Here is a 100,761-nt window from a genome sequence, read left to right on the forward strand (position 1 = left end):
ATCGCGGTGCGCGCCGCGTCGGCGGCGATCTGCTGCACCGAATGGCTGGCGCCGAAATAAATCCCATATGCAACCATGCCGAGCAGAAGCAGGATGAAGACCGGCGCCAGCATGGCAAATTCGATTGCCGACGTGCCCGTGGCGTCAGCCCGGAAACGACACCACGGAACAAGCAATTTTCGGTTCTTCAGCATGGCGCGGAGAATGCCAAAGGCCGCCTGCAAAAACAGAAAACAGCTGGAACAACCGGCAGGTGTGGCAAGTTGAAAGCAAGCTCTAAGCTTTAGGTTTCGCTGTTTTAGCGTTATGGCGCTCACTTTGCGTCAAGCAGGCAATGGTTGAAATAAGATTTCGCTCTGTCTAGTCTCCTGCCACCAGCCGCCGGAAGGAACCGGCGGCACGCCTGAAACGGGGCCGTTTCAACGGTTCCGAGGTGTCAAAACTTAAGAAGGCGCGGCTGAGGGGCTGCGCCGACAGGGAGAAACTTCATGCTGAAAGACATGCTGAAGGCGACGGTGTTCGCCACCACATTGGCCTTGGCCACCGGCACATTCTACACGCCTGCCTTCGCCGAAACCGTCTACAACCGCGGCGCCGCCGCCGAGGCGGAGACGGTCGATCCGCACAAGACGTCGACTGTCTACGAAGCCGATATCATACGCGACCTGTTCCAGGGCCTCGTCATGCATGATCAGAAGACCAATCTCATTCCGGGCGCCGCCGAAAGCTGGACGGTATCGGATGACGGCACCGTCTACACCTTCAAGCTGCGCAAGGACGGGCTCTGGTCGGACGGCACTCCGGTGACGGCGGACGACTTCGTCTATTCGTTCCATCGACTGGAAGATCCGGCCACCGCTGCAGAATACGCCTCGATGCTCTATCCGGTGAAGGGCGCCGAGGACTTCAACACCAAGAAAGGCAAGGCCGAGGATATGGGCGTGAAGGCGATCGACGCCAACACGCTTGAAGTCACGCTGAAGGCTCCGACGCCCTACTTCCTGGAGATGCTGACCCACCAAGCGACCTATCCGGTCAACAAGGCTTCCATGGACAAGCTCGGCGCCGACTGGATCAAGCCGGGCAAGCTGGTCTCCAATGGCGCCTATACGCTGGCGGAGTGGATTCCCAACGACCATATGAAATTGGTCAAGAACCCGAAATTCTGGGACGCCGCGAGCGTCAAGCTCGACGTGGTCAATTACATCCCGACCGAGGATCGCTCGTCGGCGATGAAGCGTTTCGAGGCAGGCGAGCTGGACAGCTATGGCGACCTGCCGACCGAGCAGCTCGCCGATCTCAAAACCAAATTCGGCGACCAAGTCCGTGTCGGGCCGTATCTCGGCACTTATTATTACGCGGTCAAGACCGACAAGGCGCCTTGGGACAATGTCGAGTTGCGCAACGCCATCTCGATGGCGATCGACCGCGACTTCCTCGCCGAGAAGGTCTGGCAGAACTCGATGCTGCCTGGATATTCGATGGTGCCTCCGGGCATCGAGGGCTACACGCCGGCACTGGCCAAATACGCCGACATGCCGCAGATCGACCGCGAGGATGCGGCCAAGAAGATCCTGGAAAAGCTAGGCTATACACCCGAGCATCCGTTGAAGATGGAGATCCGCTACAACACCTCGGAGAACCATAAGAACACGGCGGTGGCCATCCAGGAACAGCTGAAGCCGCTCGGCGTCGAGGTGACGCTGCTCAACACCGACACCAAGACCCATTACAGCTTCCTCGAGCAGAAGGGCAACTACGACGTCGCCCGTGCCGCTTGGATCGCCGACTACAAGGATCCCGAGACCTTCCTCGGCATCTCGCGCAAGGCGAGCGGCAACAACTACTCGAACTACAACAGCCCTGCCTATGAAGCCGCCATGGACAAGGCGGCTGCCGCAGGCGGCAAGCCCGAGGAGCGCATGAAGGACCTCGCCGCAGCCGAGCGCATCCTGGTCGACGACGTCGGCGAGATCCCGCTTCTCTACTACAGCTACCACGACATCGTTTCCTCGAAGCTGCATGGCTTCGACGACAATGTGATGGACATTCATCCGTCCCGCTTCATCTCCAAGGACTGACAAGAAACCTTGGCCGTGCCGCCGCTCTCTTTTTGGGAGCGGCGGTCGCGGTCTGTCGTCGTGCCGGGCCGAAAGTCGGATTGGATTTTCGGGCTGCCCGGTGCGAAGATCAGAGATGCCGGCGCGCCACGGATCTTCGACTGGAGAGCCTGTCGCCCTGGCTGAAGCGGGGCGCCGATGCTGCGTTATGTCTTCCGGCGGCTGTTGACCGCCATCCCGACGCTGTTCGTCATCGTGACGGTGGCGTTTTTCCTGATCCGCGTCGCGCCAGGCGGCCCGTTCAACCAGGAGCGGGGCCTAAGCCCGGAGATCAGGGCCAATCTCGAAGCCCAGTTCGGCCTCAACGATCCGCTCTGGCTGCAATATGTCCACTATCTCGGCAATCTTTTGCGCGGCAGTTTCGGCCCAAGCTACAATTTGCCGGATTTCACCGTCACCGAACTCTTCGCCAAGGGCCTGCCGATCTCGGTACAGATCGGCAGCTCGGCACTGGTGCTGGCGCTGCTGTTGGGCTCGATCCTCGGCACCATCGCCGCGCTCAACCAGAACAAAATAGGCGATTATTCGGTAATCGCTTTGGCCACTGCCGGCAGCACCATCCCCACCTTCGTCACCGCGCCGGTGATCCAGCTCGTCTTCGGGTTGTCCTGGAAGCTGCTGCCGATCGGCGGCTGGGGCGACGGCGCCTTGATCAACAAGGTCGGTCCGGTGCTGACGCTGGCTCTTCCGCAGATCGCCATCGTTGCCCGCCTGATGCGCGGCTCCATGATCGAGAGCCTGCGTTCGCACCATATCCGCACCGCCCGCGCGCTCGGCCTGTCCGACTGGTCGGTGGTGGTCAAGCACGCGCTGCGCGGCGCCGTGCTGCCGATCGTCTCCTTCACTGGTCCGGCGGCGGCGGCGCTGTTGACTGGCTCGATCATCGTCGAAACCATCTTCTCCATCCCCGGGGTCGGCCGCTACTTCGTCGATGCCGCCCTCAACCGGGACTACACGCTTGTCATGGGAACCGTGGTGGTGATCGCGCTCTTCACCATCGTCTTCAACCTGATCGTCGACCTGCTCTATGCGGTCGTCGATCCGAGGGTGCGCTATGACTGACCTCGCCGTCGCCGTGCCCGAGCCGATCGTCGGCCGCTCGCTCTGGGGCAACGCCTGGGCGCGGCTCAAACGCAACCGCGCCGCGATGCTCAGCCTCTATTACCTGGCCTTCATCGCCGTCATCAGCATTTGCGGTCCCTGGGTCGTGCCGCACGCATACACCACCATATATGGCGACTATGTGCGCATGCCGCCGAGCTTTTCGGCCTATCCGAAACCCGACATGATCCAGGGTGCGCTGGGCGACGCCATCAAGCGCATGCGCGCCGACATCAAGGAATGGCACCAGGACGGCAATCGCGTCATCGTCACCGTCACCTCGACCAAGCCGATCGACGACCGCAACATCCGCTATCTCGACCGCTCCGACGCCTTCGACGACACCAGGATCGAGAACAAGTCGCCCGACGGCCTCGAAGTGACGATGAGCTCGGCCGTGAAGCAGCAATATTTCTTCTTCGGCACCGACAACACCGGCCGCGACCTGCTTTCGCGGACGCTGATGGCCGGACGCATCTCTCTGGCCATCGGCCTGCTCGCCGGCGTCGTCGCCGGCGTCATCGGCGTCATCTACGGCGCGACCGCGGGCTTCTCCGGCGGTAAGGTCGACGAGGTGATGATGCGCATCGTCGACGTGCTCTATTCGCTGCCGTTCATCTTCTTCGTCATCATGCTGGTGGTGTTTTTCGGCCGCAACTTCGTGCTGATGTTCCTGGCCGTCGGCGCTGTGTTGTGGCTCGACATGGCGCGCATCGTGCGCGGCCAGGCGCTGTCGATCCGCAGGCAGGAATATGTCCAGGCGGCGGAGGCCATGGGCGTCGGCCAGCGCGGCATCCTGTTGCGCCATGTCATCCCCAACCTGCTTGGCCCGGTGGTCATCTACATGACGCTCTTGGTGCCGCAGGTCATCATCCTGGAGAGCTTCCTGTCCTTCCTCGGTCTAGGCGTGCAGGAGCCGATGACCAGCTGGGGTGTGCTGATCTCGGTCGGCGCCAAGAACATCGGCTACGCCAACTGGCTGCTTTTGTTCCCGGCCTTCTTCCTCGTCTCGACGCTGTTCGCCCTGAATTTCGTCGGCGACGGCCTGCGCGACGCGCTCGATCCCAAGGACCGCTGAGATGACTGGTTCTGAAACGATCCTCAGCGTCAAGGACCTGCGCGTCCGCTTCCAGACCCTCGACGGCACGGTCGAGGCCGTCAAGGGCATCAACATCAAGGTCAACGCCGGCGAGACGGTCGCCGTCGTCGGCGAATCCGGATCCGGCAAAAGCCAGACGATGATGGCGGCGATGAGCCTGCTTTCCTCCAATGGCGAGGCGACCGGCCAGGTCGACTACCGCGGCCGCAATCTCCTGACGATGTCAAAGAGCGAGCTGAACCAGGTGCGCGGCCGCAAGATCAGCATGATCTTCCAGGAGCCGATGACCTCTCTCGATCCGCTCTACACCATCGGCAACCAGCTGATGGAACCGATCAGCCGACACCGCGGGCTGAACGCGGCGGCGGCGCGGGAAGAGGCGCTGAAATTGCTCAGACTGGTGCACATTCCCGATCCCGAACGGCGGATGAAATCCTATCCGCACGAGATGTCGGGCGGCCAGCGCCAGCGCGTCATGATCGCCATGGCCTTGGCCAACGATCCGGACATCCTCATCGCCGACGAACCGACGACGGCGCTCGACGTCACCATCCAGGCGCAGATTCTGATGCTGCTGGCCGAACTGCAGCGCAAGCTCGGCATGGCCATCGTCTTCATCACCCACGACCTCGGCATCGTGCGCCGTTTCGCCGACCGCGTCTATGTCATGCGCCTGGGCGAGGTGGTGGAGGAGGGCGATGCGGAAGCGCTCTTCGCCAATCCGCAGCATGCCTACACCAAGATGCTGCTCGCGGCCGAGCCGACGGGCACCAAGGTGGCGCCGCCCGCCAGTGCGCCGGTGCTGCTCGAAGGCCGCAATGTCGAAGTCGTCTTCAAGATCGGCGGCGGCTTCCTTGGCGGCGAGCCGCTGATGCTGCGCGCGGTGGACAGGATCTCGATCCGGCTGAAGCGCAACCAGACGATCGGCATCGTCGGCGAGTCCGGTTCAGGCAAGTCGACGCTGGGCCGCGCGTTGCTCAGGCTCTTGCCCAGCGACGGCGTGATCCGCTTTGGCGACCGCGACATTTCGGACGCGGACCGCCAGGCGATGCGGCCGCTCAGGCGCGAATTGCAACTCGTGTTCCAGGATCCGTTCGGCTCGTTGTCGCCGCGCATGACCGTCGGCCAGGTGATCACCGAGGGCCTTTTGGTGCACGAGCCCTCATTGACCGGCAAGCAGCGCGACCAGCGCGCCGTCGAGGCATTGCGCGAGGTCGGCCTCGACCCCAATGCGCGCAACCGCTACCCGCATGAATTCTCCGGCGGTCAGCGCCAGCGCATCGCCATTGCCCGCGCCATGATCCTGAAGCCGAAAGTGGTGGTGCTCGACGAGCCGACCTCGGCGCTCGACCGTTCCGTGCAGAAGCAGATCGTCGAGCTTTTGCGCAAGCTGCAGGCCGACCATGAGCTGTCCTACCTCTTCATCAGCCACGACCTCGCGGTGGTCCGCGCCATGGCCGACTACATCATCGTCATGAAGCAGGGAAAGATTGTCGAGGAAGGGCCGACGCAAGAAATCTTCGACAATCCGCGCGAAGCCTACACCCAGACGCTGATGAACGCCGCGATCGATACGGCACGGTTCCGCATGAGCGCTTGAAGCCGGGGCAAGCTTGACCTCGCTCGCCTCACGGCGAGGACGGGCACCTCCGGTTCCGCGTCGCGACGATCACCTGCTGCTGTTGCTGCAGCCGTTCGATCCGCGCGGTTTCGCGATTGGCGATCGCCGTCTTCACGCGCTCGCCGCCGAGCAGCCATGTCGGCACGCTGGTGTTGGCGACCTTGCCGCGAGCGATTGCGGTGCGTGAAATATCGGTCGCGGTGTCGCCGACCGCATTGTTGAGCTCGGGGCAGTTCATTTTGTCGTAGTTCGCCGGGCTGATCGACGCGGTGGTCGATGAGCAGCCCGCCGCGAACAAGAGGACTGCAATTGTCGGTAGAATGGCCGTCGGCGTGAACTTCATACTCTCAACCCTGGTTCGCCGTCCTGCGGTCCCGCGCATCCAGGAGCATGGCGGGTTGCCATTAGGCCAAAGTGAGAAACCGTTGTCGAGCGTTGTCGCACGATTCTGTTTTCGAAGATCACACATCGTTCGAGCGACGGTATTGGCATAATATGCGTCCCCCTAGATCATGCCTGTTGAATTGGAGCTGATACCGCGATGCCGACCCGCAATGTTGTCCTGACGGAACACCTCGAAGAGGTGATCGATCGGCTGGTGAAAACCGGGCGTTATCAGAACGCCAGCGAGGTATTGCGTGATGGCTTGCGGCTGATCGAGCAGCGCGAGGCGAGGGAGTCGGCAAAGCTGGCCGCGCTCAGGGAGGCAGCCAGCATCGGTTTCCACGACATCGAGCAAGGCCGTTTCGAGGATATTGCTGGAGACAGTCTCGAAAAATTTATGAATGGCCTGGGGCGGCAGGCAAGCTTACGCGCGAAAAAACCAGGCTTGTAACGCCATGGTCCTGTACCGGCTTTCAGCAGCCGCGAAGGAAGACATCGTTCAAAACTCGCCTACACGGAAGTCAATTTCGGCGAGATCGCGCGTGTCCGTTACGAAGGGTTGCTGATTGCGGCGTTGCGCGACATTGCTGCCGATCCCGAACGGGTGGGCAGCATCGCCCACGCGGACCTGGGAAGCAATATCCGCAGCTATCACTTGCGCTATAGTCGGGATCGAGCATGGACCGAACACGGCATTGTTCTGCGACCACGCCATTTCCTGCTCTACCGGATGACGCTTGAGGTCATCGGAATTGGCCGCGTTCTCCACGACGCGATGGAACTCCGGCGCCATCTGCCGGAGAGCTACGGCGACGATTGACGGCAGTCCGGATTTCAGACGGATGGCGATTTCGGGAAAGGCCAAGTGCTTGTTTTTTCTGGTCGGAGTGGCAGGATTTGAACCTGCGACCCCCTCGTCCCGAACGAGGTGCGCTACCAGACTGCGCTACACTCCGTGACCAGACCGCGGGCTTATAGCTGCCGCTTTCCGATCCTGCAAGCGGCAATGGCAGTCCTTCTGTCGCATTTCCTTTCTTTCGCGGAGCTTGCCCGAGTGGCATAGGATTTGGCTGTCGGGTAAAGGTGGGCTTAAAGGCTTTTGTCGTAAGTCCGACCCATGGGAGCCGGACTTTTGACAGGGTCGTTCATGAGCCAGCGCATCGTCAGTTTCGTCATGAGCGGCGGCGTCGGGTCGCGGCTGTGGCCGCTATCGCGCGAGGACAACCCCAAGCAGTTCCACGACTTCTCCGGCGATGGCTCGATGCTGGCCAAGACCGTGCGCCGGCTGGCGGCGCGCACGCAAGGCGAGACGCCGATTTTCCTGATCGCCTCGGAGCGTCACGCCGACCGCGTCCATGCCGACCTTGCCGGCATCGATCTGGCCGGCGGCGGACCGCTGTTCGAGCCGACGGGCCGCAACACGGCCGCCGCCGTGGCGCTGGCCAGCCTGCGCACGCTCTCCGACTATGGCGACGAATTGGTTCTGGTGGTGCCGTCCGATCATGAGATCTCGACGCCTGGCCAGTTCTGGCAAAGCATCGAGGCGGGCGCTGCCGCGGCAAATGCCGGCCGGCTCGTGGTGTTCGGCCTGAAACCGACACAGCCCGAGACCGGCTATGGCTATATCGAGGTCGGGGCAGGCCAGGACGGTGTCTTCGACGTCTCGCGCTTCGTCGAGAAGCCCGATCTTGCCACCGCGCAGACCTATGTCGACGCCGGCAGCTTCTACTGGAACACCGGCATCTTCCTGTTCCGCGCCGGCGCCATGCGCGACGCCTTCGCGGCCCATGAACCGAAAATCTGGCGGACGACGGAAGCCGCCTACAAGGCTGCGACCAGCGATCTGTCCGGCCTCTATATGCCGCTGGACCTTTATTCCGCGATCCCGTCGACCTCGATCGACTACGCCATCATGGAGCAGGCGAAAGATATCGCCATGGTGCCCGCCGGCTTCCGCTGGAACGATCTCGGCTCCTGGCAGTCGCTGCTCGATGTCGGCCCGTCCGACAAGGGCGGCAACGTCATCGTTGGAGACGTCGTCGCCATCGATTGCGAGAATTCCTATATCCGCAGCGAGGGTCGGCTGCTGTCGGCCATCGGCATGAAGGACGTGGCGATCGTCTCCACGGCCGATGCGACGTTCGTCGCGCCGGTCAGCCACAGCCAGCACGTCAAGAAGATCGTCGAGCAACTGGAGAAATCCGGCCGGCTCGAAACAAGGTTCACGCCGGCGCATGACCGCGTCATCGAGAGCGGCGCCTGGCGGCGCCGCGTGCGCCACTGGCTGTTCGAGGAGACGCTGCCGCTATGGTCGACGCTCGGCGTCGACGAACGCCATGGCGGCTTCCACGAGGCGCTGGGCTTCGACGCCGCGCCGCTGATGAAACCCAAGCGCATGCGCACCCAGGCGCGTCAGGTCTATGCTTTCGCGGTCGCCAAGGAGCGCGGCTGGGACGGCCCGGCCGACCGGCTGATCGCGCACGGCATCGACTTCATGGCGGGGCAGGGCCGCACCGATCGCGGCGGCTGGGTGCGCACGCTCAACATCGACGGCTCGGTCGCCGATCCGGTCGAGGATGCCTACGACCATTCCTGCGTGCTTCTGGCGCTCGCCCACGCCCATATGTCGGGCCATCCCGACGCGTTGCGGCTCGCAGAGGAGACATTCGCCTTCCTCGACGTGCATCTGGAGGATGCCCGCCTGACCGGCTTTCTGGAAACCTCCGACGGCGCGGAGGAACGGCGCTCCAATCCGCACATGCATCTGCTCGAGGCCTTCCTCGCCTGGCACAAGGCGACGGGCGAGCGCGCCTATCTGCGCCGCGCGGCACGCATCATCGATCTTTTCCGCAGCCATTTCTTCGATGCCGAAAGCTGGACACTGGGTGAATATTTCGACGACGGCTGGAAGCCGGCGGCGGGCGAGAAGCGGAGCTGGACCGAGCCTGGCCATCACTTCGAATGGGCCTCGCTGCTGGTCGATTTCGCCGCTCGCAGCGGCCAGGGCGAACTCACCGCTTTCGCGCGCAAGCTCTATGCCTCGGCCGTTGCCAACGGCCTCAACCGCGCCACCGGCCTCGCCTATGGCGCCGTCTCGCGCCAGGGACTGCCGCTCGACACGGTCTCGCGAAGCTGGCCGCAGGCCGAGGCGATCAAAGCGGCAATCGCGCTCGACGGCTCGGGCGGACCGGACCTCAAGCCCGAGATCGAGGCGCGCGTCGGCCGCCTGTTCCGCTGGCACATAGATCCGGCGCCGCTCGGCCTGTGGATCGACCGCATCGACGAACGCGGCCGTTCGCTGGCGACCGACGTGCCGGCCAGCATCTTCTATCACCTAGTCTGTGCGCTGACGCAGTATCTGGACGGGACGACGGAGAAGGGGTGAAAGGTTGGAAGAGGCGGACGCCGGCGACTTTGTAGACCTTCCGGGCGATACAACCCTTTGGAAGACACAGGGCATTCCGCCGACAAGGATTAAACTCCCAATAGAAGCCCGCACCCGCTTTCCTTGGTACTTGCCCATTTTCGGTATAGCCTCGGTGTGGGCACTATCTTCTTCAGTGAGCTTCTACTCCACTGCGGTCCAAAACTGGGAAGCAGGAAATTCACTCGACCGGCTAGGGTGGCTTGCTGGGATCCTCGGCTGTCTTCTTGTCGGCGCACTGTTCGCGGGAATGCTAGCAAGGGCGGCAATGGACGCGGCGAGTTCACGTCCATCGCTCATTCTCACGAGAGAAACCTTATGGGATAGGCGGCAGCTGGATGGCCCGATGCCTTGGAGCAACGTCCAGCGCGTAAGCTTTATATCCAGTAGGGCTTCGTTGGCCGCTCATCTGAAACTTACCCGACCAGTGTATGTCAGGAGCGGGCTGTTCCGGTTCGGTGGGGCAGTCACGAGCAGGCTCAGATCAAATGTGGTCGTCTTGATTTCGGACCTTGACGTGGACGAGGGAGTGATCAAGAAGATCATCGTAGCCCTTCCTAAGAATGTGCGCCCGTAACTATTCAGTAGGGCGCTGCCACGTCCCCCGTCTCGACATAAACCGCCTTCAGCTGTGAATAATGCGCCAGCGCCGCCAGCGAATTCTCGCGGCCGATGCCGGACTGCTTGACGCCGCCGAAAGGCATTTCCACCGGCGTGAGATTGTAGGCGTTTATCCAGCAGGTGCCGGCCTGCAGCTCGGCGATGACGCGATGCGCGCGCGGCAGGTCGCGCGTGAACACGCCCGCCGCCAGCCCGAATTCGGTATCGTTGGCGCGCTCGATCACCTCGTCCTCGCTGTCGAATTTGAGCACGCTCATCACCGGTCCGAAAATCTCCTCGCGCGCGAGCCGCATGGTGTCGGCGACATTGGTGAACACCGTCGGCTCGATGAAAAAACCGCCTTCGAAACCCTGCAGTGACGGCAAATTGCCGCCGCAGGCTAGGCTGGCGCCATCCTGCTTGCCGGCTTCGATATAGGAAACGACCTTGTCCTGCTGCGCCTTGTTGACCAGCGGACCCATCTGCGTTTCCGGATCGAGCGGATCGCCGATGCGGATTTTCTTGGTGCGCTCGACAAGCCGCTCGACGAAGCGGTCGTGCAGGCCTTTCTGCACGAAGACGCGCGTGCCGTTCGAGCAGATCTGGCCGGTGGAATAAAAGTTGCCGAGCATGGCGCCGCCGATGGCGTTCTCGAGATCGGCGTCGTCGAAGATGATCAGCGGCGACTTGCCGCCGAGCTCCATCGTCGCGTGCTTCATTTTCGAGCCGGCAAGCGACAGCACCTTGCGGCCGGTCGGCACCGAGCCGGTCACCGAAACTTTTGCCACGACATCATGGCCGACGAGACCTGCGCCGACATCGCCGTAACCCTGCACGACGTTGAACAATCCGTCGGGCAGCCCCGCTTCGCTGTATATTTCGGCCAGCGCCAGAGCCGAAAGCGGCGTGTTCTCCGACGGCTTGAACACCATGGCATTGCCCATGGCCAAAGCCGGCGCCGACTTCCAGCCGGCAATCTGGATGGGATAGTTCCAGGCGCCGATGCCGACGCAAACGCCGAGCGGCTCGCGTCGCGTGTAGGCGAAGGGTCCGCCGAGATCGATCATCTCGCCATTGAAGGCGGCGACCGCTCCGGCGAAATATTCCAGGCAGTCGGCGGCCGAAGGGGCGTCGGCCACCAGCGTCTCCTGGATAGCCTTGCCGGTGTCCAGCGTCTCGATGCGGGCCAGATCGGCATTGCGTGCGCGCAGAATGTCGGCTGCGCGGCGCAGGATGCGGCCGCGTTCGACAGGCTTCAACCGTGCCCAGGCCGGCTGCGCGGCCCGGGCGGCTTCGATGGCGAGCTCCAGAACGTTCGGCGTCGCTGAATGCAGCGTTGCGATGGTCTCGCCCGTCGCCGGATAGATCACCGGCAGCGGCGCACCGCCTTCGTCCTCGATGTAGCGGCCGTTGACGTAGTGCGATGCCGTCGGTTGGGCGCGCATGGCTTTCTCCAGAACTGTTGGCCGATCGGGCGGTCTGCCCGACAATGCCCTATCGGTCCGCCACCTGCCAGCGCGGATTGATCCACGGTTCCTGGTTGGATGGCGCCAGCGGCGTTCGGCCAAGGATGTGGTCGGACGCCTTCTCGCCGGTCATGATCGACGGCGCGTTGAGATTGCCGTTGGTCACCCGCGGGAAGATCGAGGAGTCGGCGACGCGCAGCCCCTCGACGCCGATCACCCGGCATTCCGGGTCAACGACACTGGTCAGGTCGTCGGCGCGGCCCATCCTGCAGGTGCCGCAAGGATGGTAGGCGCTCTCGGCATGGTCGCGGATGAAGGCGTCGAGCTCGTCGTCCGACTGCACATGGCTGCCCGGTGAAATCTCTTTGCCGCGAAAGCCATCGAAGGCTTTCTGGCCGAAAATCTCGCGCGTAAGCCGGATGCAGTGGCGGAACTCGCTCCAGTCGTCCGGATGCGACATATAGTTGAAGCGGATCACCGGCTTGGCCTTCGGATCGGGAGAGCGCAAGCTCACCGAGCCGCGGGATTTCGAGCGCATCGGGCCGACATGCGCCTGGAAGCCGTGCGACTTCGCCGCCGACTTCCCGTCGTAGCGCACGGCCGCCGGGATGAAGTGGTACTGGATATCGGGGTAGTCGACGCCGGCCTGCGAACGCACGAAGGCTGCCGCCTCGAAATGATTGGTGGCGCCAAGGCCGGTCTTGAAGAACAGCCATTGCGCGCCGATCAGCGCCTTGGAGAAGGGATTGAGCACCGAGTTCAGCGTGATCGGCTTGGACGATTCCTGCTGGATATAAAGCTCCAGGTGGTCCTGCAGATTGGCGCCGACGCCCGGCCGGTCGGCAACCACCTGGATGCCGTTTTCCTGGAGATGCGCACCCGGGCCGATGCCTGACAGCATCAGGATCTTCGGCGAATTGATCGACGACGCCGCGACGATCACCTCACGCCGCGCCTTAACGACCTGAATCTTTTTGTCAGCTTCGATCTCGACGCCGATCGCGCGTTGATTCTCGATCACCACGCGCCGGGCGAAACCCTTGAGCAGCCTGACATTTCCGCGTCTGAGAGCCGGCTTGAGATAGGCGTTCGCCGCCGACCAGCGGCGGCCGCCCAGAATGGTCTGTTCCATCGGCCCGAAACCTTCCTGCTTGGAGCCGTTATAGTCGTCGGTGAGCTCGAACCCGGCCTGGCGGCCTGCCTCGACAAAGGCGCCGTAGAGCGGATTTTTCCGCGTGCCGCGCTGCACATGCAGTGGTCCGCCTTTGCCACGCCAGCCGTCCTCGCCGCCGTCGCAATCCTCCATGCGCTTGAAATAAGGAAGCACGTCGGCGAACGCCCAGCCTGCGGCGCCCTGTTCGGCCCAGTGGTCGAAGTCATGCGCATGTCCGCGCACATAGACCATGCCGTTGATCGAGGACGAGCCGCCGAGCACCTTGCCGCGTGGGGTGGCAAGCACGCGCCCGCCGAGATGCGGCTCCGGCTCGCTGGCGAAACCCCAGTCGTAAAGGCTCATATTCAGCGGGATCGACAGCGCGGACGGCATCTGGATCAGCGGCCCCATATCGGTGCCGCCATACTCAATGACGATCACCGAGTGCTTGCCGTCTTCCGACAGCCGGTAGGCCATGGCCGAGCCGGCTGAGCCGGAGCCGATGATGACGAAATCCGCTTCAAGCATTGTTCATGTGCGCCATAAAGTCGGCGAGCGAGACATTGCCGCCGGTTGCAACCACAAGGACGGTCTTGTCCTTCACATCCACCTTGCCGCCGAGCAGCGCTGCGAGCGATGCCGCGCCCGAAGGTTCGAGCACCAGCTTCATCCGCTCGAACGCGATCTTCATCGCCCGCCGCACCGAGGCGTCGTCGACGGTGACACCGCGCACCCCGGCGGCGCTCACCGCCGCGAAGGGCGCGTCGCCGGGCTTGCGCGCCATCAGCCCGTCGCAGATCGATTTCGGCCCGATCGGCATGGTCTCGATCGCGCCATGCGCCAGCGACGAGCCCATGCCGTTGAAACCTTCCGGCTCGACGGCGATGATCTCGGCCTTGGGCGACAGATAGTGGAAGGCCAGCGAAACACCGCCGATCAGTCCGCCGCCGCCGACCGAGCAGAACACCAGATCGGCCTGCGCCTTCTTCATTGCCAGCTGATCGAGCGCTTCAAGTCCCGCGCCGGCCTGGCCGGCGACGATCTCAGGATCGTCGAAGGGATGCAGCAAGGTGAGGTGCTCGCTCTCGGCGATCTCGCGCGCCTTTGCAGCCGCAACTTCCTCGCGGGCCCGATCGCCATGGTCGGTCAGCACCACGCGCGCGCCATAACCGGCGGTCGCGTCGCGCTTGGCGGCGGGCGCGTCGATCGGCATGACAATGGTGACGGGAATGCCGAGCGCCTGGCCGGCCGCCGCCAGCCCTTGCGCGAAATTGCCGGAGGAATAGGCGACGACCCCCTTTTTCGCTTCATCCGGCGAAAGCCGGTTCAACCGCCAATAGGCGCCGCGCACCTTGAAGGAGCCGGCCCATTGCAGCGACTCCGGCTTGACGAAGATCCGCGCTGCACCTGTCTCTTTTGCGAGCGCCGCCGACTCCAGCAGCGGCGTCACCTGCGTGGCCGTCGAGGTGACGGCATAGGCCTGTTTCAGATGGTCGAGGGTGGGAACGAGAACGTCAGCCATTATTCGCCTCTCGGATAGCGTTTGCTCTCTTCGAGATTGTCGAGGTTCATGTGATTGCGCATGTAGCGTTCCGACGCCTTCTGCAGCGGCTGGAAATCCCACGGGTAGTAGGCGCCGTTGCGCAGCGCCGGATAGACAACCCAGCGGCGCGCCTGGCTTTCGCGCACGGCGGCGTCGAAGGCGGCCATGTCCCAGCGGGCCCTGACCTTGTCCATGAACGCTGCCACCAGAGCTGCGTTCGCCGGATCGTCGGCGAGGTTGTCACGCTCGAGCGGATCGGTATCGAGATCGAACAGTTGCGGCGCGTCGAGCTCGCAATGGATGAATTTGTATTTGCCGTCGCGCAACGCGACCAGCGGCGCGTAGGAGCCTTCGGCCGCATACTCCATCAGCACCGGCCCGCTTCGCGCTTTGCCGTCGAGCAGCGGCAGCAGCGACTGGCCGTCGGTCCACGGCGCGATTGCGGCGATGTCTATGCCGGCGAGGTCGCAGAGCGTCGGCGTCACGTCGAGATTGGAAACTGGTGTCTTGATCGGCCCAGCCGGAACGCCCTTGCCGGCAATCATCAGCGGCACGCGGGCAGATCCCTCGAAGAAGCTCATCTTGAACCACAGGCCGCGTTCGCCCAGCATGTCGCCGTGGTCCGAACAGAACAGGACAGTGGTGTCGTCGAGCATGCGGGTACGCTTGAGGACGTCCAGAATCTCGCCCAGCTTGTCGTCGACATAGGAGATGTTGGCGAAATAGCCGCGCCGCGAACGGCGCACCTGTTCCGGCGTGATCTCGAAGGCTTGATAGTCGCTGGCCCGGTAGAGCCGTTGCGAATGCGTATCCTGCTCGTCATGCGGGATGAACGGGGTTTCAGGATCGAGCGCCTGGCAGTTCTCGTAGAGATCCCAATATTGCTTGCGCGCCACATAGGGGTCGTGCGGATGCGACAGCGAAACGGTAAGGCACCAGGGACGGTGACCCGCATCGTCCTGCTCGCGCGACAGCTGGTAGAGTTTTTGCGTGGCCAGGAACACGACCTCGTCGTCATACTCCATTTGGTTGGTGATCTCGGCGACGCCGGCACCGGTGACCGAACCCAGATTGTGATACCACCAGTCGATGCGCTCGCCGGGCTTGCGGTAATCCGGCGTCCAGCCGAAATCGGCGGGATAGATGTCGGTGGTCAGACGATCCTCGAACCCGTGCAACTGGTCGGGCCCGACGAAATGCATCTTGCCGGACAGGCAGGTGTAATAGCCGGCGGCGCGCAGATGGTGGGCGAAGGTCGGAATGGAAGACGTGAACTCGGCGGCGTTGTCATAGACCCCCGTGCGCGACGGCAATTGCCCGCTCATGAACGAAGCGCGGCCAGGCGCGCAGAGCGGCGAGGCAGTGTAATTGTTGGCGAAGCGCGCCGAGCGCGCGGCAAGCGCCTTCAGGTGCGGGGCATGCAGGAAGTCCGCCGGGCCGTCTGGAAAGAACGTGCCGTTGAGCTGATCGACCATGACGATCAGGAAATTGGGTCGCCGGGTGGTCAAGGCAGGCTCCGTCCGTTGAGCTTGGTTTCGAGATAGTCTTCCACGAGCGCGATCGCGGTCTGCGCGTCGGGCACGCCGTCCTTCAGCGCGCGGCGGATGTAGAGCCCGTCGATCAGTGCCGCGGTCGCTTCCGCCACGCGGTCGGCCTCGGTCCGAGGCAGGATGCCGGTCAGTCCGCTCATCAGGTTCGAATTGAGCCGCCGCGCATAGATGCGCAGCAGCCGCCGCAGCTCCGTCGATTTCTGCGCCTCGACATAAAAGGCGAGCCAGGCCGCGATGATCTGAGGCTGGAACTGGTCGTCGGAAAAGCTGACGGCGACGACGGCCGAGACGCGCTGGCGCGGCGTGGCGGCAATGCCGAACGCGCGCCTTGTGTCGGTGTTGAGCTCGGCGAGGATGTGCCGCATTGTGGCGAAGAGCAGTTCGTCCTTCGCTCCGAAATAGTGATGCGCCAGCGCCGACGACACGCCGGCGCGGCCGGCGATCTCCGACATCGTCACGTCCAACGACCCGCGCTCGCCGATCGCCGAGATCGTCGCGTCGATCAGCGCCTTGCGGCGCACTGGCTCCATTCCGATTTTCGGCATTTTGGAATCCGGTTCTGCGGTTAGATTATTTTTTATTGACGGATCAATCAATAAAAAATCGACGTGGGATCAACCTTTCATTTCGATCTGGTCCATGCCTGGGGCTGGAAAACGGTTCACTATTGAACAATATTGAATCACGTGCCGCGCGCGATCGTGCTAGGCTGCGGCGCAAATGGAGGCTGCCATGACCGCATGCATCGTCGGCTGGGCGCATTCGCGCTTCGGCAAGCTCGAAGGCCAGACGCTGGAGGGCCTGATCACCAAGGTCGCCGTCGAAGCGCTCGACCACGCCGGCATCGGTCCGGACGATGTCGACGAGATCGTGCTTGGCCATTTCAACGCCGGCTTCTCGCCGCAGGATTTCACCGCGAGCCTCGTGCTCCAGGCCGATGACCGGCTGCGCTTCAAGCCGGCGACGCGCGTCGAGAACGCCTGCGCCACTGGCTCGGCCGCCGTCCGTCAAGGCATCCGCGCCATCGACGCCAACGCCGCCCGTGTCGTGCTGGTGGTCGGCGCCGAGCAGATGACGACCACGCCCGGACCCGAGATCGGCAAGAACCTGCTCAAGGCCTCCTACCTGCCGGAGGATGGCGACACGCCGGCTGGCTTTGCCGGCGTCTTCGGCAAGATCGCGCAGGCCTATTTCCAGCGCTATGGCGACCAATCGGACGCGCTTGCCATGATCGCCGCCAAGAACCACAAGAATGGCGTCGACAATCCCTACGCCCAGATGCGCAAGGATTTCGGCTATGAGTTCTGCCGCCAGGAAAGCGAGAAGAACCCGTTCGTCGCCGGTCCGCTGAAGCGCACCGATTGCTCGCTGGTCTCCGACGGCGCCGCGGCGCTCGTTCTCACCGACACGGCGACGGCGCTGAAGATGCGCCGCGCCGTGACTTTCCGCGCCAACGAACATGTCCAGGATTTCCTGCCGATGTCGAAGCGCGACATCCTCTCCTTCGAGGGTTGCGAGCGCGCCTGGGAGCAGGCGCTGAAGAAGGCCGGCGTGACGCTCGACGACCTCTCCTTCGTCGAGACGCATGACTGCTTCACTATCGCCGAGCTGATCGAATACGAAGCGATGGGGCTCGCCAAGCCAGGCGAGGGCGCCAGGCTGGCGCTGGATGGCACGACCGCAAAGGACGGTCGGCTGCCGGTCAACCCGTCCGGCGGCCTGAAGGCCAAGGGCCACCCGATCGGCGCTACCGGTGTCTCGATGCATGTGCTGACAGCCATGCAGCTCACCGGCGAAGCCGGCGGCATCCAGGTGCCGGGCGCGAAACTCGGCGGCATCTTCAACATGGGTGGCGCGGCGGTCGCCAACTACGTTTCCATCCTCGACCGGATCAGGTAGAAGCGGCCCGCATCAAAGCGCGCCCTCCTTAGGGCGGCGCGTGCGGGAGGCAACATGACAAATCCGGTTCTGGTCGAAGTCACGCGCGGCGAGGTGGTCGAAAGCGCCCACCGCGGCGCGGTCTCCGTCTTCGACGCCGACGGCAAGGCCGTCTGGGAGATCGGCGATACGGACCGCCCGGTGTTCCCGCGCTCGGCGGTGAAAGCAATCCAGGCATTGCCGCTGGTCGAATCGGGTGCCGCCGATGCCTACGGCTTCGGCAACCGCGAGCTGGCGCTGGCCTGCGCCTCGCATTCGGGCGAGCCGGCCCATGTCGAATTGGCCAACGCGATGCTCGCCAGGGCAGGCCTCGACAGGACGGCGCTGGAATGCGGTGCGCACTGGCCCTCGAGCCACGACGCCACCATCGCGCTCGCTCGCGCCGGCAACGTGCCGAACGCCTTGCACAACAACTGCTCCGGCAAGCATTCCGGTTTCCTCTGCACCTGCGTGCATGCCGGCATTTCCCACGCCGGCTATGTCAAAGCCGGCCATGCGCTGCAGGAGATGGTGCGCGACGCCATGCAGTCCGTGACCGGCGCGGCGCATGACGTCGACCATTGCGGTATCGACGGCTGCTCGATCCCGACCTACGCCGTGCCGTTGAAGAATTTTGCTCAGGGCTTTGCCCGTATGGCGACGGGCAGCGGCTTTGCGCCCGCGCGCGCCAAGGCGGCGAAGCGGCTGCTTTCGGCCTGCATGGCCGAGCCGTTCCTGGTCGCGGGCACCGGCAAGGCCGACGTCACGCTGATGCAGGCGGCACCCGGTCGCATCTTCGTCAAGACCGGCGCCGAAGGCGTCTATTGCGCGGCATTGCCCGAACTTGGCCTCGGCATTGCCTTGAAATGCGATGACGGCGCGGGCAGGGCGGCGGAGGTGATGATCGCCGCCGTGCTGGCGAAGCTGCTGAACGGCGATGAAGCGGTTGCGGCAAGGCTCACCGAGCTTGCCGATCCTCCGGTCGAAAGCCGCGTCGGCGCCAAGGTCGGCTTGCTGCGGCCGACGGCGGCGCTCAACTAGCTGTCTTCAGCGACAGCACCAAAGTCATCGGATTTTTTGGGGAAGCCTGGAAGCCATAGCGCTCATAAAACGTCTTGGCTTCATCCGATATGGCATGAACCAGGAGACCGCGAATGCCGAGAATAGCTGCCGCTTGGCCCGTCCGCAGCACCGCGTCCTGCAGCAGAGCAACACCCAGACCCTTGCCTTGCCAGTTCGCATCGACAGCCAAACGGCCAAGCACAGCCATGGGTACGGGATCGGGCATATTGCGCCGGATCGAACCGGGCGCATCCGCCAGGTCAAGTCCGCCCGATGAAAGGCAGTAGTAACCGACGACGTGCGTACCTTCCGCAACCACATAGGTTCTGGACGCCCCGCCGACTTGATTAGCGCGCGCCCGCCGCCGAAGCCACTGATCCAGGCTGTCGGTCCCGCTTTGAAAAAGGTCGAGCTCGTGCGCATCGGCTAAAAGGGCTGGCGCCGAAAGCATCAGTCCCGCCAAGGTTTGGGCGCATTCATCAGGCGGGCGAATCCCTCGCCGCTCGGCGGCTGGTCGAGGATATCGAGATAGTGCCGATAGCTCTCGGCATCGACCTTGACGAGCGTCTGGTCGAGCAGCGTGTCTTCGGCTGCGCGGTAGGCAGCGTCGATCATGAAGTCGGATCGGGTCTTCCCGCGGATCTTCGCGGCGCGGTCGATCAGGATGCGGACATCCTCGCGGATGCGCAGATTGACGGGCTTGGCGTGGGTATCTTGATTTTTGGTAGCCATGGCAAATCCTTTCGTTACCGGTTTAGCATTTTTGCATACACAATGTGTATCTAATTCTGAAATTGCCGATTTTCCTCGCTGGCGACCTGGACGGCGCCGGTTCTCCGCAAAACCGAACAGCAGCGAGTTCATGTTTCTGCTAGTCTCCCTCACCACCAATCGGATGCTGGGCGCTGGTTATGCTGGAAGCGGACAAGGTGTTTGCCGGGTCGATCCCGGAAAATTACGATCGTCATATGGTGCCGTTGATTTTCGAGGCCTATGCCGCGGAGGCCGCGCAACGGGCGGCATCCTTCTCACCCTTGGCCATTTTGGAAACCGCCGCGGGCACCGGAGCCGTCACCCGTGCCTTGGCGCCGAAACTCTCTCCTGGTGCCAGCTACATCGTAACCGACCTCAACCAGCCGATGCTCGATTATGCGGCTTCGCGCCAGGGGCCCGACAGCCGCATTACCTGGCGCCAGGCGGATGCCCTGAAGCTGCCTTTCGAGGATGCGGCCTTCGACCTCGTCTGTTGTCAGTTCGGCGCCATGTTCTTTCCCGACCGTTCCGCTGCCTATCGCGAGGCAAAGCGTGTGCTGAAGCCCGGCAGACATTTCCTCTTCAGCGTTTGGGATCGCATCGAGGAGAATATATTCGCCGATGACGTGACGAATGCTCTCGCCAGGATATTTCCGCATGATCCGCCGCGCTTCCTGGCGCGCACGCCGCATGGCTATCACGACAAGGACCTGATCCGCAGCGACCTCGAAGCCGCGGGATTCTCCGATGTGACGATCGACACCAGGGCTGAGCAGAGCCGCGCATCCTCGCCACGCGTTCCCGCCATCGCCTACTGTCAGGGCACCGTGCTTCGCAATGAGATCGAGGCCAGGGAGGCCGGAAGATTGGAGTCGGCAACTGACTACGCCGAAGCCGCAATAGCCGACAGACATGGTAGCGGCGAAATTGCCGCCAAGATCCAGGCGCATATCATCGTGGCCGTGGCCTAACTCACCTTGTTGCGCTCCACGGTGAGATGCGCGTAGCCCGTATCGGTTGACTGCGTGAGGTCCCCGGTCACTGGATCGGCCCAGCGCTGGCCGACAATGGCGCCGTTTTTCGCGCCGTCGATGACATTGTCCGAGATGACGGCGCTGCCGGAACCTTCGACGACCGAAACGACGATGCCGGTGCCCGCCTTGCGGATGATGTTGCCTGTCGCCACGACATTGCGCAGATACGGACCCCAGCCGAGCTGCATGCCATAGAGCGGCGCGTTCTCGACGACGTTGCCGGACACCGTCGTGTCGGCCTCGGCGCTGATGCCGACGCCGAAACCGGGCGGATCGGCGGTGTAGGGGCCGGTGGTCGAGAGGTTGCGCACGATATTGTTCGAGCAGACGGCCATCCGCCCGCCTTCGTTGAAATTGACGATCGAGATGCCGTTGGCGGCGCCGTCGACCAGATTGTTGCTGATGATTGCGCCTTCGAAGGAGAATTCCGAATAGATCCCGGTTTCGCCCGAGCGCGAGCAGGTGTTGCCGGTGATCTGCAAATTGCTTGAGCTGTTGGCGCGGACCGCGGTGAAAGCACAGTCGGAGATAACGTTGCCGGAGATGATGACGTTGCCGGCGCGGAAGGCGTTGATGCCGTTGCCGTTCTGCCCGGTGCCGCCGCTGCGCGCGCCGATCCTCTGGACGCGGTTGCCGCTGACGATGGTGCCGTCTTCCGCAGCCTGCCAGCGATGCACCAGTATGCCGCCATTGGCGCAGTCCGAAATGTTATTGCCCGAAATCTCCAGCCCGTCGGCCTCGACTGAATAGATGCCGGCATCTGCAGCACCCGAAATATCCGAGCGGCCGACGCGACCGACGGCATGCTCGAGCGCCAGCCCGTTCTTGCCGCTGCCAGTCACCTGGCAATTGTCGATGACGAGATGGGCAACACGGCGCAGGTCGAGCAGCCCCTGCGTGTAGTCGGCTAGCCAGCGGTTGGCGCCGTCGAGCACCAGCCCGCTGAGCTCGATATGCTCGGCTTGTTCGGCCATCATCAGATGGCCGTTGCCGCCATAGACGATGCGCGTCGCGCCTGGCACGCCCGACAGGCGCACGCGTGCGGGCAGCTTCAGGTTTGAGACGAGATAGCTGCCCGGCGGCAGGAATACCGGCTGGTCGCGGTCGCTGGCCTCGGCCAGCATCCTGGCAAAAACCTTGCTCTGGTCGTCGACCGCGCCCGGCTGCACGCCGATCTCCGTGGCGTTGATCGAGCCGCGCATCGCGGCCATCTCGATGCCCGGCAGCGACTTGGCCGATGCCTTGCCGGCAAAGACGCCAGCGACGGCGAAGCCGGCAGTCCGGGCAAGCAGCGTTCGTCTGTTCAACATAGGCACAGGTCCTGGCGTTTCGCCCTGTCTGTCGCAGGAATCGTGCCAAGGCGGGCTCATCGGCAAACCGCTTGTGCAGTCGCCTCGCCAAGCCTAAGTTCACCGCATGAGCAGAGCTTTCACGCGCGAAGAAGACAGCGAGAACGCCATTGCCGGCGTCGGCGAACGGCCGGTCAGCACGCACCGCAATCTGGTGACGGAGCGCGGCCTGGCGATGATCGAGGACAATCTCGCCGAGCTGCGCGACCTGATGGCCAAGGCTGAAAGGCGCGGCGACCGCGAACGCCTCGCTGTCGTATCGCGCGACCTGCGCTACTGGACCGCGCGGCGCGAAAGCGCGGAGCTTTCGGTGCCGGAGCCGGGCAGCGACGTGGTGCGCTTCGGCATGGGCGTCACCCTGGAAGGTGATGACGGCAGGAAGGTGCATTGGCGCATCGTCGGCGAGGACGAGGCCAATCCGTCGAAGGGCAGCATTTCCCATGTCTCGCCGATGGCCGTGGCTCTGTTCGGCAAGAAGATCGGCGAGGTCGTGACCGTCAACGGCAAGGAATGGGAAATCGTCAAGCTCTCGGACAAGGTCGAGAACTAGCAGCCAAGCCTAATTGCCAGCTGCTGTAACCCAGCTTCGTATTTGTCCATGACATCGCGAGCAGCGTTCATTTGCCGTTTGTAGTTGTCGTGGCGGATTGGCCATAGAATGACGCCGTCGTCGGTTTCGACGATCTGGAGCTCATCGCCGGCCTAAAGGTTCAAGCTGTCAAGCATTTCGCGTGGCAGTAGCAGGGCCCCCGATCCGTCCTCAAGCCTGTGGATGTTTGTCTCGAACATCATCGCGCCATGGTTGCATCTATTTCCATAGAACAACCTTTTGGCCAAATCAGCAAGCCCTCACTGATCGGCCAGCAACCGATCCATCAGCCGGTTGGCCGCTTCCGGGATGACGGTTCCCGGCGGGAAGATCTCCGCCGCGCCTGCGGCCAGCACCGCGTCGTAGTCTTGCGGCGGGATGACGCCGCCGGCGACGATCAGCATGTCGCCATGGCCGAGTTTCTTAAGCGCGTCCTTGAGTTCTGGGATCAGCGTCAGGTGCCCGGCGGCTAAGGAGGAGGCGCCGATGATGTCGACATCGTGCTGCACCGCGAGGTTCGCGATCTCGTCCGGCGTCTGGAACATCGGTCCGACGGTCACGTCGAAGCCCAGATCGGCGAATGCGCTGGCGATCACCTTCTGGCCGCGGTCATGACCGTCCTGGCCCATCTTGGCGACCAGGATACGCGGCTTGCTGCCGGATTTCTTTTCGAACGCCTGGATCTTCTCCTGCAGCCGCTCAAGCGCCGGGTTGTCGCCGAGCGCCTCGCGATAGACGCCGGAGATCGTCTGCACCGCCGCCGTGTGGCGGCCGAATACTTTCTCCAGCGCCAGCGAAATCTCGCCGACGGTAGCGTTGGCGCGGGCCGCGCGGACCGCGAATTCGAGCAGGTTCTCGTCGCCCTCGGCGGCACGGGTCAGCGCCGCCAGCGCATCCTCCAGCGCCGCGACGTCGCGTGTGCCTTTCAGCCGCTGCAGCTTCGCCAATTGCCTGGCCTTCACCTCGGCGTTGTCGATCTTCAGCACATCGACCTCGATATCCGCGTCAGGCCGGTGCGCGTTGACACCGACCAGAATTTGCTCGCCGGAATCGATGCGCGCCTGTGTTCGCGCCGCGGCTTCCTCGATGCGCAGCTTCGGGATGCCTTTCTCGATCGCCGCCGCCATGCCGCCGAGGTTTTCGACCTCCTCGATATGGGCAAGCGCGCGCGCCGCCAGATCATGCGTCAGCCGCTCGACATAGGCCGAGCCGCCCCATGGATCGATCATGCGCGTGGTGCCGGATTCCTTTTGCAGGATGAGCTGTGTGTTGCGCGCGATGCGCGCCGAATGGTCGGTCGGCAGCGCCATTGCTTCGTCGAAGGAATTGGTGTGCAGCGACTGGGTGTGCCCCTGCGTCGCCGCCATCGCCTCGATCATCGTGCGGGTGATGTTGTTGTAGGGATCCTGCGCCGTCAGCGACCAGCCCGAGGTCTGGCAATGGGTGCGCAGCGACAGCGAGCGCTCGTCCTTCGGCGCAAAATTCTTCTTCATCAGGTTCGACCACAGCAGCCTTGCGGCCCTGAGCTTGGCGACCTCCATGAAGAAGTTCATGCCGATCGCCCAGAAGAAGGACAGGCGCGGCGCGAAACGGTCGATGTCAAGGCCGGCGGCGACGCCGGCGCGGGCATATTCGATGCCGTCGGCGATGGTGTAGGCAAGCTCCAGATCGGCCGTCGCGCCGGCTTCCTGCATATGGTAGCCGGAGATCGAGATCGAGTTGAACTTCGGCATATGCCTACAGGTGTAGGCGAAGATGTCCGACACGATCCGCATCGAAGGTTTCGGCGGATAGATGTAGGTGTTGCGGACCATGAACTCCTTCAGAATGTCGTTCTGAATGGTCCCGGCGAGATCGTTCTGGGCGACGCCCTGTTCCTCCGCCGCCACGATGTACAGCGCCATGATCGGCAGCACAGCGCCATTCATCGTCATCGACACCGTCATCTCGTTGAGCGGAATGCCGTCGAACAGCTGCCGCATGTCGAGGATGGAATCGATCGCCACGCCCGCCATGCCGACATCGCCGGCGACGCGCGGATGGTCGCTGTCATAGCCGCGATGCGTGGCGAGATCGAAGGCGACCGACAAGCCTTTCTGGCCGGCCGCAAGGTTGCGCCGGTAGAAGGCGTTGGATTCCTCGGCCGTCGAGAAGCCGGCATATTGACGGATCGTCCAGGGCTGCTGGACATACATGGTGGGGTAGGGGCCTCGCACGAAGGGCGGCAGGCCTGGATAGGTGTCGAGATTGGCAAGCCCCTTGAGGTCGCCTTCCGTGTAGAGATGTTTTACGGCGATGCCTTCCGGCGTCATCCGCTGGCCCTTGATCTCGACCGGCGCGCGACGCGGCTCCGACCAGCCGATCTGGCTGAAATCCGGGATCATGATCCGGCTCCGATCGACTGATCGATGCGCACCGGAAACAGCGGCTCGCACGTCGCCACGCCTTCGGTCAGGGCTGGACGCCGTTCCCGCGGCAGCGTCTCGACCGGACGCTCCACCGGCGCGCGGTAAAGCGTCGTGCCGACAATGCCGCGCTCGCCCGATCGGTAGGGGCCGTTGCGCTTGGCGGCGGCCGTCTCCACTCGGTTCTGGATATAGCCCTGCTGCAGGCTGGCGAGCACGCCGCCCTCGGCCTCGATGCGCTGGAATTCTTCCCAGGCCGCGGCGCAGAGATCGTTGGTCAGCGCCTCGACGGAACCGGAGCCGCAGGCCGGATCGGCGACACGGCCGATGTGGCTTTCCTCGGCCATGATCAGCTGCGCGTTGCGGGCGACGCGGCGGGCAAAGCCGGCCGGCAGCCCATGCGTGATGGTATGCGGCAGGATCGAGATCGAATCTGCGCCGCCGGTTGCCGCCGCGAAGGCCGCGATCGCCGTACGCAAGATGTTGGTCTCCGGGTCGGCCATCGTCATCATGCGATACGAGGTCTCGGCATGTATGCTGGCGGTCGAGGCCGGGATAGAGCAGGCTTCCTGGACGCGCGCCCAGAGCTTGCGCAATGCCCGCACCTTGGCCATCGACAGGAACTGGTCCTGGTCCACGCTGAGCGCGAAGCCGATATAGGGCGCCGCATAGACCAGCGGCTGGCGCGCCTTCTCGAACATTCTGAGATAGGACACGACCGATGCCATCATCGTGCCAAGCTCCTGCGCCTCGGTGGCGCCGGCATTGTGGAAGACGCGGCCGTCGGCCTCGAGCAGCACGCCCGGCACGCCCATCGAGAAGAAATGCGCCAGCGATTGTGGCATCGATTCCTGCAGCGCCTCGATCGAGGTGCGCAGCCGCCCGGTTCCGGCGAAGATCGCCGCCGGATCGATGCCGAAGGAAAGGTTGAGCTTGGCCGGATCGGAGCGGCGGCGGCTGAGGAAAGCCAGCAGCCAGTCGGCCACGGCGCGACTCCAGGGGTGGGCGTCGATGCGCACCTGAACGCGGTTGAGCGGCACGCCGTCGAGCACTCTTTCCAGCGCCTCCGCGGTGCGCGGCAAGCCGTAGCCGAAGGCATTCGGCGCACCTTCGAAGACAAGCGACAGGCCGGTGGCGCCTTGGGCTATGTCTTCCAGGGCTTGCGCGCTGGCCCGGGCGACGTCCGGGTCGTCGACGCGCTGGCTGACGATCCAGCGTGCGGTCGGATTTGTACGCGGCAACGGCTCGGCGGTCGTCGAGCGTTGGCTGAGCGGCTCGATGCGGATGCCGTCATCGGTGTGGGAGACGAGCTTTTCCTCGAAGGAACCGCCGGCAAGCGCCTTTTCCGCCAGCGCCCGCCAACGCTTGGCGTCCGGGTTCGGAAGGTCGACATCCCTGGTCAAGGCGCCGGCGCCCATCACTCTCCTCGCTTCTCGGTCGCATCAGCCGGTCAAGCCAATCTAAGGTCAGGAACCGGATATCACAATGCATCATCCGGCCGGGTTCTCTCGGCCAGCCAATCGATTGCCAAACATGCACCGAATCCGCAAGCGCCAAAGGCCAAATTCGCTGCTCCCCAAAATCGAGACTGGGCATTGTCGCATGCGACCGGCGTTACTATACCTCGGGTGAGGCCTTTGAGCGGAACACATTGCGGAGACCGGACATGGTTGACGAGACCAGCATCTTCATCGGCGCCAGCCGCAAGCCCGACGACTCCTATCAGCGCGCCGAAGAGCTGCTGCTGCGCTACGGCAACCGCCACGGCCTTGTCACCGGGGCCACGGGCACCGGCAAGACCGTCAGCCTGCAGATCCTGGCCGAGGGCTTTTCCAACGCCGGCGTGCCTGTCTTCTGCGCCGATATCAAGGGCGACCTTTCCGGCATATCCATGATGGGCGAGGCCAAGGATTTCCTGGTCAAGCGCGCCGAGCAGGTGAAGCTCGATCCTTATCAATTCCAGGAATTCCCGGTCATCTTCTGGGACCTGTTCGGCGAGCAGGGCCATCCGATCCGCGCTACCATTTCGGAGATGGGGCCGCTGCTTTTGTCGCGGCTGATGAACCTCACGGAAGCGCAGGAGGGCGTCATGAACATCGCTTTCCGCATCGCCGACGAAGAGGGTCTTCTCCTGCTCGATTTGAAGGACCTGCAGGCGCTGCTCGCCAACATCGCCGAGCGCGCCGACGAACTCAGCGCACGCTACGGCAATGTCACCAAGCCGTCGGTCGGCGCCATCCAGCGCACGCTGCTGGTGCTGGAGAGCCAAGGTGCCGCCAACTTCTTCGGCGAGCCGGCGCTGCGCATCGCCGACATCATGCGCACCACCCGTGACGGGCGCGGCGCGATCAGCGTTCTGGCGGCCGACAAATTGATGATGAATCCCAGGCTCTACGCCACCTTCCTGCTTTGGCTGATGTCGGAGCTGTTCGAGGAATTGCCCGAGGTCGGTGATCTCGACCGGCCAAAGCTGGTGTTCTTCTTCGACGAGGCGCATCTTCTGTTCGAAGACGCGCCGAAGGTGCTGATCGACCGCGTCGAGCAGGTGGTGCGGCTGATCCGCTCCAAGGGCGTCGGCGTCTATTTCGTCACCCAGAACCCGCTGGACATTCCGGAAAAGGTGCTGGCCCAGCTCGGCAACCGCGTCCAGCATGCGCTGCGCGCCTATACGCCGCGCGAGCAGCAGGCGGTGCGCTCGGCCGCCGAAACCTTCCGGCCCAATCCCGATTTCGACTGCGCCACCGCCATCACCCAGCTTGCCACCGGCGAGGCGCTGGTCTCGATGCTGGAGGACAAGGGCGTGCCGGCCATGGTCCAGCGCACGCTGATCCGGCCGCCGTCATCCCGGCTCGGCCCGATCACGCCCGAAGAGCGCCGCAAGATCATCGCCGAGAGCCCGGTCGCCGGCCAGTACGACGAGGCCGTCGATCGCGAATCGGCCTTCGAAATGCTGCAGAAAAAGGCCAAGGAGGCGCAGGACGCCGAGGCTCAGGCACAACAGCAGAACAGCGGCGGTTCGCGCTGGACCATTCCGGGCTTCGACGATGTCCTGGGGACAGGCAACCGGCGGTCTTCCAACCGCCAGACCGTGGCCGAAGCCGCCATCAAGTCGGTGGTGCGCTCGGTCGGCTCGTCCGTCGGCCGCGCTATCGTGCGCGGAATTTTGGGAAGCCTGGCGCGAGGCCGCTGAAGCAAAGAGACGGTACCGCGCGGAGCGCGACGCGAATCACGCCTGTAAGCTTTGACGTCGGGCGAAACCCGCTTGCCGTCGCGCGAATCCGTCGCGGAAATGCGCCGCCCCGGAAAGCTGCCCTCGTTACCTGGCGACGATCAAATCTTACCTGCCGACGGGTAAGCCGCATCAGCGGCAGCTAAAACTTTTCGCAAGGGAACTTTTCCCAGCAGAACCGCAATTTCATGAAATACCGGACGCGCCAAATCATGGCCTTTGACGTGCTGTTGCCGGGGGGCAAACTGGATAGCGCCGACAGCACGTGCGATCACGAATTATTGTGGCCAGGGAACCGAAAGCGCCCGCTAAGGTTGGGCCAAGACTGCGGAGGGCTGAGCATCAGGAGTCCAAGTTGCGGCGCGATGACGATCTGCAAGCTTGGTATTCGGAAATTCCTCCTGAAAGGCGGCCGCTGCTGAACGCGAAAGGTGGGCTGTCGCTCGGCCACGCTCGCCTCGTGGCGCAATTCCTGAGCGAAAACTTTTCGCGCAAGCTTTCGCTCGCCGAAATTGCCGCTGTGTGCGGGCTGTCGCCTTACCATTTCGCCCGTGCTTTCTCCAAGACGTTCGGCGTGACGCCGCATCAATATGTTCTTGCCCTTCGCCTTGACTTTGCCGAGAAGCTGCTGGCCGACAGGCGCATGTCGATCACGGATATCGCCTATCTGAGCGGCTTCTCGAGCCAGAGCCATCTCACCACCACGATGAAGAAATATCGCGACGTGACGCCAATGCAGGTGCGAGAGAGGCTGGTTCAATCGCGGGCCGGCAGGCAGGGCTAATTCCCGCGCGGTTATCTATGGATTGGCTTATAAAAGGTATTACTAAAGTAATTTTGCGTTAACCTATGGAAGATCTACGGTATATTTTCAGATAAACAGCAATTTGTTGGAATACGAGGCCCTGAAAACCTGTCTTTCTGCAGCAAATCCGGTATTCGGATTCTAAGCTGGCCGAGGGGACATGAGCGACGACACGGCGGTTCGCCGGAGCCTTTCCGAGGAGATCGGTTACTGGCTGGAGTCGGCATCGAGGACGCTTGAGAAGCGCTATGGAGATGGCGTGCCCCTGGCCAAGCAGGACATGCTGCTGGCCCATTATCTCTACGGCCTCACGACCGTCGTTCACGCGCATGACACGCCTGCCGTCCATCTGGCGGCGGTGCGCTCCTATCTCGAGCGGCTGATCCCAACCGAGCGGGTTGCCGCGGCGCTCCAGGCTGTTCCCGAGGCCGGCGACGTCTGGCTTGAAAACACGCTCGATCGCGTCGAGGCGATCGGTGAAAAACAGGGCCATGCGCTGCTCGCGCGCGGCGTTGATGTGATCATTCCATTTTCGAGCAGACACGCTTTGGCGGCAGGGTCGGCGGAACCTGCGGTTATCGAGCGCGACCCACCCAAGGAGGCATTCTCGCAATGAACTTCAGGCAAGAACGTATCAGTCAGCGCGGGCCGGCCCGATTTGCTGGAAACTGGGTCTCCGGCGCTCCCGAGAGCCGTTCGCTGCGCCGCCGCCTGATGGCGACGCTGCGCAACGCGCATCGCGTGCTCGGCATGCGACGCAAGGGACGTGGGCTCGGCAAGCTCGGCGTCGGCGCAAGCCTTGGGTATATTGCATCGGCCGCCGCTTTGTTCCTGTTCGCGGCGCCGGCGCAAGCGCAATATGCCGCTGGCGGCGGGTCCGCGACCGCTCCCGAGACCATAGCGATCGGAAATGGCTCAACCGCCAGCCTCAACTGGGCCATAGCGCTCGGCTTCCAGGCTCAATCGACGGCGCAGTACTCTGTCGCTATCGGCCGAACCGCGTCGGCCACCGGCCCCGGCGGCGCGGTGGCGCTGGGCTCCGGCACAATCTCGAACAACATCAACACGGTAGCGATCGGCGTCAGCTCCAGTGCCACCGGGGCAGGCGCCAGCGCGCTGGGCACCTTCTCGGTTGCTTCGGGTGGCAACGCCACCGCCGTCGGCGTCAGTTCCTTGGCCAGCGGCAACACCTCCTTCGCCGGCGGCTGGGGAACCCAAGCCACCGGGCTGCGCAGTACCGCGATTGGCACTTCATCGGTCGCGTCGGGAATAGATGCCTTTGCTCAAGGCACTTCCGCCACTGCAAGCAACCAGAATGCCATCGCGATCGGCTTCCAGTCGGTCGCTACACAAATCAACTCCATCAATATCGGCGGGCGTACTCTTGCGGGAGCGGGCGCTACTGCGCAGGGCGCCATCGCCCTTGGCACCGATGTGACGGCGTCTCAGCAAAACACCGTTGCCATAGGCATCCTGACCAAGGCAACGGGAACGAGCGCCACGGCTATGGGCAACACAGCCAGCGCCTGGGGCAACCAGTCTATCGCGCTCGGCTTGGGAGCGCAGGCGGGCGTTCAGGCCAATACGGCCCTGCCCAACAGCATCGCGATCGGCACCAATTCGCTCTCTTCGGGCGCTTTCGCCACGGCCATGGGTGCTACTTCAATTGCGAGCGGCTCCGCCAGCACGGCGGTTGGCAACACCGCCGTTGCCAGCGGCCAAAACGCGTCCTCGTTTGGGTCCGGAGCGAATGCGACGGGAGACAATTCGCTTGCTGCCGGCGTGAGCGCCAACGCGGCTGGCGCACAGTCCGTGGCACTCGGCATCGGGACCGTAGCCAGCGCCGACAATTCCACCGCCGTCGGACGTGACACCCGCGCCACTGGACTCAACAGTACCGCGCTCGGCCGCGGCGCCCAAAGCAGCGCCGTGAACTCCATCTCTCTCGGCGCAGGGACGAGGGCGTCCGGGATAGGCGCCGTCTATGTCGGCTCGAGCACTTTTGCAACGAGCGCCAGTGGAGACAACGCCATCGGCATCGGCACGGACGTGACGGCATCTGCGGGCGACGCCCTTGCGATGGGACGCGAGAGCCAGGCGACTGCAGCCAACGCCGTCGCGGTCGGTCTGCAGTCCGCTGCGCTCTCCGCCGACTCCATCGCCATCGGAACGGGCGCGACTACCGATGGCGGCAAGGCCGTGGCCATCGGCGCCGGCAACACCGCCTATGGCGACGGCGCGGTGGCCATCGGCGATCCGAGCTACGCCAGCGGTACCGGCGCCTTCACCGGCGGCGCCAATAACATCGCCAACAGCGACGGCACGGCGACCGCTACCGCCGCCAATATGGCCAACGGCGCCGTTGCCATCGGCAACAGCAACAAGGCGATCGGGCAAGGCTCCGTGGCGCTGGGCAACGGCTCTACCGCGGGCGCCGCCGGTCTCGCCGGCAATGTCGCCCTGGGCGACGGCGCTACTGCGGCGGCAAGCTCCGGCGACGTGGCGCTCGGCTCCGGCTCGGTAACCGCCGCAGCAGTCGGCACCAGCGGCACGACGATCGGCACCACAACCTACGCCTTCGCCGGCACGACGCCGACCTCGACCGTCAGCATCGGCGCTCCAGGCGCGGAGCGGACCCTCACCAATCTCGCCGCGGGCCGGCTCAGCAACGCCTCGACCGACGCCATCAACGGTTCGCAGCTTTTTGCCACCAATCAGCAAGTGACGCAGAACACGACCGATATCGCCAACATCGGAAATACGATCACCAACATCAACACCGGCGCCGGCATCAAGTATTTCCACGCCAATTCGACGCTGCCCGATTCCCAGGCTCTGGGGACGGATTCGGTCGCGATCGGCCCCAATGCCGTGGCCAACAACGCCGGCGATGTCGCAATCGGCCTGAACTCGGTATCCGGCACCACGACCGTGGTCGGCGGCACGACGATAGGCGGCGTCAACTACACCTTTGCCGGCGGAACGCCGGCCGGCGCATTCTCGGTCGGCTCGGTGGGCGCGGAGCGTCAGATCCAGAACGTCGCGGCCGGGCGGTTGAGCAACTCCTCGACCGACGCGGTCAACGGCTCGCAGCTCTTCGCCACCAACCAGCAGGTAACGCAGAACACCACCGATATCGCCGCCAACACCGCCGATATCACCACTCTCGGCAACACGATCAACAACATCAACACCGGCGGCGGCATCAAGTATTTCCACGCCAATTCGACGCTTGCCGACTCCCAGGCTCTGGGGACCGACTCTGTCGCGATTGGCCCGAATGCCGTCGCCAACAATGCCGGCGACGTGGCGATCGGCCTGAATTCGGTGTCCGGAACCACGACCAATGTCGGCGGCACGACGATCGGCGGCGTCAATTACACCTTCGCCGGCGGAACGCCGGCCGGCGCGTTCTCGGTCGGTTCGGTGGGCGCGGAGCGCCAGATCCAGAACGTCGCGGCCGGGCAGTTGAGCAACTCCTCGACCGATGCGGTCAACGGCTCGCAGCTCTTCGCGACCAACCAGCAGGTGACGCAGAATACGACCGATATCGCCGCCAACACCGCCGACATCACCACGCTCGGCAACACGATCAACAATTTTGCCGGCGACACCTCGACTGCATACACGGACGCCAATGGCGACGGCATCCGCTACGTGCGCACCAACGACTCGACGCTGCCGATTACCGACGCCTTCGCGCAAGGGGTTGGCTCCTCGGCGCTCGGCTATCAGGCGACCGCATCCGCCGCCAATTCCCTGGCCCTCGGCCGCGGCACCGCGGTCACCATCGCCGACGGCGTGGCGCTGGGCTCCGGCTCGGTTTCGGATCGCGCGGTCGCGCCCGCGTCGGGATCGATCCTCTCCGGCACCGGCCTCATTCCCTACAACACCGCGGATATGAGCCTGCTCGGCGCCGTCTCGGTGGGAACCTCCACCGCTTATCGCCAGATCATCAACGTGGCCGACGGCACGCAGGATCAGGATGCGGTCACGCTTCGCCAGTTGAAGGGCGCGCTGAGCTCCTTCGCGGTGACGGGGAGCATGTACTTCCACGCCAATTCGACCGCGCCGGACTCGCTGGCGGTCGGCACCGATTCGGTCGCGATCGGCCCGCGCACCACTGTCAACGGCGACAACGGCATCGGCATGGGCAACGGCGCCATCGTCCAGCAGACGGCGCCGGGCGGCATTGCGATCGGCCAGAACGCGACCTCCAATCAGGCCGACAGCATCGCCTTCGGCACCAACTCGACCGCCAACGGCGCCCAGTCCATGGCGCTCGGCGCCGGCGCAACGGCTAACGAACCGGGCAGCGTCGCTCTCGGCGCCGGCTCGACCACCGCCGCGGCGGTCGCCACCACCGGCACGACGATCAACGGCGTCAACTACACCTTCGCCGGAACCGCTCCGACGAGCACGGTGAGCGTCGGCAGCGTCGGCAACGAGCGCACCGTCACCAATGTGGCGGCGGGCCGGATCAGCCAGACTTCGACCGACGCCATCAACGGCAGCCAGCTCTACGCGACCAATCAGGCTGTTGAAGCAGTGCAGGGAAGCGTCGGCAATCTGAATGAATTCGCCGTCCAGTATGACAAGAACCCGGACGGCACCAAGTCCAATTCGCTGACGCTTGTCGGCGGCGACGTGAATGCGCCGGTCGTCATCCACAATGTCGGCGCGGGCACCGCCGATACCGATGCAGTCAACGTGCTGCAGTTCAACAACGGGCTGGCGACAACGTTCGACAACTCCAAGGCCTATACCAACCAAGTGGCGGCAACCACGCTGCAGCAGGCCAATGCCTACACCGACTCCAAGCTCAGCCAGCTCAACATGGATATGGGCGAGGCTCGGGGCGAGGCGCGCCAGGCCGCCGCGATCGGCCTTGCGGCCGCCTCGCTGCGCTACGACGACCGTCCGGGCAAGCTGAGCGTGGCGGCCGGCGGCGGCTACTGGCGCGGCGAAGGCGCCGTGGCGTTCGGCGCCGGTTACACCAGCGAGGACGGCCGGGCGAGAGCGAACGTCTCGGGCACGACGGCGGGCGGGCACTGGGGTGTCGGCGCGGGTGTCAGCTTTACCCTGAACTAGAGCGTGATCACGAAAAGTGCGTAGCGGTTCTGCGAATGATCATGCTCAGGCAAGCAGCCCGTCCACGGTCGGGCGAGCCGTCTCTGCCGTGGCACTTTGCATGGTTTGCCTGCTCCTGTCCGGCCCGCGCGCGGCCGGGCAGGAGGCGGCCCAGCCCGCCTATCGGATAAAGCCTTCCGACGTCGCGGTGCCCGCGGGCGTGAAGCTTGGCGACTATCAGCGCACCACTCGTCCGTTCGAGAACTGGACGCTGATCTGCGACGAGAACCTGCAGGCCAGGAAGAAGGTCTGCAACATCGGCCAGTCTTTCATCGATCAAAGCCAGGCGTTGGTCTTCAGCTGGTCGCTCGCGGCCGACGAGAAAGGCAAACCCTTCATGATATTGCGGACTCCGAGCGCGGCAGGTAAGGGCAGCAAGCTTTCGCTGAGACTTGCCGGCCGCAAACAGCCGGTCGACGTTCAACTGCAGGGTTGCGATGCGTCGGTCTGCGTCGGCTATGTGCCCGTCGGCCCGGTGCTGCGCGAGCAGATCGGCAAGGAGACCACGGTCCAGGTTTCCTATTCCCTGCCGTCGGGGGCGACCGTCAACCTTGATGCCCCGTTCAAGGGACTCAAGACCGCGCTGTCGGCCATCAACTAGAAAGACTTCGAGATGACACGCCAATCCATCGAGGACAGAATCCTGTCGCACACCCAGCCGGCCGCGCTGCCGGAGCCGCCGGCAAGTCCGCCGCCACAGCGTTCGCCAGGCTGGCGCCTGGCGCGAAACACGGCGCTGCTCGGCGCGTTCGCGGTCTTGGTCGCGGCGGCGGTGGTCCTGTCGTTCCGTCTCTATCCCGCGCTTGGGACATTCGTCGCTGGCACGGCCTCCGCGCAGGCGCAGGCACCCATCCAGGGCAAGCCGACCGAAGCCGTGCCCGCGCCGGTCGACGCCTCGGCAAACAAGAATCCGTTTCAGGCGCATGTCGCGCAGGCAGGTGTCCGCACCTGCGCCAATCTCTTTGCCGCGATGGGGCAGGCTCTGACTGCCGGGTCGACCTATGCGATCCAGACGCAATGGGACAAAACCTCACCCGACACCCATGCCGTGCAGGCCGTCGCCGGGATGAGCTACAACCTGCCGGACTACAAGACGCAGGCCGCGGGCGTCGTTTTCGCCTCGCCTGTCGGCCAGAGCTGCGAGGGTGGCTTCATGCGCGTGGCGCCATTCCCGCGCTCTTGCCAGGAAGTCGCCGGAACGCTCCCGAAGGGCAGCCTGTTGGCGGACAATCTTTCGAACACGATGCTTTTCAACCTGGCCGACAATGCCGGCCAGGCGCTGCTGGTCCCGACCGGCAACACTTGCATCGTCGTCTCGGTCGCGCGCATGGGCGGCTAGAGCCGGGCATGACGGTCGACTGCTGAATAGCTGCAACTGGAGCACGAAGATGCTGATCAATCCCCGCCTTTCGATCCCGCTGCTTGCGGCGCTCGCCGGGCTTACGATTGCGAGCAACGCGGCTGACCTGATCGCCCCGTCACCGCCGGCGCAGACCGGCGAGGAAAAGGGCATCTGGGGCGCGATCGCCTACTCGCCGGGCGACGGCCGTCACGGCTTTTTCTGGGGCGCCGACAAGCGGCAAGAGGCGGAAGACATTGCGCTCAAGCATTGCGAGAATGCAGATGGCAAGGGCTGCCGGGTGGTCGAGGTGTTCCGCAACCATCGCCATTGGGACGATGATGACGGCACCGGCTTTCCCTATGAGCACTGCGCGGCGCTTTCGGTAGGCAAGAGCCGTGGCGAGGCGACGCCGTTCTGGAGTGCAGCATCAGCCGCGACCCGCCGCGAAGCCGAGGAGAAGGCGACAGCCCAGTGCGGAGGCGAGAGCAAGGAGTGCAAGATCCGCGAGTGGGTCTGCACCTGACTTGCTGCGGAACTCAAGCAGCCGCGGCGGTTGGCCGATATCGCGCCGTTCACACTGGAATGAGCGGCGCGACCTTGCGGTCTGAAGGCCGGTCGCTGGATGAGAGGCCGGACACGACACCGGCGCGATCGGCGGCGTTGCGGTTCTGGCTCATCTTGCGCTTGCCTTCGAGCTTTGTAATCGGCATGCGCAGGCCGACAATGCCCTTCAGCTGCGATTGGATGAAATCCGCCGGCGCGTCCGACACCGCCCAGGGCGCGGCGCGCTCGCCTTCATGCAGGTTGGTCAGGCGGGTCACGACCTCGAGCAGCCTGTCGGCATCCTCGAAGAATTCGATCGGCCCATGGGCGTGGACGGCGACATAGTTCCAGGTCGGGACGACCTTCCCGGTCTCCTGCTTGGTCTGGTACCAGGCCGGCGTCACATAGGCATCCGGGCCCATGAATATGGCCAGGCCGTCGCCCACCAGCGGCACGCGCCACTGCGGGTTTGCCTTTGCGACGTGCCCGTAGATCACCCCATGCTCACCCTCGTTCTCGTCGAGCAAAAGCGGCAACGGCGTCACCAGCGGACCTTCCGCCGTGGCGGTGATCAGCGTCGCCAGACGCGCCGCGCGGATCGTAGCCATTAGGCTCTCTTGATCGTCGTCGCGGAAGGCAGGCGGGATGTACATGATGAAACTCCTTGCGTTGCACAGCAAGATGCCGGAAAGCTGGCTTGCTTGGAACATCCAGTTTTGAAGGTTTTTGGTGGTCCAGTTGGAGCAGGACGGCGTCGCGCGCCGCATCATCGCGGCCATCAAGGCGCGGATCCACAGCGGCGCCTACAGGCCCGGCGATCGCTTGCCGTCGACGCGGGCCTTTGCCGCCGAATGGGGCGCGTCGCGGACCACGGTGACCGCGGCCTACAGCCAGCTCGATGCCGAGGGCTATCTGATCATCCGGCAAGGGGCGCGCGCGATCGTTGCTCCGGGGCTGGAGAAGGCGTCGGGAGAAGCGCCCGTCGCGGCCGCTTCGCCACGGCACCTGTCGGCATTCGCGCGACGGTTGCTGACCCTGCCTCCGACGGCGTTGGCGCAGCCGGCCAAGATTGCGGATTTCCGCTATGGCGACCTGTCCGGAGCGGACTTTCCCGTGCTGGCTTGGCGGCGGGCGTCGAGCAAGGCAATCGTCAACCGCGCCGCGCGGCTGCGCTATGGCGACCCGCAGGGCTCTTCCGGTCTGCGTAATGCGCTTCAGGCTTATCTCTGGCGGGCCCGCGGCATCAATTGCACGCCGGACCAGATCGTCATCGTCAACGGCTCGCAGCAGGGGCTCGACCTCTGCGCGCGACTGCTGCTCGACCCCGGTGACCCCTTTGTGATCGAGAACCCGGGCTATCTGCTGGCACGCCACGCCTTCGTGGCGGCGGGAGGCATTGCCGTGCCCGTTCCTGTCGATGCCGATGGGCTACGGACGGAAAAGCTGCCGCCGGCCCGTCTCGCCTATGTGACGCCCTCGCATCAGTTTCCGCTCGGCGGCGTGCTTTCGGCGACGCGGCGGCGTTCGCTGCTGGCCTGGGCCGCCGGCACGAGGGCCTATATTGTGGAAGACGATTATGACGGCGAATACCGTCACGACATCAGCCCCATTCCGCCGCTGCAGGCGCTGGACGCGGACACGGTCATCTATGTCGGCACGCTGTCCAAGACGCTCTCGCCGACCTTGAGGCTCGGCTATCTCGTCGTTCCCCCGAGCCTTCGCCGGGCAGTCGGCGAGGCCAAGCGCCTGACCGACCGGCATGCTCCGATGCTGGAGCAGGACGTGTTGGCCGAGCTGCTGGCGAGCGGAGCCTATGAGCGCCACGTGCGCAGCATCCGCAGGAAGAACGCCGAGCGCAGACAGGTCCTGCTGAAGGCTTTGACTGACCATCTGGGGCCGCGGGTCACTGTCGCCGGAGCCGATACCGGCCTGCATGTCGTCGCCTGGATGAACGGCATCGATGCCGGACGCGAACCGGCGATCATCGCCGCGGCGCGCGCGGCCGGCATCGGCCTCTATCCTGTGTCGCCCCTTTATGATCCGAGCAGGCCTAGGCCGGAAACGGCCGGCTTCATCCTGGGCTACGCCGGGCTCGAGGCGGAGGCATTGCGACGCGGCGTCGCGGTGCTGGCCGCCATTTTGGCCGAGCACCGCTGACCGATTGGGGTCTTAGAAAATCTCGTTGGTGAGCCGCTTCACCGGGCCGAGCAGTATCGAGCCCGTCGGCACGCCATTGTCGATCGGGATCGCCTTGCGCTCCGGCATGTCCTCTTCAGGCGCGCCGATATTGGCCGTCACGATGACCGGCGTCTTGGTCGGCACGCGGTCGTAGAGGTCGATGATGTCCTGGTTGATCAGGCGCACGCAGCCCGACGACACCGACTTGCCGATCGACCACCATTCGGGTGAGCCGTGCAAGCGGTAGAGCGTGTCCTGGTTGCCCTGGAAAAGATAGAGCGCACGCGCCCCGAGCGGGTTCTTCAGGCCGCCGGGCATGCCGCCATTCTTGGCGCTGAATTGCGTCAGTTCCGGCTGGCGGGCCACCATCTCGTCCGGCGGCGTCCATTTGGGCCATTTCTGCTTCCACTGCACGACCGCGTCGCCCGACCATTCGAAGCCGGCGCGGCCGAGGCCGACGCCGTAGCGGATCGCCTGGCCGCCCTCGCGCACCAGATAGAGGAAGTGGCCGGTGGTATCGACGACGATGGTGCCCGGACGCTGTCCGGTCGGATCGGGGACGATCTGGCGCAAGAATCTGTGATCGATCTTGTTGACCGGGATGGCCGGCAGGTCGAAGCCATTGTCCGACATCGCGCCATACATCGTCTCGTAATCGCCGAGCGGCGGCTCGACATAGGCGGGCGGCGGCGGCTGGACGGGGGCTGGTGCAGGACCGGTGGTGGTGCAGGCGGACACGGCGGCCGAGGCAGCGCCGAGGGCTGTGAAATTGAGGAAGCCACGGCGGCTGATGCGGAAGGAAGCTTCTGACATGGTTGCCTTTTCTAGGTCTTAATTCGCAAGAAAGCATGAACCCGCGGGCACGTCGCGGCGGCATTCATAACAGTCGGCGGCGATAGGCGGTTCCAATTCTGGCCTGAGGGTGGACAGAAAAAGGCGAAGCTGTGACCGCGCCACAGCTGTTGCCCTGCAGCAACAGCGGCGTCAGACCTCCGCCAGGAGACCTTCGAGCGAAGGCAGGATCAGCCCCGGCGGGAGGTCGCGATACTCGTCCGGCTGGTTGGTCCGGTTGATCCAGACCGTGCGAAAACCGAATCTCGTCGCGCCGGCGATGTCCCAGCGGTTCGACGACTGGAACGAGACCGCGCCGGGGTAAAGCCGCCAGCCGGTGACCACCATGTCGTACACCGACGGGTCGGTCTTGAAGCGTTTGACCTGGTCGACCGAAAACACGTCGTCGAGGATCTGGTCGAGCGCCGCGGATTTGACCGCCGCGTCGAGCATTTCAGGCGAGCCGTTGGATAAAATAGCGAGCTTCGCGCCCGACGCCTTGAGCGCTTTCAGCACTGCCGGCACTTCCGGATAGCAGTCGAGCCGCCAATAGGCTTCGAGCAGTTTCGTCCGCAGCGCCGGATCGGCCGAGGGCACCTTGCGCAAAGCGAAATCCAGCGCCTGTTCGGTCAGTTGCCAGAAGTCGGCGTATGATCCCATCAGCGTCCGCACCCAGGAATATTCGAGCTGCTTGGCGCGCCAGATTTCGGAGAGAAGCTGGCCGTCCGGGCCGATCTCGCCGGCGTGGCGACGCACGGCGGCGTGCACGTCGAACAACGTGCCATAGGCGTCGAAGACATAAGCCGCATGATGCATGTCTCAAGTTTTGCGGCGCGCAGGCTTGCCGCGCAAGCATTGATTGCGGCCAAGTGCCTCTGGCCTCAACGATTTTTCCCGATGTCAATTGACGCCAGCCGTCAAAGCATCGTCCTATGGCGGACTGAAATCACTCAATTGGACGGCGACCATGACACTGGCGGCGGCGGCGCAAACCGCGACTTGGACCTATGTGGACGGCGACTGGTACGAGGGCAACGTCGCCATTCTCGGGCCGCGCAGCCACGCCATGTGGCTCGGCACCAGCGTCTTTGACGGCGGCCGCTGGTTCGAGGGCGTCGCGCCCGACCTCGAGCTGCACTCCGCTCGCGTCAACGCCTCCGCGATCGCGCTTGGCCTGAAGCCTTCAATGACGACGGAAGAGATCGTCGGCCTGACTTGGGACGGCCTCAAGAAATTCGACGGCAAGACGGCGGTATATGTAAGGCCGATGTATTGGGCCGAGCATGGCGGCTATATGGGCGTGCCGGCCGACCCGTCCTCGACGCGCTTCTGCCTCTGCCTTTATGAATCGCCGATGATCCCGCCATCCGGCTTTTCGATCGGCGTTTCGCCGTTCCGGCGCCCGACAATCGAGACCATGCCTACCAACGCCAAGGCCGGCTGCCTCTACCCCAACAATGGCCGTGCCATTCTGGAGGCCAAGAACCGCGGCTTCGACAACGCTTTGGTGCTAGATATGCTGGGCAATGTCGCCGAGACCGGGACCTCCAACATCTTCCTGGTCAAGGACGGTCATGTGATGACTCCGGCCCCGAACGGCACGTTTCTCTCGGGCATCACCCGCTCGCGCACCATCAGCCTGCTCGGCGACTACGGTTTCAGGACCACCGAGAAGACGCTGTCGGTCCGCGATTTCCTCGAAGCCGACGAGATATTCTCGACCGGCAACCACTCGAAAGTGGTGCCCGTCACGCGCATCGAAAACCGCGATCTGCAGCCCGGTCCGGTGGCCAAGAAGGCGCGCGAGCTCTATTGGGAATGGGCGCATTCGACGTCCGCCGCCTGACCCGCTGGAGCGTTTCACCGTTTCAGGGAAACGGCGACACGCTCCATCTTCCTGTTTTGCGCAATTCCGCACGGAAAACCGCTTCGCACTTTTCCTGGAATTGCTCTAAAAAGTCGCTCGGCGCTCCATTCCGGAGTTGCCCCGATCCATTGCAGACCTATCTTAGCCCGGTAGTATCACCGGACTTTTTTCCTCGAGGGAGTACCATCCATGGCTTTTGAGTTGCCCGCCTTGCCCTATGACTACGAGGCCTTGCAGCCTTACATGTCGAAGGAGACGCTGGAGTATCACCACGACAAGCACCACAAGGCCTATGTCGACAACGGCAACAAGCTGGCGGCCGAGGCCGGAATGGGCGACCTGTCAGTCGAAGAGGCCGTGAAGCAGTCCTTCGGCAAGAATGCCGGGCTCTTCAACAACGCCGCCCAGCACTACAACCACATCCATTTCTGGAAATGGATGAAGAAGGGTGGCGGTGGCAACAAGCTGCCGGGCGCGCTGCAGAAGGCCTTCGACAGCGACCTCGGCGGCTACGACAAGTTCAAGGCGGATTTCATCGCCGCCGGCACCACCCAGTTCGGCTCCGGCTGGGCCTGGGTCTCGGTCAAGAACGGCAAGCTGGAAATCTCCAAGACCCCGAACGGCGAGAACCCGCTGGTCCATGGGGGCTCGCCGATCCTCGGCGTCGACGTCTGGGAGCACTCCTATTACATCGACTACCGCAACGCCCGGCCGAAATACCTCGAAGCCTTTGTCGACAGCCTGATCAACTGGGACTACGTCCTGGAGCTTTACGAGAAGGCCAAAGCCTGAGTGATTTTGATGAGAAGCCCCGGTTCGCCGGGGCTTTTCTTTTTCAGGAGAAACCCGGCAAAATCGTCACGGCGCCGGGGAATAACCCCACCATCACGCTCGTTAACGTCCAGAGCAGTTCCAGGAAACGTGTTGAACGGTTTTCCGTCCGGAATTGCGCCAGCGAACCCTCTTCATCCACGGAGCCAATTGAATGAGAAAGCTTGTCATCGCCATCTCTATGCTTGCCTTTGCCGGCTCGGCCTATGCCGACCCGATCCAGGGTCGCCAGGCCCTGATGAAGGAACGCGGCAAGCTCGCCGGGCAGATCTCGAAGGTGGTCAAGGGCGAGACGCCTTTCGATGCCGCCGCCGTGCTGGACGCGCTGAAGGCACTGCAAGCCAATGCCGAGAAGTTCGATGTCGACACGCTGTTCCCTGCCGGCTCCGACAGGGGCGACACCACGGCCGCGCCGAAGATCTGGGAAGACATGGCGGGCTTCAAGGCGGCCGAGGACAAGTTCCTGGCCGATACCAAGGCCGCGGTCGCTTCCCCGCCGGCCGATGTCGACGCGCTGAAGGCGCAGCTCAACACGCTGGGCGGCGATTGCGGCACCTGCCATCAGACCTACCGGATCAAGAAGAGCTGATCGCTTGACGATGGCCTGGCTGAAGAAGCTAGTCGGCGCCGTCATCGTGCTTGGCGCCGCCGCGGCTGGCGCCAGCTGGGTTCTGTCGGCACCGGTCAGGCTGGACGCCGGCACCGTCGCTGATCTTTCCCCTGGCGACGCCGCCAGGGGAAAGCGGATCTTCTACGCCGGGGGCTGCACCTCCTGCCACGCCAGACCTGGCGCCCAGGGCGACGCCCGCCTCGAGCTCGTCGGCGGTCTGGAACTCAAGACGCCGTTCGGCACCTTCGTCCCGCCCAACATCTCGCAGGACCGGAAGGACGGCATCGGCGCCTGGAGCGAGGCGGACTTCGCCAATGCCATGCTGAAAGGCGTCTCTCCTTCCGGCGAGCATTTCTATCCGGCCTTTCCCTATGCCTCCTACGCGCGCATGAAGCCGGCCGACATCGCCGATCTCTACGCCTTCATGAAGACGCTGCCGGCGGTTGCCGGCAAGGCGCCGGATCACAGGCTTTCCTTCCCCTTCACCATCCGTCGCGGCATTGGCCTCTGGAAGCTTGTCTATCTCAGCCCCGAACCGGTGATCGCGCTGCCAGAGGGCGCGCCGGACAAGGTTCTCGCCGGCCGCTACCTGGTCGAGGGTCCGGGCCATTGCGGCGAATGCCACACGCCGCGCGATTTCGCCGGCGGCGTCAAGAAGGCCGAGTGGCTGGCGGGCGCCGTGGCCGCCGAAGGCTCGGGCGTTGTGCCCAATATCACCCCGCAGGGCGGCACCAAGGACTGGTCCGAGGCCGACATCGCCAATTACCTCGAAACCGGCTTCACACCCGATTTCGATTCGGTCGGCGGCTCCATGGTCGACGTGCAGCGCAACATCGCGCAACTGACCGCCGACGACCGCGCGGCGATTGCCGCCTACCTCAAGGCCGTCCCGCCGCACCCCAACGGCTACCCGGCGCGCAAGCCGGCGAGTTAACCTGCGCACGCGGCGTCAAACCCGCGACCATACATGATGGCGTAAAGCGGTTTGGCATGCCAATCGGTGGCGAATTAGTTGACTTGAATACTCATGTATTATAGGCGCTTCGGGCCAATTCCCCGAGGACCGAAGCTTGCCCACGCCCTCCATCGACCTTGTGTCCGATTTCACCCATGACGAGCAGCGCGTGGCGCTTGTCCTCGCCGGCGGACGCATGCTGTCCTACAGGGAACTCGGCGGTCTCGCGCTAGACTTCGCGTCGCAGTTGGGACGAAGACAAAAGCGGCTCGTGGCGATTGCGGCGGAAGCTTCCGAGCACGCAGTCGCCGCCTATATCGGAGCCCTGCAGGCTGGGCACGCAGCGGCCATGCTGCCGCCGTGCGACAATAGGCTTTGGGACGATTTCCAGGCAGCCTTCCAGCCGGATTTCACCTACAGGCCAATTGACGGCCGCTGGCGTCTCGTTGAGGAAGCTCGATCCGCTGGAGATGCGGAGCCGCTGCATCCCGATCTCGCGCTGCTGCTGATGACGTCCGGCAGCTCGGGCGCCGCCAAGGCGGTCAGGCTTTCCTACGGCAATCTCGAATCCAATGCGCGCTCGATCGCGGCCTATCTCGAGCTCTCTTCCTTCGACCGGGCCGCTCTCGTGCTGCCTCTCCACTATTCCTATGGGCTGTCGGTCCTCAATTCGCATCTGGTTGCGGGCTCTAGCGTCCTCTTCACCGGCATGTCGGTCATGGACAGCGACTTCGTCAGCACGATAGACCACGGCGGCTGCACGAATCTGTCTGGTGTCCCGTATTCTTACGAGCTTCTGGAACGGGTGCGTTTCCGCGACGCTGAGCTCAAGGCGTTGCGCATGATGACGGTGGCGGGCGGAGCGCTTGGCCCGGATCTCATCCGCCTTTATCGGAACCACATGGTCGCCAGGGGCGGCCGCTTCTTCGTCATGTATGGCCAGACCGAGGCGACGGCACGCATGGCTTTCGTGCCGCCGGAGAGCCTTTCCGACAAGGAGGATCGGATCGGCGTGGCGATTCCGGGCGGCAGCCTCGGTATCGTCGACGCTGCAGGCGAGCCGATCAGCCAACCAGGCATTCCCGGAGAGCTCGTCTATCGCGGTCCGAACGTAATGATGGGTTACGGCACGCGGCGCCTCGACCTCGCGCGCGGCGCAGAGCTCGAGACCCTGAACACTGGCGACATTGCCGTACGGGACCAACATGGTTTCTTCCGCATCGTCGGGCGCAGAAGCCGCTTCGCCAAGATCGCAGGCCTCAGGATCGGCTTCGATACGATGGAGCAGGCGCTGGAGCGCGCCGGCATTGCCGCCGCGGTGGTTGGCGACGATCGGGGATTGCAGGCCTACGTGATAGGCGCCGACCCGACCGGGAGAGCACGGCGCATTCTTGCCGAGATCAGCCACCTGCCAGCCAATCTGGTTTGGGTTGCGACGCGCGAGGACTTTCCCAGACTTGCCTCTGGCAAGATCGACTATGCCTGCCTCCAGCAGGAGATGTTGGAAGGGCGAACGGAAATCCGCTGTGAGCGGGGCGGTCTGCTCGGTGCCTACGCCCGCGTATTCTATCCCCTGGCCGTCGGCCGCAATGACAGCTTCGTCTCTCTTGGCGGGGACTCCCTTCGATTCCTGCAATTGGCTCTGGAACTCGAGCGTCTCGGCATGAACCTGCCGGACGGATGGGAACGCTTGAGCATTGCCGAGCTGGCAAACCGCGAGGCGGCGGGACTTCCCGAACACCGGCACGCAAGCGAGATGCCGACCGATTTAGTGCTGAGGGTTATCGGGATCCTGCTGGTGGTCGTGCATCACGAAACGCTGTGGCCCATCCCCGGCGGCTCCGGCGTCATGATGGTGCTGGCCGGCTACAGCCTTGCTTGTTTCCAGTCGGCCCATTTCCTTGCCGGTCGAATTGGGCACGCGCTCAAACCTGCGATCGACGTCCTGATCCCGTATTTTCTCATTGTCGCCGCTTACGCTGCAGCCTGGCGGACGATCCCCTGGGCTTCGATGACGCTTACTGGGAATTTCGGCTATGCCGAACCGGAGCGTCACGAGATGATTCCGTACCTTTACTGGTTCATCGAGGCCTATTCGCAGACGCTCCTGCTCTTCGCTCTAATCTTTGCCATTCCTGCAGTCCGCAAGCTTGCCCGGGCTCACCCCTTCGTTTTCTCGCTCGGCCTTTTGGGGGTTGCCGCTGTCGCGCGCTTTTCGTCCCCATCGCTCGTCGACCTAGGCAACCGCCAGATATTCACGATCTATTGGGTTTTCCATTTGGCCGTATTCGGTTGGTGTGCCTGTTTCGCCGACACTCCGGCGAGAAAGCTGACTCTGACCGCGCTTGCCGCCGCTGTGCTGGGTTATTTGGCCTTCTGGGAGTCGGTCTGGTTCGGGACGACGGTCAAATATCTGATGATCTTCGCGGCGCTTTTGGTCCTTCTTTACCTGCCGCGCGTTCGCCTGCCGGCCGGGATAGGGCGGCTGGTTGCGCAGGTTGCCGTCGCAGCGTTTCCGATCTACCTTTTCCACCGTTTCGTCCCGGAAATATTGATGGCGCCCGCCGCGGGCAAGCTGCCGGTCCCGATCTTCCAGCTGCTCGCGATCGTCGGTGGCATTGCCTTAGGCATCGTTTCCGGCAAGGCCTTGGCAGGCATCCGAAACCTGCGTGGCAGATTGATCCTGGGACGCCAGCCGGAATTGCTCTCCGCCTGATCCACGCTCGTGCCGCTCTAAATCAAAGTGATGGAGCATGACGTCGTCCGAAAACCGCTCCACACTTTTCGGCATCATGCTCTACGGGTGGCGGTCGCCCAGGAAGTCGAAGCCGTTCTCGAAAAAGTGGTTGTAGTCGCAGGTCAGTTCCTCGCCGGGCGCGATGTCGCGCAACGCATAGGCCTCTTCCGGAGAGGAGATATCGCAGTTCGGGTCGTCCGCGTGGTTCATATAGCGGGCGTCGTCCGCCTCGAAGACGATGAAGTTGGGATCGCGCCGGTCCGGATAGGAATAGCGGTCGAGATAGGACTTCACCGGGCCGGATTCGCCCTCATAGGTCTCCACGGGAATGCGTCGATCGAACCTTGGATCGAGCTTCCAGATCAATGTGCCCCGCGCAATGCGGTGTTTGGCGAAGACGCCGATGCCCTGGATGGGCGATTTGTCGAGATAGACGTCGACGAGCAGCATAGCGAACCTTGCGAATGTATCTGGACGCGGCCCCGAAATGGCCACAACCGAAAACGACGGCGCATTGCCTAGCGCGCGAGCCGTGCGATTGCGAGTAGAAAATCAGGCCTTGCCTGTCACTTTCAAGGCAAAGGCGTAAATATAGGCGATCTCCTCTAGCCGCGAGAAGCGACCCGAAGCGCCGGCATGGCCGGAATCCATGTTAATCTTGAACAGGACCGGGTTGCCGCCTGCCTTGCGTTCGCGAAGCCGCGCCACCCATTTCGCCGGCTCCCAATAGGTGACGCGCGGATCGGTCAGGCCCGCCAGCGCCAGGATCGGCGGATAGTCGAGCGCCGCCACATTGTCATAGGGCGAATAGGCCGCGATCGTCTGGTAGTCGGCGGCGGACGCGATCGGATTGCCCCATTCCGGCCATTCCGGCGGCGTCAGCGGCAGGCTGGCGTCGAGCATGGTGGTCAGCACATCGACGAACGGCACCTCGGCGACGATGCCGCCGAAGCTTTCCGGGGCCAAGTTGGCGATCGCCCCCATCAGCATGCCGCCGGCGGAGCCTCCCTGCGCCACGATGCGGTCGTGCTGTGTGTAGCGCTCGGCAACGAGATGGCGGGCGCAGGCGATGAAATCGGTGAAGGTGTTCATCTTCCTTGCCCGCTTGCCGTCCTCGTACCAACCGTACCCCTTGTCCTTGCCGCCGCGCACATGCGCGATGGCATAGACAAAGCCGCGGTCGACCAGCGACAGGCAATTGGTATTGAAGGCGGAAGGAACGGTGATGCCATAGGAGCCGTAGCCGTAAAGCAGGCAGGGCGCCGAGCCGTCGAGGGGCGTGTCGCGATGATATAGCAGCGAGATCGGCACCAGCTCGCCATCGGCGGCGGGCGCCATCAGCCGGCGCGTGACATAGTGCGCAGGATCGTGGCCGGAGGGCACTTCCTGCGTCTTCAAAAGCACGCGTTCGCGGCTGCGCATGTTGTAGTCGAACACCTGCGCCGGCGTCGTCATCGACGAATAGGTGAAGCGCATCACTTCGGTGTCGTATTCGTAGGAGCCGGAGAGACCGAGCGAAAAAGCTTCCTCGTCGAAAGAGATGAAATGCTCCTCGCCGCTGGCGCGCTCGCGCACGACGATGCGCGGCAGGCCTTCCTTGCGCTCGAGCCGGACCATGTGATGCTTGAAGCCGAGCACCGACAGGATCAGCCGGCCGGGCTCGTGCGGCACCAGTTCCTGCCAGTTGGCGCGCCCGGGATTGTCGACCGGCGCGGTCATGATCTTGAAGTCCTTGGCGCCGTCGGCATTGGTGAGGACGAAGAAGACGTCGCCGCCTTCTTCCAGATCGTATTGCAGGCCGGTCTCGCGCACCGCCACAAGCTTCGGCTCTGCGGTTGGATCATTGGCGGGCAGCAGGCGGTATTCCGACGTTTCATGATCGTTGATGCCGATCATGATCCAGTCGTTGGCGCGCGTGCCGCCGACATCCATGAAGAAGCCCGGATCGGTCTCTTCATAGATCAAGCGGTCGTTTTCGGACCTGTCGCCCAGCGCGTGGAAGAACACTTTCGACGGACGATGGTTGTCGTCGAGACGAGTATAGAAGAAGCCGCCGTCGCCGGCGTCCCAGACCCCGCCGCCGCCCGTATCCGGGATCTGGTCGGCAAGTTCTTTGCCGCTCGCAAGATCGCGCACGCGCAGCGTGAAGAACTCCGAACCCTTGTCGTCGAAGCCCCACAGCAGCTTCCTATGGTCGGCCGAATGATCGACGCCGCCAAGCCGGAAATAGGGCTTGCCCTCGGCTTCCGCGTCGCCGTCGAGCAGGATCTCCTCAGTGCCGCCGTCGCGCGGCGTGCGGAAATAGCGCGGCTGCTCGCCGCCCTGCCGGAACGACGATCCGTAGGCATAGCGGCCGTCCTTCATGGGCACCGTCGAGTCATCCTCCTTGATGCGCCCCTTCATCTCGGCAAACAGCCTGGCGCGCAGGTCCGCGGTGCCGGCCATGAGCGCGGCCTGATAGGCGTTCTCGGCATTGAGATGGGCGCGGATGCGGCCGTCGAGCAGGGAAGGGTCGCGGAACACGGCCTGCCAGTTGTCGGCCCGCATCCAGGCATAGTCGTCGCTGCGGGTGATGCCGTGATGCATGTCCGAAACCGGGTGTTTCTCAGGGGTCGGCGGGCTGGCGGCCGGGAAGGCGGAAGTCAAGGCGGAAGCTCTGGTCATTACGTCTCGCTGCGGAATTTGCTTGAATGACGAATGAACACGCCGCTCAGCGGCGGTTCAACGGGCGCGGTTCAAGGTGGTACAGAAGCTAAGTCGAAAGGGGAAAGATGAAATCCTGTGTTTCTACCGCAATGTCAGTTGCCGTCGTAGCGGCAGGTCTGGCTTTTTCCAGCCAGTCTCATGCAACCGTCTTTGCCGCCTGGCAAGTGGCGGGCGTGCCGTTCGGTGATACGCTCAATGCGCGAAAATATCCGTCCAATACATCGCAGAAACAGGCCGCCTATCCGAACGGCACCGTGCTGCAGATGACCGGCCGCTGCACCGGAGGTGTAAACTTGCTCGATATCGGCCGGCAGCCGCAATGGAAGCAGCGCCAGACGATCCGCTATCGCTGGTGCGAGATCTGGCACGATCCGGCGCAGAATGGTCATTTCGTCACCGGCTGGGTCTACGGCAAATACATCGCGCCTTACTGATGGATTCCGTCGCGTCGCCTTGTCGGTCCAGCCGCCAAGGCGGTATCCTTGCGCTTCGCTGTGCCGCAGGATTCGTTGTGCAGGCGAAAGGGCACCCAAGCATTAGCCAAGCATTGAACGTGGTGTCGAGTGGCGATCGGATGTCTAACATGCGGATGACGCAACGTCATGCCATGCTGGTCTGACCAGAAAAATCTCGCGAAGTTACACGGCGCACGAATTTTTGAAGCTGAATCGGCAATAGTTGATGAATATCGACCAATATAAGTCAATATGCGAATTGACTTACTTTCAATGCGGCGTCATTAAGATAACCGACGCGAATCTCAGAGCCTTTCCTGAACGAAATCCGCGCGATGCCCGATCCATAAAAAAGGGCGCAGTTTTAGAAACAACTCTCGTTGGGGCCTTAGCACTATGGAAATCGTCGAAACACCTTCGAAAAACGGTGACGCGCTGATCGAGCTGACCGCCGATGTCGTCGCCGCCTATGTCAGCAACAATCCGGTGCCGGTTGGGGAGCTGCCGAACCTTATCGCCGACGTCCATGCCGCGTTGGGCCGCGTCGGTGGCTCGTCGGAGCAGCCGTCGGCTGAGAAGCAGAAGCCGGCCGTCAATCCGAAGCGCTCGGTCCATGACGACTACATCGTCTGTCTCGAGGACGGCAAGAAGTTCAAGTCGCTGAAGCGGCATCTGATGACCCACTACAATCTCACGCCGGAAGAGTATCGTGAGAAGTGGGGCCTGGACGCCAACTATCCGATGGTCGCCCCAAATTATGCTGCCGCCCGCTCGCAGCTCGCCAAGAAGATGGGTCTGGGCCGCAAGCGCAAGGGCCGTTGATAGGTCTCAGCTCGTCAAGCAGTTCGACGGCGCCCTTGCGGCGCCGTTTTGCTTTCCTGACGGGAGCGATATCGGCCGGATCAGGCCGTCTGCTTCAGCGCCGCTTCCGCATCGCGCTTGATGCGCTTGACCATCGAACGGAGGCCGTTGGCGCGCTGCGGCGACAGATGTTCGTCAAGGCCGAGCTCCTTCAGGGTCGCTTCGGCGTCCGTGTTCTGGATTTCGCTTGCCCGCCGGCCCGAAAACAGCGCCAGCATGATGGCGACGAGGCCGCGCACGATATGGGCGTCCGAATCGCCCTGGAAGCCGATCACCGGATCGGCGCCCGCTCCCTGCTTGGTGGTGAGCCACACCTGGCTCACACAGCCAGGCACCTTGTTCGCAGCCGTGCGCTCCTCCTCAGGGAAAGGCGGCAGGCTCTCGCCGAGCTCGATCACATAGCGATAACGGTCCTCCCACTCGTCGAGCAGGGAAAAGTCGTCGCGGATGGTCTGAATCGAGGTGGCCATTGCCCGCATATAGTGGCCCGACACGGCCGCGTCACGGAAAAAGAAAGACGCCGCGGGCGTCGAGAGGTCGGACGGGGCCCGCGGCGTTAGAGCAATTCTGGGGAACGTGCGTAGGCGGTTTTGCGCCAGGAATTGCGCTAAAATTAAAGTGCCGAGCGAACGGCCGGAAAGAACTCAGTTCTTGGCCGTCAACATCACCGGAATGTTGACCTTGGTCGGCAACACGATGTCCTCGGCGACGCTGCCGGTGGTCGTGACGGAGCCATCCGCGACCTTCGTTTCGGGCGTGCCTGCCTGCCCGGACTGCCCGGACTGCTTGTCGTCGATCATGGCTGCGGCGATCTTGGCCGTTTCCTTGGCGCGAACGGTGATGGTGTACATGGCCGATTTGCCGGTCTCGCAGACATCGGGCTTGCGCTCGCAGAGCCCTGCAATGTCGCCGACCGCCTCGCGCGCCGCAAACAGCGCCTGGATCGGTCCGACGCTCTGCTGGCCGTTTTCGCCCGGGCCGACGCCGAGCGGCAGCGCCAGCAGCACCAGCGAAAACCAGAAAGCCATCCTGATCAGAAAGCCCATCTTACTTGCCTCTCATCCGGGATGGAATGATGCATCCATCCGTGACGGATCACGCATCCATCGGCATGACCTCTTTTATGGGCACGATAGTGGCACGGTCACGCAAAGGACGGCTTGCATCGAAGCCGCGAATTTTCCTCAAATTTTAGGCAAATTCGAAAGGATCGGTTTTGACATGGGCTTGTGTCGAATCTCATCGACTTCGTTAACTTTACGATAACCATGTATCACATTGTTATTAAACGATTTTACTCCAGGCAGAACTTAGCCGGTTCAAGTTTCGGTCCGTTTTGGCACAGGCCTTGCGGCTAACCCGCCGTTTACCATGGCGCCAACTCGGCATGCTTTGCCGGGCTGGCATCACAATATTTGCCTGGGCGCGGTCGCCGGCTTCGCCAGCCTTATCCATTCCTTAAACGCTGGATGCGAGTTTCAAGCCAATTGATGAGTCACCTGCCAGGCAGGCGTTTTTCACGACCGGGTACGCGTGCGTTGAGTTCTATTTCAGCCAGATACGTTCAATTGCCTGGCGCGGTTTCCGCCGGCTGCGAACGCATGGTTCACCCGACCGTGACGGGTGAGGCGGAACGCCTGCGCCAGCGCCGCTTCATCGGTGTCATGCTCGCCGCGCCCTTCCTTGCCGCGGGCGCCGCGGTCACGCTGGTCACTTCAAGTCTCGGCGCTGCCGTCACGATAGCCGCGATCTTTGCCGCCTTCGGCCTGTGCTGGTTCGCGGCGCTTCTGGTGGCAGCCACCGGCCATATGGCGCTTGCCGGCCGCATGGCGGTCGTGTTGGGTGGGCTTGCCCTAGCCGGCGCTATCGCTGCGGCGGGCGGATTGGCCTCGCCGGCGGCACTCCTTGCTGTCGCATTGCCGGTCGAAAGCTGGTGGGTCTCAGGGTCGCGGCGCGCCGCGCTGACGGGCGCGCTGGCGGCGCTTGCCGCTATCGTGCTGCAGCCCTTTGCCGGGCAGTTGCTGCCGCTCGGCGAGACCGCCGCCTGGCATTGGCTGCTGCCGCTCGCCTGGGCGCTGACGCTGTTGCCGCGGGCCGCCGCCTTCGCCAGCCCGGCCGGCTTGCGGTCGGCGGAGCCTGCCGGCGATCGTCTCGAGGACGTCATCGACGCCGTCGTGCTCCGCCTCGGGCGCCAGGGCGAAGTGGTCGACGCGTCCGCCAAAGCACGTTCGATTCTGAAATTGGCGCCCGAGCTTCTGCTCGGCACCGGCCTGTTCGACCGCATCCATCTTTCCGACCGCGTCGCTTATCTCACCGCCCTGGCCGACATGCGCGAGGGCGCGCCGAAGCGCCGGCTTGATCTGCGCATCCGCTTGCCGCGCGAGGGTTCTGGCGCGGTCGACAATTTCCGCCCGTTCAGCCTCGAGCTGCTGCGCGGCGCGGTCGACCGCGACGTCTTCACCCTGGTTCTGCGCGAAAATGACGATGTCGCAGCACTTCGCGAGGAGCTTGCGCAGGCGAGGGAAGCCGCTGCGGCTGCCGAAGTGGCCAAGGGCCGCTTCCTGGCCGTGGTCAGCCACGAGCTGCGCACGCCGCTCAATGCGATCCTCGGCTTTTCCGACATGCTCCTGCATGAGATGTTCGGGCCCTTCAAGGATCCGCGTCAGAAGGAATATGTCGGCCTGGTCAGGGAGTCCGGCCAGCATCTGCTGTCCGTCGTCACCTCGATCCTCGATGTTTCGCGCATCGAGGCGGGCGCCTATGCGACCGAGCTGGAGCCGTTCCGCTTTGTCGAGGCCGTCGACATGTGCCGCTCGATGATGCGACCGCTGGCCGACGCCAAGAGCATAATTCTTGCCACGCAGATTGCCCCGGATGCGGGCGAGATCAATGCCGACCGCCGGGCGGTCCAGCAGATTCTGATTAATCTCGCCTCGAACGCGGTGAAGTTCACGCCCGATGGCGGCAGCGTGGTGATCGGCGCCAAGCGCGTCGGCTCGCACCTGCATTTCTGGGTGAGCGACACCGGTGTCGGCATCGCCGAGGAGGACATGGCCAATCTTGGCAAGCCGTTCATGCAGATCCAGAACGACTACACGCGTCGTTTCGAGGGAACCGGACTCGGCCTGTCGCTGGTCAAGGGCCTGGTGGCGCTGCACGAGGGTACGATGTCGATCGAGAGCGCGCCGGGTGAGGGCACCACGGTGACGATCGGCCTGCCGGTGAACGGGCCGAAGCGGCGATCCGGTGCGCCATCCGGCGTGCTGGCCATGCCGGCGGCCAAGCCGAAGGGGGACGCAAATGGGGAGAGGAATGGCTCGCTCCGCAAAACGGCCTAAGGTGGTCGAACCCGAGCGCGGCGTTCTTGCCGAGGGCGCGGTTGCCGTCGGTCAACTGATCGCCAGCAACCCGGTTCTGGTCGGCGGCTCGACCGCTTTCCTGGTGACGCTGTTCTACGTCTCGGCCAACGCGCTCTGGTATCAGCCCTTTCCGCATACCGGCGCGTTCTTCGCCACCCGAAGCATCGAGAACTTCCCGCATACGGTCTCCGACGAGCCGGAGACCACCATCAACATCGTGCGCCAGGCGCCGGCCCAGCCCGCAGCCAAGCCGGATCCGGTCGTCCAGCAGGTGCAGGGCATTCTGAAGGACCTCAACTTCTACGACGGCACGGTCGACGGCCTCAGCGGACCGGCCACGCGCAAGGCCATCCAGACCTATCAGCTGAAAGTGGGGCTGCCGGGGTCGGGCGAGATTGACGGCGCGCTGCTCGACCAGCTTGGCGCCCGCCAGACGACGGCGGCCATTCCCCACCCGATGCCGCGGCCGGCCGATGGCGCAGTCGCCGCGTCTGCCAAACCGCAGGTGATCCAGGTCTCCGCTCCGGCCGATGGCGCCACGCAGCCGCCCGACGCCCGCATCGTCAAGATCCAGGCCGGCCTCAAGGCGTTCGGCAATGGCGACATGCAGCTCGACGGCAAGGTCGGTGCCCGCACCAAGGCCGCGATCAAGGAATTCCAGGCCTTGTTCGGGCTGCCCGAGACCGGCGAGCCGGACGAGGCCGTTTATGTCAAAATGCGCGAGATCGGCCTGACGAACTGAGCGGCAGCGATCGTTTCGGTTCTTTGATCCTTGCTGTAAGAAACCGCGCAGGACATCCGGAACCTTCCCATGCGCGTGACCACCGATCTCTGGGTCTCGGCCCTTGTGCGCCGCGTGTTCGGCGCCGGCGGCTTCGCCGCTGTCGTCAAGCGCGGCGCGACCGAGGCTGGCGCCGTCTTCGTGTTGTCGCGCGGGCGTCTGGGGGAGGTGACCTTCTACGGGCCGGCGCCGCAGACCAGCTACGATTCGGCCAAGCCCGATGAGCGCTTTTTCGCCGTGCTCGGCACGAGCGACGACAGCTCGGCCTTCGATGCGCGGCTGGAGCGGGAGAAAAAATTCGATCCCGACATCTGGGTGGTCGAGATTGAGAGCGGGACCGTTCCCGTCGAAGAGCTTCTTTTGGTGAAGGCCGACTAGGGCGTTTTACCGTCTACGGGAACCACCATGAGAGCACGAGCGCCGGCCGCGGGCTAAGTAAGCGCAGAAGGTTCATCACGCCGCTTCCCCGTTCTGGACGAGAAACCGGTCGGCGAAAACTTCTTTGGCCGCAAACAGCCCGTTGAGCGCCGCGGGAAAGCCGGCATAGACCGTCATCTGGATGATGGTTTCGACGATTTCGTCCTTGGTCAGCCCGACATTGAGCCCCGCCTCGATGTGGACTTTCAGTTGCGGGGTCGCGGTTCCCATCGCTGTCAGCGCCGCGATGGTCGCGATCTCACGGGCGCGCAGATCGAGACCGGGGCGGCTGTAGATGTCGCCAAACGAGAACTCGAACACGTAGTTCGCGAAGTCGGGGGCAATGTCAGCCAGGGCGGCAATGACTTTGTGGCCGGCTTCGCCGTCGATTTCAGCGAGCGCCCGCTTGCCGCGTTCCAGCCGGCTTTCGCCGATGTTCGGGGATTGATGCGTCATAGTCCTTCATCCTCTGTTTCACGCCGGCATATCCGGCGATCTTGGTGTCGAGGACGAGAAGGCAGGCTTGCAGTTTGGCCACATGCGCACGGACACGCTCACGGTGCTGCTTGAGCAGCGCGCCGCGCTCCGCTTCGGTGTCGGCGCCGCGCTCCCGCAAGGCCGCGTAACGCAGCATTTCCCGAATAGGCATCCCGGTCGTTTTGAGCCGGTCGAGAAATTCTATCCAGGTCAGGATTGATGCGTCGTAGTCACGTTGGCCCGATTGGTCCCTGTCGGCATGGGGAAGCAGCCCGATCCGCTCATAGTAACGGATTGTGTAGGCAGACAGTCCCGAACGCTTCGCCAGCTCGCCAATCTTCATCAATGCCCTTCTTTCGTCACGACGCCCAGAAAGCTACGAGTTAGAGCGCACTCTAAGTCAAGAGGCGTTGTCACTTTGTCGTGTCGCGGAAATGCCCGGTCTCGCGACGAACATCGGCTCGTTGATTTTAAGATAAAAAACAAACGCTTAAAGCGCGTCGCCACCGGGTTCCTTCAGCGCGAGGCGCTTTAAACCGATCAGGACGCCTTGACGCTGGCACTCGCCGCGTCGCTGTTCGAGGCTGCGCGGCTCTCGATGTCAACCGCATCGGAAGCACTGCCGCGGATCGCCCGCGAAAGCGTCTCGGCCTTCCAGGCACGTACCCTGTCCAGCGCCGTCTCGCGGTGCAGCAGCCGATAGCTGTCGAGGAACAGGCGGATCGCCTGCGGATGCGGGAACTCGCCGGGATAGACCGCGACTGCGATCAGGAAGGCCCTGTCTTCGCTGAGGTCGAGGGCACGCAGCGCCGCAAGCAGCGCGACATAGCCCGATTGCCCGGTCACCGAGCGGGCCGTCGCGAAGTCGATCTCCAGCGCATCGGCCAGCGCGGTCTGGAAGAATGCCAGGTTCCCCGTCAGCGCCGTCTCGCGCAACTTCACATAGGTCGGCTGGCCAAGGAAGGTGTTGACGTCGGCAGCGTCGCCGGTCGGGCGCATCATCGCCCGCAGGCGGCGCCGCGCGTGCTCCGCGGCTTCGCCTGGCGCGGGACGGTCGGTATCCGCCTTGGCCACGGGCTCGGGTTTCGGCGCAAGCCTGGTGACCGTCTCGGGCGGCCGTGCCTTGACCAGCGTCGGCCTTTCCAGCACGCGGATCAGGTCGGCGATCGTCGGGTTGAGCTCCTTGCGGCGCGCAATGGCGCGCGCATGCGGCAGGCCGTGCCGGCCGATCAGCGCGATGAGGTCGATGTCGCTCAGCGCGTTGGAGCGGGTGAGCAAGGGGGCTGCGATCTCGACCGGCTCTTCAGCCAGCCGCCGCACCAATGCCGTCGGTGCGTAGTCGCATTCGGAAAGGGCGGCAGCGACGTAGCGGCGCGACTCGACCGAAACTTCGTCGAACAGCGGCAGCGTCAGGTCTTCGAGCTGGGCGATCTCTCGGCGCGAGGGACGCGTCAGCGAGCAGAAGGCCGACACGGCGGCGCGGAACAGCCTTTCGGCCTTTCCCGCTTCGGTCCGGATAGCGATTTGCCTGAAATCGGAAGATGACACGGAGGATACGCCCGATACTCGACACAATCCCGAACCGCGCAATCCGGCCGGGCCGGTTTCGCACCTTCAGGAAAACAAACGTCAAATTAGCCGCGATCCGTTAGCGCTCCGTTAACCCTCTACGCCCCTTAATCAACTTTGGAGGCGTTGCGTTGTGCTCCGGTCAAACCGAGAGGAATGCGCGAACCATGGGCATGGTCCTGTCTTTTGTGCCGCGAGCGGCACCAGTAAATCGAGCAAGTCACGACACCACGACGGCGGCGGCGGTCATCATTTTCCCCGGCGTCCGTTACGAGTTGCATCCGCAGGCCGGTGAGGCACGGCCCGGCGACAGCAGCTCCGACAGGCCGGGCTCTCCGCCTCCTGCCAAGCCGCATCACTGATTGGGCGCCTTTCTCAGTAGTCCTGCAATTCGCAGGCGCCCTGATCGAGGAAGCGTGACACGATCGGCTTCCAGCTCCCGTCCGGCACAAAGGCGCGGACGACGAAAATGCCTTCCTCGATCGGCGCCTCGACGAAGATCGCGCCCTGCAGATCCTCCGGAAGGTCGCGCCGCACGTCGATCATCTGCGCCGGGGTCAACACCACCGCGTCGAGCTTCTCGCCATTGGCGTTGTGGTCGTTGAAGGAATAGATGTTGTGGCCGTTGCGGTCGTAGACCGAGGCCGACCAGAACGGCACGTCGCCCGGCGCCCTGATCCTGACCGGCCCGTCGGCAAGGTTGAAACGGCAGGCGGCCGCATAAAACAATGGATCCACCGATTTCACCACCGGCGCGCCGCCGGCCTCAGCGTCTAGCCGTGTCATCTTGTAGAAATCGGATGCCATCGCCAGGCGCGACCAGGCATCGCGTTCGGAAAATTCCGGCACCAGGAACAGCACCACGATGTGCACGATGCCGGCGCCGAGCAGGCCGAGGATCAGGGCATGCAGCAGTCTACGCATTGCAGCCCACCTTCAGGATGCGCGGCAGTGTCACGTCCGAGAGGCCGGTGCTCGAGGCGATCGGCGTGTCGTAGAAGGTCAGCACGAAATACATCTTGCCGGAGCCGCCGGTCAGCAGCCAGTTTCCGGGCGCCGGGCGGCTGCCGACGGAGATGACGACGGAATTGTCGGGCTGGCGCAGCACTTCGTAGGATTGCAGCGCCGACTGCCTCGGCTTGCCTGTGTCGATCACGCCAAGCGACTGGTCGGCGGCATAGAGCGTCCAGAAGCGGGCGGTCGGGTAACCGCCTTCGATCGTATAGGTGCATTCGCGTTTCAGCGGCTCGCCGGCATCGTCGCGCTCAGCGACGAAGGCAAGTCCCTCGGCCTGGCCGAGCGCCAGCACGCCCTCGCGTGCAACGCGCGCCTTGGAATAAGGGTCGGCGGCCAGTGTCCCGACTTCCGGGAAAGCGGTCCATTGGCCGATGCGGATCGCGCCCACGCCGTCCTGCGCATTGAGCGCATACCAGACGCTGTAGCCGCCAAGCCCGATGGCTATGGCAAGCGAAAGCAGCGTCAGGATGGCGTTCTTGAGCATGAGAGCCGCAAACAGAGGAGGTTGCCCGGGATATCGCGGCGCGGGGTGCCGTGGCAAGCCGGCTTCACGCGACGGCCGCCCTAAAGCGCCGAAAGCGTCTCCGGCATGGTGGGCGCAACGAGCGCCGGCGCGGCCTGGAACGCCTTGGTCATATCCCGTAACGTTTGGCTGGTGCGGCTGGAAAGCACCGGCGGGCGCTCGGCCTCGGCTTGCGCCGCCGCTGCGTCGGCTTCCTTCTTGGCCGCTTCCTCGGCCTTGGCCGCGACCTCCGGATCGACCCAAGGATTATCGAGACCCGGGATCGGCTTCAGATCAATGTTCTGATGCGCGTAGACCATCAGCCGCTGCCAGACCATCGCCGGCAGCGAGCCGCCTGTCATCTTGTTGGTCGCCGTGAAGTCGTCATTGCCGAGCCAGACGGCGGCTGTGTAATTGCCGGTGAAGCCGACGAACCAGGCGTCGCGGTAGGATTGCGTCGTCCCGGTTTTGCCGGCAACGACGATGTTCGGAAGCTGGGCGCGTCTCGCGGTGCCGATAACCGGCACCGCCGCCAGCATGGTGTTCATGTATTTCAGCGCCTTTTCCGACAGCACGCGGTGCGGTGGCGGCGCGTCCTTGGCCCAGTCATAGACCACGTCGCCGGTGCGGGTGACGAGCTGGGTGATGCCGTGGCGCGAGCCGACGAAACCGTTCTGCGCAAAGACGCTGTAGCCCGTCGCCTGGTCCATCACCGTCATGCCGGATGTGCCGAGCACCATGGTCTTGTGCGCTTCCAGTGGCGATTCCACGCCCATCGATTCGGCCATCGCCTTGATCGGGCCGATGCCGAGGTAATCCTTGGCGAGCCGCACCGGCACCGTGTTGATCGACTTGGCGATCGCCGTGAGCAGCGTCACGTTGCCGGCCGATCCGCCGCTGTAATTGTGCGGCGACCAGCTGCCCCAGCTGATCGCGCCGCCGGAAACCACCGAGTCCGGCGTGAACCCGTGCTCCATCGCTGTGGCGTAGACATAAGGTTTGAAGGATGAACCGGTCTGGCGCAGAGCCTTGGTGGCGCGGTTGAACTGGCTGGTGCCATAATCCCGGCCGCCGACGATGGCGCGCACCGCGCCGTTGGTCTCGATCACCACCACCGCGCCTTCGGTGACATTGTATTCCTTGCCGAACTGGCGAAGATGGAACTCGACCGACTCCTCGGCCGCCTTCTGGATGTTGGCGTCGAAAGTGGTGTGGGCGACCAGCGAGTGCTGGCCGGGCTTGGCGATCTTCTTGACCTCGTCGAAGGCCCAGTCGAGGAAATAATCCGGGCTCTTCTGCTCGCCGCGATCGACGACGTCGGCCGGATGCAGGCGCGCCTGCAGCACCTGGCCCTCGGTCATGAAACCGGCATCGACCAGGTTTGACAGCACCACATTGGCGCGGGCACGGGCCGCCGGCAGGTTGATGTGCGGGGCGTATTTGGTCGGCGCCTTGAACAGGCCGGCCAGCATCGCCGCTTCGGCGAGGCTCAGATCCTTGACGCTCTTGCCGAAATAGAAATCCGCCGCCGCCTCGATGCCGAACGTGCCGCCGCCCATATAGGCGCGGTCGAGATAGAGCTGCAGAATCTCTTTCTTGGACAGGTTTGCTTCCAGCCATAGCGACAGGAAGGCTTCCTTGATCTTGCGCTCCAATGTGCGCTCGTTGGAGAGAAACAGGTTCTTGGCGAGCTGCTGCGTGATGCTGGAGCCGCCCTGGACCACGGAGTTGGCGCGCACATTCTCGAAGATCGCGCGCGACAGGCCGAGGACATCGATGCCGTAATGGTCGAAGAAACGCCGGTCCTCGGTCGCCAGCACCGCCTTGATGACGATGTCGGGCATCTCGTCGACCGGCACTGAATCGCGCTGGATGATGCCGCGCTGGCCGATCTCGTTGCCGTAGCGATCCAGGAAGGTCACGGCGAAATCGCCCTGGCTGCGCCAGTCGCCGGTGGTGATGTCGAAGGCGGGCATGGCGAGCGCGAGCAGCACCACGAAGCCGCCGGCGCCCATGGTGAACCCTTCGCTCAGCACCTCGATGACCGTGCGGCGCCAGCCATGCACCCGGAAACGGCGGGAAAAAATGGTCGCCGCTTCCCAGAATTCACGGGCCTTGAAGCCGATCTCGTAGAGCGAGCTATCGAACCAAGCGTCGACGCCGAGCAGCGCCGAAGCGATGCGGCCTCTTCTCTTCTTGCGTGGTTTCGAAGGACTTGCCATTCCGACTTCCGCCCCAACGCGCTTTCGCCCGAAAACAGCATGCGGGCAGTTTCAGGGTGGCACCCTGTCAAACTATTCGACCATTTTATCACCGCTCACAAGGGCAGCGAAGCCACAGCATCAGCTTTGTTGATCGGAGGTGTGCTGGCCGTCAACGGCCGATCGAAATCACCGCGCTGCGATGAATCGCATACGATGCACCGCATCCGCCTCGGTCGGTTCCTGGCCGATGAAGGAGCGCTGATGGGCGGCGAGATGGCTGACGCGCGCCTTGCGGCATCGAGGCGTCTGTCACGCGAGGTTGGCCCATTCTTGCCGCGCAAATTCATAGACTTGCACGATTATGCTCCGGGGTGCTCTCGACCCGTTCATCTGAACGGCCGGCGCCACGGGAGGCAGCTGTGGTGCTTGGAAACCGCACGTCCAGCATATGTTCGACAGCATTCCATCTAGCCTCTTGGTACCGACGAAGGGCGAAGACGCTGACGGCGAATACCAACATGCCAATTCCGGTTGCCGGAACGATACCCAGGACTGCGACGGCTTTCGCCAGCACGCCGGCGAAAACACCTGCGATGACACTGGCGACGACGCTCACCATCCCCGCTGTGCTCATGAATGACTGCCAGTGCGAGGAGCGAAGGGCTTTGCTGACGAGCAATGCCTCGTCGTCGTCATGACGGGAGTGGATCAAGTATTTCTCCACGCCTGGAGCCGCCTCCACGAAATAGTGCCGGATGCGAGCCATGCCACGTGCGAGGACCATGTCCTCGATTGCGACTTGGACCGCCCGAACGAAGGTGACGATACCGATGAAATACAGGCAGGGAAGCAGGATCAGACTGAAAAAAACGAATGGCTGCCCCATGCGCGTTACTTGAGCGACGAATGCCAGCGCGACGGTCGCGCTGGAAACGGCGGTCAGGAAAAGGTCTGCGCGCGAATTGGCTTCCTGGATGGTGGCCGACCGCGCCGTCTGCAACACGAAATGTTCGGTCGTGAGGCATTGCAGGGTTTGATCGCTGGTTTTGTCCTCGCCCGTCGTCATTGGATGCCGTCAACTCGCTGCCTTGAAATGACGCGGCTTTGTGATGGACCTTGAACTGAAACAATCTTTAATTGTTCCAAAATGCATCCGATTCTTCGGAAGGTCGCGAGACGCGGGTGTCCGACGATCGTCGGGTTGAACGAACGGATGGGAACCTCCGCGCCGGCAGGGTGCGTTGCTACAGGGTCGCCAAGAGCGTCGCCCTGGCGTTGCCCGATGACGGTTTCGCCGGGGAGGGGACCGAGCTTTCCGTACACATTGTCGGGGTCGAACGGCCGGCGCGCGTCATCGCGGCCTCGCCCTGCGACGCCGAAGGCCAGGGCGATGCGGCAATGAGGAGAAACCGCCATGATTGAGGAAGCCGCACGCGATCTCAGGCGCGAGCGCCGCCGGGGACGGACCGGGGAGGCCGGCAGCGAGTCGAGCCGCCATCCGAATTATTGGTCGCTGAAGAACCCGTTCCTGCCGCAGCCGATCTTTTCCGACGACCAGGTCGCGGCTATCCACGCTACCGCGCTGCGCGTGCTGGAGGAGCTAGGCATCAAGGTGCTGCTGCCCGAGGCGCGGACGATCTACGGCAAGGCCGGTGCATTGGTCGACGAAGACAGCCAGATGGTCAGGATCGGTCGCGACATGGTCGAAGCCGCGCTCGCCTCGGCGCCGCGCACGATTCCGGCACTCGGCGGCGACCGCTCCCGCGACCTGACGCTCGAGCTCGGCTCGATGACCTTCCTGGCCGGCTCCGGAGCCCCTAATGTCACCGATCTCGAGCGCGGCCGCCGGCCGGGCACGCTCACTGCCTTCGAGGAATTCATCAAGCTGGTCCAGCATTTCGACGTGCTGCATATGCTCGGGCCTTGCGTCGAGCCGCAGGAACTCGACAATCGCTTCCGCCATTATGCCGTCAACCGCGCGCAGCTGACGCTGTCGGACAAGTTCCCCTTCGTCTTCGCGCGCGGCACGCCGCAGGTGGAGGACGGCTTCGAGATGATCCGCCTGGCGCGCGGCCTCTCGCAGGACGAGTTCCGCGCCGGTGCCTATTGCTACACCGTCATCAACACCAACTCGCCGCGCCAGCTGGATATCCCGATGGCGCAAGGCATCGTCGACTTCGCCAAGGCCGGCCAGGTGCTGGTCATCACGCCTTTCTGCCTGGCGGGCGCGATGGCGCCGATCACGGTCGCCGGCGCGCTGACCTTGCAGCATGCCGAGGCGCTCGCCGGATTGACGCTGGCCCAGATCGTGCGGCCTGGCGCGCCGGTGGTCTATGGCTCCTTCTCGTCCAATGTCGACATGAAGTCCGGCGCTCCGGCCTTCGGCACGCCGGAGCACGTCAAGGCGACGCTTGGGGCGGGGCAGCTAGCTCACCACATCGGCCTGCCCTGGCGCTCCGGCGGCGGCAGCGCCGCCAATGTCTCCGATGCGCAGGCCGCGCACGAGACCCAGTTCGCGCTGTGGGGCTCGGTGCTGGCCGGCGCCACCGTCTGCATCCACGCCGCCGGCTGGCTGGAAGGCGGTCTCAGCGTCTCGCTGGAGAAGCTGATCACCGACGTCGAGGCGCTGCAGACGGTCGCCGAGCTTTGCGCCACGACGCCGGGCGACGAGGATGCAATTGGCTTCGAAGCGATTGCCGAAGTGCAGCCCGGAGGTCATTTCTTCTCGGCCACCCACACCATGACGCGCTACCGCAGCGCCTTCTACGAGCCGCTGGTGGCCGACTGGTCGAACTTCGGCAACTGGACGCAGGCTGGCGGCAAGACAGCCACGGAACGCGCGACCGGCATCTGGAAGCGGATTGTCGCCGACTTCCAGCCGCCGGCCACCGCTGCCGCCGCCGCGGGAGTGCTCGACGAGTTCATTGCCAGGCGCACCGAAGAAGGCGGCGCGGCTCCGGTCTCATGATTTGACGAAAACATAATAAATTCTAGACCTTCGCCCTTCACGCTATACTCAAATCGATTTGCGATCTGGCATCGGATCGCGAGCGCGGCTACGCTGCCGGAATTGGCTGCGACGCGGAGACATGTTGGCGATGGACTGTAGATGACGGCGCCTGGCGATTTGATGCAGGCCTTGTTCCTGAGGCTGAAGACCGATGAGTCGCTGTCGGCGCTGCTTGGCGGCGCGGGCCTGCTCGAGCAGGCGAGCGACAAGGCCGCCTTTCCGCACGTCACATATGGCCGCACCAGCGCCTTCGACCTCGAGACCGGCGTCGACAACGACAATGACCAGCTGGTCACCTTGCACGTCTGGTCGAAAGCCCAGGGCGAGGCCGAGACACGCCTCATCATGGACAGCATCAAGGCGAGCCTCGATGGCGCGGCGCTGTCCATTGGCCCGCGCGGCCAGACGCGCCTGTCCCTGGAATTCGCCGAGGCGCGCTATGACGAGGATCTTGCAGTCTATCATGGATTGCTGCGCTTCCGCGCGCTGACCCAGGAAAGTGCATAGGGTGTGTTGAGATTCAGATCAGGCCGAGTCGGAGTCGAAGACGGGCGCGAAGCGACCAAACTGGGTGGCTTCCGAGAACCGGCCTACGCCGGCCGTAGCCTTCATAGAGCGCATACACTTATGAGGGCTTCGGCCGGCGAAGGCCGGCGCGGAGCGTACTTAAAGTACGTGAGCACCGGAGCGCAGGAAGCGGCATTTGCAGGCCAGCCTCACCTGAACATCAACACACCCTAAAGCTGCGCCTGGATCGCGGCCTTGTCGATGACCGACCAGACCTCCCTTATGCGGCTGTCGTGGAATTCGTAGAACACGTTCTCGGCGAAAGAAACCCGCCTGCCGTGGACCGGCAGGCCGAACAGCACGCCTTTGGGATGGCAGTCGAAATGCAGGCGCGCCGCCACGCGCGGCGGCTCCGAGATCAGAAGCTCGACGTTGAAGCGCAGGTCGGGAATGGCCTCGAAATCGTCTTCCAGCATGCGCCGATACCCCGACAGCCCGATCGTCTCGCCATTATACTGAACCTCCTCGCCGACGAACCGGCCGAGATTGCCCCAGTCCTGCTCGTTAAGGCAGGCGATGTAGCCCCGGTAGAGATCGGCAATATCCGCACGCGTCATCGCATCCTCCCATGGCCGTCCGGCGTTTCTACACTAGGTAGCGCGGGGCGCGGAATCGGCAGGCCGAAAAGCGTAGCGGACCGACTTATTTTCCGGCTATGAATTTGCACCCGGGCTTGAGGGAGCGTTGGCGTCCATAGGGGCATGGCGGGCATGGATTTTCGATCGTTCACCGTTCATTTCACGTTCAGCCCATATGCGTTAGAACCGTGATCATGAAAAAGTTTGGCCCTCATCTCCGCAAAGCAGTGCTGGCGCTTGCCGCAGCCGGCCTCTTTGCGTCGCAGGCGATTGCCCTGCCGGTCACCGAGCCGTCGGTCGATCGGCCGGTGGTGCTCGCCGCCAGCGATTGCTACGCCATCGGCCAGCAGGTCGCCGCGCAGAATGGCGGCACGCTGGCCAAGGCCTCGCAGGCGACGCGGGGCGGCCAGCAGGTCTGCGTCATCGTCGTTCTGGTTCCCGGCAAGGAAGGCCAACGTCCCCGCCGCTCGGAAATCGTCGTTCCGATGGGCTGACCCTGTCGTTTCCCAGGCTGGCGGAATCGGCCTATAGGTCTACCCAACAACAGGCTTCAACCCCATGCGCGTGCTCGTCGTCGAGGATGACAAGGATCTCAACCGGCAACTGGCCGACGCGCTGGTCGATGCCGGCTATGTGGTCGACCGCGCCTATGACGGCGAGGAGGGGCACTTCCTCGGCGACACCGAGCCTTACGATGCCGTTGTCCTCGATATCGGCCTGCCGCAGATGGACGGCATCAGCGTCGTCGAGCGCTGGCGCCGCGGCGGCCGCAAGATGCCGGTGCTGATCCTGACCGCGCGCGACCGCTGGAGCGACAAGGTGGCCGGCATCGACGCCGGCGCCGACGATTATGTGACCAAACCCTTCCACATCGAGGAGGTGCTGGCGCGAGTGCGGGCGCTGATCCGCCGCGCGGCCGGCCATGCCTCGTCGGAACTCACCTGCGGGCCGTTGCGCCTGGACACCAAGGCGTCCAAGGCCGACGTCAATGGCGTGCCGCTCAAGCTCACCTCGCACGAGTTCCGGCTGCTCGCCTATCTGATGCACCATATGGGCGAGGTGGTGTCGCGCACCGAGCTGGTCGAGCATCTCTACGATCAGGATTTCGATCGCGATTCCAACACGATAGAAGTGTTTGTCGGCCGGCTTCGCAAGAAGATGGGCATCGACATGATCGAAACCGTGCGTGGCATGGGCTATCGCATGCGTGAGCCGGAGGCGTGACGCGGAACCGCTGAAGCCAACCATGGAAACGCGGCTTTCGAAGCTGCGGCTCTGGCCGCGCTCGCTGACCTTCCGCGTCATCGCCTTTTCCACCATCTGGGCGATCCTGACTCTGGTCGTCATCTTCACCCTCATCACCACGCTTTACCGCCAGGCCAGCGAGCGCGGCTTCGACAGCCTGCTTTCGGCGCATTTGTTCAACCTGATCGGCTCCGTCGGCATTTCCGACAACGGCGCGCTGACCGGCTCGCCTGACCTCGGCGACCTGCGCTTTTCCGAGCCGAATTCCGGCTGGTACTGGTCGGTGGAGCCTGCCTCCGAAGGCGTGCATGGCGAAATCCATTCCTCCTCGATGACGACCTCGCTCCTGTCGCCGAGCGTCGCGGAGGTCCCGTTCAATGCGAACTTCCAGCGCAGCTACTCGATGGAGGGCATCAAGGGCGAGCGGCTCGAAGTGTTCGAGAGCGAGTTCGTGCTCGACGCCAAGAACCGCGCCGCGCGTTTCCGTGTCATGGGCAACCACAGCGAGCTCGAGCAGGAGATTGCGAGCTTCCAGCGTCGCCTGCTCACCTATCTCTCGCTGTTCGGCGTCGGCATGATCGCCATCAATGCCATCGCCATCCTGCTGGGTCTCCAGCCTTTGCGCCGGGTCCGCAATGCGCTCGCCATGGTGCGCGAGGGCACCGCGCAGCGGCTCGACGGCAGCTTCCCGGCCGAGATCGAGCCGCTGGCCAGCGAGACCAATGCGCTGATCGAGAACAACAGGCGCATCGTCGAGCGCTCGCGCACCCAGGTCGGCAACCTTGCCCATTCGCTGAAGACGCCCTTAGCCGTGCTGATCAATGAGGGCCGCGCGCTCGGCGGCGCCAAGGGCCAGTTGATCGTCGAGCAGGCCGCCTCGATGCAGAAGCAGGTCGACCACTATCTGCAGCGCGCCCGCGTCGCCGCGCAGCGCGACAGCGTCGTTTTCCGCACGCCGGTTTCGCCGCTGGTCGAGCGCATGGTGCGCGTGTTGCGGAAACTCGATCCGCAAACCAGGCTGACGCTGTCGCTGCCGCCGGCGGAGATCGTCTTTGCCGGCGAGCGCGAGGATCTGGAGGAATTGCTCGGCAACCTGCTCGACAATGCGATGAAATGGGCAAAGAGCGCCGTTGCCGTTTCGGTCGCGCTTGCACCGGGAATGAGCAACATGTTCGAAATCGTTATAGAGGATGATGGCCCGGGCATTCCCGAGGACAGCGCGCGGGAAGTTTTGAAACGTGGCAAGAGACTCGACGAGACGAAGCCGGGAACAGGGCTCGGGCTGGCCATTGTCGCCGACCTCGTCAACGAGTATGGAGGCTCGCTGGCGCTGGAACGGTCCGGCATGGGCGGCTTGAGGGCGGTGGTGGGATTGCGGAGCCTTCAATGATGTTTTTTATCGATTTGCGAGCAGCGGCCGACGGCCAAATTTCCGACAAATATCAACACTATGGCGATGAAAACGTCCTGATGGCGCGCCCCCAGTCCATCCAGTTCCATCCCGCTGAAGAGAACCGGTTGTCGGCATGAAGATCCGCGTCGCGCTCGTTTCTGCCCTGCTCGCCGTTTCCGGCTGCACGACCCTGGGCAAGGGTGGTCCGACCTCTCCCGTCACGCCTGTTTCCACGCCGCCGACCGGCGGCAAGGTGTCGACCGGCATCGTTTCGGCCATGAATGGCGGGCTTATCGGCGGGTCGATCGGTTCGGGCCTCAGCGATGCCGAAAAGCGCAAGGGCCTGGAAGCGGAATACAAGGCGCTGGAATACAACACCAGCGGCCAGAAGGTGACGTGGAAGAGCGACAACTCCTCGCATTATGGCGAGGTCGTCGCCGCCCAGCCTTACAGGGTCGGCTCGCAGGATTGCCGCCAGTACACCCACACCGTCTATACGAGCGGCGCGGGTGTCACCGCGCGCGGCACCGCCTGCCGCAATGCCGACGGCAGCTGGACGCCGCTGACCTAGAAAGAAACCCGGCCGGCCCCGTTATTCGGTCGGATTGACCTCGATCAAGGTCGGACGGCGCGTCTGCCGTCAAAGCGTCGCAGTACGTCCGTGTTGGCAGGGCAGGGCTCTGCCTTTATTGGAAGGGCCATGCTGTTCTGGGTCATAGCCGCAATCCTCACGCTGGGCGCCAGCCTGGCCGTGCTGTTGCCGCTTACCGGCGGCATGAAAGTCGCGTCGTCGGCCGGCGATCACGATCTCGAAGTCTATCGCGACCAGCTGTCCGAGCTCGACCGCGACATGGCGCGCGGCCTGATCCAGGCCGGGGAGGCCGACGAGGCGCGTGCCGAGATCGGCCGCCGCATCCTGCGTCTGGGCGCGGCCGTGCAGCCGGACGCGGCAATACTCAAGCCTGCGCGCAGCGCCAAGTGGGTCGCCAGCATAGCCGTGCTTGCGGTTCCCCTGCTGAGCTGGGGGCTCTACGGAATGCTCGGCTCTCCCGATCTGCCTTCGCAGCCGCTGGCCGAACGTCTGGCCAAGAACCCGGCCGATGCCTCGGTCGACGAGCTGGTCGCCCGCGCCGAAGCCCATCTCGCCGCCAATCCGTCGGACGGCAAGGGCTGGGACGTGCTGGCTCCGATCTATCTTCGACTGCAGCGCTTTCCCGACGCCGTGACCGCCTATCGCAACGCCATACGCCTCGACGGCGACAGCGCCGTGCGCCAGTCGGGTCTCGGCGAAGCGATCGCGAGCGCTGCCGGCGGCATTGTTTCGGCAGACGCCCAAAAAGCCTTCGAGGCGGCCCTGAAGCTCGATCCGGCCAACGCCAAGGCGAATTTCTATCTGGCGGTGGGCCTGGCACAGGAAGGCAAGAAGGCCGATGCCGTTGCCGCCTGGCAAAAGATGCTCGGCCAGCTCGCGCCTGATTCGCCCTGGCGCAGCGCCGTCCGGCAGGCGCTTGCCGATGCGGGCGGCCCGGCTGTTGCCGATGCAGCGCCGGCCAACGGCCCGGACGCGCAGCAGGTGGAAGCCGCGCAACAGATGTCGCCGCAGGACCGGCAGGCGATGATCGAGACCATGGTCGCCGGTCTCGACGACAAATTGAAGCAGAATCCCCGCGACGAGGAAGGATGGATGCGGCTCATCCGTTCCTATGTCGTACTTGGCAAGGCCGACCAGGCGCGCGACGCGCTCGGCCGCGCTGTCGCCGCCTTTGGTGCCGACAGTGAACAGGCCAAGAAATTCACCGCCTTCGCCGCGTCGCTCGGCGTGACGGCGACGGAGTAAGGCAATGACGCGCAAGCAGAAGCGGATGTCGGTGATCCTGGCGGGGCTGGCCTTCCTCGGCGCCGCCGCCGGCCTCACCTTCTATGCGCTGGGACAGAAGGCCTCCTATTTCTACATGCCGGCCGATCTCGCCACGGCAAGCGTGCCGCCCGGCCAGCGCATCCGGCTCGGCGGTCTCGTCGAGAAGGGCACCATCATGCGCGGGCAGGGCGCCACCGTCGCCTTCTCGGTCACCGACAAGCAGAAATCAGTCAAGGTCACCTATACCGGCATCCTGCCCGATCTGTTCCGCGAGGAGCAGGGCGTCATCACCGAGGGCGCTTTCGGCCCGGACGGCGTCTTCGTTGCCGACAGCGTCTTGGCCAAGCATGACGAGCGCTACATGCCCAAGGAAGTCGCCGACGGCCTGAAGGCCAAGGGCGTTTGGCAGGAAAGCACGAACTGATGAGCAGGTTCCGTAAAAGTGCCATGCGGTTTTGCGATCAGAACCTGCGAGAGAACAGGTAACCAATGGTCGAGACCGGACATTTCGCGCTTGTGCTCGCCTTCGCGCTGTCCCTGGTGCAGATGCTGGTGCCGCTGGTCGGCGCCCGCACCGGCAACCAGCGGCTGATGGCGGTGGGTGGTCCGGTCACGGTCACCGGCTTCGCATTGACCGCGCTGTCCTTCGCCGCTCTTGCAAGCGCCTATGCCGGCTCGGACTTCTCGGTGGCGAGCGTGTGGGAGAACTCCCATTCGCTGCAGCCGATGATCTACAAAATCACCGGCACCTGGGGAAACCACGAAGGCTCGATGCTGCTTTGGGTGCTGATCTTGACCTTCTTCGGAGCGCTCGTCGCCGTCTTCGGCAACAATCTGCCGTCAACGCTCAAGGCCAATGTGCTGGCCGTGCAAGGCATGATTGGCGCCGCATTCTTCCTGTTCATCCTGGCGACGTCCAACCCGTTCATCCGCCTCAATCCGGCGCCGATCGAGGGCCGCGACCTCAATCCGATCCTGCAGGACCTCGGCCTCGCCATCCACCCGCCGATGCTTTACCTCGGCTATGTCGGCTTCTCGATCTGCTTCTCTTTCTCGGTCGCGGCGCTGATCGAGGGGCGCATCGACGCCTCCTGGGCACGCTGGGTGCGGCCCTGGACGCTGGTCGCCTGGATGTTTTTGACCGGCGGCATCGCCATGGGTTCCTACTGGGCTTATTACGAGCTCGGCTGGGGTGGCTTCTGGTTCTGGGACCCGGTCGAGAACGCTTCCTTCATGCCCTGGCTCGCCGGCACCGCGCTGCTCCATTCGGCCATCGTCATGGAGAAGCGCTCGGCGCTGAAGATCTGGACACTGCTCTTGGCTATCCTGACCTTCTCGCTGTCGCTGCTCGGCACCTTCCTGGTGCGTTCCGGCGTGCTGACCTCCGTGCACGCCTTCGCCACCGATCCGGCGCGCGGCGTCTTCATCCTGTGCATCCTGACGCTGTTCATCGGCGGCTCGCTGGCGCTGTTTGCGCTGCGCGCCTCGCGGCTGACGGCGGGCGGCCTGTTCCATCCGATCTCGCGTGAGGGCGCGCTGGTGCTGAACAACCTGTTCCTCACCACCGCCACGGCAACGGTGTTGGTCGGCACGCTCTACCCGCTGGCGCTGGAGGCGCTGACCGGCGGCAAGATCTCGGTCGGCGCGCCGTTCTTCGATCTGACCTTTGGCCCGCTGATGCTGCCGCTATTGGCGATCGTCCCGTTCGGCCCCTTGCTCGCCTGGAAGCGCGGCGACGTCATTGCCGCCTCGCAGCGGCTGATGGCGGCCTTCGCTTTGGCGATCGCCGCGATGCTCGTCACCGGCCTGTTCATCGACGGCGCCTCGGTCTTCGCAGCGCTCGGCGTCGGTCTTGCCGTCTGGCTGGTCGTCGGCGCGCTGACCGATCTTGCCGTCAAATCCGGTTTCGGCGCCGTGCCGCCGGCAATCATGCTGCGGCGCTTCGCCGGCCTGCCGCGCTCCGTCTTCGGCACGGCATTGGCCCATCTCGGCCTCGGGCTGACGTTGCTCGGCATCGTCGGCACGCTCTGCTTCGGCACGGAGAAAATCCTCAGCATGCATCCCGGCGAGACGGTGGAACTCTCCGGCCACACGCTGCGCTTCGAAGGGCTCTCCCCGCGGAAAGGTCCGAACTTCACCGAGGATCGCGGCCGCTTCCTGCTGATGGGCGCCGACGGCAACGCCGATGGCATGATTACCTCCGCAAAACGCTTCTATCCGGTGCGCCAGACGGTGACGACGGAGTCCGGCATCAGGACGATCGGCTTGAGCCAACTTTATCTGTCGCTCGGCGACGAGAACAATGACGGCTCCGTCGTCGTGCGCCTCTGGTGGAAGCCGCTGGTGACGCTGATCTGGGGCGGCGGGCTGGTGATGATGGCGGGCGCAGCCATGTCGCTGCTCGACCGTCGCCTGCGCATCGGCGCGCCGGCAAAGCGGCGCAAGCCTGCGATAGCGGCAGCGGCCTCGCCATGAACGCAAGATTTTCGCTCGCCTCGCTGGTCCTGCTGCTGGCGCTGTTCTTCGCCGGCGCCGCACAGGCGGTGAAGCCTGACGAGGTGCTGCAGGATCCCGCATTGGAGGTGAGGGCGCGGGCGCTGTCCGAAGGCCTGCGCTGCATGGTCTGCCAGAACCAGTCGATCGACGAATCCGACGCCGATCTTGCTCGCGACCTGCGCATCCTCGTGCGCCAGCGCCTCGTCGCCGGCGACACCGACCAGCAGGTGATGGACTATATCGTCTCGCGCTATGGCGAGTTCGTGCTCTTGAAGCCGCGCTTCAGCCTGCGCAACGCGCTTTTGTGGGGCACCCCGGTGTTTCTGCTTCTGGCCGGCGGCCTGTTCATCGTGCTCAGCGCCCGCTCGCGCCGAACTGTGCCGGACAGCACCCTGAGCGCCGAGGAACAGGCGGCGCTGGATAAGATGCTAAGCGACTAACATGAATTGCGGACCTCGGAGGTTGGCCGAGACCCCTGTGTCGTCGTCATCCACGGGCGAAGCAAGGAGCGAAGCGACGCGCGCAGACCCGAGGATCCATTCCGTGACTTCGAAGCGTCGCGGCCGTCCAGAATTTCTGCTCTGCTGCAACCCTCGCGCGAGGTAACGGCATGATTCCAGGATCTCCGCGACGGAGCTTCGCTCCTGCTTCGCCCTGGAATGACGAAGTCTCGGGTGCTTCCGCAAGCCCTCCAAGCGCGGCATGCCTGTGGTCATCGTCGCCAATCCCCAACATTACAAAACTTTCATGTACCGGAAATGGCGCCGTAATGTGCGGCTCTCTAATCCTCTTGCCCGAGGATGCTTCGCCTGAGTGCATCCACGTCGATAGAGGATAGGAAACCCCATGAATAATGCCCCCAATTCATTTGCCTCCACCCGCAAGCGCCTGATGGCGGCTGCAGCGTCCATGGCCGTTATCGGTGCGGTCGGCGCGGGCGCGCTTGCCACCGGCACCGCCCCCGTGCTGGCCGATGCCGTGCGCGTCGAAGCCCCGCAGGTGCCGAGCTTCGCCGATGTCGTTGAGCATGTCTCGCCGGCGGTCGTCAGCGTCAAGGTCAAGGCCAAGATCCAGCCGACGGCCGACGATGGTTCCGACGACCGGGACGGTTTCGACAACCTGCCCGACAATCCGCAGCTGCGCCGCTTCTTCAAGGAATTCCGTGGCTTCGGTGACCAGGGTGGCCAGTTCGGCATGCGCCGCTTCGACCACCGCGACCATGGCAATGGCCAGCCGCGTCCGATCGCTCAGGGCTCGGGCTTCTTCATCTCCGAGGACGGCTATCTCGTCACCAACAACCACGTCGTGTCGGAAGGCTCGGATTTCAGCGTCGTCACCAATGACGGCAAGGAGCTCGACGCCAAGCTGATCGGCACCGATCCGCGCACCGATCTCGCCGTGCTCAAGGTCGATGGCGGCGGCAATAAGTTCACCTACGTCGACTTCGCCGATGATTCCAAGGTCCGCATCGGCGACTGGGTGGTCGCCGTCGGCAATCCGTTCGGCCTGGGCGGCACCGTCACCGCGGGCATCGTCTCGGCCCGCGGCCGCGACATCGGGGCGGGCCCTTATGACGACTTCATCCAGATCGACGCTTCGGTCAACCGCGGCAATTCGGGCGGTCCGACCTTCAATCTCAACGGCCAGGTGATCGGCATCAACACCGCCATCTTCTCGCCGTCGGGCGGCAGCGTCGGCATCGCCTTCGACATCCCGGCCTCGACCGCCAAGCAGGTGGTCCAGGACCTGATGAAGAGCGGCTCGGTCCAGCGCGGCTGGCTCGGCGTCGAGATCCAGCCGGTCACCTCCGATATCGCCGAGTCGCTCGGCCTGAAGTCGGAAAAGGGCGCGCTGGTCTCGAGCGCCCAGGATGGCGGGCCGGGCAAGAAGGCGGGTATCGTCGCGGGCGACGTGATCACCAAGGTCGACGGCAAGGATGTCGCCTCGCCGAAGGAGCTCGCCCGCATGATCGGTGCATTCGCGCCGGGCAAACCGGTCGATGTCACCGTCTGGCGCAACGGCAAGGACGAGACGGTCAAGGTCGATCTCGGCACGCTGCCGGCAAGCGACAAGCAGGCCTCGAACGACGACAGCAACAAGCAGTCGGCGCCGGCGGCCAAGGCCGACACGCTTGCCGATCTCGGCCTGACCGTCACCAAGGCGGAAAAAGGCAAGGGCCTCGTGGTCACCGACGTCGATCCCGACAGCGACGCGGCCGACCGCGGCATCCAGCCCGGCGACGTCATCACCTCGATCAATTCGAACGACGTGAACACCACCGACGACGTGTCCAAGGCGATGACGGATGCCGCCAAGGCCGGCCGCAAGGCCGTGCTGATGCAGATCACCCGTGACGACTCGAACCGCTTCGTGGCGCTGCCGGTCGGCAAGGGCTGACATCGACTTTCAGCTTCCCCATGGCGGTATCAACACCCCCGAGCCGCCATGGGGAAACATGGGGCCGAGCACGTAAGTCAGTCACCGTGTTTCGCTCCTGGCGGCAGCGGGTTTCCCATCACCCGCTGCCGTTTTAACTTGAAGGCAAGACGATATGACTGCCCCTCAATCTTCCAATGAAATCGCGTATAACGGCTCCATGAAGATTCTCGTCATGGAAGACGATCGCGAGGCGGCGGACTACTTGCAGAAAGCCTTCGCCGAGGCGGGCCACACCGCCCATGTCGCCGGCGACGGCGAGACCGGCTTCGCGCTCGCCGATGCCGGCGACTATGACGTGATGGTGGTCGACCGCCTGATGCCGCGCCGTGACGGCTTGTCGGTGATCGCCGCGCTTCGCTCGCGCGGCAACACCACGCCGGTGCTGATCCTTTCGGCGCTGGGCGAGGTCGACGACCGCGTCACGGGTTTACGCGCCGGCGGCGACGATTACCTCACCAAGCCCTACGCCTTTTCCGAATTGCTCGCCCGCGTCGAGGTGCTGAACCGCCGCGCCAGCGCGCGCGAGGCCGAGACGGTCTACCGCGTTGGCGATCTCGAGCTCGACCGGCTGTCGCATTCGGTCAAGCGCGCCGGCCGCGAGATCACGCTGCAGCCGCGCGAGTTCCGCCTGCTCGAATATCTGATGCGCCATGCCGGCCAGGTGGTGACGCGCACCATGCTTCTGGAAAATGTCTGGGACTATCATTTCGATCCGCAGACCAACGTCATCGATGTCCACGTCTCGCGCCTACGCGGCAAGATCGAAAAAGGCTTCGACAAGCCGATTCTGCACACGATCCGCGGCGCCGGCTACATGCTGAAAGGCGGCTAGAACCCGTTATGGCATTGTCCCTGCCGGCCATCATGAAGACGACGGCGGCCCGGCTTTCGGCGCTTTATCTTCTGCTTTTCGCGCTCTGCGCGGTGCTGCTCGTCCTCTACATGACGTCGCTGTCGGCGCGCATGCTGACCGCGCAGACGCAGGAGACCATCAACGACGAGGTGCTGGGCCTGGCCCGCGCCTATCAGCGCGGCGGCCTGCCGGTGCTGGTGCGCGTCGTCGAGGCCCGCTCGCGCCAGCCCGGCGCCAATCTCTATCTGATCGCCGACGCCAACGGCCAGATCTTGACCGGCAATGTGCAGAGCCTGGAGCCCGGGGTCATCGAGACCGAGGGCTGGACGACGGACCCGTTTTCCTACCAGCGCTTCGGCGAGGGCGAGCTCGATCGGCTGCGCAGCGGCGGTTCGGACCAGACCACGCCTCCGGCCAACGAGGGCAACACTCCACAATCGACAGGTGAGAAGGGGCACAACGCCATCGCGCTGGTGCTGAGGCTGCCTAACCAGATGATCATGCTGGTCGGCCGCGACCTCGGCGAGCCCGAGCGCTTCCGCGCCGTCATCAGCCGCGCGTTGACCCTGGCGCTTGGCATGATGGGTTTGGGCGGCATCCTGATCTGGTTCTTTGTCGGGCGCGCCGCGCTGAAGCGCATCGACAGCGTCTCGGACGCCAGCCGCCGCATCATGGGGGGCGATTTGTCCGGACGGCTGCCGGTCACCGGCGCCGGCGACGAATTCGACCGCCTGTCCGAAAACCTCAATTCGATGCTGGCCAGGATCGCCATGTTGAACGAGGGGCTGAAGCAGGTCTCCGACAACATCGCCCATGATCTGAAGACGCCGCTGACCAGGCTGCGCAACCGCGCCGAGGCGACGCTCGCCGGCAGGCACAAGACGGAGGAGTACCGCCAGGCGCTTGAAGGTACGATCGCGGAGTCCGACCAGCTCATCAAGACGTTCAACGCCATCCTGATGATCTCGCGCCTGGAGGCCGGCTACTCCTCGGAACAGACCGGTCCCGTCGATCTCGCCGCCACGGTGAGCGATGTCGTCGAGCTTTACGAGCCGGTGGCGGAGGAGGCGGGGGTTGCCCTGGAAACGACCGTGTCCGAGGCCTTCACGATCAACGGTAATCGCGAGCTGATCGGCCAGGCGTTGTCCAACATCGTCGACAACGCCATCAAATACTCGACCGACGCTGCCGAGGCGCCGAAAGTACGGGTGGTGCTGGAGCGCGCCGGCAACGAGATCAAGCTTGCCGTCACCGACAATGGCCACGGCATTCCGGACGACGCCGATCGCGCCCGCGCCACCGAGCGCTTCGTGCGCCTGGAAAAGAGCCGCTCGCAACCGGGCTCGGGCCTCGGCCTCAGCCTCGCCAAGGCAATCATGACTTTCCACAACGGCAGGCTTGATCTTTTACCCGCCAATCCCGGATTGTCCGTGGTCATGAGTTTCCCGTTGCGGGAGACGCATTGACAGCGCGGACAAATGGCGAAGAAGAAAATCGAATCCGAGTTCCGGCTTAGCACGACGCTGGCGCTCCGCCCCCTCGATGCGGAGCATGCCCGGCGTGAATTGTCGGAAATCGCCGATGCTGCCGAGGAGGAGGGGCTTTCGCGCCTCGCCGCATTCCTGGCGGGCGAGGGGCCACTGCAGGACCTGCTGGCGGCCGTCTTCGACCTCTCGCCCTTCCTGCGCGATGTGGCGCGCCGCCGGCCATCCGTTCTCGACACGCTGTTCGACCGGAGGATCGAAGCGCGGCTCGTCGCCATCGGCGAAGCGATAGGCGGCGCGGCCAAGGTGGATGACGCCTCGGAATCGGGCCTGATGATGGCGCTCAGGCAGTGGAAGACGGAGGCGCATTTCTTGATCGCGCTGGCCGACCTTTCGGGCGAGGCGGAGACCTCGGTGACGGTGCGCCGTCTCAGCGATCTCGCGGATGCCTGCACAAAAGCCGCTGTCGATTTCCTGCTGCTCGACGCGCAACGGCAAGGCAAGCTCAAGCTGCCGGATCGGGCGGAACCGGCGAAGGATTCGGGCTGGATCCTGCTCGGCATGGGCAAGCTCGGCGCGCATGAGCTGAATTTTTCCTCCGACATCGATCTCGTCGTCTTCTTCGATCCGGAGGCGCCGGCCGTCATCGATCCGCTCGACGCGACCGAGCTGTTCTCGCGCCTCACCCGCCGGCTCGTGCGCATCCTGCAGGACCGCACCGAGCACGGCTATGTGTTTCGCACCGATCTGAGGCTCCGCCCTGATCCCGGCTCGACGCCGCTGGCGATCCCCGTCGAGGCCGCACTTCGCTATTACGAGGCGCGCGGCCAGAACTGGGAGCGGGCGGCCATGATCAAGGCGCGGCCGGTTGCCGGCGACCTTGCCGCGGGCGCGGCCTTCCTCAAGGAATTGCAGCCCTATGTCTGGCGCAAATACATGGACTATGCGGCGATCGCCGACGTCCATTCGATCAAGCGCCAGATCCATGCCCACAAGGGCCATGGCGAGATCGCGGTGAAGGGCCATAACGTCAAGCTCGGCCGCGGCGGCATCCGCGAGATCGAGTTCTTCGTCCAGACCCAGCAACTCATCGCCGGCGGCCGCTTCCCGGAGCTGCGCGGCCGCGAAACCGTGCCGATGCTCGCAGCGCTCGCCGCGCGCGGCTGGATCACCGCCGACGCACGCGACGCGCTCACGCGACAATACTGGTTCCTGCGCCGCGTCGAGCATGCCATCCAGATGGTGGCGGACGAGCAGACGCATATCCTGCCGGAAGAAGACGAGGAGCTGAAGCGCATCGCGCTGATGCTGGGTTTTGCCGGCGAGGCGGAATTCACCCAGACCTTCCGCGCCTCGCTGCAGCAGGTCGAGCGCCATTATGCGGCGCTGTTCGAAACTGCTCCCGAGCTTTCGGCCGGCGTCGGCAATCTGGTCTTCACCGGCGATGTCGACGATCCCGACACGCTGCAGACGCTCGATCGCCTGGGCTTCCAGCGGCCTAGTGACATCTGCCGTGTCATCCGCGGCTGGCATTTCGGCCGCTACCGCGTCACCCAGTCGGCCGAGGCGCGCGAGCGGCTGACCGAATTGGCGCCGGCGCTGCTCAAAGCCTTCGGCCAGACGCGGCGGGCCGACGAGGCGCTGATGCGCTTCGACGAGTTCCTCGCCGGCCTGCCCGCCGGTATCCAGCTTTTCTCGCTGCTGCAGTCGAACCCGGCGCTGCTCAAGCTGATGGCGACCATCATGGGCGCCGCGCCTCGGCTGGCGGCGATCATCACGCGTCGTCCGCATGTCTTCGACGGACTGCTCGATCCGGCATTGCTCACCGAACTGCCGGATCGCGCCTATCTCTCGGCCCGGCTTGCCGCCTTTATCGAAGGCGACCGCGCCTATGAGGATGTGCTCGACCGGCTGCGCATCTTCGCTTCCGAGCAGAAATTCCTGATCGGCGTTCGCCTGCTTGCCGGCTCTATCGATCCGGCGCGGGCGGGGCGCGCCTTCTCGGATCTCGCCGATCTCACCATCGAAGCGGCGCTCGACGCCGTGATCGCCGAATTCGCGCTGCGCCACGGCAGCATCTCGGGCGGCAGGGTGGCGCTGCTCGGCATGGGCAAGCTGGGCAGCCGCGAGCTCACGGCGGGTTCGGATGTCGATCTCATCCTGCTCTATGACCACGACACCGACGCCGAGGACTCCGACGGCGAGAAGCCGCTGGCGCCTTCGCATTACTATACCCGCATGACGCAGCGCCTGATCGCGGCCGTCTCGGCGCCGACGGCTGAAGGCGTGCTCTACGAGCTGGATCTGCGCCTGCGTCCATCAGGCAACAAGGGGCCGGTCGCCACCCATATCGACGCGTTCAAGAAATATCAGCGCCAGGACGCCTGGACCTGGGAACACTTGGCGCTGGCACGGGCCCGCGCCATCGGCGGCGACGCCGAACTCTGCGCCGAGCTCGAGACGGAAGTGGCGGTGGTGCTGGCGCAGCCGCGCGATGCGGCCAAGGTCAAAGCCGAGGCCTCGGACATGCGTGCGCTGATCGAGAAGGAGAAGGCGCCGCGCGATCTCTGGGACATCAAGCTGATCCCGGGCGGGCTCATCGACCTGGAATTCATCGCGCAGGTCGCGGTCATTACCGGCGCGATCGAACCTGGCCGCCGGGTCACGGCGACTGCCGACATTCTGGCCCGGCTTTCTCCGGACTTCGCCGCAGCCGATATGCGTGAAGAGCTTGGCGAGGCCTATCGGCTCTATCTGGCGCTGACCCAGATGATCAGGCTTTGCCTCACCGGCGAGTTCCAGCGCGACGATGTCCCGCCGGGACTCTCGGATCTGCTGCTCGCGGTCACCGACCTGCCGGATTTCGGTGTGCTGGAAGCACATCTCAAGGAGATGTCGCGGAAGGTCAGGAGAGATTTCGACCGTCTGCTTCGTGCGGGAGCGTCGCCATCAACCGCATCGTTGCCATGAGATTCCCCAGGTGGCACATTAGCCACAGTTAATATTAATCGGCGATCCGGTCTTGCGCCAGTGGCAGAGGTATCCCGTAATGGGTCAATAGGTCTGGCACCGCAATTGCACTGTCAGCAATGCCGGGGTCAACCATCACCCCGACGATGGGGGGCCCCGCCGCTTCGCAAATGGAGCGGCGGGTTCTTAACGGCTGATTTGAAAGCCGCCTAAATCGCCATGCATTGGGGCGCTGGGCAATTATGGATCTTCCGAAATTTTTGGTAGGCATGTTCACGACGTCATTCATCGTGGCGATCTGGGCTTACAACGAAACTGGTACTGTCTGGGCGGTGCTTGGATGGGCAATCCTGGCCATGATCATTCTGCAGGTCGGATATATCGGTCTGGTCATCAGCTTGATCTATAGACGGGCGTCGAAAGGCGCCGATGCAAGTCCGGCATCTGCAGCAGCAAATGATTTAAACCTTACCGGTCCAGTTTAGCGACCCGACAGTCCGTTGGGTTTGACTGATTGCCGCCCTGACCGGCCCGGGGCAAGCCGGAAGTGAGATGTCCAGCAGGACGGAGGGGGCGCTGTCCGCCGGAGCCTTTGGAAATTCCGCATTCCGAACTAGAGCAATTCCAGGAAAACTGTGTGCGGTTTTCCGTTCGGAATTGCGTAAAAACAAAGAGCTAGAGCGGTTCGCCGTTTTCATGAAACGGTGAAACGCTCTAAGCCGCCGCTTTCACCGCGGACGGCGCCTTCTTCAGCGGAATGCGTACCGACACGATAGTGCCGACACCCTCGGTCGAACGGATCTTCAGCGCGCCGCCCTGCAATTCGGCCAGCGAGCGCGAGATGGCGAGCCCGAGGCCTGAGCCGGTGTGGTTCTTGGAAAACTGGTTCTGCACCTGCTCGAACGGCCGGCCGAGCTTGCTCAGCGCCTGCTTGGGAATGCCGCAGCCATTGTCCTCGATGGTGAGCAGCAGGGCGCCCGACGTGTTGCGCGCCCTGACCGTGATCTTGCCGCCCTGTCCGGTGAACTTCACCGCGTTGGAGAGCAGGTTGATGGCGATCTGCTTGATCGCGCGACGGTCGGCATAGAGCCGCATCGTATCGGCGATGCGCGTCTCGACATTGATCGACTTCTCCGCTGCCTGCAGCGAGATCACCCGCACCGTTTCCTTGATCAGCGGGCAGAGGTCGATCTCCTCGTGGTCGAGTGAGAATTGGCCGGCCTCGATCTTCGACATATCGAGGATGTCGTTGATGACGCCGAGCAGGTATTTGCCGCTGCCGTTGATGTCGGTCGCGTATTCCTCATAGCGCTCCGAGCCGAGCGGTCCGAACAGGCCCTGCTGCATCAATTCGGAGAAGCCGATGATGGCGTTGAGCGGCGTGCGCAATTCATGGGACATGTTGGCGAGGAATTCCGACTTGGCGCGATTGGCCGCCTCGGCGCGCTCGGTTTCCTTCATGTATTTGCGGTTGAGCTCGACCAGTTCGCTGGCGCGTTCCTCCTCGGCGCGCCGCGCGAGGCTGAGATCGTGGATCGTCGCCATCAGCCGGCGCTCGCTGTCGACCAGCTTTTCCTGATGCAGCTTGATCTGGGTGATGTCGGAGCCGACCGAGACGACACCGCCGTCGCGGGTCCTGAGCTCGTTGACCTGCAGCCAGCGGCCGTCGGCGAGCTGGCGCTCGAGTGTGATGCCGCCATGCGGCCCGTTGGCATTGGCCAACCTGCGCTCCGAGGCGAAGGCCAGCATGCGCTGCTCCAGCATATCGCGCGTCGCGCCCGGCACCACGTCGCGATCCGACAGCCCATTGTCCTTCTGGAACTTCGAATTGCACATGATCAGCCGTTCGGCGGCATCCCACAGAACGAAGGATTCGTTGATGTTCTCGATCGCTGTCCTGAGCCGCATGTCGGCCGCTTCCGAACGCAGCGCCAGGTGCCGCTGCTCGGTGACGTCGACGGCGATGCCGATCAACTGGATCTCCGGCGCCTCCGGGTCGATCACCTGGGCGCGGGCTCGCATCCAAACCCATTGTCCGTCGGCGTGGCGCATGCGAAAGACCTGGTCGATATGGTCGATCTCGCGTTCGATGATGCGGTTGGCGAGCTCGAACAGGTCGCCGTCTTCCGGGTGGACGATCTCGTCGACCTCGCCGAAGGAGAGCATCGTGTCGCAGGGCTCATAGCCCAGCATGTCGTACATCGAGCGCGACCAGTACATCTTGCCGCGCACCATGTCCCAGTCCCACAACCCGCAGCGGCCGCGCACCAGCGCCATGTCGATGCGCTGATGCGCTTCGAGATAGATGCGGTCCGCCGCCTGGGCGCGCGCCGCCTGGCCGAAATAGGCGTAGAGGATGACGATCAGCACGCCCGCCGTCAGCACGAACAGCGTGACGTTGAGCGACATAGACTTGCGCCAGCTGTCGAACACTGCTTCCTGCGGCACCAGGACGGCGGCTGCGTGTTTGCGGTCGCCGCTGAGGCTGACGGCGGCAAACCAGTCCTGTCCGCCGGTGCTGACATCCATCACGCCGGCTCGGTCGCCGAACATGAAAAGCGGCTGGCCGCCAAGGACCAAACTGTCGAGCATGCGGCCCTGCCAGCCCGTCGACAGCGGCGAAACGGCGATGACCTTGAAGTTGGCGTCGGTGATGGCGAGCACATGGGCGCGGCTCATGGCGCCCTGGCGGCTGATGTTCTCCAGGAGGCTTGTGGCATTGACGCCGGCCGCGCTGGGGTCCGCGGTGATCGCCTGCGCCATCTGGCCGGCGGCGAGCGCCAGCACTGCCTTGGCGTCGCGCTCGATTTCGTCATGCTCGTTCATCAGCGACAGGAAGCGCAATGCCGCGATGACGATGAGGAAAACGACGATCAGCGCCGGGATCGACCGGCGCAGCAGCGGCTCGGCGGCTAAGAGCCGCTGATAGGTGGGTTCGGCGATCAGGCGCGCATTGCCGGCAAGTCCGTCGCTCCTTGCCTTGCGACGCGCAAAAGCCTTCCCTCCGGGCGCGCCCCACGCGTCCGCCTTGGCCATAAATGGCACTCCCCGATTTGCCGCATACTTGGATGATCCGGCTACGCCGCACGCCCCGAATCGCCATTAAAGAATCAAAGCCGATTCGCCTTGTCCAGAGGCGCGGGCGAAAAAGATTAAAAGTTGATTGAAATTCGTCGCAACTCTGATCTCCCCCCTCGTGGGGGAGATGGCCGGCAGGCCAGAGGGGGGCGCTGTCCCGCCAGCCCTCCCAACCGTTCAATGGCCTCAACATAAGGTAGCTTTTGGACCCATTGGTAAAGAGCAGACGTTGCGATCCTTCGCGCCCCCTCTGCCCTGCCGGGCATCTCCCCCACGAGGGGGGAGATTGCTAATCACGCCAGCGTCCGCTCGACGATATCGCGCAGATCCGCCGACAGGTTCTCAACCTTCGCCATGTCGAGCAGCGCTTGTCTGGCCTTGGCCTGGCGTCCAGGCTCCAGCGAGCGCCAGGAGCGTAGCGCCGTGGCCAGCCGCGCCGCCACTTGCGGGTTGCGCTTCTCCACTTCCAGCACCGTCTCGGCGAAGAAACGGTAACCTTCGCCGTCGGGGCGGTGGAAGCCGGTCTGGTTGGCGCTGGAGAAGGTGCCGATCAGAGAACGCACCCGGTTCGGGTTGGCGATCGAGAAAGCCGGATGCTGCGTGAGCTCGCGCACTTTCTCGACGGTCCTTGCTCCGGGCACGCCAGCCTGGATCTGGAACCATTTGTCGAGCACCAGCGCGTCGCCGCGATAGCGGACCTCGAAAGCGGCCAGCGCTTCTTCGGCCTCGGCCGTGCCTGAATGGCGATGCGCCAGCACGGCGAGCGCCGCGGCGCGGTCGGTCATATTGGTGGCGGCGGTGAAGTGTCGCGCGGCGAGGCCCGCGCCGCCCGGCAGCAGCGAAAGATAGTCGAGCAGGGTGTTGCGCAGGGCCCGGCGTCCGGCGCTCGCCGCGTCCGGACTGAAAGGCCCGTTGTCGGCAAGCCGGTCATGGAGCGCCGCGAAGGTCTCGCCGTTTGCCTCGGCAATCGCCCGCGCCAGCGCCTCGCGCGCGGCGAAGATGGCGTCTGGATCGATGCCCTTGCCGATGTCGCGGGCGATGTCGGCTTCACCGGGCAGCGACAGCGCCAGTGCCCGGTAGGCCGGCTCCAGCGCCTCGTCGCCGGCGATCCTGCCGGCAAGCTCGGCGAGCCGTGCCGCGAAGGCCGGCTCCCTGCCGCCGAGGATCTGGCGGAAGGCGACGATCAGCGCGTCGGTCAGCAGCGTGTTGAACGCCTGCCAGCGCGCGAAGGCATCGCTGTCATGCGCCGCGAGGAAGAACTGGTCGTCGGCCTTCTGCTGCACGGAAAGCGTGATCGGCGCCGAGAAGCCGCGGTTGAGCGACACCGAAGGCCGTTGCGAAATACCCGAGAAGCGCACCGTGTGCCGGCGCTTGCGGATATGGATGACACCGTCATCCACCGTTGCGCCCTCGACGGCCGTCCAGGTGACGGGCTTGCCATTGGCGCCGACCAGGCCGAAGGCCAAAGGGATATGCATCAGCCGCTTGCGGCTTTCCGACGGCGTCGGCGGCACCGACTGCTCGATCTCCAGGGTGAACTCCTTCGCCGCCGCATTGTGCGTGGAACTCACCGTCAGGTTCGGGGTGCCGGCCTGGTGGTACCAGAGCGCGAATTGCGCAAGGTCTCTGCCCGAGACGTCCTCGAACACTTTGAGGAAATCCTCGATGGTCGCCGCCTCGCCGTCATGCCGCTCGAAATAGAGGTCCATGCCGGCACGGAAGGTCTCCGCGCCGAGGATGGTGCGGATCATGCGCACCACTTCCGAGCCCTTCTCGTAGACGGTCGCCGTGTAGAAGTTGTTGATCTCGCGGTAGCGGCGCGGCCTGACCGGATGCGCGAGCGGCCCCTGGTCTTCCGGGAACTGGTGGGCGCGCAGCGTGCGCACCTCGGCGATGCGCTTCACCGCCCGCGAGCGCTGGTCGGCGGAGAATTCGTGGTCGCGGTAAACCGTCAGCCCTTCCTTCAGGCAGAGCTGGAACCAGTCTCGGCAAGTGATTCTGTTGCCGGTCCAATTGTGGAAATATTCGTGCGCGATGATCGCCTCGATATTGGCGAAGTCGGCATCCGTCGCGGTCTCCTCGTCGGCCAGCACATATTTGTCGTTGAAGACGTTGAGGCCCTTGTTCTCCATGGCGCCCATGTTGAAGTCGGAGACGGCGACGATGTTGAAGACGTCGAGGTCGTATTCGCGGCCGAAGGCTTCCTCGTCCCATTTCATCGAGCGTTTCAGCGCGTCCATCGCGTAGCCGGCAAGCCGTTCCTTGCCGGGCTCGACATAGATGCCGAGCTCGACCTCGCGGCCGGACATGGTGGTGAAGCTGCCAGCCACCTTGCCGAGCGCGCCCGCCACCAGTGCAAAAAGGTAGGAGGGTTTGGGGAAGGGGTCGTGCCAGACCGCATAATGGCGTCCGTCGGCGAGCGCGCCGCGTTCGACGGGATTGCCGTTTGAAAGCAAAAGCGGCGCCTCGTTGTGCGGCGCTTCGATGCGCACAGTGTAGACCGACAGGATATCGGGACGGTCGAGAAAATAGGTGATGCGGCGAAAGCCTTCGGCCTCGCATTGCGTGCAATAGACGTTGCTGGAGCGGTACAAGCCCATAAGCGCCTCGTTGCGCGAAGGTGCGATCTCCGTCTCCAGGCGGAGCTCGAAACGCTGCGCCGCCGGCGGCTTCAGAATCGTCAGCCTGTCCGGCGTCGCCCCATAGTCGCCGGCTGCGAGCGCGTGCCCATCGATGGCGACGCCGAGCAGCGTCAGCCCGTCGCCGTCAAGCACCAGCGGCGCCGAGGCGGCGACGCCCTCGCGTCGCTCGATGGTGAGCAGCGCGGTCACATGGGTCGCGTCCGGCGACAGGCGAAAGTCGAGGCTGGTCCTCGGGATGAGATAGTCGCAGGGGCGATAATCTTCGAGCTTGAAGACATGGCCGGTATCTGTGCGCATTCCTTGAGCTTTTCCTGTCGAGGCGGCCAGCCGGCCTGGCTGGTCCAAGAATTTTGAGGGTGCGCGCTCTTTACACGAAACGGCCACTCGACAAAACTGCGGCATAGGTTGTGTTTCGCAATTCCGGACGGAAAACCGTTACACACTTTTCCTGGAATTGTTCTTGGCCTATTTCGCGGCTTCGTTTCCCGACCATCAATACGAGGCAAGATGACCGTCGATCATGCCGTCGGCCACAACACGCTGCGCGGCATCACGCTGAAGATCGTCTCGGTGACGGTCTTCGTTGGCATGCAGACCTGCATCAAGGCGGCCGGCGACGTGCCCGCCGGACAGATCGTCTTCTTCCGCTCCTTCTTCGCCATCTTCCCGATCGTCGCTTTCCTGGCCTTCAAGGGTGAGCTCGCCACCGCGTTCACGACCAGGCGGCCGTTCAACCATATCGCGCGTGGCGTCGTCGGTGTCGGTGCCATGGGGCTCGGCTTCTTCGCGCTGACCAGGCTGCCGCTGCCGGAGGCCATCACGCTAAACTACGCCCAGCCGCTGCTGGTCGTGGTGTTCTCCTCTTTCTTCCTCGGCGAGACGATCCGCGTCTACCGCTGGAGCGCGGTGGCGGTCGGTCTTGCCGGCGTGCTGATCATCTCCTGGCCCGAGCTGACGCTGCTCAATTCCGGTGAAGGCCTCGACGACCAGGAGCTGCTGGGCGTCATGGCCGCGCTGATCGCCGCCGCGATTTCGGCGGTCGCCATGCTTCTGGTGCGCAATCTCGTGCAGACGGAGAAGACGGCGACCATCGTGCTGTGGTTCTCCTCGACGGCTTCGGTGTTGTCGCTCTCCACGCTGCCCTTCGGCTGGCAGGCCCTGACGCCGATGCAAGCGGCACTGCTCGTTTTTGCCGGCTTCTGCGGCGGGCTCGGCCAGATCCTGATGACGGCGGCCTACCGCCACGCCGAAGCCTCGGTCGTGGCGCCGTTCGAATACACCTCGATGATCCTCGGCGTCGTCGTCGGCTATTTCGTCTTCGGCGACGTCACCTCGCTCAACACGCTAATCGGCGGCGTGATCGTGGTCGCCGCCGGCATCTTCATCATATGGCGCGAGCGGCAGCTCGGCCTGGAGCGTACGCGCACCAGGACGGCCGCGCCGCCGCAGGGATAGTTCCGCTGGGTGAATCTCATGCGCCGAGTTCCTTCACACCCCCCTCTTGCCGGCAGGACAGAGGCGGGTGCTGTCCCGCCAGCATTGCCGGTTTAGTCCGCACCCCGCTCCTTCGCCAGCCGCACCAGCACCGCCCGGGTCTGCTCATCCGCAGGGAAGAAGGACTCGATCGCCAGCTCCGACAGCGTGACGTCGAGCGGCGTGCCGAAGACTGTGATCGTGCTGATGAAGGACAGCACGGCGTCGCCATGCGCGAGCTTGAGCGGATGGACGATGCCACTCGGCTCGACCGGTGCGGGCCGGCTGCTTCTCAGGCCCGACGGATAGGCGCGCAACTCTCGCTCCAGCTCAATCAGTACCGGGTCGCCGGTGGCGTCGTTCTGGTGCTTGAGCCGCTCCAGCAGATGCGCGCGCCACTCCGCCAGATTGACGATGCGCGGTGCCACGCCGTCCGGGTGCAGGCTGAGCCTCAGCACATTGACCGGCGGCGTAAGCAGGGACGGCTCGGAAATATCGGCAAGGAACGGGGCGATCGCGCCATTGGCGGAAATAAGGTTCCAGTGCCGGTCCACCGCCAGTGCCGGAAAGGGCTCGTGGCCCTTGAGCACGGTCTCGACGGCGGCAAGCGCCGGCGCCAGCGTCGCATCGGTCAGCGGCTTTTCGCTGAAGCTCGGCGCGAAGCCGGCGGCAAGCAACAGTTGATTGCGTTGGCGCAGTGGAATCGACAGCTGCTCGGCCAGATGCAGAATCATGTCGCGCGACGGCTGGGCCCGGCCGCTTTCGACGAAGGAGAGATGCCGCTGCGAGATATCGGCCTCCATGGCGAGGTCGAGCTGGCTCATGCGCCGCCGCGTGCGCCATTCGCGGATCAGGCCGCCGGCGGAGATGTCGGATGTGGTCATGGGAGAGGAGTAGGGCGGCGAGGGGCGGAGTTCAATTACCTGGGAGGTCATAGCTCCGCCTTCTCTCCTTGTGGGAGAAGGTGGATCGGCGCGCAGCGCCGAGACGGATGAGGGGTGTTCCAGCGGAGTGAGACGCTGGCATTCCCTGGAGCACCCCTCATCCGCCCTTCGGGCACCTTCTCCCACAAGGGGAGAAGGAAAAAGTGCTCACGCCAGCCCCTTCAACTTTGCCTTCACCTCGAGAAAATCCCGCCATGCCAGCTTCTTGTGCGCCGGCGTCCTGAGCAGATAGGCCGGGTGCAGCGTGGGCATCGCTGGAATGGCTATGCCCGATGCGGTCGTGTGCACCCGCCAGTTGCCGCGCAGCCGCAGAATCCCCTCGGTCGTGTTAAGCAGCGTCTTGGCCGATGGGCCGCCGAGATTGATCAGCACCTTGGGATTGACCAGTTCGATCTGCCTTTCGATGAAGGGCCGGCAGATCTCGGTCTCGTGCGGCGTCGGCGTGCGGTTGCCCGGCGGCCGCCACGGAATGACGTTGGCGATATAGGCCGAGTTGCGGTCGAGGCCGATCGCGGCCAGCATGCGGTCGAGCAGCCGGCCGGAGCGGCCCACGAAAGGCAACCCCTCAAGATCCTCGTCTCTGCCCGGCGCCTCGCCGACCAGCATCAGCTCGGCGTTCGGATTGCCGTCGGCGAAGACCAGGTTCTTGGCCGTGAATTTGAGATTGCAGCCGTCGAAGGCAGCCATGTGCTGGCGCAGTTCCTCGAGCGTCGAGGCGCTTGCGGCCAGTTGCCGGGCAAGCAGCGCCTGCGCCTCGGCGGGGACGGTGGCGGCCGGCATCCGCGCCGGAGCGTCCGGAATGTTGCGCGCGTCGAGGCCGGATGATGGCGTTGCCGGCACGAGTGCCTGGGGCCGCTCCGGGACCTGCCCGGATGCCGGGCGGCTCTCGGATCTTGCGTCGCGAGGTGGTGCGGCTGGCGCCCGCTCGGCAGGCCTGCCTTCGGCCGACTTCGCCGCCGCTTCGGCAAATCGGTTGATCGGCGCGTCTTCCAGCGCGTCGTCGACGCCGGCGCTGGCATAGAAGGCGAGCAGTTCGGCGATCTCGGCAGGTGTGCTGGGGGAGGCGGCAGTCATGGCGCCACCATTGTCCGCGCGGCGCCGATTTGCAAGGTTAAGTCACGTTCGCCTGTATGGAGCATGTCGAGATTCAGGTCAGGCCGAGTCGAAAATCGCGGCTTCCGAGAACCGGAGCGGAGCGTACTTTTCGTACGTGAGCACCGGAAGCGCAGGAAACCGCCATTTGCAGGCCGGCATCACCTGAATATCGATATGCTTTCACCCAGTGGGTATGCGGGGATCCTGCACGATGTAAAACGTCCAGCGCGGCGTATAATCGGTGACCAGGAAATCGAAGGTCGCCGTCTTCAGCGGGTCGATCTTGCCGTTGCGGAACAGCAGCCGGTCATAGGGTTCGAACCGGCGGTCGAAATCGGCGAAATTGCTCGACCAGATGTTGTCGGGCGTCTTGTTGCGCTGGTCGAAGGACAGGCCGTCGCCGAACACGCTCGGCTGGTCGAGGATTTCCTGCAGCTCGAACTGGAACTCCACCCAGGGCAGCGCGCTGTTGTTGAGCACGTCGATGCGCATGTACATCACGCCGTTGGCGACCTCGCCGGCCTTGCCGAAGGGCTCGATCGGCTTGGTCGCACGGATCGTCAGCGTTACCGGCGTCGCCGTGTTCAATTCCTCCCTGATGACCAGCGGGTCTTCCTTGGTGCCGATGCCAGACGCCCCCGTGATGCGGAAGCCACCCAGCTCGTCGGAGAAGGAATATGCGCCGGTCGCCCAGACCTTCACCGGATCGGCTTCCGCCGGAAGGGTCAAAAAGAGGAGCGGAAGAACCGCGCGCCAGGCCATGCCTGGCGTGAAGAGTAAGCGCTTCGATGGAAAGCCGGCTGGCTCTGGACTGCGCATGACGCGAAGTATCGCCGATAACCAAGCCGTCGAACAATTAAAAACATGCCGTCGCCGCCTGGCCTGTCAACCAAGTGGCGCTGGCCTATGCTTGGCCATGGTCTCCGCTGCTGCCTTTTCGTAGGGAAAACCGCGACTTTTTGTCGAAATCGGCATTGTCACGTCAGTGCCGGTTTCGCGTCGCGAATTGATGCGCTATGCCAGCGCATGAGCCAGCACAATGCGAGAACATGGCGAGCCAGTGAGGGGCCGATGAGCGAAATCGAACGCGAGAGCATGGAATTCGACGTGGTGATCGTCGGCGCTGGTCCCGCCGGCCTTGCCGCCGCGGTCCGTCTGAAGCAGCTCAACCCGGATCTTTCCGTCGTCGTCCTGGAGAAGGGCGGCGAGGTTGGCGCCCATATCCTGTCCGGCGCCGTCGTCGACCCGATCGGCATCGACCGGCTGCTGCCCGGCTGGCGCGAAGAGGAGGGCCATCCGTTCAGGACACCGGTGACGGATGACCATTTCCTGGTGCTCGGCCCCGCCGGCTCCTTCCGCCTGCCGAACTTCCTGATGCCGCCGCTGATGAACAACCACGGCAATTACATCGTCTCGCTGGGCAATGTCTGCCGCTGGCTCGCGACCAAGGCAGAGGCGCTGGGCGTCGAGATCTATCCGGGTTTTGCCGCGGCAAGCCTCGTCTACAACGAGGCCGGCGCCGTCAGCGGCGTCATCACCGGCGACATGGGCGTCGAGAAGGACGGCACGCATGGCCCGGCCTACGCGCCCGGCATGGCGCTGATGGGCAAATATGTGCTGATCGGCGAAGGCGCGCGGGGCTCTTTGGCCAAGCAGCTCATCGCCAAATACAAGCTTTCGGAAGGCCGCGAGCCCGGCAAATATGGCATCGGCCTGAAGGAGCTCTGGCAGGTCAAGCCCGAGAACCACAAGCCTGGTCTCGTACAGCATTCCTTCGGCTGGCCGCTCGACATGAAGACCGGCGGCGGCTCCTTCCTCTACCATCTCGAGGACAACCAAGTGGCGGTCGGCTTCGTCGTCCACCTGAACTACAAGAACCCCTATCTGTCGCCCTTCGAGGAATTCCAGCGCTTCAAGACCCATCCGGCGATCGCCGGTACCTTCGAGGGCGCTAAACGCATCGGCTACGGCGCACGCGCCATCACCGAGGGCGGCTGGCAGTCGGTGCCGAAGCTTTCCTTCCCCGGCGGCGTGCTGATGGGTTGCGCGGCAGGCTTCGTCAACGTGCCGCGCATCAAGGGCTCGCACAATGCGGTGCTCTCCGGCATGCTGGCGGCCGAGCATGTGGCCGGGGCGATTGCCGGCGGCCGCGCCAATGACGAGCTCGCTTCCTACGAGGAAGCCTGGCGCGGCACCGATATCGGCAAGGACCTGAAGAAGGTGCGCAACGTCAAGCCGCTCTGGTCGCGCTTCGGCACCATTGTCGGCGTCGGCATCGGCGGTCTCGACATGTGGCTGAACACGCTGTTCGGCTTCTCGCCTTTCGGTACGCTGAAGCATGGCAAGGCCGACTATGCGACGCTCGAACCCGCCGCCCAGCATCAGAAGATCGCCTATCCGAAGCCGGATGGCGTGCTGACCTTCGACCGGCTGTCCTCGGTGTTCCTGTCGAATACCAACCATGAGGAAAACGAGCCGGTGCACCTGATCGTCGGCGACATGGCGCTGCAGCAGCGTTCCGAGCACGATGTCTTTGCCGGTCCCTCGACCCGCTATTGCCCGGCCGGCGTCTATGAGTGGGTGGACAAGGACGGCAACGCCGCAGCTGACCCGTCGGCCAAGGATGTGCGCTTCGTCATCAACGCGCAGAACTGCGTGCACTGCAAGACCTGCGACATCAAGGATCCGAACCGGAACATCAACTGGGTGCCGCCACAAGGCGGCGAAGGCCCGGTTTACCAGGGCATGTGATCCGCTCCGACCGGGCCGTCTCGACCGCCGCTCCAACAGGCCCGGCGAAGGTCGGGTAGCCGCGCCTTATCGGCAGAGACCGTTGAAGCCGGGCGCCGAGTATGGTCTGCTTCGCCTTCAAACGAGGAGGCGGACATGCGGCGCATCAGCCTGGCGATTTTAGCTGCTGCCGGCATGCTTTCTTGCGCGCCTGCCTTCGCCGGCACCAAGCTGACCGTGCATGTGCGCAGCTACGACGTCACCGGCAGGACCGGGGCTGAACTGATCGAGGCGATGGATGGCCTCGGGCCTAGGCACGGCCATGCCACGCGCGCCATCGCCGAGACCGGCTATACCGTGCATTGGAACCTCGACGTGAAACGGGACAACGGCATCTGTCGGCTGCGTCAGGCCACCGGCATGATCGACCTGACCTACACCTTTCCGCGCCTCACATCGCCGTCCGGCCCGGTCCTGCGCGAGCGCTGGGACCGTTTCATGGCCGGCGTGCGCCAGCATGAGCATACCCATGGCCGCATCGCCAAGCAGATGATGCGGGCAACCGAGACGGCGCTTGCCGGGCTCGAGCGGCCGGATAACTGGTTCTGCACCGGTCTTCGCTGGGACGCCAGGCATCGCATCGACACGATCTATGCCGACTACGAGGCCAGGCAGAATGCCTTCGACGCGCGCGAGCACCGCGACGGCGGCCATGTCGAGAAACTGGTCAATACATTGATAGGGAAGAACTGAAACTTCAGCCCGTTCGCCTACCAAGCGGACGTCAGCTGCGCGGCTTGGCCGGCGCGTCGTTCGCCGCCAGCGCCGATTTGTGCTCGTCCTCGGGCGCGTTGCTGTCGGTCGGCAGCGTGAATTCGACCAGGACCGGCAAATGGTCGGAGCCGATGTCCTCCAGCCGGGCCGATGACAGGATCGTCACCCCGCCCTTGCTGAACACCTGGTCGATCGGCAGGCCCGCATAGCGGCGCAGAAAGTCAGGCAGCGTGCGGTGGATCCAGGTCGGACCGGCCGAAGGCATCAGAGTCATACCGCTCATTCGCGCCACCCGCCGCACCGCCGCGCTCCACGGCACGGCATTGCAGTCGCCGGCCATGATGGCGGTCTCGCCGAGCGCGGCCAGCGGTTGCGCCAGTTCGCCGATCTGCCAGTATTGCTCCTTCGGCCACGGCCAGCTGAGATGGATCGCGGCGACATTGACCGGAATGCCGCCGAAATCGATCATGGCGGTGGCCATCGCGCCGCGCGGCTCGCAACGCGGGGCGATGCCGGCGGCAAAGGGACGGCGCGAGAGCAGCGCGACGCCGAAAATGCCGTTGGGGTAGTCGCACAGGATACGATAGGGGTAGGCGCCGGCGATATAGCTGAGCTCCTTCGCCCACATGCCGGACACTTCGTCGAGCGTGATGACGTCCGGGTTGGTCCTGCCGATCAGCGACAGCACCTTCTTCGGCGTCGGATTGTTGAAGCGCAGGTTCATCTGCAACAGGCTGTAGGTGATGCGGTCGGCCGGCTTTGCGACCGCCTGCTGAGCCGACAATCTGGGCAGTGCGCCCGTCGTCGTAGCGAAGCAGGCGATGGCGAAGACCAGCACGGCGACGGCCTGCAGCCGGTAGGGACCGGCCAGCAGGGCCAGCGCGAGCAAGGCCGTCAGCAGGCTCAGATGCATGCGGAAATGCGAGAAGGAATCGAAGGCCGGATGCAGCGCGCCGAAGAACCCGGCCAAGAGCGCAGCCGAGCATGCCATCATCGCCAGGACTATCAGCTGAGCCATCATGCTCAAGCGCGCACCGCCCGTTGTCATGTTCTCCGAAGCCCCAGTCTTCCGTTCGGACCGGTTATCGGCCAAATTGCGGCCCAAGCAAGACGACCGATTGCCTCGCCGGTCGCTGGCAGGTGTGCGGTTATTGGAATGCCGTTTCGGAAAAGCTTCTGAGCTTGCGCGAATGCAGCCGCTCCATCGGCATTTCGGCCAGCTTCTCCATCGCCTTGATGCCGATGGTCAGATGCTGCGCCACCTGTCGCTTGTAGAACTCGGTCGCCATGCCGGGCAGCTTCAGCTCGCCATGCAGCGGCTTGTCGGAAACGCACAGCAGCGTCCCGTAAGGCACGCGGAAGCGGAAGCCGTTGGCGGCGATGGTGGCCGATTCCATATCGAGCGCGATGGCCCGGGACTGCGACAGGCGCTGCACCGGTCCGCGCTGGTCGCGCAGCTCCCAGTTGCGGTTGTCGATGGTGGCGACGGTGCCGGTGCGCATGATGCGCTTGAGGTCGTAGCCCGACAGGCCGGTCACTTCGGCGACCGCCTCCTGCAGCGCCACCTGGATTTCGGCCAGCGGCGGGATCGGCACCCAGACCGGCAGGTCGTCGTCGAGCACATGGTCCTCGCGGACATAGGCATGCGCCAGCACATAGTCGCCCAACGCCTGCGTGTTGCGCAGCCCGGCGCAGTGGCCAAGCATCACCCAGGCATGCGGCCTCAGCACCGCTATATGGTCGGTGATGGTCTTGGCGTTGGACGGGCCGACGCCGATATTGACCATGGTGATGCCGCCATGGCCCGGCTTCTTCAGGTGGTAGGCCGGCATCTGCGGCAGGCGGTGCGGCGGCGTTCCTTCGCTCGGCGAGCCGGCCCCCGCCTTTGTCACGACATTGCCCGGTTCGACGAATTCACTGTAGCCGCCTCCACCACTCTCCATCAGTTCGCGGGCGCGCGCCACGAATTCGTCGATGTAGAACTGGTAATTGGTGAACAGCACGAAGTTCTGGAAGTGCTGCGGACTGGTCGCCGTGTAGTGCGTCATGCGGTGCAGCGAATAATCGATGCGCTGCGCGGTGAAAGGCGCCAGCGGCCGCGGCTCGCCGAACGCCACCTCGAAGGTGCCGTTGGCGATCTGGTCGTCGGTGCCGTCGAGATCGGGCACGTCGAACAGGTCGCGGATCGGCCGCTTGATGCGCTCGGCGGCGGCGCCGTCGACATAGGTGCCTTCCAGGAAGGCGAAATGCAGCGGGATGGGTGTCGTCGATTCCGAGACCGTCACCGTCACGCCGTGATTGCGCATGATGAGCCGAAGCTGCTCGATGAGATAGTTCTCGAACAGTTGCGGCTGCGTGATCGTGGTGGCGAAATGGCCGGGCGTCGGCATATGGCCATAGGCCTGGCGCGAGTCGACCTGGCTGAACGAGGTCGTGGTGACGCCGATCTGCGGATAGAAGGCCCGGTAGCGCTTGCTTTCATCTCCGCCCGCGGCAAGGGCTGAGAAAGAATCGCGCAGGAATTTGGTGTTGCGGTCGTACAGCGTCTGCAGCGCCGCGACGGCCTTTCTGGCATCGTGGAAGTCCTGCTTGCCGAAGGGCTCCGGCATGACGACCGAGTCGATGGCTTGGGGGTAGATTCGCTTTTCCATGGCTCAATATAGAGATTTGGAAGAGCGGTTGGGAGGGGTGAGCGGACAGGAACCGCAACCCAGCTGGAGATTTTTTGTTATCGCTCCGATTCAAGGTGTGACGCGATTCAGGTCAGGCCGAGTCGAGAAAAGTGGATTCCGAGAACCGGAGCGGAGCGTACTTGAGCTACGCGAGCACCGGAAGCGCAGGAAGCCGCTTTTCGCAGGCCGGCCTGAACTGAATATCGTCACACCTACCCCCGCTGCAGGCTGATCAGCAACACGAAGCCTACGCTGGTGTTCTTGTGCGGCGGCGCCTCGATCCTATGGCTTGTATCGGCCCGCATCATCGGCACCGCCAGCACCGGGGCTGCCAGCAGCATCAGGATAAGCATCGCCCGCGGCAGCAGCCGGAGGATCTTCGTTGCATTGTCGGCGATGCGGTTCATTTCGGTGGTATCCCGGTTTCCAGCTTGGTCGATTTTAAGCTTTGTCGTTTCAGCGCTCGATTTGGTTCACGAGGCCGACAATGCGGGCACCGGCCGTTCCCAAGGGCGGGCCGAATGACCGGCCTCCGCCACCAGGATGGCGAAGAGCATGCCGAACAGGCTCATCAGCAGGCAAACGATGGTAAAGCGACGGGCAAGCATTTCTCTCTCCTTCAATGCGGGAGAAAATGCCTGACGGCCTCTGAACCGGTTCTGAGACCGGTATTCATCTGCGGTTCAAATTGATTGACGAGGGTCTTGCACCGTGCCGGTGCCACAGCGCGGCGGAGCGCTGTCGCTGCAAAAGAAAACGGGGCCGCGTAGAGCAATTCCAGGAAAAGTGTGAGCGGTTTTCCGTCCGGGATTGCGTCAAACAAAGACGCAATTCCAGGAAAAGTGTGAGCGGTTCTCCGCCCGGGATTGCGTCAAACAAAGAAATAGGGCGTTTCACCGTTCCGCAAAAACGGTGAAACGCCCTTGGCCGTCTCGTATGGTCTGGAGATTGGCGCTCAGAGCTTGTGCCAGGTCTGGCTCTTGCAGATCAGGCCGCCGAGCACGCAGCCGCTCATCTTGAGCGCGGTGCCCGAGAGCGTCGCCTTGCCGGAATAGGTCTTGTCGTTTGCCGGGTCGGTGATGCTGCCGGCATATTTGTTGTCGCCGGCCGCCTTCAGCGAGCCGATCGTCTTGCCGGCGTATTTGCCGGTCTTGAGCGTGATCGAGAAAGAACCGCTCCCGCCGATCGCCGCGGTGTCGCCGGCCTGCGTCTGCCAGTTGCCTTCGATCGGGTCGGCGCATGCGGCGCCCGCCATGATCAAGGTGGCCGCAAGGGCCACAGTCAGCTTTCGAAACATCGTGTCCACCTCCCTATAGGGTTGCGGCGGGCTCCAGTCCGCCTACCTGCCCCTTACGCAAAGGTAAAGCTAATCCAGCCGCCGCCAAAACGAAAGCGGTGCCGCGACGGAAGGTTGCAAGGATTTTCGCCGCGCGGCCGACTGAAAATAAACGCGATCGAAAAACGCTTCGGTTTCCGTGGTTAGCGAAGTCTTGATTCCGCCGCCGGCAATTTTCGTCGAATTTGACGCAAAATGGCTGAAACGCTGGATTCCCATGCTTAACGGTTTTCCGCGTTTACCTCTTGTTTTAGCTTTGTTTTCCTCAAATTAAGCAAGCCATTTAACGACGGATTCAAGGCCAGCCGTCATCCTCGAAAACATCGAAAGAGCGGGTCGCCCCGAGGGATACCAAGGGAAAAGGAGGCAGCTCTCGGGAGCCAGACAGGGGATTGAAATGGCACGCTTTGAAATGCTTGAAGACGGCTTCGGCGCCATGGGGACAACTGCCCAGGCCGACATTCTTTTCGAACTGGGCATGATGTATGCGACGGGCCGCGATTGCGAGACCGATGTCGTTGCCGCCCACAAATGGTTCAACATCGCCGCGATCAAGGGCTCGGCCCGCGCCGCCGAGCTGCGCTCGGAACTGTCGGCCACCATGTCGAAAGTCGAGATCGCCACGGCGCTGCGCGAAGCCCGCGAATGGATGACGATGCACTGATCCTCAGCGCGTAGCGCTCAGAGCTCATCGGGACAAGGCCGCGAAAAGACGGCCGGTCAAGAAGAACGAGAACGTGGCGGGTTGAGACAACCGAAGCCACGCAAAAAACAGGGAAGCGAGCGGGTTTCAGGCGCGGGGGCGTCTGGGGAGCTCGACTGCAAAAGCCGTGACCGACCGAAACAAGGTCGGCGCGGCTTTTTGAATTACGCTTGGTAATCAGGCGCGTGGCCCAAGAAATCCTCGTCGGAATGAACCAAAGCCGGCCTCACTGTCCTCTCGACAGTTTCGGCGAAGGGTGAAATTGTCCCGGCTCTGTGGAAGAAGCGCGGCCGGATCGGCACGCGCAAGTGGAGGAGTTCTTATAGTCATGAAAAAATTGGGTATTTTGAGCGCGGCCGCTTTTGGCCTGATGATGAGCGCCCCGGTTGCCTTCGCCGACGACATCACCATTTCGGTGGTCGGCCCCATGACCGGCCAGCTCGCCACCATCGGTGACCAGTTCAAGCAGGGCGCGCAGGCCGCCGCCGACGCGATCAATGCGGCTGGCGGCGTCAACGGCTCCCAGATCAAGCTCGACATCGAAGACGACCAGTGCGATCCGAAGCAGGCGGTCTCGGTCGCCAACCGCATCGTCGCCAACGGCGTCAAATTCGTCGACGGCCATGCCTGCTCGGGCTCCAGCATTCCGGCCTCGGCCGTCTATGCCGAAGCCGGCACGCTGATGATGAGCCCCGCCTCGTCCAACCCGGTGCTGACCGACGCCGCCGCCAAGGCCGGCTGGCCGACCATCATGCGCCTCTACACGCGTGACGACGCGCAGGGCGCCTTCATCGGCCCTTGGATCGCCAAGAAATACGCCGGCAAGAACGTTGTCGTCCTGCACGACAAGAGCGCCTACGGCCAGGGCGTTGCCGACGCCGTGAAGGCGACGATGAATGCCGGCGGTCTTAAGGAAGTCGATTACGAGGGCATCAATGCCGGTGAGAAGGACTATTCGGCCCTCGTCACCAAGCTGAAGGAACTGAAGGCCGACGTCGTCTATTTCGGCGGCTACCACCCCGAGGCGGGTCTGATCCTGCGTCAGGCGGCCGAGCAGAACGTCAAGTTCCAGCTGATCATGCCGGACTCGATCGCTTCGCCGGAATTCTGGCAGGTTGCCGGCCCGGCCGGTGAAGGCACCATGTTTGTCTTCCCGTCGGACCCGCAGGCCAAGCCTGAAGCGAAGGACGCGGTCGCCAAGATCAAGGCCGGCGGCTTCACGCCCGAGGGCTTCACGCTGTTCTCCTATGCGGTGATCCAGGCTGTGGCCGAAGGCGTCAAGCGCGCCGGCACCGACGATCCGGCCAAGGTCGCCGAGGCGCTCAAGGACGGCAAGCCGATCAGCACCGTGGTCGGCGACGTCATCTTCGACGAGAAGGGCGATCTGAAGAACGCCAGCTACGACATCAACCAGTGGCACGATGGCAAATACGCGCCGATCAAGCCGTAATCGGTTCTGCAAGAATCAAGGAAATGGCCGGGACGAGCCCGGCCATTTCCGTTTGTGCTGCGGCATTGACGTGCAGGGGAGGTTGTCCCGCCATACCTAATTATTTTGTCTCGTTAACGAGACAATTCGAACAGCCGCCTCAGCCCTGCCCATTCTCCGCAAACCGCACCAGCACCGTGCCGTCGCTGACCTGCGCGCCCTCTGCCGCGATCTCGGCGATCACGCCGTCATGTGGGGCGGCGATCATGTGCTCCATCTTCATCGCTTCGAGGATCAAAAGCGGCTGGCCCTTGATCACGGCATCGCCCGCCGCGGCGCGCACCAGCTTGACCAGCCCCGGCATCGGCGCGCGCAGGCTGCTTGAGGCGGCTCCGGCCTCGTCGGCCTTGGCGAGCGGATCGGGGACCGTGAACGTATAGCCGACCGCGCCCTCGAAGACGGTGACATGGCCGGGCCAGCGGGCGGCATGCGGCATGGTCCTCAAATCATGCGTGTTCACCGCATCATGCGGCGCCTCCAGCGCCACCTGGAAGCGGCCGTCCGAGCGTGCCGAAACCCGCGCCAGGATGTTCTCCTCGCCATAGCGCAAGCGGGTGCGGCGCGAGAGCGGGTGGAAATGGGCATAGCTGGAAAGCGTGGACCAGGGATCGGCGGCGGAAACGGGCACGGCGGTATCCGCCGCCGCCAGCGCCGCGGCGGCGATCGTCTCGTCGCTCGGCGCGGCAATGGCGGTGAGCGCCGCCTGGTGCCGGCCGATCAGCCCGGTATCGAGATCGCCGGCAGCGAAATCGGCATCGGCAGCGAGCGCCGCCAGGAAGGCGGTGTTGACGGTCGAGCCGGCCACTTCCGTCCGCGCCAGCATCTCGCGCAGCGTGCCAAGCGCCGAAGCCCGATCCTTGCCGTGCGCTACCAGCTTCGCGATCATCGGATCATAGAAGGGAGAAATCGCATCGCCGGCGCGCACGCCGGTCTCGATGCGTATCGCGGCACCTTCCGGCGCCGCGTCGGGGAATTTGAGATGATGCAGCGTGCCGGTCGCCGGCAAGAACCCTCTCGCGGCATCCTCGGCATAGAGGCGGGCCTCGAAAGCGTGGCCGGACAAAGCGATCTCATTCTGCATCTTCGGCAGCGTTTCGCCGGACGCGACGCGAAGCTGCCATTCGACGAGATCGACGCCGGTGACCATCTCGGTGACGGGGTGCTCGACCTGCAGTCGGGTGTTCATCTCCATGAACCAGAAGCGGTCGGCCTTGAGCCCCTGAGAGGCGTCGACGATGAACTCGACCGTGCCGGCGCCCGAATAATTGATCGCCTTGGCGGCCTTCACGGCCGCCTCCGTCATCGCCTTGCGCAGCGCCGGCGTCATGCCGGGGGCGGGCGCTTCCTCGATCACCTTCTGGTGGCGGCGCTGCGCCGAGCAGTCGCGTTCGAAAAGATGCACGGTGTTGCCGAAATTGTCGCCGAACACCTGCACTTCGATGTGACGCGGCTTGTCGACATATTTTTCCACCAGCACGCGATCGTCGCCGAACGCCGCCTTCGCCTCGCGACGCGCGCTGGAAAGCGCCTCCGAGAAATCGTCGGGATGGTCGACGCGCCGCATGCCCTTGCCGCCGCCGCCGGCGCGCGCCTTGATCAGCACCGGGTAGCCGATCTCGCGCGCCTTGGACGCAAGCAGCACGATTTCCTGCGCTTCGCCGTGATAACCCGGCACCACCGGCACGCCGGCCTTTTCCATCAGCCGCTTGGCGGCGTCCTTCAATCCCATGGCGCGGATCGAGGCGGCGGAAGGACCGATGAAGACAAGGCCTGCCGCCGTCGCCTGATCGACGAAATCGGGGTTTTCCGACAGGAAGCCGTAGCCGGGATGGATGGCCTCGGCGCCGGTGGCGAGCGCTGCCGCCACGATCCTGTCGCCGCGCAGATAGCTTTGGCCGACGGGCGAGGGGCCGATATGCACGGCCTCGTCGGCCATCTCGACATGGAGCGCGCGGGCATCCGCGTCCGAATAGACGGCGACGGTGCGCACACCGAGCCTGCGGGCGGTTCGGATGACGCGACAGGCGATCTCGCCGCGATTGGCGATCAGGATCTTGCCGAACATGGAGCCTCCGCAGCCGGGGTGTGTCTCGGGCGACGACGGCATACCTTCGCGCCCCCCTCTGTCCTGCCGGACATCTCCCCCACTAGGGGGGAGATTGGCAGCTTTGGCGCAGCCGCTCTCTTTTCAACGATAGTGATTGGCGAAAGCCGTCGTGACGTCCGATCTCCCCCCAAGAGGGGGAGATGTCCGGCAGGACAGAGGGGGGCGCTGTCCCGCCAGCCTCTCCAGCTGATCATCTGAATTTGCCTGTACTGAGCCTTTTGCTCCAAGATCAGCTCTCCCCAATGGCCG

General features: G+C 64.0%; 91 protein-coding genes and 1 tRNA gene (1 of these 92 only partly in view). 50 read left to right on the forward strand and 42 right to left on the reverse strand.

What is annotated here, in order from left to right:
• Positions 1–113 carry the 5' end (the start) of a TadE family protein gene (locus LB520_RS12920; protein ID WP_245340453.1) on the reverse strand. It extends 253 nt beyond the left edge of the window, so 113 of the gene's 366 nt are visible here — the first part of the coding sequence; the start codon lies at positions 111–113; its stop codon lies beyond the left edge, outside the window.
• A gap of 375 nt (positions 114–488) precedes the next feature.
• Here LB520_RS12920 and LB520_RS12925 point away from each other — a divergent pair, with 375 nt between their 5' ends.
• The 4 genes from LB520_RS12925 (at position 489) to LB520_RS12940 (ending at position 5,920) form a co-directional block, all read left to right on the forward strand.
• Entirely contained in the window at positions 489–2,081 is a 1,593-nt protein-coding gene (locus LB520_RS12925; RefSeq protein WP_224637747.1) for a peptide ABC transporter substrate-binding protein, read from the forward strand.
• 177 nt (positions 2,082–2,258) lie between these two features.
• Positions 2,259–3,182 carry an ABC transporter permease subunit gene (locus LB520_RS12930; protein ID WP_095766839.1) on the forward strand — a complete coding sequence of 308 codons (924 nt, stop codon included), beginning with the start codon at positions 2,259–2,261 and terminating at the stop codon, positions 3,180–3,182.
• Entirely contained in the window at positions 3,175–4,299 is a 1,125-nt protein-coding gene (locus LB520_RS12935; RefSeq protein ID WP_224604849.1) for an ABC transporter permease, read from the forward strand. The genes LB520_RS12930 and LB520_RS12935 overlap by 8 nt, the downstream gene beginning before the upstream one ends.
• Before the next feature lies 1 nt (position 4,300).
• On the forward strand, positions 4,301–5,920 hold the full coding sequence (locus LB520_RS12940; RefSeq protein ID WP_140845722.1) for an ABC transporter ATP-binding protein: 1,620 nt from the start codon (positions 4,301–4,303) through the stop codon (positions 5,918–5,920).
• 28 nt (positions 5,921–5,948) lie between these two features.
• On the opposite strand, the gene LB520_RS12945 is transcribed toward LB520_RS12940, so the two are convergent.
• Positions 5,949–6,239: a hypothetical protein gene (locus LB520_RS12945; RefSeq protein WP_318012091.1), complete on the reverse strand. Its 291-nt coding sequence runs from the start codon at positions 6,237–6,239 to the stop codon at positions 5,949–5,951.
• A gap of 243 nt (positions 6,240–6,482) precedes the next feature.
• Between LB520_RS12945 and LB520_RS12950 the strand changes: the two genes are divergently transcribed.
• Positions 6,483–6,776 (forward strand): type II toxin-antitoxin system ParD family antitoxin, encoded by a 294-nt coding sequence (locus LB520_RS12950; RefSeq protein ID WP_140845724.1) that lies wholly within the window; start codon positions 6,483–6,485, stop codon positions 6,774–6,776.
• A 48-nt stretch (positions 6,777–6,824) separates the two neighbouring features.
• Here the strand turns inward: LB520_RS12950 and LB520_RS12955 are convergent, their stop codons facing one another.
• Together LB520_RS12955 and LB520_RS12960 are read right to left on the reverse strand one after the other, a co-directional pair.
• On the reverse strand, positions 6,825–7,190 hold the full coding sequence (locus LB520_RS12955; RefSeq protein WP_181174895.1) for a hypothetical protein: 366 nt from the start codon (positions 7,188–7,190) through the stop codon (positions 6,825–6,827).
• A gap of 14 nt (positions 7,191–7,204) precedes the next feature.
• Positions 7,205–7,281, reverse strand: a tRNA-Pro gene (locus LB520_RS12960).
• A 191-nt stretch (positions 7,282–7,472) separates the two neighbouring features.
• Between LB520_RS12960 and LB520_RS12965 the strand changes: the two genes are divergently transcribed.
• Both LB520_RS12965 and LB520_RS12970 read left to right on the forward strand, forming a co-directional pair.
• Positions 7,473–9,710 carry an AGE family epimerase/isomerase gene (locus LB520_RS12965; protein WP_224637748.1) on the forward strand — a complete coding sequence of 746 codons (2,238 nt, stop codon included), beginning with the start codon at positions 7,473–7,475 and terminating at the stop codon, positions 9,708–9,710.
• Between the two features lie 4 nt (positions 9,711–9,714).
• Positions 9,715–10,326 (forward strand): hypothetical protein, encoded by a 612-nt coding sequence (locus LB520_RS12970; protein ID WP_224637749.1) that lies wholly within the window; start codon positions 9,715–9,717, stop codon positions 10,324–10,326.
• A 4-nt stretch (positions 10,327–10,330) separates the two neighbouring features.
• Here LB520_RS12970 and betB read toward each other — a convergent pair whose 3' ends face one another.
• Genes betB through betI form a run of 5 tightly spaced genes read right to left on the reverse strand, consistent with a single transcriptional unit; the run spans position 10,331 to position 16,606 of the window.
• Positions 10,331–11,794: a betaine-aldehyde dehydrogenase gene (gene betB / locus LB520_RS12975; RefSeq protein WP_224637750.1), complete on the reverse strand. Its 1,464-nt coding sequence runs from the start codon at positions 11,792–11,794 to the stop codon at positions 10,331–10,333.
• A 49-nt stretch (positions 11,795–11,843) separates the two neighbouring features.
• Complete coding sequence (gene betA / locus LB520_RS12980; protein WP_224637751.1) at positions 11,844–13,496, reverse strand: choline dehydrogenase; 1,653 nt, start codon at positions 13,494–13,496, stop codon at positions 11,844–11,846.
• Positions 13,489–14,490 carry a threonine/serine dehydratase gene (locus LB520_RS12985; protein ID WP_224637752.1) on the reverse strand — a complete coding sequence of 334 codons (1,002 nt, stop codon included), beginning with the start codon at positions 14,488–14,490 and terminating at the stop codon, positions 13,489–13,491. Before LB520_RS12985 ends, betA begins: the two co-directional genes overlap by 8 nt.
• On the reverse strand, positions 14,490–16,019 hold the full coding sequence (betC, locus tag LB520_RS12990) for a choline-sulfatase (RefSeq protein WP_224637753.1): 1,530 nt from the start codon (positions 16,017–16,019) through the stop codon (positions 14,490–14,492). Before betC ends, LB520_RS12985 begins: the two co-directional genes overlap by 1 nt.
• Positions 16,016–16,606 (reverse strand): transcriptional regulator BetI, encoded by a 591-nt coding sequence (gene betI / locus LB520_RS12995; RefSeq protein WP_224529972.1) that lies wholly within the window; start codon positions 16,604–16,606, stop codon positions 16,016–16,018. Before betI ends, betC begins: the two co-directional genes overlap by 4 nt.
• A gap of 187 nt (positions 16,607–16,793) precedes the next feature.
• Here betI and LB520_RS13000 point away from each other — a divergent pair, with 187 nt between their 5' ends.
• Positions 16,794–17,960, forward strand: coding sequence for an acetyl-CoA acetyltransferase (locus LB520_RS13000; protein WP_224637754.1), 1,167 nt, complete (start codon positions 16,794–16,796; stop codon positions 17,958–17,960).
• A gap of 54 nt (positions 17,961–18,014) precedes the next feature.
• Entirely contained in the window at positions 18,015–19,019 is a 1,005-nt protein-coding gene (locus tag LB520_RS13005) for an asparaginase (protein WP_224637755.1), read from the forward strand.
• Here LB520_RS13005 and LB520_RS13010 read toward each other — a convergent pair.
• Both LB520_RS13010 and LB520_RS13015 read right to left on the reverse strand, forming a co-directional pair.
• Positions 19,012–19,491, reverse strand: coding sequence for a GNAT family N-acetyltransferase (locus tag LB520_RS13010; protein WP_224637756.1), 480 nt, complete (start codon positions 19,489–19,491; stop codon positions 19,012–19,014). The two genes, LB520_RS13005 and LB520_RS13010, sit on opposite strands and share 8 nt — an antisense overlap.
• Positions 19,491–19,772, reverse strand: a complete 282-nt coding sequence (locus LB520_RS13015; RefSeq protein ID WP_140845735.1) for a DUF1778 domain-containing protein — start codon at positions 19,770–19,772, stop codon at positions 19,491–19,493. Before LB520_RS13015 ends, LB520_RS13010 begins: the two co-directional genes overlap by 1 nt.
• Before the next feature lie 179 nt (positions 19,773–19,951).
• Here LB520_RS13015 and LB520_RS13020 point away from each other — a divergent pair, with 179 nt between their 5' ends.
• Positions 19,952–20,764: a class I SAM-dependent methyltransferase gene (locus LB520_RS13020; RefSeq protein WP_224637757.1), complete on the forward strand. Its 813-nt coding sequence runs from the start codon at positions 19,952–19,954 to the stop codon at positions 20,762–20,764.
• On the opposite strand, the gene LB520_RS13025 is transcribed toward LB520_RS13020, so the two are convergent.
• Positions 20,761–22,137 carry a TIGR03808 family TAT-translocated repetitive protein gene (locus LB520_RS13025; RefSeq protein ID WP_224637758.1) on the reverse strand — a complete coding sequence of 459 codons (1,377 nt, stop codon included), beginning with the start codon at positions 22,135–22,137 and terminating at the stop codon, positions 20,761–20,763. The two genes, LB520_RS13020 and LB520_RS13025, sit on opposite strands and share 4 nt — an antisense overlap.
• Positions 22,138–22,243: 106 nt before the next feature.
• Between LB520_RS13025 and greA the strand changes: the two genes are divergently transcribed.
• Positions 22,244–22,726, forward strand: coding sequence for a transcription elongation factor GreA (gene greA / locus LB520_RS13030; protein WP_140845738.1), 483 nt, complete (start codon positions 22,244–22,246; stop codon positions 22,724–22,726).
• A gap of 299 nt (positions 22,727–23,025) precedes the next feature.
• Here the strand turns inward: greA and scpA are convergent, their stop codons facing one another.
• On the reverse strand, positions 23,026–25,149 hold the full coding sequence (scpA, locus tag LB520_RS13035; protein WP_224637759.1) for a methylmalonyl-CoA mutase: 2,124 nt from the start codon (positions 25,147–25,149) through the stop codon (positions 23,026–23,028).
• On the reverse strand, positions 25,146–26,588 hold the full coding sequence (locus LB520_RS13040) for a methylmalonyl-CoA mutase subunit beta (RefSeq protein WP_224637760.1): 1,443 nt from the start codon (positions 26,586–26,588) through the stop codon (positions 25,146–25,148). The genes scpA and LB520_RS13040 overlap by 4 nt, the downstream gene beginning before the upstream one ends.
• Positions 26,589–26,836: 248 nt before the next feature.
• Here LB520_RS13040 and LB520_RS13045 point away from each other — a divergent pair, with 248 nt between their 5' ends.
• From LB520_RS13045 to LB520_RS13075, 7 genes are all read left to right on the forward strand, one after another.
• On the forward strand, positions 26,837–28,360 hold the full coding sequence (locus tag LB520_RS13045) for a helicase HerA-like C-terminal domain-containing protein (protein WP_224637761.1): 1,524 nt from the start codon (positions 26,837–26,839) through the stop codon (positions 28,358–28,360).
• 394 nt (positions 28,361–28,754) lie between these two features.
• Positions 28,755–29,183 carry a helix-turn-helix transcriptional regulator gene (locus LB520_RS13050; protein WP_224637762.1) on the forward strand — a complete coding sequence of 143 codons (429 nt, stop codon included), beginning with the start codon at positions 28,755–28,757 and terminating at the stop codon, positions 29,181–29,183.
• 181 nt (positions 29,184–29,364) lie between these two features.
• Complete coding sequence (locus LB520_RS13055) at positions 29,365–29,820, forward strand: hypothetical protein (protein WP_224637763.1); 456 nt, start codon at positions 29,365–29,367, stop codon at positions 29,818–29,820.
• On the forward strand, positions 29,817–34,295 hold the full coding sequence (locus LB520_RS13060) for a YadA-like family protein (RefSeq protein ID WP_224637764.1): 4,479 nt from the start codon (positions 29,817–29,819) through the stop codon (positions 34,293–34,295). Before LB520_RS13055 ends, LB520_RS13060 begins: the two co-directional genes overlap by 4 nt.
• A 100-nt stretch (positions 34,296–34,395) precedes the next feature.
• The gene (locus LB520_RS13065; RefSeq protein WP_140845744.1) at positions 34,396–34,935 is read left to right on the forward strand and encodes an invasion associated locus B family protein; all 540 of its coding nucleotides are present in this window, start codon (positions 34,396–34,398) and stop codon (positions 34,933–34,935) included.
• Between the two features lie 12 nt (positions 34,936–34,947).
• Positions 34,948–35,673, forward strand: a complete 726-nt coding sequence (locus LB520_RS13070; protein ID WP_140845745.1) for a hypothetical protein — start codon at positions 34,948–34,950, stop codon at positions 35,671–35,673.
• Between the two features lie 49 nt (positions 35,674–35,722).
• Positions 35,723–36,199, forward strand: coding sequence for a DUF4189 domain-containing protein (locus LB520_RS13075; RefSeq protein ID WP_095766862.1), 477 nt, complete (start codon positions 35,723–35,725; stop codon positions 36,197–36,199).
• Between the two features lie 49 nt (positions 36,200–36,248).
• On the opposite strand, the gene LB520_RS13080 is transcribed toward LB520_RS13075, so the two are convergent.
• Positions 36,249–36,872, reverse strand: coding sequence for an FMN-binding negative transcriptional regulator (locus LB520_RS13080; RefSeq protein ID WP_224637765.1), 624 nt, complete (start codon positions 36,870–36,872; stop codon positions 36,249–36,251).
• 76 nt (positions 36,873–36,948) lie between these two features.
• On the opposite strand from LB520_RS13080, the gene LB520_RS13085 reads away from it, so the two are divergent.
• Positions 36,949–38,376 (forward strand): PLP-dependent aminotransferase family protein, encoded by a 1,428-nt coding sequence (locus LB520_RS13085; protein ID WP_224637766.1) that lies wholly within the window; start codon positions 36,949–36,951, stop codon positions 38,374–38,376.
• A gap of 12 nt (positions 38,377–38,388) precedes the next feature.
• Here the strand turns inward: LB520_RS13085 and LB520_RS13090 are convergent, their stop codons facing one another.
• Together LB520_RS13090 and LB520_RS13095 are read right to left on the reverse strand one after the other, a co-directional pair.
• A complete protein-coding gene (locus LB520_RS13090) occupies positions 38,389–39,210 on the reverse strand; it encodes a L,D-transpeptidase (RefSeq protein ID WP_224637767.1) in 822 nt (273 codons plus the stop codon).
• A gap of 171 nt (positions 39,211–39,381) precedes the next feature.
• On the reverse strand, positions 39,382–40,044 hold the full coding sequence (locus LB520_RS13095; RefSeq protein ID WP_224512305.1) for a haloacid dehalogenase type II: 663 nt from the start codon (positions 40,042–40,044) through the stop codon (positions 39,382–39,384).
• A gap of 151 nt (positions 40,045–40,195) precedes the next feature.
• Between LB520_RS13095 and LB520_RS13100 the strand changes: the two genes are divergently transcribed.
• The 5 genes from LB520_RS13100 (at position 40,196) to LB520_RS13120 (ending at position 46,207) form a co-directional block, all read left to right on the forward strand.
• The gene (locus tag LB520_RS13100) at positions 40,196–41,074 is read left to right on the forward strand and encodes a branched-chain amino acid aminotransferase (protein ID WP_224637768.1); all 879 of its coding nucleotides are present in this window, start codon (positions 40,196–40,198) and stop codon (positions 41,072–41,074) included.
• Positions 41,075–41,284: 210 nt separating this feature from the next.
• Positions 41,285–41,887: a superoxide dismutase gene (locus LB520_RS13105; protein ID WP_095766866.1), complete on the forward strand. Its 603-nt coding sequence runs from the start codon at positions 41,285–41,287 to the stop codon at positions 41,885–41,887.
• 193 nt (positions 41,888–42,080) lie between these two features.
• Positions 42,081–42,515, forward strand: a complete 435-nt coding sequence (locus LB520_RS13110; RefSeq protein ID WP_095766867.1) for a c-type cytochrome — start codon at positions 42,081–42,083, stop codon at positions 42,513–42,515.
• A gap of 10 nt (positions 42,516–42,525) precedes the next feature.
• Complete coding sequence (locus LB520_RS13115) at positions 42,526–43,470, forward strand: cytochrome c (protein ID WP_224637808.1); 945 nt, start codon at positions 42,526–42,528, stop codon at positions 43,468–43,470.
• A 190-nt stretch (positions 43,471–43,660) separates the two neighbouring features.
• On the forward strand, positions 43,661–46,207 hold the full coding sequence (locus LB520_RS13120; RefSeq protein ID WP_224637769.1) for an AMP-binding protein: 2,547 nt from the start codon (positions 43,661–43,663) through the stop codon (positions 46,205–46,207).
• 81 nt (positions 46,208–46,288) lie between these two features.
• Here LB520_RS13120 and LB520_RS13125 read toward each other — a convergent pair whose 3' ends face one another.
• Positions 46,289–46,678 (reverse strand): SET domain-containing protein, encoded by a 390-nt coding sequence (locus LB520_RS13125; protein ID WP_095766869.1) that lies wholly within the window; start codon positions 46,676–46,678, stop codon positions 46,289–46,291.
• Positions 46,679–46,780: 102 nt separating this feature from the next.
• A complete protein-coding gene (locus LB520_RS13130) occupies positions 46,781–48,892 on the reverse strand; it encodes a S9 family peptidase (RefSeq protein ID WP_224637770.1) in 2,112 nt (703 codons plus the stop codon).
• Positions 48,893–49,023: 131 nt separating this feature from the next.
• Between LB520_RS13130 and LB520_RS13135 the strand changes: the two genes are divergently transcribed.
• Together LB520_RS13135 and LB520_RS13140 are read left to right on the forward strand one after the other, a co-directional pair.
• Positions 49,024–49,368 (forward strand): SH3 domain-containing protein, encoded by a 345-nt coding sequence (locus tag LB520_RS13135; protein WP_224637771.1) that lies wholly within the window; start codon positions 49,024–49,026, stop codon positions 49,366–49,368.
• 417 nt (positions 49,369–49,785) lie between these two features.
• A complete protein-coding gene (locus tag LB520_RS13140) occupies positions 49,786–50,211 on the forward strand; it encodes a MucR family transcriptional regulator (RefSeq protein ID WP_040991330.1) in 426 nt (141 codons plus the stop codon).
• An 80-nt stretch (positions 50,212–50,291) separates the two neighbouring features.
• Here LB520_RS13140 and LB520_RS13145 read toward each other — a convergent pair whose 3' ends face one another.
• Together LB520_RS13145 and LB520_RS13150 are read right to left on the reverse strand one after the other, a co-directional pair.
• The gene (locus LB520_RS13145; protein ID WP_095767172.1) at positions 50,292–50,720 is read right to left on the reverse strand and encodes a SufE family protein; all 429 of its coding nucleotides are present in this window, start codon (positions 50,718–50,720) and stop codon (positions 50,292–50,294) included.
• Positions 50,721–50,894: 174 nt separating this feature from the next.
• Positions 50,895–51,296 carry a DUF5330 domain-containing protein gene (locus LB520_RS13150; protein ID WP_095766872.1) on the reverse strand — a complete coding sequence of 134 codons (402 nt, stop codon included), beginning with the start codon at positions 51,294–51,296 and terminating at the stop codon, positions 50,895–50,897.
• Between the two features lie 555 nt (positions 51,297–51,851).
• On the opposite strand from LB520_RS13150, the gene LB520_RS13155 reads away from it, so the two are divergent.
• The 3 genes from LB520_RS13155 to LB520_RS13165 all read left to right on the forward strand — a co-directional run bounded on the left by LB520_RS13155 (position 51,852) and on the right by LB520_RS13165 (position 54,768).
• On the forward strand, positions 51,852–53,588 hold the full coding sequence (locus tag LB520_RS13155; protein WP_224637772.1) for a PAS domain-containing sensor histidine kinase: 1,737 nt from the start codon (positions 51,852–51,854) through the stop codon (positions 53,586–53,588).
• Positions 53,563–54,351, forward strand: coding sequence for a peptidoglycan-binding protein (locus tag LB520_RS13160; protein ID WP_224606428.1), 789 nt, complete (start codon positions 53,563–53,565; stop codon positions 54,349–54,351). The genes LB520_RS13155 and LB520_RS13160 overlap by 26 nt, the downstream gene beginning before the upstream one ends.
• 69 nt (positions 54,352–54,420) lie before the next feature.
• Positions 54,421–54,768, forward strand: a complete 348-nt coding sequence (locus LB520_RS13165) for a DUF1491 family protein (protein ID WP_224637773.1) — start codon at positions 54,421–54,423, stop codon at positions 54,766–54,768.
• A 75-nt stretch (positions 54,769–54,843) separates the two neighbouring features.
• On the opposite strand, the gene LB520_RS13170 is transcribed toward LB520_RS13165, so the two are convergent.
• The 8 genes from LB520_RS13170 to LB520_RS13205 form a co-directional block, all read right to left on the reverse strand.
• Complete coding sequence (locus tag LB520_RS13170; RefSeq protein WP_224637774.1) at positions 54,844–55,263, reverse strand: carboxymuconolactone decarboxylase family protein; 420 nt, start codon at positions 55,261–55,263, stop codon at positions 54,844–54,846.
• Positions 55,199–55,627, reverse strand: coding sequence for a MerR family transcriptional regulator (locus LB520_RS13175; RefSeq protein WP_095767174.1), 429 nt, complete (start codon positions 55,625–55,627; stop codon positions 55,199–55,201). The genes LB520_RS13170 and LB520_RS13175 overlap by 65 nt, the downstream gene beginning before the upstream one ends.
• A gap of 197 nt (positions 55,628–55,824) precedes the next feature.
• Complete coding sequence (locus LB520_RS13180; protein WP_224637775.1) at positions 55,825–56,832, reverse strand: DUF2336 domain-containing protein; 1,008 nt, start codon at positions 56,830–56,832, stop codon at positions 55,825–55,827.
• Positions 56,833–57,228: 396 nt separating this feature from the next.
• Positions 57,229–57,777 (reverse strand): DUF1254 domain-containing protein, encoded by a 549-nt coding sequence (locus LB520_RS13185; RefSeq protein ID WP_224637776.1) that lies wholly within the window; start codon positions 57,775–57,777, stop codon positions 57,229–57,231.
• Positions 57,770–58,354 (reverse strand): DUF1214 domain-containing protein, encoded by a 585-nt coding sequence (locus LB520_RS13190; RefSeq protein WP_224637777.1) that lies wholly within the window; start codon positions 58,352–58,354, stop codon positions 57,770–57,772. Before LB520_RS13190 ends, LB520_RS13185 begins: the two co-directional genes overlap by 8 nt.
• A gap of 80 nt (positions 58,355–58,434) precedes the next feature.
• Complete coding sequence (locus LB520_RS13195; protein WP_140845763.1) at positions 58,435–60,594, reverse strand: transglycosylase domain-containing protein; 2,160 nt, start codon at positions 60,592–60,594, stop codon at positions 58,435–58,437.
• Between the two features lie 325 nt (positions 60,595–60,919).
• Positions 60,920–61,642: a hypothetical protein gene (locus tag LB520_RS13200; protein ID WP_224637778.1), complete on the reverse strand. Its 723-nt coding sequence runs from the start codon at positions 61,640–61,642 to the stop codon at positions 60,920–60,922.
• On the reverse strand, positions 61,639–61,992 hold the full coding sequence (locus LB520_RS13205) for a hypothetical protein (protein ID WP_224637779.1): 354 nt from the start codon (positions 61,990–61,992) through the stop codon (positions 61,639–61,641). The genes LB520_RS13200 and LB520_RS13205 overlap by 4 nt, the downstream gene beginning before the upstream one ends.
• Between LB520_RS13205 and LB520_RS13210 the strand changes: the two genes are divergently transcribed.
• Positions 61,991–63,544, forward strand: coding sequence for a trimethylamine methyltransferase family protein (locus tag LB520_RS13210; protein WP_224637780.1), 1,554 nt, complete (start codon positions 61,991–61,993; stop codon positions 63,542–63,544). The genes LB520_RS13205 and LB520_RS13210 overlap by 2 nt on opposite strands.
• A gap of 141 nt (positions 63,545–63,685) precedes the next feature.
• On the forward strand, positions 63,686–64,093 hold the full coding sequence (locus tag LB520_RS13215) for a DUF3168 domain-containing protein (RefSeq protein WP_224544169.1): 408 nt from the start codon (positions 63,686–63,688) through the stop codon (positions 64,091–64,093).
• 230 nt (positions 64,094–64,323) lie between these two features.
• Here LB520_RS13215 and LB520_RS13220 read toward each other — a convergent pair whose 3' ends face one another.
• A complete protein-coding gene (locus LB520_RS13220) occupies positions 64,324–64,710 on the reverse strand; it encodes an ester cyclase (RefSeq protein ID WP_224637781.1) in 387 nt (128 codons plus the stop codon).
• Positions 64,711–64,925: 215 nt separating this feature from the next.
• On the opposite strand from LB520_RS13220, the gene LB520_RS13225 reads away from it, so the two are divergent.
• The 14 genes from LB520_RS13225 (at position 64,926) to LB520_RS13290 (ending at position 79,954) form a co-directional block, all read left to right on the forward strand.
• Complete coding sequence (locus LB520_RS13225; RefSeq protein ID WP_095766886.1) at positions 64,926–65,225, forward strand: hypothetical protein; 300 nt, start codon at positions 64,926–64,928, stop codon at positions 65,223–65,225.
• 64 nt (positions 65,226–65,289) lie between these two features.
• Complete coding sequence (locus LB520_RS13230; RefSeq protein ID WP_041002188.1) at positions 65,290–65,955, forward strand: response regulator transcription factor; 666 nt, start codon at positions 65,290–65,292, stop codon at positions 65,953–65,955.
• Between the two features lie 22 nt (positions 65,956–65,977).
• Positions 65,978–67,366 (forward strand): ATP-binding protein, encoded by a 1,389-nt coding sequence (locus LB520_RS13235; RefSeq protein WP_224637782.1) that lies wholly within the window; start codon positions 65,978–65,980, stop codon positions 67,364–67,366.
• Positions 67,363–67,506: a hypothetical protein gene (locus LB520_RS13240; RefSeq protein WP_176476990.1), complete on the forward strand. Its 144-nt coding sequence runs from the start codon at positions 67,363–67,365 to the stop codon at positions 67,504–67,506. Before LB520_RS13235 ends, LB520_RS13240 begins: the two co-directional genes overlap by 4 nt.
• Positions 67,503–67,940, forward strand: a complete 438-nt coding sequence (locus tag LB520_RS13245) for a hypothetical protein (RefSeq protein WP_140845770.1) — start codon at positions 67,503–67,505, stop codon at positions 67,938–67,940. The genes LB520_RS13240 and LB520_RS13245 overlap by 4 nt, the downstream gene beginning before the upstream one ends.
• 129 nt (positions 67,941–68,069) lie before the next feature.
• A complete protein-coding gene (ccmI, locus tag LB520_RS13250; protein WP_224637783.1) occupies positions 68,070–69,206 on the forward strand; it encodes a c-type cytochrome biogenesis protein CcmI in 1,137 nt (378 codons plus the stop codon).
• Between the two features lie 4 nt (positions 69,207–69,210).
• Positions 69,211–69,651 (forward strand): cytochrome c maturation protein CcmE, encoded by a 441-nt coding sequence (gene ccmE / locus LB520_RS13255; protein ID WP_140845772.1) that lies wholly within the window; start codon positions 69,211–69,213, stop codon positions 69,649–69,651.
• A gap of 65 nt (positions 69,652–69,716) precedes the next feature.
• Positions 69,717–71,702 carry a heme lyase CcmF/NrfE family subunit gene (locus LB520_RS13260; RefSeq protein WP_224637784.1) on the forward strand — a complete coding sequence of 662 codons (1,986 nt, stop codon included), beginning with the start codon at positions 69,717–69,719 and terminating at the stop codon, positions 71,700–71,702.
• Positions 71,699–72,163 carry a cytochrome c-type biogenesis protein gene (locus tag LB520_RS13265; RefSeq protein ID WP_224637785.1) on the forward strand — a complete coding sequence of 155 codons (465 nt, stop codon included), beginning with the start codon at positions 71,699–71,701 and terminating at the stop codon, positions 72,161–72,163. The genes LB520_RS13260 and LB520_RS13265 overlap by 4 nt, the downstream gene beginning before the upstream one ends.
• A gap of 406 nt (positions 72,164–72,569) precedes the next feature.
• Positions 72,570–74,120, forward strand: a complete 1,551-nt coding sequence (locus LB520_RS13270) for a Do family serine endopeptidase (protein ID WP_224637786.1) — start codon at positions 72,570–72,572, stop codon at positions 74,118–74,120.
• 199 nt (positions 74,121–74,319) lie between these two features.
• Complete coding sequence (locus LB520_RS13275) at positions 74,320–74,994, forward strand: response regulator transcription factor (protein WP_140848027.1); 675 nt, start codon at positions 74,320–74,322, stop codon at positions 74,992–74,994.
• Between the two features lie 8 nt (positions 74,995–75,002).
• A complete protein-coding gene (locus tag LB520_RS13280) occupies positions 75,003–76,481 on the forward strand; it encodes a sensor histidine kinase (protein WP_224529848.1) in 1,479 nt (492 codons plus the stop codon).
• A gap of 12 nt (positions 76,482–76,493) precedes the next feature.
• Positions 76,494–79,469, forward strand: a complete 2,976-nt coding sequence (locus LB520_RS13285; protein ID WP_224637787.1) for a bifunctional [glutamine synthetase] adenylyltransferase/[glutamine synthetase]-adenylyl-L-tyrosine phosphorylase — start codon at positions 76,494–76,496, stop codon at positions 79,467–79,469.
• Between the two features lie 242 nt (positions 79,470–79,711).
• Entirely contained in the window at positions 79,712–79,954 is a 243-nt protein-coding gene (locus tag LB520_RS13290) for a hypothetical protein (RefSeq protein ID WP_224637788.1), read from the forward strand.
• A gap of 229 nt (positions 79,955–80,183) precedes the next feature.
• Here the strand turns inward: LB520_RS13290 and LB520_RS13295 are convergent, their stop codons facing one another.
• Together LB520_RS13295 and pepN are read right to left on the reverse strand one after the other, a co-directional pair.
• Positions 80,184–82,505 carry a PAS domain-containing sensor histidine kinase gene (locus tag LB520_RS13295; protein ID WP_224637789.1) on the reverse strand — a complete coding sequence of 774 codons (2,322 nt, stop codon included), beginning with the start codon at positions 82,503–82,505 and terminating at the stop codon, positions 80,184–80,186.
• Positions 82,506–82,840: 335 nt separating this feature from the next.
• On the reverse strand, positions 82,841–85,486 hold the full coding sequence (pepN, locus tag LB520_RS13300) for an aminopeptidase N (RefSeq protein ID WP_224637790.1): 2,646 nt from the start codon (positions 85,484–85,486) through the stop codon (positions 82,841–82,843).
• Positions 85,487–85,696: 210 nt separating this feature from the next.
• On the opposite strand from pepN, the gene LB520_RS13305 reads away from it, so the two are divergent.
• Positions 85,697–86,644, forward strand: coding sequence for a DMT family transporter (locus LB520_RS13305; RefSeq protein ID WP_224637791.1), 948 nt, complete (start codon positions 85,697–85,699; stop codon positions 86,642–86,644).
• A gap of 92 nt (positions 86,645–86,736) precedes the next feature.
• Here LB520_RS13305 and LB520_RS13310 read toward each other — a convergent pair whose 3' ends face one another.
• The 3 genes from LB520_RS13310 to LB520_RS13320 all read right to left on the reverse strand — a co-directional run bounded on the left by LB520_RS13310 (position 86,737) and on the right by LB520_RS13320 (position 89,520).
• Positions 86,737–87,546 (reverse strand): helix-turn-helix domain-containing protein, encoded by an 810-nt coding sequence (locus tag LB520_RS13310; RefSeq protein ID WP_224637809.1) that lies wholly within the window; start codon positions 87,544–87,546, stop codon positions 86,737–86,739.
• Positions 87,547–87,753: 207 nt separating this feature from the next.
• Positions 87,754–88,680: a uracil-DNA glycosylase family protein gene (locus tag LB520_RS13315; protein ID WP_224637792.1), complete on the reverse strand. Its 927-nt coding sequence runs from the start codon at positions 88,678–88,680 to the stop codon at positions 87,754–87,756.
• A gap of 201 nt (positions 88,681–88,881) precedes the next feature.
• Positions 88,882–89,520 (reverse strand): hypothetical protein, encoded by a 639-nt coding sequence (locus LB520_RS13320; protein WP_095766903.1) that lies wholly within the window; start codon positions 89,518–89,520, stop codon positions 88,882–88,884.
• A gap of 252 nt (positions 89,521–89,772) precedes the next feature.
• Here LB520_RS13320 and LB520_RS13325 point away from each other — a divergent pair, with 252 nt between their 5' ends.
• Both LB520_RS13325 and LB520_RS13330 read left to right on the forward strand, forming a co-directional pair.
• The gene (locus LB520_RS13325; protein WP_224637793.1) at positions 89,773–91,452 is read left to right on the forward strand and encodes an electron transfer flavoprotein-ubiquinone oxidoreductase; all 1,680 of its coding nucleotides are present in this window, start codon (positions 89,773–89,775) and stop codon (positions 91,450–91,452) included.
• A 135-nt stretch (positions 91,453–91,587) separates the two neighbouring features.
• Entirely contained in the window at positions 91,588–92,184 is a 597-nt protein-coding gene (locus LB520_RS13330; RefSeq protein WP_224637794.1) for a DUF922 domain-containing protein, read from the forward strand.
• A gap of 31 nt (positions 92,185–92,215) precedes the next feature.
• On the opposite strand, the gene LB520_RS13335 is transcribed toward LB520_RS13330, so the two are convergent.
• The 6 genes from LB520_RS13335 to LB520_RS13355 form a co-directional block, all read right to left on the reverse strand.
• Positions 92,216–93,226, reverse strand: coding sequence for an endonuclease/exonuclease/phosphatase family protein (locus LB520_RS13335; RefSeq protein ID WP_224607600.1), 1,011 nt, complete (start codon positions 93,224–93,226; stop codon positions 92,216–92,218).
• A 127-nt stretch (positions 93,227–93,353) separates the two neighbouring features.
• Positions 93,354–94,814 carry an AMP nucleosidase gene (locus LB520_RS13340; RefSeq protein WP_224607706.1) on the reverse strand — a complete coding sequence of 487 codons (1,461 nt, stop codon included), beginning with the start codon at positions 94,812–94,814 and terminating at the stop codon, positions 93,354–93,356.
• 275 nt (positions 94,815–95,089) lie between these two features.
• Complete coding sequence (locus LB520_RS13345; protein ID WP_095766908.1) at positions 95,090–95,284, reverse strand: hypothetical protein; 195 nt, start codon at positions 95,282–95,284, stop codon at positions 95,090–95,092.
• A gap of 66 nt (positions 95,285–95,350) precedes the next feature.
• Complete coding sequence (locus LB520_RS29140; protein ID WP_263481629.1) at positions 95,351–95,485, reverse strand: hypothetical protein; 135 nt, start codon at positions 95,483–95,485, stop codon at positions 95,351–95,353.
• Between the two features lie 347 nt (positions 95,486–95,832).
• Positions 95,833–96,174: a DUF2147 domain-containing protein gene (locus LB520_RS13350; RefSeq protein WP_224637795.1), complete on the reverse strand. Its 342-nt coding sequence runs from the start codon at positions 96,172–96,174 to the stop codon at positions 95,833–95,835.
• Positions 96,175–96,243: 69 nt separating this feature from the next.
• On the reverse strand, positions 96,244–96,432 hold the full coding sequence (locus LB520_RS13355) for a hypothetical protein (protein ID WP_224637796.1): 189 nt from the start codon (positions 96,430–96,432) through the stop codon (positions 96,244–96,246).
• 178 nt (positions 96,433–96,610) lie between these two features.
• On the opposite strand from LB520_RS13355, the gene LB520_RS13360 reads away from it, so the two are divergent.
• Positions 96,611–96,877, forward strand: coding sequence for a sel1 repeat family protein (locus tag LB520_RS13360; protein WP_224637797.1), 267 nt, complete (start codon positions 96,611–96,613; stop codon positions 96,875–96,877).
• A gap of 367 nt (positions 96,878–97,244) precedes the next feature.
• On the forward strand, positions 97,245–98,366 hold the full coding sequence (locus LB520_RS13365) for an ABC transporter substrate-binding protein (RefSeq protein ID WP_095766910.1): 1,122 nt from the start codon (positions 97,245–97,247) through the stop codon (positions 98,364–98,366).
• Positions 98,367–98,505: 139 nt separating this feature from the next.
• On the opposite strand, the gene LB520_RS13370 is transcribed toward LB520_RS13365, so the two are convergent.
• Positions 98,506–100,470, reverse strand: a complete 1,965-nt coding sequence (locus LB520_RS13370) for an acetyl/propionyl/methylcrotonyl-CoA carboxylase subunit alpha (protein WP_224637798.1) — start codon at positions 100,468–100,470, stop codon at positions 98,506–98,508.
• Between the last annotated feature and the right edge of the window lie 291 nt (positions 100,471–100,761).

Origin of the sequence: Mesorhizobium sp. CA12 (genome assembly GCF_020165255.1) — a bacterium.
Taxonomy (GTDB): Bacteria; Pseudomonadota; Alphaproteobacteria; order Rhizobiales; family Rhizobiaceae; genus Mesorhizobium.

What these genes read in the sequence shown, in the direction of transcription:
- LB520_RS13230 (WP_041002188.1), top strand. Translation starts at nt 65,290, where the DNA reads ATGCGCGTGCTCGTCGTCGAGGATGACAAGGATCTCAACCGGCAACTG.
- LB520_RS13205 (WP_224637779.1), bottom strand. Translation starts at nt 61,992, where the DNA reads ATGGCGGTTTCTCCTCATTGCCGCATCGCCCTGGCCTTCGGCGTCGCA.
- LB520_RS13355 (WP_224637796.1), bottom strand. Translation starts at nt 96,432, where the DNA reads ATGGGAATCCAGCGTTTCAGCCATTTTGCGTCAAATTCGACGAAAATT.
- LB520_RS13290 (WP_224637788.1), top strand. Translation starts at nt 79,712, where the DNA reads ATGGATCTTCCGAAATTTTTGGTAGGCATGTTCACGACGTCATTCATC.
- LB520_RS12950 (WP_140845724.1), top strand. Translation starts at nt 6,483, where the DNA reads ATGCCGACCCGCAATGTTGTCCTGACGGAACACCTCGAAGAGGTGATC.
- LB520_RS13125 (WP_095766869.1), bottom strand. Translation starts at nt 46,678, where the DNA reads ATGCTGCTCGTCGACGTCTATCTCGACAAATCGCCCATCCAGGGCATC.
- greA (WP_140845738.1), top strand. Translation starts at nt 22,244, where the DNA reads ATGAGCAGAGCTTTCACGCGCGAAGAAGACAGCGAGAACGCCATTGCC.
- LB520_RS13170 (WP_224637774.1), bottom strand. Translation starts at nt 55,263, where the DNA reads ATGACGCATCAATCCCCGAACATCGGCGAAAGCCGGCTGGAACGCGGC.
- LB520_RS13225 (WP_095766886.1), top strand. Translation starts at nt 64,926, where the DNA reads ATGAAAAAGTTTGGCCCTCATCTCCGCAAAGCAGTGCTGGCGCTTGCC.
- LB520_RS12940 (WP_140845722.1), top strand. Translation starts at nt 4,301, where the DNA reads ATGACTGGTTCTGAAACGATCCTCAGCGTCAAGGACCTGCGCGTCCGC.
- LB520_RS13090 (WP_224637767.1), bottom strand. Translation starts at nt 39,210, where the DNA reads ATGTCAGAAGCTTCCTTCCGCATCAGCCGCCGTGGCTTCCTCAATTTC.
- LB520_RS13360 (WP_224637797.1), top strand. Translation starts at nt 96,611, where the DNA reads ATGGCACGCTTTGAAATGCTTGAAGACGGCTTCGGCGCCATGGGGACA.
- LB520_RS13015 (WP_140845735.1), bottom strand. Translation starts at nt 19,772, where the DNA reads ATGGCTACCAAAAATCAAGATACCCACGCCAAGCCCGTCAATCTGCGC.
- betA (WP_224637751.1), bottom strand. Translation starts at nt 13,496, where the DNA reads ATGCTTGAAGCGGATTTCGTCATCATCGGCTCCGGCTCAGCCGGCTCG.
- LB520_RS13150 (WP_095766872.1), bottom strand. Translation starts at nt 51,296, where the DNA reads ATGGGCTTTCTGATCAGGATGGCTTTCTGGTTTTCGCTGGTGCTGCTG.
- LB520_RS13235 (WP_224637782.1), top strand. Translation starts at nt 65,978, where the DNA reads ATGGAAACGCGGCTTTCGAAGCTGCGGCTCTGGCCGCGCTCGCTGACC.
- LB520_RS13350 (WP_224637795.1), bottom strand. Translation starts at nt 96,174, where the DNA reads ATGTTTCGAAAGCTGACTGTGGCCCTTGCGGCCACCTTGATCATGGCG.
- LB520_RS12930 (WP_095766839.1), top strand. Translation starts at nt 2,259, where the DNA reads ATGCTGCGTTATGTCTTCCGGCGGCTGTTGACCGCCATCCCGACGCTG.
- LB520_RS13155 (WP_224637772.1), top strand. Translation starts at nt 51,852, where the DNA reads ATGGTTCACCCGACCGTGACGGGTGAGGCGGAACGCCTGCGCCAGCGC.
- LB520_RS29140 (WP_263481629.1), bottom strand. Translation starts at nt 95,485, where the DNA reads ATGCTTGCCCGTCGCTTTACCATCGTTTGCCTGCTGATGAGCCTGTTC.
- LB520_RS13215 (WP_224544169.1), top strand. Translation starts at nt 63,686, where the DNA reads ATGACGGCGCCTGGCGATTTGATGCAGGCCTTGTTCCTGAGGCTGAAG.
- pepN (WP_224637790.1), bottom strand. Translation starts at nt 85,486, where the DNA reads ATGCGCACAGATACCGGCCATGTCTTCAAGCTCGAAGATTATCGCCCC.
- LB520_RS13325 (WP_224637793.1), top strand. Translation starts at nt 89,773, where the DNA reads ATGAGCGAAATCGAACGCGAGAGCATGGAATTCGACGTGGTGATCGTC.
- LB520_RS13265 (WP_224637785.1), top strand. Translation starts at nt 71,699, where the DNA reads ATGAACGCAAGATTTTCGCTCGCCTCGCTGGTCCTGCTGCTGGCGCTG.
- LB520_RS13025 (WP_224637758.1), bottom strand. Translation starts at nt 22,137, where the DNA reads ATGTTGAACAGACGAACGCTGCTTGCCCGGACTGCCGGCTTCGCCGTC.
- LB520_RS13020 (WP_224637757.1), top strand. Translation starts at nt 19,952, where the DNA reads ATGCTGGAAGCGGACAAGGTGTTTGCCGGGTCGATCCCGGAAAATTAC.
- LB520_RS13165 (WP_224637773.1), top strand. Translation starts at nt 54,421, where the DNA reads ATGCGCGTGACCACCGATCTCTGGGTCTCGGCCCTTGTGCGCCGCGTG.
- LB520_RS13200 (WP_224637778.1), bottom strand. Translation starts at nt 61,642, where the DNA reads ATGACGACGGGCGAGGACAAAACCAGCGATCAAACCCTGCAATGCCTC.
- LB520_RS13330 (WP_224637794.1), top strand. Translation starts at nt 91,588, where the DNA reads ATGCGGCGCATCAGCCTGGCGATTTTAGCTGCTGCCGGCATGCTTTCT.
- LB520_RS13340 (WP_224607706.1), bottom strand. Translation starts at nt 94,814, where the DNA reads ATGCCGGAGCCCTTCGGCAAGCAGGACTTCCACGATGCCAGAAAGGCC.
- LB520_RS13110 (WP_095766867.1), top strand. Translation starts at nt 42,081, where the DNA reads ATGAGAAAGCTTGTCATCGCCATCTCTATGCTTGCCTTTGCCGGCTCG.
- LB520_RS13335 (WP_224607600.1), bottom strand. Translation starts at nt 93,226, where the DNA reads ATGATGGCTCAGCTGATAGTCCTGGCGATGATGGCATGCTCGGCTGCG.
- LB520_RS13075 (WP_095766862.1), top strand. Translation starts at nt 35,723, where the DNA reads ATGCTGATCAATCCCCGCCTTTCGATCCCGCTGCTTGCGGCGCTCGCC.
- LB520_RS13045 (WP_224637761.1), top strand. Translation starts at nt 26,837, where the DNA reads ATGGTTGACGAGACCAGCATCTTCATCGGCGCCAGCCGCAAGCCCGAC.
- LB520_RS13040 (WP_224637760.1), bottom strand. Translation starts at nt 26,588, where the DNA reads ATGGGCGCCGGCGCCTTGACCAGGGATGTCGACCTTCCGAACCCGGAC.
- LB520_RS13005 (WP_224637755.1), top strand. Translation starts at nt 18,015, where the DNA reads ATGACAAATCCGGTTCTGGTCGAAGTCACGCGCGGCGAGGTGGTCGAA.
- LB520_RS13310 (WP_224637809.1), bottom strand. Translation starts at nt 87,546, where the DNA reads ATGACCACATCCGACATCTCCGCCGGCGGCCTGATCCGCGAATGGCGC.
- LB520_RS13160 (WP_224606428.1), top strand. Translation starts at nt 53,563, where the DNA reads ATGGCTCGCTCCGCAAAACGGCCTAAGGTGGTCGAACCCGAGCGCGGC.
- LB520_RS13140 (WP_040991330.1), top strand. Translation starts at nt 49,786, where the DNA reads ATGGAAATCGTCGAAACACCTTCGAAAAACGGTGACGCGCTGATCGAG.
- LB520_RS12935 (WP_224604849.1), top strand. Translation starts at nt 3,175, where the DNA reads ATGACTGACCTCGCCGTCGCCGTGCCCGAGCCGATCGTCGGCCGCTCG.
- LB520_RS13270 (WP_224637786.1), top strand. Translation starts at nt 72,570, where the DNA reads ATGAATAATGCCCCCAATTCATTTGCCTCCACCCGCAAGCGCCTGATG.
- LB520_RS13345 (WP_095766908.1), bottom strand. Translation starts at nt 95,284, where the DNA reads ATGAACCGCATCGCCGACAATGCAACGAAGATCCTCCGGCTGCTGCCG.
- LB520_RS13095 (WP_224512305.1), bottom strand. Translation starts at nt 40,044, where the DNA reads ATGCATCATGCGGCTTATGTCTTCGACGCCTATGGCACGTTGTTCGAC.
- LB520_RS13065 (WP_140845744.1), top strand. Translation starts at nt 34,396, where the DNA reads ATGGTTTGCCTGCTCCTGTCCGGCCCGCGCGCGGCCGGGCAGGAGGCG.
- LB520_RS13060 (WP_224637764.1), top strand. Translation starts at nt 29,817, where the DNA reads ATGAACTTCAGGCAAGAACGTATCAGTCAGCGCGGGCCGGCCCGATTT.
- LB520_RS13365 (WP_095766910.1), top strand. Translation starts at nt 97,245, where the DNA reads ATGAAAAAATTGGGTATTTTGAGCGCGGCCGCTTTTGGCCTGATGATG.
- LB520_RS13115 (WP_224637808.1), top strand. Translation starts at nt 42,526, where the DNA reads ATGGCCTGGCTGAAGAAGCTAGTCGGCGCCGTCATCGTGCTTGGCGCC.
- LB520_RS12965 (WP_224637748.1), top strand. Translation starts at nt 7,473, where the DNA reads ATGAGCCAGCGCATCGTCAGTTTCGTCATGAGCGGCGGCGTCGGGTCG.
- LB520_RS13190 (WP_224637777.1), bottom strand. Translation starts at nt 58,354, where the DNA reads ATGCTCAAGAACGCCATCCTGACGCTGCTTTCGCTTGCCATAGCCATC.
- LB520_RS13315 (WP_224637792.1), bottom strand. Translation starts at nt 88,680, where the DNA reads ATGACTGCCGCCTCCCCCAGCACACCTGCCGAGATCGCCGAACTGCTC.
- LB520_RS13240 (WP_176476990.1), top strand. Translation starts at nt 67,363, where the DNA reads ATGATGTTTTTTATCGATTTGCGAGCAGCGGCCGACGGCCAAATTTCC.
- LB520_RS13210 (WP_224637780.1), top strand. Translation starts at nt 61,991, where the DNA reads ATGATTGAGGAAGCCGCACGCGATCTCAGGCGCGAGCGCCGCCGGGGA.
- LB520_RS13130 (WP_224637770.1), bottom strand. Translation starts at nt 48,892, where the DNA reads ATGACCAGAGCTTCCGCCTTGACTTCCGCCTTCCCGGCCGCCAGCCCG.
- scpA (WP_224637759.1), bottom strand. Translation starts at nt 25,149, where the DNA reads ATGATCCCGGATTTCAGCCAGATCGGCTGGTCGGAGCCGCGTCGCGCG.
- LB520_RS13000 (WP_224637754.1), top strand. Translation starts at nt 16,794, where the DNA reads ATGACCGCATGCATCGTCGGCTGGGCGCATTCGCGCTTCGGCAAGCTC.
- LB520_RS13280 (WP_224529848.1), top strand. Translation starts at nt 75,003, where the DNA reads ATGGCATTGTCCCTGCCGGCCATCATGAAGACGACGGCGGCCCGGCTT.
- LB520_RS13080 (WP_224637765.1), bottom strand. Translation starts at nt 36,872, where the DNA reads ATGTACATCCCGCCTGCCTTCCGCGACGACGATCAAGAGAGCCTAATG.
- LB520_RS13295 (WP_224637789.1), bottom strand. Translation starts at nt 82,505, where the DNA reads ATGGCCAAGGCGGACGCGTGGGGCGCGCCCGGAGGGAAGGCTTTTGCG.
- LB520_RS13100 (WP_224637768.1), top strand. Translation starts at nt 40,196, where the DNA reads ATGACACTGGCGGCGGCGGCGCAAACCGCGACTTGGACCTATGTGGAC.
- LB520_RS13370 (WP_224637798.1), bottom strand. Translation starts at nt 100,470, where the DNA reads ATGTTCGGCAAGATCCTGATCGCCAATCGCGGCGAGATCGCCTGTCGC.
- LB520_RS13135 (WP_224637771.1), top strand. Translation starts at nt 49,024, where the DNA reads ATGTCAGTTGCCGTCGTAGCGGCAGGTCTGGCTTTTTCCAGCCAGTCT.
- LB520_RS12925 (WP_224637747.1), top strand. Translation starts at nt 489, where the DNA reads ATGCTGAAAGACATGCTGAAGGCGACGGTGTTCGCCACCACATTGGCC.
- LB520_RS13175 (WP_095767174.1), bottom strand. Translation starts at nt 55,627, where the DNA reads ATGAAGATTGGCGAGCTGGCGAAGCGTTCGGGACTGTCTGCCTACACA.
- LB520_RS12985 (WP_224637752.1), bottom strand. Translation starts at nt 14,490, where the DNA reads ATGGCTGACGTTCTCGTTCCCACCCTCGACCATCTGAAACAGGCCTAT.
- ccmI (WP_224637783.1), top strand. Translation starts at nt 68,070, where the DNA reads ATGCTGTTCTGGGTCATAGCCGCAATCCTCACGCTGGGCGCCAGCCTG.
- LB520_RS13145 (WP_095767172.1), bottom strand. Translation starts at nt 50,720, where the DNA reads ATGGCCACCTCGATTCAGACCATCCGCGACGACTTTTCCCTGCTCGAC.
- LB520_RS13260 (WP_224637784.1), top strand. Translation starts at nt 69,717, where the DNA reads ATGGTCGAGACCGGACATTTCGCGCTTGTGCTCGCCTTCGCGCTGTCC.
- LB520_RS13275 (WP_140848027.1), top strand. Translation starts at nt 74,320, where the DNA reads ATGAAGATTCTCGTCATGGAAGACGATCGCGAGGCGGCGGACTACTTG.
- LB520_RS13220 (WP_224637781.1), bottom strand. Translation starts at nt 64,710, where the DNA reads ATGACGCGTGCGGATATTGCCGATCTCTACCGGGGCTACATCGCCTGC.
- LB520_RS13185 (WP_224637776.1), bottom strand. Translation starts at nt 57,777, where the DNA reads ATGCGTAGACTGCTGCATGCCCTGATCCTCGGCCTGCTCGGCGCCGGC.
- betI (WP_224529972.1), bottom strand. Translation starts at nt 16,606, where the DNA reads ATGCCGAAAATCGGAATGGAGCCAGTGCGCCGCAAGGCGCTGATCGAC.
- LB520_RS13070 (WP_140845745.1), top strand. Translation starts at nt 34,948, where the DNA reads ATGACACGCCAATCCATCGAGGACAGAATCCTGTCGCACACCCAGCCG.
- LB520_RS13055 (WP_224637763.1), top strand. Translation starts at nt 29,365, where the DNA reads ATGAGCGACGACACGGCGGTTCGCCGGAGCCTTTCCGAGGAGATCGGT.
- LB520_RS13010 (WP_224637756.1), bottom strand. Translation starts at nt 19,491, where the DNA reads ATGCTTTCGGCGCCAGCCCTTTTAGCCGATGCGCACGAGCTCGACCTT.
- LB520_RS13285 (WP_224637787.1), top strand. Translation starts at nt 76,494, where the DNA reads ATGGCGAAGAAGAAAATCGAATCCGAGTTCCGGCTTAGCACGACGCTG.
- LB520_RS13305 (WP_224637791.1), top strand. Translation starts at nt 85,697, where the DNA reads ATGACCGTCGATCATGCCGTCGGCCACAACACGCTGCGCGGCATCACG.
- betB (WP_224637750.1), bottom strand. Translation starts at nt 11,794, where the DNA reads ATGCGCGCCCAACCGACGGCATCGCACTACGTCAACGGCCGCTACATC.
- LB520_RS13105 (WP_095766866.1), top strand. Translation starts at nt 41,285, where the DNA reads ATGGCTTTTGAGTTGCCCGCCTTGCCCTATGACTACGAGGCCTTGCAG.
- ccmE (WP_140845772.1), top strand. Translation starts at nt 69,211, where the DNA reads ATGACGCGCAAGCAGAAGCGGATGTCGGTGATCCTGGCGGGGCTGGCC.
- LB520_RS13320 (WP_095766903.1), bottom strand. Translation starts at nt 89,520, where the DNA reads ATGCGCAGTCCAGAGCCAGCCGGCTTTCCATCGAAGCGCTTACTCTTC.
- LB520_RS13245 (WP_140845770.1), top strand. Translation starts at nt 67,503, where the DNA reads ATGAAGATCCGCGTCGCGCTCGTTTCTGCCCTGCTCGCCGTTTCCGGC.
- LB520_RS13195 (WP_140845763.1), bottom strand. Translation starts at nt 60,594, where the DNA reads ATGGCAAGTCCTTCGAAACCACGCAAGAAGAGAAGAGGCCGCATCGCT.